The sequence below is a fragment of the Cryobacterium sp. Hb1 genome, from assembly GCF_004403585.1.
GTDB classification, from domain to species: domain Bacteria; phylum Actinomycetota; class Actinomycetes; order Actinomycetales; family Microbacteriaceae; genus Cryobacterium; species Cryobacterium lyxosi.
This window is the reverse complement of sequence record NZ_SOHI01000014.1, coordinates 1-102,840: the sequence shown is the minus strand read 5'-3', so window position 1 is coordinate 102,840 and position 102,840 is coordinate 1. Positions and strand designations below refer to the sequence as shown.

The 102,840-nt window shown below is 62.4% G+C and carries 93 protein-coding genes, 1 tRNA gene and 1 pseudogene; 53 read left to right on the top strand and 42 right to left on the bottom strand.

Going from position 1 to position 102,840, the window contains the following annotated elements; all coding sequences use genetic code 11:
- Positions 1-900 precede the first annotated feature (900 nt).
- Positions 901-1,644 (top strand): hypothetical protein, encoded by a 744-nt coding sequence (locus E3T38_RS05585; RefSeq protein WP_134546926.1) that lies wholly within the window; start codon positions 901-903, stop codon positions 1,642-1,644.
- 868 nt (positions 1,645-2,512) lie between these two features.
- On the opposite strand, the gene E3T38_RS05570 is transcribed toward E3T38_RS05585, so the two are convergent.
- Entirely contained in the window at positions 2,513-3,484 is a 972-nt protein-coding gene (locus E3T38_RS05570) for a DUF2188 domain-containing protein (protein ID WP_166805439.1), read from the bottom strand.
- Positions 3,485-3,638: 154 nt separating this feature from the next.
- On the opposite strand from E3T38_RS05570, the gene E3T38_RS05565 reads away from it, so the two are divergent.
- Entirely contained in the window at positions 3,639-4,553 is a 915-nt protein-coding gene (locus E3T38_RS05565) for a hypothetical protein (protein WP_134546920.1), read from the top strand.
- Between the two features lie 573 nt (positions 4,554-5,126).
- On the opposite strand, the gene E3T38_RS16645 is transcribed toward E3T38_RS05565, so the two are convergent.
- Entirely contained in the window at positions 5,127-5,690 is a 564-nt protein-coding gene (locus tag E3T38_RS16645; RefSeq protein WP_166805438.1) for a hypothetical protein, read from the bottom strand.
- Positions 5,691-6,116: 426 nt separating this feature from the next.
- Here E3T38_RS16645 and E3T38_RS05555 point away from each other — a divergent pair, with 426 nt between their 5' ends.
- Complete coding sequence (locus E3T38_RS05555) at positions 6,117-6,488, top strand: hypothetical protein (RefSeq protein WP_134546918.1); 372 nt, start codon at positions 6,117-6,119, stop codon at positions 6,486-6,488.
- Between the two features lie 504 nt (positions 6,489-6,992).
- Here E3T38_RS05555 and E3T38_RS05550 read toward each other — a convergent pair.
- The 5 genes from E3T38_RS05550 to E3T38_RS05530 all read right to left on the bottom strand — a co-directional run bounded on the left by E3T38_RS05550 (position 6,993) and on the right by E3T38_RS05530 (position 17,206).
- On the bottom strand, positions 6,993-7,295 hold the full coding sequence (locus tag E3T38_RS05550; RefSeq protein ID WP_134546916.1) for an XRE family transcriptional regulator: 303 nt from the start codon (positions 7,293-7,295) through the stop codon (positions 6,993-6,995).
- A 93-nt stretch (positions 7,296-7,388) separates the two neighbouring features.
- The gene (locus tag E3T38_RS05545) at positions 7,389-7,742 is read right to left on the bottom strand and encodes a type II toxin-antitoxin system RelE/ParE family toxin (RefSeq protein WP_134546914.1); all 354 of its coding nucleotides are present in this window, start codon (positions 7,740-7,742) and stop codon (positions 7,389-7,391) included.
- A gap of 139 nt (positions 7,743-7,881) precedes the next feature.
- The gene (locus tag E3T38_RS05540; RefSeq protein WP_134546913.1) at positions 7,882-14,010 is read right to left on the bottom strand and encodes an ATP-binding protein; all 6,129 of its coding nucleotides are present in this window, start codon (positions 14,008-14,010) and stop codon (positions 7,882-7,884) included.
- A 920-nt stretch (positions 14,011-14,930) separates the two neighbouring features.
- The gene (locus tag E3T38_RS05535) at positions 14,931-16,187 is read right to left on the bottom strand and encodes an amidohydrolase (RefSeq protein WP_134546911.1); all 1,257 of its coding nucleotides are present in this window, start codon (positions 16,185-16,187) and stop codon (positions 14,931-14,933) included.
- A complete protein-coding gene (locus E3T38_RS05530; protein WP_198417310.1) occupies positions 16,184-17,206 on the bottom strand; it encodes a LacI family DNA-binding transcriptional regulator in 1,023 nt (340 codons plus the stop codon). The genes E3T38_RS05535 and E3T38_RS05530 overlap by 4 nt, the downstream gene beginning before the upstream one ends.
- A gap of 245 nt (positions 17,207-17,451) precedes the next feature.
- On the opposite strand from E3T38_RS05530, the gene E3T38_RS05525 reads away from it, so the two are divergent.
- From E3T38_RS05525 to E3T38_RS05490, 8 genes are read left to right on the top strand one after another with little or no spacing between them, the layout of a single operon-like run.
- A complete protein-coding gene (locus tag E3T38_RS05525; RefSeq protein WP_134546907.1) occupies positions 17,452-18,462 on the top strand; it encodes a substrate-binding domain-containing protein in 1,011 nt (336 codons plus the stop codon).
- Positions 18,463-18,464: 2 nt separating this feature from the next.
- Positions 18,465-19,268 (top strand): ATP-binding cassette domain-containing protein, encoded by an 804-nt coding sequence (locus tag E3T38_RS05520; protein ID WP_134546905.1) that lies wholly within the window; start codon positions 18,465-18,467, stop codon positions 19,266-19,268.
- Entirely contained in the window at positions 19,265-20,287 is a 1,023-nt protein-coding gene (locus E3T38_RS05515) for an ABC transporter permease (RefSeq protein ID WP_134546903.1), read from the top strand. Before E3T38_RS05520 ends, E3T38_RS05515 begins: the two co-directional genes overlap by 4 nt.
- Complete coding sequence (locus E3T38_RS05510; protein WP_198417309.1) at positions 20,260-21,363, top strand: phosphotriesterase; 1,104 nt, start codon at positions 20,260-20,262, stop codon at positions 21,361-21,363. The genes E3T38_RS05515 and E3T38_RS05510 overlap by 28 nt, the downstream gene beginning before the upstream one ends.
- Positions 21,360-22,112 (top strand): glutamine amidotransferase, encoded by a 753-nt coding sequence (locus E3T38_RS05505; protein WP_134546901.1) that lies wholly within the window; start codon positions 21,360-21,362, stop codon positions 22,110-22,112. The genes E3T38_RS05510 and E3T38_RS05505 overlap by 4 nt, the downstream gene beginning before the upstream one ends.
- Before the next feature lie 5 nt (positions 22,113-22,117).
- Complete coding sequence (locus E3T38_RS05500; protein WP_166805437.1) at positions 22,118-22,780, top strand: TenA family protein; 663 nt, start codon at positions 22,118-22,120, stop codon at positions 22,778-22,780.
- A gap of 1 nt (position 22,781) precedes the next feature.
- The gene (locus E3T38_RS05495; RefSeq protein ID WP_134546898.1) at positions 22,782-23,876 is read left to right on the top strand and encodes a DUF6786 family protein; all 1,095 of its coding nucleotides are present in this window, start codon (positions 22,782-22,784) and stop codon (positions 23,874-23,876) included.
- Positions 23,873-25,069, top strand: a complete 1,197-nt coding sequence (locus E3T38_RS05490; protein WP_134546896.1) for a M28 family metallopeptidase — start codon at positions 23,873-23,875, stop codon at positions 25,067-25,069. The genes E3T38_RS05495 and E3T38_RS05490 overlap by 4 nt, the downstream gene beginning before the upstream one ends.
- A 1,007-nt stretch (positions 25,070-26,076) precedes the next feature.
- Here the strand turns inward: E3T38_RS05490 and E3T38_RS05485 are convergent.
- Positions 26,077-27,144, bottom strand: coding sequence for an ABC transporter ATP-binding protein (locus E3T38_RS05485; RefSeq protein WP_134546894.1), 1,068 nt, complete (start codon positions 27,142-27,144; stop codon positions 26,077-26,079).
- The gene (locus E3T38_RS05480; RefSeq protein ID WP_241984315.1) at positions 27,128-28,138 is read right to left on the bottom strand and encodes an ABC transporter ATP-binding protein; all 1,011 of its coding nucleotides are present in this window, start codon (positions 28,136-28,138) and stop codon (positions 27,128-27,130) included. The genes E3T38_RS05485 and E3T38_RS05480 overlap by 17 nt, the downstream gene beginning before the upstream one ends.
- A 180-nt stretch (positions 28,139-28,318) precedes the next feature.
- On the opposite strand from E3T38_RS05480, the gene E3T38_RS05475 reads away from it, so the two are divergent.
- From E3T38_RS05475 to E3T38_RS05445, 7 genes are all read left to right on the top strand, one after another.
- Positions 28,319-29,530, top strand: coding sequence for a dipeptidase (locus tag E3T38_RS05475; protein ID WP_134546892.1), 1,212 nt, complete (start codon positions 28,319-28,321; stop codon positions 29,528-29,530).
- Positions 29,527-31,140 (top strand): ABC transporter substrate-binding protein, encoded by a 1,614-nt coding sequence (locus tag E3T38_RS05470; protein WP_134546890.1) that lies wholly within the window; start codon positions 29,527-29,529, stop codon positions 31,138-31,140. The genes E3T38_RS05475 and E3T38_RS05470 overlap by 4 nt, the downstream gene beginning before the upstream one ends.
- A 17-nt stretch (positions 31,141-31,157) precedes the next feature.
- The gene (locus E3T38_RS05465; protein ID WP_134546888.1) at positions 31,158-32,120 is read left to right on the top strand and encodes an ABC transporter permease; all 963 of its coding nucleotides are present in this window, start codon (positions 31,158-31,160) and stop codon (positions 32,118-32,120) included.
- Positions 32,117-33,013, top strand: a complete 897-nt coding sequence (locus tag E3T38_RS05460) for an ABC transporter permease (protein ID WP_134546886.1) — start codon at positions 32,117-32,119, stop codon at positions 33,011-33,013. The genes E3T38_RS05465 and E3T38_RS05460 overlap by 4 nt, the downstream gene beginning before the upstream one ends.
- Before the next feature lie 8 nt (positions 33,014-33,021).
- A complete protein-coding gene (locus tag E3T38_RS05455) occupies positions 33,022-34,224 on the top strand; it encodes a Xaa-Pro peptidase family protein (protein WP_134546884.1) in 1,203 nt (400 codons plus the stop codon).
- A 71-nt stretch (positions 34,225-34,295) separates the two neighbouring features.
- Positions 34,296-35,210, top strand: a complete 915-nt coding sequence (locus tag E3T38_RS05450; RefSeq protein ID WP_134546882.1) for an alpha/beta fold hydrolase — start codon at positions 34,296-34,298, stop codon at positions 35,208-35,210.
- Positions 35,207-36,235: an Lrp/AsnC family transcriptional regulator gene (locus E3T38_RS05445; protein ID WP_198417311.1), complete on the top strand. Its 1,029-nt coding sequence runs from the start codon at positions 35,207-35,209 to the stop codon at positions 36,233-36,235. The genes E3T38_RS05450 and E3T38_RS05445 overlap by 4 nt, the downstream gene beginning before the upstream one ends.
- A gap of 176 nt (positions 36,236-36,411) precedes the next feature.
- Here the strand turns inward: E3T38_RS05445 and E3T38_RS05440 are convergent, their stop codons facing one another.
- Positions 36,412-37,092: a hypothetical protein gene (locus E3T38_RS05440; RefSeq protein WP_241984314.1), complete on the bottom strand. Its 681-nt coding sequence runs from the start codon at positions 37,090-37,092 to the stop codon at positions 36,412-36,414.
- 8 nt (positions 37,093-37,100) lie between these two features.
- A complete protein-coding gene (locus tag E3T38_RS05435; protein ID WP_241984313.1) occupies positions 37,101-37,499 on the bottom strand; it encodes a single-stranded DNA-binding protein in 399 nt (132 codons plus the stop codon).
- 542 nt (positions 37,500-38,041) lie between these two features.
- Here E3T38_RS05435 and E3T38_RS05430 point away from each other — a divergent pair.
- A complete protein-coding gene (locus E3T38_RS05430; RefSeq protein WP_134546880.1) occupies positions 38,042-38,392 on the top strand; it encodes a CrcB family protein in 351 nt (116 codons plus the stop codon).
- Positions 38,389-38,541, top strand: coding sequence for a hypothetical protein (locus tag E3T38_RS16640; protein WP_166805436.1), 153 nt, complete (start codon positions 38,389-38,391; stop codon positions 38,539-38,541). Before E3T38_RS05430 ends, E3T38_RS16640 begins: the two co-directional genes overlap by 4 nt.
- Before the next feature lie 27 nt (positions 38,542-38,568).
- On the opposite strand, the gene E3T38_RS05425 is transcribed toward E3T38_RS16640, so the two are convergent.
- The 3 genes from E3T38_RS05425 to E3T38_RS05415 all read right to left on the bottom strand — a co-directional run bounded on the left by E3T38_RS05425 (position 38,569) and on the right by E3T38_RS05415 (position 42,067).
- Complete coding sequence (locus E3T38_RS05425) at positions 38,569-39,351, bottom strand: alpha/beta fold hydrolase (RefSeq protein WP_134546878.1); 783 nt, start codon at positions 39,349-39,351, stop codon at positions 38,569-38,571.
- Between the two features lie 49 nt (positions 39,352-39,400).
- Positions 39,401-40,633 (bottom strand): dipeptidase, encoded by a 1,233-nt coding sequence (locus E3T38_RS05420; RefSeq protein ID WP_134546876.1) that lies wholly within the window; start codon positions 40,631-40,633, stop codon positions 39,401-39,403.
- 216 nt (positions 40,634-40,849) lie between these two features.
- Entirely contained in the window at positions 40,850-42,067 is a 1,218-nt protein-coding gene (locus E3T38_RS05415; protein ID WP_134546874.1) for a M20 family metallopeptidase, read from the bottom strand.
- 103 nt (positions 42,068-42,170) lie between these two features.
- On the opposite strand from E3T38_RS05415, the gene E3T38_RS05410 reads away from it, so the two are divergent.
- From E3T38_RS05410 to E3T38_RS05375, 8 genes and pseudogenes are all read left to right on the top strand, one after another.
- Positions 42,171-43,214 carry an Lrp/AsnC family transcriptional regulator gene (locus E3T38_RS05410; RefSeq protein WP_134546872.1) on the top strand — a complete coding sequence of 348 codons (1,044 nt, stop codon included), beginning with the start codon at positions 42,171-42,173 and terminating at the stop codon, positions 43,212-43,214.
- A gap of 303 nt (positions 43,215-43,517) precedes the next feature.
- Positions 43,518-45,014: an ABC transporter substrate-binding protein gene (locus E3T38_RS05405; RefSeq protein ID WP_166805435.1), complete on the top strand. Its 1,497-nt coding sequence runs from the start codon at positions 43,518-43,520 to the stop codon at positions 45,012-45,014.
- 51 nt (positions 45,015-45,065) lie between these two features.
- A complete protein-coding gene (locus E3T38_RS05400; RefSeq protein WP_134546868.1) occupies positions 45,066-46,010 on the top strand; it encodes an ABC transporter permease in 945 nt (314 codons plus the stop codon).
- Complete coding sequence (locus tag E3T38_RS05395) at positions 46,007-46,900, top strand: ABC transporter permease (RefSeq protein WP_134546866.1); 894 nt, start codon at positions 46,007-46,009, stop codon at positions 46,898-46,900. Before E3T38_RS05400 ends, E3T38_RS05395 begins: the two co-directional genes overlap by 4 nt.
- On the top strand, positions 46,897-47,754 hold the full coding sequence (locus E3T38_RS05390; protein WP_134546864.1) for an ABC transporter ATP-binding protein: 858 nt from the start codon (positions 46,897-46,899) through the stop codon (positions 47,752-47,754). The genes E3T38_RS05395 and E3T38_RS05390 overlap by 4 nt, the downstream gene beginning before the upstream one ends.
- On the top strand, positions 47,747-48,592 hold the full coding sequence (locus E3T38_RS05385) for an ATP-binding cassette domain-containing protein (RefSeq protein WP_166805434.1): 846 nt from the start codon (positions 47,747-47,749) through the stop codon (positions 48,590-48,592). Before E3T38_RS05390 ends, E3T38_RS05385 begins: the two co-directional genes overlap by 8 nt.
- 172 nt (positions 48,593-48,764) lie before the next feature.
- Positions 48,765-48,929, top strand: a complete 165-nt coding sequence (locus E3T38_RS16635) for a hypothetical protein (RefSeq protein WP_166805432.1) — start codon at positions 48,765-48,767, stop codon at positions 48,927-48,929.
- A gap of 313 nt (positions 48,930-49,242) precedes the next feature.
- Positions 49,243-50,528: pseudogene (locus E3T38_RS05375) on the top strand (IS256 family transposase).
- On the opposite strand, the gene E3T38_RS05370 reads toward E3T38_RS05375, so the two are convergent.
- Together E3T38_RS05370 and E3T38_RS05365 are read right to left on the bottom strand one after the other, a co-directional pair.
- Positions 50,488-50,694, bottom strand: coding sequence for a helix-turn-helix domain-containing protein (locus E3T38_RS05370; RefSeq protein ID WP_134546940.1), 207 nt, complete (start codon positions 50,692-50,694; stop codon positions 50,488-50,490). The pseudogene E3T38_RS05375 and the gene E3T38_RS05370 sit on opposite strands and share 41 nt — an antisense overlap.
- Positions 50,695-50,922: 228 nt before the next feature.
- Positions 50,923-50,999, bottom strand: a tRNA-Pro gene (locus E3T38_RS05365).
- A gap of 121 nt (positions 51,000-51,120) precedes the next feature.
- Here E3T38_RS05365 and E3T38_RS17045 point away from each other — a divergent pair.
- Positions 51,121-51,579, top strand: coding sequence for a DUF6328 family protein (locus E3T38_RS17045; RefSeq protein ID WP_370448991.1), 459 nt, complete (start codon positions 51,121-51,123; stop codon positions 51,577-51,579).
- Here the strand turns inward: E3T38_RS17045 and E3T38_RS17040 are convergent.
- The gene (locus tag E3T38_RS17040; RefSeq protein ID WP_255452726.1) at positions 51,476-52,090 is read right to left on the bottom strand and encodes a class F sortase; all 615 of its coding nucleotides are present in this window, start codon (positions 52,088-52,090) and stop codon (positions 51,476-51,478) included. The genes E3T38_RS17045 and E3T38_RS17040 overlap by 104 nt on opposite strands.
- A gap of 61 nt (positions 52,091-52,151) precedes the next feature.
- Positions 52,152-53,072 carry a hypothetical protein gene (locus tag E3T38_RS05355; protein ID WP_134546858.1) on the bottom strand — a complete coding sequence of 307 codons (921 nt, stop codon included), beginning with the start codon at positions 53,070-53,072 and terminating at the stop codon, positions 52,152-52,154.
- A gap of 381 nt (positions 53,073-53,453) precedes the next feature.
- Here E3T38_RS05355 and E3T38_RS05350 point away from each other — a divergent pair, with 381 nt between their 5' ends.
- Positions 53,454-54,194 carry a hypothetical protein gene (locus E3T38_RS05350; protein WP_134546857.1) on the top strand — a complete coding sequence of 247 codons (741 nt, stop codon included), beginning with the start codon at positions 53,454-53,456 and terminating at the stop codon, positions 54,192-54,194.
- On the opposite strand, the gene E3T38_RS05345 is transcribed toward E3T38_RS05350, so the two are convergent.
- Positions 54,191-55,198, bottom strand: a complete 1,008-nt coding sequence (locus tag E3T38_RS05345) for an NYN domain-containing protein (RefSeq protein WP_134546855.1) — start codon at positions 55,196-55,198, stop codon at positions 54,191-54,193. The two genes, E3T38_RS05350 and E3T38_RS05345, sit on opposite strands and share 4 nt — an antisense overlap.
- 198 nt (positions 55,199-55,396) lie before the next feature.
- On the opposite strand from E3T38_RS05345, the gene E3T38_RS05340 reads away from it, so the two are divergent.
- Together E3T38_RS05340 and E3T38_RS05335 are read left to right on the top strand one after the other, a co-directional pair.
- Entirely contained in the window at positions 55,397-56,095 is a 699-nt protein-coding gene (locus E3T38_RS05340) for a bifunctional 2-polyprenyl-6-hydroxyphenol methylase/3-demethylubiquinol 3-O-methyltransferase UbiG (protein ID WP_134546853.1), read from the top strand.
- Positions 56,096-56,245: 150 nt separating this feature from the next.
- The gene (locus tag E3T38_RS05335; protein ID WP_134546852.1) at positions 56,246-57,007 is read left to right on the top strand and encodes an MOSC domain-containing protein; all 762 of its coding nucleotides are present in this window, start codon (positions 56,246-56,248) and stop codon (positions 57,005-57,007) included.
- Between the two features lie 68 nt (positions 57,008-57,075).
- Here E3T38_RS05335 and E3T38_RS05330 read toward each other — a convergent pair whose 3' ends face one another.
- Positions 57,076-57,801 (bottom strand): SDR family oxidoreductase, encoded by a 726-nt coding sequence (locus E3T38_RS05330; RefSeq protein ID WP_198417308.1) that lies wholly within the window; start codon positions 57,799-57,801, stop codon positions 57,076-57,078.
- A gap of 274 nt (positions 57,802-58,075) precedes the next feature.
- On the opposite strand from E3T38_RS05330, the gene E3T38_RS05325 reads away from it, so the two are divergent.
- The gene (locus E3T38_RS05325) at positions 58,076-58,954 is read left to right on the top strand and encodes a helix-turn-helix transcriptional regulator (protein WP_134546850.1); all 879 of its coding nucleotides are present in this window, start codon (positions 58,076-58,078) and stop codon (positions 58,952-58,954) included.
- Between the two features lie 4 nt (positions 58,955-58,958).
- Here E3T38_RS05325 and E3T38_RS05320 read toward each other — a convergent pair whose 3' ends face one another.
- Together E3T38_RS05320 and E3T38_RS05315 are read right to left on the bottom strand one after the other, a co-directional pair.
- Positions 58,959-59,936, bottom strand: a complete 978-nt coding sequence (locus E3T38_RS05320) for an aldo/keto reductase (protein WP_134546848.1) — start codon at positions 59,934-59,936, stop codon at positions 58,959-58,961.
- A gap of 112 nt (positions 59,937-60,048) precedes the next feature.
- Entirely contained in the window at positions 60,049-61,116 is a 1,068-nt protein-coding gene (locus E3T38_RS05315) for an NAD(P)-dependent alcohol dehydrogenase (protein WP_104128564.1), read from the bottom strand.
- 281 nt (positions 61,117-61,397) lie between these two features.
- Between E3T38_RS05315 and E3T38_RS05310 the strand changes: the two genes are divergently transcribed.
- The 6 genes from E3T38_RS05310 to arfB all read left to right on the top strand — a co-directional run bounded on the left by E3T38_RS05310 (position 61,398) and on the right by arfB (position 66,952).
- Positions 61,398-63,086 carry a long-chain-fatty-acid--CoA ligase gene (locus E3T38_RS05310; RefSeq protein WP_134546846.1) on the top strand — a complete coding sequence of 563 codons (1,689 nt, stop codon included), beginning with the start codon at positions 61,398-61,400 and terminating at the stop codon, positions 63,084-63,086.
- Between the two features lie 69 nt (positions 63,087-63,155).
- Positions 63,156-63,821: an SDR family NAD(P)-dependent oxidoreductase gene (locus tag E3T38_RS05305; RefSeq protein WP_134546844.1), complete on the top strand. Its 666-nt coding sequence runs from the start codon at positions 63,156-63,158 to the stop codon at positions 63,819-63,821.
- 321 nt (positions 63,822-64,142) lie between these two features.
- Positions 64,143-64,970, top strand: a complete 828-nt coding sequence (locus E3T38_RS05300) for a pseudouridine synthase (RefSeq protein ID WP_241984310.1) — start codon at positions 64,143-64,145, stop codon at positions 64,968-64,970.
- 133 nt (positions 64,971-65,103) lie between these two features.
- Positions 65,104-65,643: a DUF3090 domain-containing protein gene (locus tag E3T38_RS05295; RefSeq protein WP_134546840.1), complete on the top strand. Its 540-nt coding sequence runs from the start codon at positions 65,104-65,106 to the stop codon at positions 65,641-65,643.
- Positions 65,643-66,410, top strand: a complete 768-nt coding sequence (locus E3T38_RS05290) for an SCO1664 family protein (protein ID WP_104195648.1) — start codon at positions 65,643-65,645, stop codon at positions 66,408-66,410. Before E3T38_RS05295 ends, E3T38_RS05290 begins: the two co-directional genes overlap by 1 nt.
- A 119-nt stretch (positions 66,411-66,529) precedes the next feature.
- On the top strand, positions 66,530-66,952 hold the full coding sequence (gene arfB / locus E3T38_RS05285; RefSeq protein WP_134546838.1) for an alternative ribosome rescue aminoacyl-tRNA hydrolase ArfB: 423 nt from the start codon (positions 66,530-66,532) through the stop codon (positions 66,950-66,952).
- A gap of 33 nt (positions 66,953-66,985) precedes the next feature.
- On the opposite strand, the gene E3T38_RS05280 is transcribed toward arfB, so the two are convergent.
- Positions 66,986-68,857, bottom strand: coding sequence for an FAD-binding monooxygenase (locus E3T38_RS05280; RefSeq protein ID WP_134546836.1), 1,872 nt, complete (start codon positions 68,855-68,857; stop codon positions 66,986-66,988).
- A 279-nt stretch (positions 68,858-69,136) separates the two neighbouring features.
- Positions 69,137-70,024: a 1,4-dihydroxy-2-naphthoyl-CoA synthase gene (locus E3T38_RS05275; RefSeq protein WP_134546835.1), complete on the bottom strand. Its 888-nt coding sequence runs from the start codon at positions 70,022-70,024 to the stop codon at positions 69,137-69,139.
- 15 nt (positions 70,025-70,039) lie between these two features.
- Between E3T38_RS05275 and E3T38_RS05270 the strand changes: the two genes are divergently transcribed.
- Complete coding sequence (locus tag E3T38_RS05270) at positions 70,040-71,098, top strand: NAD(P)-dependent alcohol dehydrogenase (protein WP_198417307.1); 1,059 nt, start codon at positions 70,040-70,042, stop codon at positions 71,096-71,098.
- Here E3T38_RS05270 and E3T38_RS05265 read toward each other — a convergent pair.
- A complete protein-coding gene (locus tag E3T38_RS05265; RefSeq protein ID WP_134546936.1) occupies positions 71,064-71,609 on the bottom strand; it encodes a CGNR zinc finger domain-containing protein in 546 nt (181 codons plus the stop codon). The two genes, E3T38_RS05270 and E3T38_RS05265, sit on opposite strands and share 35 nt — an antisense overlap.
- A 123-nt stretch (positions 71,610-71,732) precedes the next feature.
- Between E3T38_RS05265 and E3T38_RS05260 the strand changes: the two genes are divergently transcribed.
- On the top strand, positions 71,733-72,917 hold the full coding sequence (locus E3T38_RS05260; protein ID WP_134546833.1) for a DMT family transporter: 1,185 nt from the start codon (positions 71,733-71,735) through the stop codon (positions 72,915-72,917).
- Here E3T38_RS05260 and E3T38_RS05255 read toward each other — a convergent pair.
- Positions 72,821-73,255: a hypothetical protein gene (locus tag E3T38_RS05255; RefSeq protein ID WP_134546831.1), complete on the bottom strand. Its 435-nt coding sequence runs from the start codon at positions 73,253-73,255 to the stop codon at positions 72,821-72,823. The two genes, E3T38_RS05260 and E3T38_RS05255, sit on opposite strands and share 97 nt — an antisense overlap.
- Between E3T38_RS05255 and E3T38_RS05250 the strand changes: the two genes are divergently transcribed.
- The 3 genes from E3T38_RS05250 to E3T38_RS05240 all read left to right on the top strand — a co-directional run bounded on the left by E3T38_RS05250 (position 73,254) and on the right by E3T38_RS05240 (position 75,294).
- Positions 73,254-73,883 (top strand): DUF1992 domain-containing protein, encoded by a 630-nt coding sequence (locus E3T38_RS05250; RefSeq protein WP_134546829.1) that lies wholly within the window; start codon positions 73,254-73,256, stop codon positions 73,881-73,883. The genes E3T38_RS05255 and E3T38_RS05250 overlap by 2 nt on opposite strands.
- Before the next feature lie 149 nt (positions 73,884-74,032).
- Positions 74,033-74,266, top strand: a complete 234-nt coding sequence (locus E3T38_RS05245; protein WP_134546827.1) for a hypothetical protein — start codon at positions 74,033-74,035, stop codon at positions 74,264-74,266.
- Positions 74,263-75,294 carry an NADPH:quinone reductase gene (locus tag E3T38_RS05240; protein ID WP_134546825.1) on the top strand — a complete coding sequence of 344 codons (1,032 nt, stop codon included), beginning with the start codon at positions 74,263-74,265 and terminating at the stop codon, positions 75,292-75,294. Before E3T38_RS05245 ends, E3T38_RS05240 begins: the two co-directional genes overlap by 4 nt.
- Before the next feature lie 482 nt (positions 75,295-75,776).
- Here E3T38_RS05240 and E3T38_RS05235 read toward each other — a convergent pair whose 3' ends face one another.
- Both E3T38_RS05235 and E3T38_RS05230 read right to left on the bottom strand, forming a co-directional pair.
- Positions 75,777-77,651 (bottom strand): DEAD/DEAH box helicase, encoded by a 1,875-nt coding sequence (locus E3T38_RS05235; protein WP_134546823.1) that lies wholly within the window; start codon positions 77,649-77,651, stop codon positions 75,777-75,779.
- Between the two features lie 203 nt (positions 77,652-77,854).
- Complete coding sequence (locus tag E3T38_RS05230) at positions 77,855-78,631, bottom strand: alpha/beta fold hydrolase (protein WP_134546821.1); 777 nt, start codon at positions 78,629-78,631, stop codon at positions 77,855-77,857.
- A 380-nt stretch (positions 78,632-79,011) separates the two neighbouring features.
- Between E3T38_RS05230 and E3T38_RS17035 the strand changes: the two genes are divergently transcribed.
- Positions 79,012-79,866 carry a hypothetical protein gene (locus E3T38_RS17035; protein ID WP_174775210.1) on the top strand — a complete coding sequence of 285 codons (855 nt, stop codon included), beginning with the start codon at positions 79,012-79,014 and terminating at the stop codon, positions 79,864-79,866.
- A gap of 215 nt (positions 79,867-80,081) precedes the next feature.
- Positions 80,082-80,495, top strand: coding sequence for an ankyrin repeat domain-containing protein (locus E3T38_RS05215; protein ID WP_198417306.1), 414 nt, complete (start codon positions 80,082-80,084; stop codon positions 80,493-80,495).
- 55 nt (positions 80,496-80,550) lie between these two features.
- Here E3T38_RS05215 and E3T38_RS05210 read toward each other — a convergent pair whose 3' ends face one another.
- The 3 genes from E3T38_RS05210 to E3T38_RS05200 form a co-directional block, all read right to left on the bottom strand.
- Positions 80,551-81,108, bottom strand: coding sequence for a hypothetical protein (locus E3T38_RS05210; RefSeq protein WP_166805433.1), 558 nt, complete (start codon positions 81,106-81,108; stop codon positions 80,551-80,553).
- 244 nt (positions 81,109-81,352) lie between these two features.
- Positions 81,353-82,213 carry a 3-methyladenine DNA glycosylase gene (locus E3T38_RS05205; protein WP_370448990.1) on the bottom strand — a complete coding sequence of 287 codons (861 nt, stop codon included), beginning with the start codon at positions 82,211-82,213 and terminating at the stop codon, positions 81,353-81,355.
- A 123-nt stretch (positions 82,214-82,336) separates the two neighbouring features.
- Complete coding sequence (locus E3T38_RS05200) at positions 82,337-82,531, bottom strand: hypothetical protein (RefSeq protein ID WP_134546815.1); 195 nt, start codon at positions 82,529-82,531, stop codon at positions 82,337-82,339.
- A gap of 301 nt (positions 82,532-82,832) precedes the next feature.
- On the opposite strand from E3T38_RS05200, the gene E3T38_RS05195 reads away from it, so the two are divergent.
- Complete coding sequence (locus E3T38_RS05195) at positions 82,833-83,831, top strand: LLM class flavin-dependent oxidoreductase (protein ID WP_134546813.1); 999 nt, start codon at positions 82,833-82,835, stop codon at positions 83,829-83,831.
- A gap of 22 nt (positions 83,832-83,853) precedes the next feature.
- Positions 83,854-84,204, top strand: coding sequence for an MmcQ/YjbR family DNA-binding protein (locus E3T38_RS05190; protein WP_134546811.1), 351 nt, complete (start codon positions 83,854-83,856; stop codon positions 84,202-84,204).
- Between the two features lie 53 nt (positions 84,205-84,257).
- Here E3T38_RS05190 and E3T38_RS05185 read toward each other — a convergent pair whose 3' ends face one another.
- Together E3T38_RS05185 and E3T38_RS05180 are read right to left on the bottom strand one after the other, a co-directional pair.
- Positions 84,258-84,920, bottom strand: coding sequence for a histidine phosphatase family protein (locus E3T38_RS05185; protein WP_134546809.1), 663 nt, complete (start codon positions 84,918-84,920; stop codon positions 84,258-84,260).
- Between the two features lie 96 nt (positions 84,921-85,016).
- Positions 85,017-85,310 carry a putative quinol monooxygenase gene (locus E3T38_RS05180; protein ID WP_134546808.1) on the bottom strand — a complete coding sequence of 98 codons (294 nt, stop codon included), beginning with the start codon at positions 85,308-85,310 and terminating at the stop codon, positions 85,017-85,019.
- 253 nt (positions 85,311-85,563) lie between these two features.
- On the opposite strand from E3T38_RS05180, the gene E3T38_RS05175 reads away from it, so the two are divergent.
- Positions 85,564-85,890, top strand: a complete 327-nt coding sequence (locus E3T38_RS05175; RefSeq protein WP_134546806.1) for an antibiotic biosynthesis monooxygenase — start codon at positions 85,564-85,566, stop codon at positions 85,888-85,890.
- Positions 85,891-86,110: 220 nt separating this feature from the next.
- Here the strand turns inward: E3T38_RS05175 and E3T38_RS05170 are convergent, their stop codons facing one another.
- The 4 genes from E3T38_RS05170 to E3T38_RS05155 all read right to left on the bottom strand — a co-directional run bounded on the left by E3T38_RS05170 (position 86,111) and on the right by E3T38_RS05155 (position 88,578).
- Positions 86,111-86,353, bottom strand: coding sequence for a hypothetical protein (locus E3T38_RS05170; protein ID WP_134546804.1), 243 nt, complete (start codon positions 86,351-86,353; stop codon positions 86,111-86,113).
- A gap of 224 nt (positions 86,354-86,577) precedes the next feature.
- The gene (locus tag E3T38_RS05165; protein WP_241984309.1) at positions 86,578-87,072 is read right to left on the bottom strand and encodes a hypothetical protein; all 495 of its coding nucleotides are present in this window, start codon (positions 87,070-87,072) and stop codon (positions 86,578-86,580) included.
- Complete coding sequence (locus tag E3T38_RS05160) at positions 87,065-88,084, bottom strand: DUF6545 domain-containing protein (RefSeq protein ID WP_134546802.1); 1,020 nt, start codon at positions 88,082-88,084, stop codon at positions 87,065-87,067. The genes E3T38_RS05165 and E3T38_RS05160 overlap by 8 nt, the downstream gene beginning before the upstream one ends.
- Positions 88,084-88,578, bottom strand: a complete 495-nt coding sequence (locus tag E3T38_RS05155) for a hypothetical protein (protein ID WP_134546800.1) — start codon at positions 88,576-88,578, stop codon at positions 88,084-88,086. Before E3T38_RS05155 ends, E3T38_RS05160 begins: the two co-directional genes overlap by 1 nt.
- A gap of 316 nt (positions 88,579-88,894) precedes the next feature.
- Here E3T38_RS05155 and E3T38_RS05150 point away from each other — a divergent pair, with 316 nt between their 5' ends.
- The 3 genes from E3T38_RS05150 (at position 88,895) to E3T38_RS05140 (ending at position 93,870) form a co-directional block, all read left to right on the top strand.
- On the top strand, positions 88,895-89,344 hold the full coding sequence (locus tag E3T38_RS05150; protein WP_134546798.1) for a hypothetical protein: 450 nt from the start codon (positions 88,895-88,897) through the stop codon (positions 89,342-89,344).
- A 90-nt stretch (positions 89,345-89,434) separates the two neighbouring features.
- Positions 89,435-93,070, top strand: a complete 3,636-nt coding sequence (gene metH, locus E3T38_RS05145) for a methionine synthase (protein ID WP_241984308.1) — start codon at positions 89,435-89,437, stop codon at positions 93,068-93,070.
- Between the two features lie 149 nt (positions 93,071-93,219).
- Positions 93,220-93,870: a M23 family metallopeptidase gene (locus E3T38_RS05140; protein ID WP_134546796.1), complete on the top strand. Its 651-nt coding sequence runs from the start codon at positions 93,220-93,222 to the stop codon at positions 93,868-93,870.
- 84 nt (positions 93,871-93,954) lie between these two features.
- Here the strand turns inward: E3T38_RS05140 and E3T38_RS05135 are convergent, their stop codons facing one another.
- From E3T38_RS05135 to E3T38_RS05115, 5 genes are read right to left on the bottom strand one after another with little or no spacing between them, the layout of a single operon-like run.
- Positions 93,955-94,857 carry an ECF transporter S component gene (locus E3T38_RS05135; protein WP_134546794.1) on the bottom strand — a complete coding sequence of 301 codons (903 nt, stop codon included), beginning with the start codon at positions 94,855-94,857 and terminating at the stop codon, positions 93,955-93,957.
- On the bottom strand, positions 94,854-96,941 hold the full coding sequence (locus E3T38_RS05130; RefSeq protein ID WP_134546792.1) for an ATP-binding cassette domain-containing protein: 2,088 nt from the start codon (positions 96,939-96,941) through the stop codon (positions 94,854-94,856). The genes E3T38_RS05135 and E3T38_RS05130 overlap by 4 nt, the downstream gene beginning before the upstream one ends.
- The gene (locus E3T38_RS05125) at positions 96,941-97,531 is read right to left on the bottom strand and encodes a hypothetical protein (protein ID WP_134546790.1); all 591 of its coding nucleotides are present in this window, start codon (positions 97,529-97,531) and stop codon (positions 96,941-96,943) included. The genes E3T38_RS05130 and E3T38_RS05125 overlap by 1 nt, the downstream gene beginning before the upstream one ends.
- A 20-nt stretch (positions 97,532-97,551) precedes the next feature.
- Positions 97,552-98,916: an O-acetylhomoserine aminocarboxypropyltransferase/cysteine synthase family protein gene (locus E3T38_RS05120; RefSeq protein WP_134546788.1), complete on the bottom strand. Its 1,365-nt coding sequence runs from the start codon at positions 98,914-98,916 to the stop codon at positions 97,552-97,554.
- A gap of 50 nt (positions 98,917-98,966) precedes the next feature.
- A complete protein-coding gene (locus tag E3T38_RS05115) occupies positions 98,967-100,163 on the bottom strand; it encodes a MalY/PatB family protein (RefSeq protein WP_134546786.1) in 1,197 nt (398 codons plus the stop codon).
- 188 nt (positions 100,164-100,351) lie between these two features.
- Here E3T38_RS05115 and E3T38_RS05110 point away from each other — a divergent pair, with 188 nt between their 5' ends.
- Entirely contained in the window at positions 100,352-102,577 is a 2,226-nt protein-coding gene (locus E3T38_RS05110; RefSeq protein WP_174775209.1) for a UvrD-helicase domain-containing protein, read from the top strand.
- Positions 102,578-102,840 lie beyond the last annotated feature (263 nt).

The window sequence follows — 102,840 nt, the reverse complement described above, 5'->3', positions numbered from 1 at the left end:
TATCTTCGCCCAATCATCCATATTGATCACCCTCCATAGTGGCTGGTGGCCCTGTTTTCAGTCGGCGATACTGGCCCTATATTCGGTCGGCGTTAACAAGCTCAGCTATGAGTTGTTGAATCACGTTGTCTCGACGAGTTACGTTCACCCCGTCGCACGTCGGAGTCGTCGCTGTCAGCCGCCATCACCCCCGCAAAAGAACTTCTTTAGGGTCCAGGGTTGCTCCTTGGACCGCCAACTCGCGTTAGATCAGTTCTTGATACAGAGTTTCGGTCGCGACCCGGATGCGGTCGGTGACATCGGTGAGTTTGAGTTCTCCCAGCAGGTTGAGCAGGGCAGATTCGTCTCGAGCCACCGTGTGGTGTCTTTCGTGAGTTGCTTTGGTCGGTACTCACTGACCCATCCCACGATGGCTCCTTGCGTCGGTAAAGCAACGCTCAAAGCGGGGAAACCACACCACTCAATGGGACGTGACCAATATGCGGGTCGGGACGGGCCGTATCCGCTGTCGAAGTTTTACCTTAAATCTGTCGTCGGCATGGTTGATTTCGCAGCAAGCATAGGGTGCAAAACCTCGCTGTCACTGACGAAAAAGTCAATCTGGCGGAACAGAGAATTGAAGCACGAGTGGCATGCTAACGGTCGCGAAAGCGAGTACTCGAAGACCGACGACTGGGATCTCCCTGATCTGGACGAGATCCTCGAAACCGGGACAGACCGCTCCTGAAACTGTTGTGGGACCTGTCGTCGGCACTTTCGGCATCGCATGCGGACGCCGTTTTCCAGCTGAATGCCAGCGCAGGCCCCCACACCGTCCGCTCCCAGCTCTTTCAGCGGCTGGACGGCACAGCCTGGATTCGCGACCGTAGGGGGCGGCTCAAGAGTCCGCAGGCTATGACTTTGGACACTCTGTCGAACGACTGGGTGCATCCCAAAGAGGGCAGTCTCGTGAACCGACTTGGCTTCGGCCAAGATGCCAGCGTTCGCGATGCCGTCGAAAATGAGCTGCGGATCAGCGCCATGGCACTCGGATTGCCCGAAGAAATGTTTGACGAGTTCATGAAACTCTCGGTAGAGGATCGTGCAGAATTTTTCGCGGACGGCGTGCGCAAGTTCCGCCAGCGAGCCAGCTTTCCCAGCTCGGGATCGGAGAATCCGGAACGGCGGGCCAGTCTCGTCAGTCTTGATGCGGAATCCGCGCCAGAGTTTGCTAGCGAGATACGGCAGCGCCGAGTCGTGACCGGCGGCGTGGAGACGAGAGAACGCGCCCGTGAGTATCTGTCGGGACAATACACAAGTGCAGATGGATTGATGCACCGCCAGGCTTGCCAGCTCGAGTTGCCGTTCCAAGTGAAGAGCCGATGGTACTTCGAGGCCGTGCGGTTCCTCCCGGAGCGGGCTCGGGCCCATCACCAGAACGTGCTCGCCCTATGCCCGCTGTGCGCCGCCAAGTACAACTACGTACGCGACACTCCTGACGATGCCTTCCTGGCCGGACTGCTGGAATTGGAGATCGCGGCCGGAGATGGCCAATCATCAATTCCAATCTCGCTCAATTCGCAACGTGTTGTGTTGATGTTTACGGCCAAACATGCGATCGACCTGAAGGCTGTCATGTCCAGTGCTGGCGAAGGCCACGGTTAGCATAAGCCTCGATCCAACGATCGGTGGGGGCGTTCATCGCCTTTGATCTTGAGGGCTGTGTCTTGCGGTGGCGTGGTTGAATGCCGCAAGATGCCAGCTCAGCGAGGATCGACGCGTAGGTACCAAGTAGCTGGCCGACGGTCCAGGTTGCTCCCTCGAACGCTGGTCCGGGCTCTGGCGTTGACGCTGTAACCTCCCCCGTCTCCCCGAAGTGCCGGCGAACGTGATCAGCCTGCGCCGGACTCAAACTCCAGCGTTGCCAGCGCTCGACCTCCGACCGGATGCCGTTTGCGCGAAGCCATCCTAGGACCCGCCACGGCTCCGTGCTGAGCTCGCAAGCGAGAGCTGTCGGCGTCGTGGTGTCATCACGATTGGCATGATCCGAGCCTAGTGATGGAGTCTTCATCCGACTACTTGCCGGCGGCCCCGAACAGAACCGCTGGGGTCAACCAACGGTGGTGCGACTCGTTATCGTGACGACTCCGTCGCGATTCAGCAGATTGCCGACGTGTGCGACTACAGCGCCCGCGGCCTGGATCCACGAATACAATCACCACAGGCCCCACACCGCCATCGGAAACTACCCGCCCATAGTCCGCCAAACTAATCTCCCTGGGCAGTACGCCGCAAAAGCGCGGGGCGACCTAAGTCTCGAGCAACGATCGGGTATCAAGCTCTACGTGGGCAAGTCAGAATCCGGCCTGGGAGCTGAGACAGGGCTTGGAGATCGACCCAGCTGTGCAGCCACCGGAGTGGCACATGCTGATGTCATCAGGGAGTCGATGGGTACTCGAACTCGAACCGAAGAGCGTGCCGACAATACCGCCGAAATTATGTTCTAGCGGTTCGTTCACAGAAGCGACTCCTACTAGGTCGACACAGTATCAGGTGGTTGCTGTGCTTGCCTCAACAGGGCCGTTTGGACACGGTGAGCGGCCTGCCACCCAATTGCTACACCGACCACTGCGCCGAGAATCAGTCCCAGCGGCCCATAGGTGGCCAGGCCTGCAAGCGCCACGAGCCAGATGACGAACAGGAGCATCATGAACAGGAGTGCAAGCCCTCCCTGCTTGTTCTTCGGGGTCACTACCAAGAGGCGATGAAGTTCTGGCAAAGCCAAGGTCGCTGGCGACGCTATCGTCGAACCGCCGATAATACCGGCGACACCGCTGGACACCGCGAAGCCTCCAAGGATAGTTCCCAGATAGTGCCCCGCACCCCATCCCTGCGGGCTAAGAAATCCGACGAAGGAAGCGACCGAGATTCCTCCTGACCAAGCTATCGTTGCGAGGTAAACGGTCCAGTAGGTCGTGCCGAGTACTTCCGTTCCCTGAATCGATACGCCAACGAATGCGGCGAGACCCGGCAGCAGGAGGATCAGCAAGAGATTGATGCCCCGACCCGTTCCTTTGAAAAAGAGGTTTGCGGGACTCCCATCGTTCGTATCGAGGAGACTTGTCAGTGCGACTTCGCCGTCGTCACGACCGTCCTCGTTGGCGTCGTGCGTCCCTCCGTTGGCATGCGCCCACACCGAAGAGGCGATATCGGCTCCGGCGACGAGCGGCGAGAGGGGGGCGGCCGACGACTTGCTCACCGCGCTGTTTGGCGAAGGCCGCGTACCCAATGATTCTCGCTCCGGTACGCGAATATTGCGGCGTATTTGCCCGTCCAGACCGTAGACCACGATCATACCGCCCGCTGGCATGAGACTCGTCCGTCCTGCAGCAATCGCATCTCTTTGCGTGGCGTGCGTAGATATCGTCGCGTCGGCGCCGAACGAGCTTCGAAGTTCCCACGCAACCTCTTGCGCACCAAATATGACGACTCGGATGCTGCCCATCAATCACCTCCAGCATGTGATTGATGGCAGTATGCACCGAAAGGGGCGCGTGCGCTAGAGGCTTGGTCTCTCGTCGACCCTGACTCGGAGGAGTGTCAATGGCCAGCTCCGTGTCCTCGCTGGCAGTCAGCAACTCATGCTCTACCTTGAGTGAATGAGAACCGAGCGAGTAGCGATTAGCCCTGAGATCATGCAGGATTGGGCGGCACTTGCCGTCCGAATCCGTACGGCGGGCAACGCCATCGCCGCTGTGACGATACCGCTCCCAGGCAGCTCATTTGAGCTCGTGGATGGCCAGTACCTGTCTGAGGCGGGCAGCCAGTGGTGCCGAGAAGGGCTGAGGTCAGCAGTCGAGCATCTAAATGCCTGGGCTGACTATGCCGTGCCCTTGCAACACCTTGACGTCCGGGTGGTAAACCACGAAGGATTCAGATGGACATTCACGCTGGTTCGAGCGGCTCTTGAGGGCGCTGCGCAGTCACTCTGGCTGAGCGGTGCTCGAGACGTAGACCAGTGCGTTGGCCGCTTAATCCGAATGGTGCGCCATGACCTCACGGAGCAAAAGCACGCGTGGGCTCTCCTAGGCCGTGACACCACCTCCACGATGGAACGGGTCAATCGCCATGCCGCGGCTGCCGCCGACTACGCCGTCCACGAGAAGCCGGTTGACAAGCTGCCTGCCATGGTGGATATGGTCCGGCTCGCCGCCGTCAACGTTCGCTTGGGCGCCGACCAACTCGCCGCTGATTGGCGTGTGTGCAGTGCTGCAGCTCACGGCAAAGAGTGGGCTGTCCGCGAGCTGCAGGTATTCAGCGGCTCAACGGAATGGCGCCCCGGGCAATTCCATCTCTCCGGCCACATGGACCCGCATAGATTCACGCAGATTATGGAAGACTCTGTCGCTCTGCTGGATGCCGGCGTCATCCGATACCTGGAGCGCTCCGGCGCTGACGTAGTGAAGGTCCGGGTCCAGGGTCTGATAGACGCCGCCGCAGCAACACCGCAGCGGGATGACGGGGTGCTCCGCGCTAGGACGACGGAGCGGCTGAAGAGCGAGCTGTCTCTATAGGCGCGTGCAAAGAACCAACGACCTTGGCTCGCAAGCGTGTCACGCATGTCGACTACCGGCGTACTTGTAGCTCGACGCCACGAGTCCGCACGCAGAGACGGCTCACGCCTATGCCGCGGCGGCGCAGCACGCCGATAACACCTCATATGACAACAGTGCCAACGAGCGCGGTGGTCCTGGGCGGGGGAGTTGTCAACGAGGGCAGAGCGGCTGGACCGATCGCATCGGTCAAGCCCGGGACTTTTCGATCGGTTGCGTTTCGTGTCCTGCGGAAGTGGCCGCTGAACGTGGCTGTAGAGAGCTGACGTTCTGGACTCCTCAATTAGAGTTGCGAGCATGGTTGCGCTGCCGGTGATCGACACTGCTTTTGACGTCCGCTCAGATGCCGGGGGACGAGACCCCGACAAACACAGTCCGACATTGCGGCGCTATCACCAGTTCCTCTGGAGCAAACCGCTGCCCAGCGGCGCACTACTTTCCTTGGACGCGTCCAGACCGGGGGCGTACCTACATCATCGCTCCGGTCTCGGCGAGTTCTTCCTGGCAAGCGACACGATCATCCACACCTTCGCGTCATGGATTCGGATGGTGGACATCATCGCTCAGGTGGACGTCGAGGACCGAGCGGCGTTCCATCGCATCGGTCGCACGATCGGCGGGGCGATTCTCTTCCCGGGCAATCGGATCGATGGGAAGCCGACGATCAATGGTGCGCGCGGCATGCATCAGCAGATTCGCGATCGATTCGACTTGATACTTGAATGCATCCGTCGGCACGACGAAGGCGCACCGAGCCCGCTTTAGGAAACGCTCCTCCGGTATGCGGGCTTCTTTCGCCTGTTCGAGGACTTTCAGGGCTACGTTGACCTCTTTTTCCTGCAAGACCTGGTCAGCCATGACTATGCGATTGCCGAGTTCTTCACCCCGTTCGACAACTTCACCACACCGGCGATGCCAGGAAATCTCTCTGCTTACGAGCACTACCGGGCGCAGACCGTCGGGTTCGTCCAGGCGAGAAACGGCCAGATCGCGGACAGCCTCAATTAGGTGATCGATCCTAGGGTCGAGCGTGCCACGGTCGCGACAGTCGGCCGAACCGGCCCCGCCATGGAAGTCGCACGAACCAACAGCTGACAAGTCAGACCTCCCTGCTGAATGCGCAGCGAAGAGATCTCAGCCAACAAGTGTGGTCATAACAGCACGTCTGAAAGTCGCTCAGCGCTCGCATGTGGGCGAAGCTGCTCCGCGCCAGTGAGCAGCTTCGCCGATTGCACTTCATCCGTCCGTGTGTTCGGAATTCACCGGTCGACTGCCCGAACGGGGGGCGTCGGCTCTTAACTCCCCGCGCGATAGGATCCTCCATATGCCGAGTTACACCATGAGCGACTGCCCCTTCTGCGATGCAGCAGGCCCTCACCACGCCGAGGGCGGTCAGTTCGGCTGCGCCATTTGTTCGAATTGGTTCGGGAGCGCCGCCCCCTCCGCACCCCGGACACCCGACCGGTACTCCACTGTCACCGATGCCGCCAGCAGGAAGCCCGCTGGGGTGGAGGATCTCTCTGGTTGGTTACCGAGCACGCCCCGCCGATAGTCGTACCTCTGCGCGCGCGCATCGCTATTCTTAGCGTTGTGAACGTCGGGCATATCGAATCCGCCAGCCGCCGCCGCGTCCGCGGCTTCGGCGCCGCCCAAATCATCGTCACCATGCTGCTCGCCAACTTTAACCTGCGCAAGATCGCCGCGTTCGTTAGCGACAAGATCAAAGACGACGCTAAGAAACAGGTCAACGGCGAACCTCAAGTCTCACCCGTCCGGCGTCGCGACCGAGAATTCCACAACCCCTACACGGACACCTACCCGCACGATGTAAAGCGACCCACCAAACCCAAACGATCAGACGGCGACGAAACCGGCGGACCACCGCGAAGAACCTAAACGGCCACATACGCCGCCGCTACCGCCCGAGAGGGCACGCCTCCCGCATTCCGTACAATCCGACGCGCCCCAAAACACAAAAAACCACCGGCGACACGGTCTCGGTCGACGAATCGCCAACACAACTCCACGAATACCCCGCTTAAACCAGAAATCGCCCCTGAGAATCCTCAGGAGCGATTTCTTTTTGTTCCAACCGGGCCGTTTCGTGAACAGTTTCGCGAACGGCCCTTTGGTCGGGCTGACAGGATTCGAACCTGCGACCCCTTGCAGAATTAAGGCAATTCTGGATGTGACCGGATGTCTCGGGAACTCGAGGATTCCCTTGATTTTGCAGGGAACCGGGCGATTCACTGCTTCCGAGTGTACGCGTCAACGTGCGGTCGCTCACGGTTGATTCAGGTGGGTAAATGATGGACATCGGACTGGATGCAAAGTCGAAACGTGACGAGGGGAACCGTGGTCCGAGCTGTCGCGGCGACCCCGTCATGTCGGATACCTGTGTCAGGCGATCTGGTAGGTGTCTTCGCCGATCTCAACTTCGACTTTGAGCCGTCCACCGACCGCTTCAACGTACTTGCGAAGCGTGTCGACTTGGGTTCGTTCGATGTCGCCATGCTCGATGCGTGAGATCCGGTTTTGAGTGACGTGCAGCAGCGTGGCTAGTTCGACTTGAGTGAGGTCGTTCGCTTCGCGGAGCTCACGGAGCCGATAGGCGCGGACCTCGTCGAGCATGCGCTTCTTGTGTGAGTCGACATTGGGCCGATTCACCGGGCGCCGGGCGAGTATGTCGTTAAGGCTGGTCATGGTCTCAATCCCTTCCTGGTTCGTTTCTGGTTGTTGCCGTACGTGCATTGTGTGCCGATTTTCCGTTCGATGTGCGGGTCTGGAGCGTGCGGTTCAACTGTCATTCCGCAAATTCTTGAGGTGTTGGTCAAATAAGTTATCTGCGATCGAAATGTTCGTTTTGTACCAGCGCTTCCAGTTTCCGGCCTTGTCACCAGCTACGAGAAAGATCGCTTTCCGGCGCTGGTCGAAGGCGAACAGAGCGCGCAACTCGGATCTCCCCGCTGAGCCTGGCCGGAGCTCCTTCATATTCTTGTGTCGAGAAGCAGTCACCGTGTCAACGATCGGTCGACCAAGCTGCGGGCCCCGTTCGGCCAGCAGCTCGATCGCGGCGATCACTTGCTCATAGGAGTCATCGTCGAGGTCGCCAAGCCAATCCTCGATCAAAGTCAGGTCAACGGTCCACATCTCGTAACCACTCTATTACTCTCAGGGTGTATTACCTATAAGGTTTCTGGATGATGATCTGAGTAACAGCTCGCCGCCATTGTCGACTACTCCACCCCGCTCCCTCGGCGAGAGGTCAATCCATCTTGTATTCTGTTGGTCACAGCTTGACCCGGCGGCTGACCGTTCTCTCTGGAACGCTACGCTTTTGATCGCTGCGCGAGAGGGTGAAAACTAGATCGAGAGGCCCGATGGCATTCTGAACTGTGTTCAACGCCTCGACTGAAAGGATCACAGCGAATCCTTCTGAGACAGAATCGTCAAACATCGGACCCGATCGACCCCAAGTTCCGTTGGTCCAGCATTTTGTTGCCGCTGCAGGTTGATCGGCCGCAGTGCGCCAACCCCCGATGAAGTCCCGGTCGGGTTTCCATTGCAGGAGACGGGCTAGCACAGGGTTTACGGCCAGCCAGTCTGCCCGCCTCTCCATGAATGCGAAGTTGTTGTTCTCTACCAACAGGTTCTCGAGGCCGACATCATCGGGCACGCTGCCAACATTCCAGAGGTCAGACATCCATGCGCTCACAACACTGGAGGGTTTCAAAAAACTGGCGGATCGTTTCACGAGTGTGCACGAGAATCGTTCCTCGAGATGAGACCAGTTCAGGACGGTCAGAATGCTGCGAGCTCCAATGAGTTGCATGCCGTCAGATCGAATTGCCGCGATGTATTCATCGAGTCTGGTCTCGATCTCTGCGAGCCAGGTTGTTGGGGTTTGGTCGTGCCCTGCGGCAGGGAGAGATGGAAGCACTTCCGGCACGCGGTCTGGGTTGCGACCGATTAGGCCGACGTCCCCCGATCTGAGCAGCCGCTCAGAATGCGCGGACAGAGAGACGATTTTGCCGGCATCGACGAGGTCCCCGAGCACTCGCCCATATGCGCTTCTGGAGGACAGAATATCGGAGCTGGGGTAAATGAGCGTCATTTTTGCGCCGGTGAGGGAGGCTTTCACGTTCTCCGCGCTGGGGAGTCCACTTAACGCGGTGCTCGCATAGCGGCTTGCAACCGCAAGGATGGCGTCAATGTCAATGCCTGTCAGCTCCGACAGTAATTCATACTGTTCGTCGAACGGCGCGAGAAAGGGATCGCCATCACCGAACAGCGCGCCCGATTGCGACGACTCTTGTGCAGGCAGAGCGAGATAATAGCTTCCCGACAATTCGCGCGGGATTCGAAGCTCGTGAACTCTAGAATCTGGTGCCGACAGCCTCCGGATGAGGATGTTCTTGTGGGTCGCGATTAACCGGCGAATGGGTGCCAGGTCTGTGTAATTGCTGTTGCCAATGGCAGCCAGACACGCAGCGACTGACTCTAGTACATCATCCGCTGCGTCAGTCTCGACCAATCGCGCTATCGCGTGTGCTACCTCTGGTGATCCTCGTTTCAATGCCGAGACAACAACTCGTGCAGTTCCCTCGCGCACTGCCCATACAGGATGGGTCAAATGCATCACAAGCAACTCAGCGACCGCGCCATCGACGTCAATCGGTGACGACATACGCCGCGCTGGAAGTTGGGTGGAGAGCCACCATTTCACACCTGGGGCTTCTGACGGTGGAGCGGGCAGGCTCAAGTTCTCGGCAAGACCTCCAAGGAATTCGCGGATGATGTCCCAATATTCAGATGAGGACGTGTCAACACCTAACGCCTCAAAGATGCCATCTAGATCGGTATTCAGCCAATAGCTGTACCAGCTCTCTTCAGAGATAAAGCGCACGAAGTCTTCGGCCGCGTTCTGGGGCGTCATGGCCCCCGTGGTAACCAAGATGTGAATCGCTCTGCGCCGTAGCGCGTCGCGGTTGCTAACCCAAGTATCTAGGGGTGCGAGTGCGAGCGCGGCTGCAGCGAACTCCTGCGACTTTGATATGTTGCTGTTCGAAAGTGCGCGTTCGGCGGCCCATACGAGGACCTTCGCCTCGTGGGGTGTTCCTACGAACACTCCCACAAGTTCTGGGACTACATGACCGGGAAAGTTGGCGTCGAGTACTTCAATCCACTTAAAGCGCGAGGACGGCTTCTCTTGTCTTAGGAGCGTTCCGAGCGAGGCGAGATCGACGGCAATGTTGGTGACCTCCAAGCGCGACAGGCGCCTCTCGTCTATCATCTCCAAGTCGTTGTAATGATCGTCGGCTTCCGTGCGGTCGAATGCGAGTTCTGGGGCTTTCGATAGCGCTTGATACCACGTCACTCGGGTGGTAGGTAGCGCGACGTTCCCGATCTCGGCTCTAAGTCGTGTGATAGCGCTTGGATCGCCCTGACGTGCAAGGGATTCAGCCAATTCTGGATGAGCGCGATTAGACGCAGCCGCGATTAGAGCTCCAGTCATATCAGCAGCGAGTCGCACAGTTTCACTCGACGGTCTATTCACATTGAGAAGGCCTGTCAGCAGGTTGGCCATTGCGTCTGTGTGAGAGACGGTGCCGTGTGAGACGAGATACTCAAAGGTGTCGAGAGCGGTTCGTGGAGAAGCCTTCGCTAGTACCGCTGGCAGCCGCTCTGCTCCAATCGGCTGATCTGTGAGCGGTTCGGCGGCGACGAGGACTTGCGCAAGCCACATTGCCTCCGCCTCGAGATCGTCTATGTGAGGAGAGGCCCGGCCTAGCCATTCAACCCAACTCTGAAGTTGAGCGTCATTTCGCGATCCCATGCCGAGCGTTGTCTTCCACAAACGCATGCAGACCCGCGCCGCCTCGTCCTGCGCGCCAAGTTCCGTGTAGGCGTCTGCAAGCGTGAGTAGATCGAGTAGCGCGCCGTTTACTCCCTGATCGATCACTTGATTTTCGAATAGACCGAGTCCATCCGCGAGCCATGTGGACGACATTCCAAGGCCCTCGAGCTCGATGCCGAGAGCGACACGGATCGAAGCCGGCCACTCGGATGCCTCAGCTTCAATACGTCTGGCAACAGCGCGCTCGTACCTGATGAGTAGGCTGGAATTGACATCACGAAATGCCCGAATGCAGAGCTGGTGAAGCTCTACTCGCTTGGCTCTCAGCCCGCGTACGGAATCGTCTGACCGGTTCTGTTTTACCGGGGGAAACAAGTGAATCACAACACTCAATGCTTCCCAGATCTCTTCCTCGCTTACATCGGCTCCGACGGCGACAAGTGCCTGTGCCAGTGCGACCTCGCGCAGGTAGAGGTCCATTCGCTGCACGAGACGAATCCCCTTCGAATCGCGATGAATGGGAGCAGAGGGCGAAATATCGTCGCCCGCCGGAGTCTTCGAGGAGGGGCTCAGGGATGGTAGGGGGCCGTCGCTGAAAGTTGGCGGACGGAACCCTAAACCGATCTCCAATTCGTGGCGAAGCCTCCAGTATTTGTAATGGTTCGCGATCGCATCAGGGTCGCTGCTGGTGCCGAGTTCGGAGAGCGTCATTGCTTGGTCATAGTTCGTCCGCCGTAGCGTCCGCAGTGCGCGGTCCAAAGATCCATACTCGGCCTCGAGAGTCGCGAACTCGATCAGGGTTGACGAGTACATCGGTTGGCCATCGAGTATATTTCTCAGTTGTGCGAAAAGCGACACACGCTCGTCGAACCCGTCGGTGCTCCTCAAGTCAGCCACGTGCGCCCGGAATCGCAGGTCAGTTAGCAGCGCCGTGAGGCGTGCTGTCTTTTTGTTCGCCAATCCCTTGGTCTTGAGCCTTCCGAGTTCATCAAGGATCGCAGAATCGATCGGTAGGAGGTCCACCTTCGACGCGAGGCTTAGTTCGCTAATGAACGCGCCGAGCAACTGCGCAAACACGCTGTAGCCACGATCGAAATCCCACTCTCTTTCGCCGATTTCTGTGGGGACCACGCCTTGGATCCGACGAAGAAAAATCTCGATTGGTAGGAAGTGCGCAGCGCACCTGGCCCAACCCTCAGCTACATCGGCGTCTGTATTACTCCTTCTCGAGTTGCCTGGCTGCTCAAGCCCGAAGTGTTGGACCATCTGAAAAACACGTTCGCCGGCGGCGTTGTTTTCCAAGGCCAAGTCCGCTGCCAAATTGTACGCGTGTGCTAAAGGCACTCGCAGATGCTGTTCGTCACCGACATAGTCGATCGCCAATTCCACGAGCCCCGAGCGAAGCAGTACCTTGCAGGCATCGATATCTTCGATCTCCGACGCTTTGTCGCCTACCTCCGACAGCATGAGCAGCCCGCGCAGCAGGGCTGGAAAGTTTGCGGTCCGTGCGGCGGCCGACATCAGAAGTCTGACATCGTCAGCAATCTCCGAGGCCGCACGTAGCTCCAGAAATTGAGTTCGAAATCGATTCTGGGTACCTAAAGTAACGACAGTTTCCAGTTCGCTCGCTTGGTAGCGGTGAAAGAGAGCTTGAGCCTTCATCGTCAGGTTGTGGCTGGATTCGCAGATAGCCGCTACTTCAGCGTGCGCCTGTCGATCTATTTCTGGATCCGGAGCCCGGTCGTTACCGATTGATGTTCGCTCTCGCGCGAACTGGCGGAACGAATCGTGGAAGAACCTCCACCGCTTTCCCTCCACCCGGAAGAGGTATCGCAGCTGGGTTCGGAAGAGACGTGCTGTGGAATCAGACGTCCAAGTTCGCACCCAATCTAGGTCGAACCCGATTCGGAGCCGGCTGCATATACGCAGCACTCGTTCTACTTCCCCGCTTGCTCCTAGCGCATCCCACGCAGCGCGATACTGCATCGCAATGTCGCCGTTGTATTGAGGGACTGATCGAACGAAGGCCTCCGGATCGTCTCCGGCATAGTCGTCCATTCTTGCCAGCAGGTAGACAAGGGAAAGAGGGTGGCCAGCGCTCCGATCGGCGACTATGCCGTGCACCTTAGGAGCCAAGTGCCGTGTCGCTTCGATGCGGCGACAGACCTCGATCACGGCGACTTTTGGGAGCCTCTGATTTTCCAGATTTACCTCAGTTCGCCCGTCTTCAATGAACTGTCGGGCTTCGCTTCCCAATGGGCTGAGGTCCCGACTACCAACGAGGACGATCACACCGGGCGGGAGGTCGGTCGGTTTGGGCAGTTCTGCGGTAAGGGCGTCGTTGCCCGAGTAGTCGCGCTGTACATGATCGAGGCCGTCCACAACAATTATCGTTCGTCTACCAGTTTCGGCAAACTCTGTCGACGCGGCATCCAATTGTTCGAGAATCGACTGTCGGAGGGCTTGGACATTGAGGGCAGTCAGTTGCTTCTGGCGGGCGTGCAGTCCGGCATCGCGGAGCATCGTGCTGAGGTCATGCAGTAACCACTCAGCAGAGAGACGATTTCTGGCATTCCCCCCATGACCCGGGACAAAGGCGTAGTACCGGACAACTCGATCATTGACGCTCGAAAATGCATGCGAAAGCAAAGTTGACTTACCGGCCCCTGGGGCGCCCGTAACCGCGATGTACCCGGATCCCATATCGTGGAGCTTCTGATGGAGCAGGTTGACGGCGCCGACGAGCGGCGAGTAAGCCGCGCGGTTGACAGGGAATTCATGAACGCTTCGAAAGGACTTCCTGTGTTTCCAATTCGCGAGGCTTAGAACCTGGTCGCGGCCGAGCTCAACCGAGCCACTTGCTTTGCTGACCTCCCGCCACAGAGAGGTCGACAGATGCAGAAGGTCCGCATTCCTCGTGCCGTCGCTGTCGTCCAAGGCCTCGTTCAGCCCGAGATCCAAACGGACCGACCCAAGAAACTTGATGAAGTCGTGATCGGCGAGTTGTGATTCCTCCTGGAGCCTGCCGAGCGGCACGCTCCACTCAGGGAGATCATTGATCTCCTTACTGCCTGAGCTCAGCGGTTCCAATGCTCGCGCCAGGAAGGCTCGGAAATGGTCCGGGGAGTGGCGGTTAGGTCCCGCGTCGGTTACGTGGTCGCTGGTAGACGCGGCCGCCGCCATGGCGAGATGCACGGTGAGCGGGCGGTCGTCGTCAGCCTCGAGTCCTTGCCAGGCGCGGGCGAGCGCTCTCCACAATGAGTCAGTAGGTTTTCCTGTGGTCGTCTTGCCGGATTTGACGAGCTCATTGAAAGTGATCGTGGCCTTGCTAACCCCAGCCTTGTACTGGAGTGCGATGCGTCGGCCATTCAAATAAAGGAGAAGGTCATCCACCTGACCCGCAGCTGTGGAAGCGAGTACCAGCTTGTCCAAGTCAGAATCGACGATCGCGTCATAGACCAGTTTCGAAATATGGTCGTACTGCCAGCGGAATCCGCGAAGGGCGCTTTGCTCGCCTGGAAGTGGAAGCTGGGTCATGAACTGTTTTCTCCCCCGTACCATCGCCGCAACCCGCTCGTCTATGATTTCAAGTCTAGAACGCGCAGAGAAGGTATCGAACCGCTCCTGATCCCTTCGCGGTTCTTGTTCTGATGAGGGGATCGGATCGGGGCAGGCGACAAGCAGTATCGGTTGGGAATCGAACGACTGGAACCAGGGGCCGCCGATAGCACCTCCTGCGCCATCTTGCGTCCCGCAACCTGCCGGGCCGAACTGGAGATGCTTGGGCGTCGGAGCCGGCCGGTCAGGGCGACTGCGGAATCACCATGCGGCGGACGCATTCCACCGTGCCTCCGTGTGCCATCGGTGCGGGCAGGCAAGCAGAAAAGCAGACCGCGCTCCAAGCCCTTCCGGCGTCCCCACGAGGCGTCGCGACCTGGCCGTCACGGGTGACTCCACCAAACGTCGGCTCGCCCCTGCGCCCAGAATCGTGCCTGAGACGCGAATTGTGACATGGAGGCATCAACACGAGGGAAGGTCATCGGGTGATTTGATTTCCCTCACATACCAATGGCATTCCAAGCCGATCGAAAAACATCTGAACCAAAGTGGTCGAACCGCATGGCGTGGCCGAAATCGCGTCAAAACGATGGCCAATTAGGTAGCCAATCAAATGGAACCGAAAAAGTCCCGGCAAATCTTGCGATCTACCGGGACTTTTGGTCGGGCTGACAGGATTCGAACCTGCGACCCCTTGCAGAATCAAGATGCTTCTGGACGTGACCGAATGTCTCGGGAACTCGCGGATTCCCTTGATTTCGCAGGGAACCGGGTGGTTCACTGCTTCCGAGTGTACGCGTCTATGTTCGGTCGGTCACGGTTGATTCAGGTGGGTTAATGATGGGCATCAGCACCATTAAAACCTCGCCTTTGCACTCGATCTATCGGTGGTGTGCAGGCGCCAATCCTATTCATACCTACTCCTACGATGTCTTCGCCGCCGGGCCGGACCACGCACTGAATGCCAGAAGCAGAGCATCGATGCCTGTCGTGATCGTGCGCCGAGGGATCGGTGCGAACCCAGCGGAGTGGTTCGCCGGGATCGACCGGTCAACCGCATCATCGGCGAACGCCGCTGCGAAGCGCCTGGGCTCTACTGAACCGATAAACCAGGAGAATGAGGGAACGCTGGCTGTCGTGCCGAAGATTCCGAAGTCTTCGCTGATCATGATCGCAGGCATCTCGGTGACGCTTGTGTCTCCTAGTCCCGCGCGCAGCGCGGCGACCGTGCGCTTCGTGCTAACTATGTCGTTGACAAGGCATGGGAATTCTCCGATGCTTTCGATCACGGGCGCAGTGTCGGTCCCGGCCGCGGAGCATTCTGCCACCACGATGCGTTTAACGGCGGCCAGTAGTCGCCGGCGCACAGCGGGGTTGAGGGATCGAAGGTTGATTTTGATCTCCGCGGTCGAGGGAATGATGTTTTCCTTCGAACCCGAGTGAAACGATCCGACGGTGACAACTGCCGCATCGGCGGGTGATATTTCCCGCGCCACGATGCTCTGGAGCTTCGTGACGATGGACGAGGCGATCAGAATGGGATCGATGGATGCTTCAGGTCGGGATCCGTGAGCGCCTCGCCCATTAATCGTCACGCGAAGGCTGTCTGCAGCGGCCATCGCCGGGCCCGCCGTGTTAGACACAGTTCTGGCCGGCCGGTTGCCGACGTGTTGCCCCAGTATGACGTTGGGTGTGGGAACGAGATCGAAGAGGCCGTCCTCGATCATCGCTCGGGCCCCGGCGCCGATCTCCTCGGCAGGCTGGAACACGACGACGAGATTGCCTGTCCAGTCCGGCCGGTTGGTGGAAAGAACCTCGACAGCTCCCAGCATGGCGACCATATGTACGTCGTGCCCGCAGGCGTGCATGATTCCTGTCCCGCCGGGTGTTGTTCTCGCGCTGGCGTAGGCGAGTCCGGTGTCTTCCTGAATTGGCAGTGCGTCCATGTCCGCGCGGAGTACTACGGTGGGGCCGCCGCCGTTGGCGAGGAGTGCGACTATCCCGGTGCCGCCGACTCCGGTCCGGACGGTGAGGCCGAGGCCCGTTAGGCGCTCGGAAAGCGTCTTGGCTGTCTCGAATTCTTGAAAGGCGAGCTCAGGGTTCTGGTGGAGATGTTCATAGAGACCTAAAAGGTTTACGACTCTCTCCTCAGGCAGGGACGTGACGCGAAGTGTGTTCATGAGGTGAATTCCTGAGTTCGGGTTGCGTCCCCTCCTGCGGGGCGAGTGGTGCTCTCGCGAATGATCAGTTGCGGAGCGAAGGCGACTTTTGCGTGCGCTTTCACGCCTTCGGTCGGGGGCTGGGACATGAGGCGGACCGCTTCGGCGGCGAGGAGGCGGGTTGGCTGCCGAACGGTGGTGAGGGACGGTGTGATGATGGACGCGAAGGCGACGTCGTCGAATCCGGTCAGCATGACGCGGCCGGGGATTGAGACTTCGGCCGCGGTGAAGGCGCGGATAATACCGAATGCGATGATGTCGGCGCCGCACACGATGACGTCCGGCATCTTAGGATGCGCGAGGAGCCGTGCGCCGACCTTTTCGCCCCATTCGACGGAAAACCGGCCCAGCATGATGTCGTCCGGTTCGACGCTGATTCCGTGGGTTTCGGAGTGCTTGAGGAAACCGGCCAGACGTGCTTGGGTGGACGAGTTTGTCGAGGCGGAACTGACGAAGACTGCGCTCGTGGCACCTTGCTGGGCTGCGTGGCTGAGGACGAGTTCCATGGCTTTCTCGTCGTCGATGCCGACCCAGTCCGTTGCGGTGCCGACCACGAATTGGTCGAGCTGGACGACCGGAATCGACTTGGGAATGTTGTTGAGGGCTGTGACGCTCTCGATGCCATGGCATGGGCTGATCAGGATGCCGTCGACGTGGCTTTCCTGCAGCGATCGCAGGCGGCGCGCCTCCAAGGCCACGTCGCCCTGCGAGTCGCAGAGGAAGAGCGTCTTGCCGACGAGCTGAAGTTCGTGTTCGACGCTTTCCACCAGTGCGGTAAAGAACGGGTTAGAGATGCTCGGAACGATCATGCCTACGATTCCGGAGTGTTTGCTGCGCAGCGCCCGCGCGATCGAATTTCCCATGTAACCCAGTTCTGACGCGACTTTCAAGACTTTTCGACGCGTCTTCTCACTTACCCGTCCGGTGCCCGAAAGTGCCCGGGAGACGGTGGCGGTAGAGACGTTAGCGGCGTGTGCCACATCTGTAATTGTTGACTGATGCAATCGTTTACATCCTCAATCCAGTGTTTCAATTGCGTTAATTGATGCGCTACTACCGAAGTTTACCTTGTGGCACACGTAGGTTGCCTCTATGTTGAGGATACAAAATGTAATCGATTACGCACATTCATGATGCCGCTACTTTCTCTCCGGTTCCATCGGCTGGCGTGAGATGTGGCACTTCCGTAAATCTGTACCGAGACTCGTTCTAGAAGGAGATCACTATGAGACTCAAATCGATCCCAGCCATTGGCCTCGTTGCGCTGGCCGCACTCAGTCTGACCGCGTGTGATGCCGCAGCCAGCCGAGATAGCGCACCGACGGCCACAATCGCTGCGGTCAGTTCGATCCCGGTGCCCGCCAATATCGCCACGGCCTGCCGCACTGACCTGAAAGTCGGGCTTGTGACCATCAATTTGCAGGCACTGTTCTTCAACCAGATCAATACGGGCGCGCAGACGATCGCGGACGCGGCAGGGGTCGACCTCCAGCTCGTCAGCGCGAACGACGACCCCCTGGCCCAGGTCACGGCCGTAGAACAGTTCATCACGCAGGAGATGGATGCGATCATCATCCTGCCCATCGACACGGAGGGCATCAAGCCGGCCATTGACGCGGCTGCTGAGGCGAATATTCCTGTTGTTGTCGTCGACGGGATCGTCGATTCGTCAGCCATTGCCAGCGCGGTCGGCACGGCCAATGCCGAGAGCAGTCAGCAGCTCGCCGAGTACCTCGCGACGAGCACGAAGACGCGCGGTGAGATCGGAATCGTCGGCGCTCTAAATAGCACGATTCAGCTTGCACGTCAGAAGGGCTTCATCGATCAGGCCATCAGCGATGGCTTTGCTGAGGGCACCATCGTCGATGGCAAGAACGTGCAGGAGACTGCGCAGTCCGCAGCCGAGAATCTCCTCACAGCCAATCCCACGATGGGGTTCGCCTTCGCAACCGGTGAGCCCGCCTTGATCGGGCTGGCGGCAGCCGTTGAAACGCAAAATGCTGGCGACCGGGTCAGCGTCGTCGGATGGGATCTCTCGCAGGCCGCGGTGGCCGGTCTGGAAGAGGGATGGTTGAAAGCCATCGTGCAGCAGAACACCTACGAATTTGGGTACGAGGGCATGAACGCCGCAATCAATGCCGCTTGTGGTGAGCCGACAGACGCTTTCGTCCCCATCGCGACGCAGATCGTCACTCCCGAGAACTACTCCGACTTCCTCTACTACCTGGAGCGCTAATCATGACCGGTGTCCCTCTCGTCGAACTCCGAAACATCACCAAGTCCTATGGCGCGGTCACCTCGCTTCGCGGCGTGAACCTCACCCTGAAACGCGGCGAAGTCCTCGGTCTCGTCGGCGATAACGGTGCCGGGAAATCCACAGTAATGAAGGTTCTCGCCGGAGCCGAACAGCCGGACTCCGGCGAGATCCTGGTGGGTGGCGAAACCGTCACCTTCGCCAGTCCCAAAGACGCCCGAAACCAACGCATCGGCATGGTCTACCAGGACCTGGCCCTTTGCGGGACTCTCGACGTCGCCAGCAATTTCTTCCTGGGCCGCGAACCGCACAAAGGCCCGCTCCTGGACCGCGCGCGGATGCACGATGAGACTGCGCAGCAGCTCGCCCTGTTAGGAGTGAAAGTTAAGAGCACCTACCAGGACGTCTCTCGCCTGTCCGGAGGCCAACGTCAGTCCGTCGCGATAGCCCGAGCCGTCTCCTTGAACCCGGACATCCTTATTCTCGACGAACCCACCGCGGCACTCGCCGTCGCTGAAGTCGAGCAGGTTCTGAACCTCATTCAAACCGTCTCAGCCCGCGGCGTCGGCGTCATCCTGATCACCCACCGTCTGCAAGACCTCTTCCGCGTATGCGACCGAATCGCCGTGATGTACGAAGGGCAGAGCTTGGAAAGCGTGCCCATCGACGACCTCACCATCGAAAGCCTCGTCGGATTGATCACTAGATCGACAACACCGCTCGGAGCGCGCGGCAGTTCCCCGGCGTCCGAAAAGTCCTCCACCAGCCCCGAGAGGAGCCACTCATGACCGCAGTAGCGGAACGACCCGCCCAGACCGCCGTGTCGGCCACCCGACCGTCCGCATGGGAGCGAGCACACAAGCCCACGGTCGTCATGTTCGGAGTTATGGCAGTTCTTTTCGTCGTGTTTGCCGGAACTGCTCCCGGGTTCATATCCTTTGGCAACATCAGCAATCTAGCCACACAGATCGCACCCGTCGTGGTCGTCGGCGTGGCGATGACCTTCGTCATCACGACCGGCCAGATAGACCTCTCGGTCGGGGCAACGATCGCGTTCGTCGCCGCGATCAGCGCCGAACTGCTGCAGTCCGGGCTGCAATCCTGGGTCGTGATCGTCATCGGAATTCTCGCCGGCTGCGCCTGGGGCCTAGTCAACGGTTGGTTTGCCGCTTTCCAAGGCATCCCGTCGTTCATCGTCACCCTCGCCACCATGTCGGTCATTCGTGGAGTGGCCCAGCTTCGTACCGAAGGGTTTTCCATCCCCATCGAACGAGAAACGATCCTGGGACAGTTCGGCCGCAGCACCCTACTCGGCTTCACCTACCAAGCGTGGGTTGCCCTCGCCGTCGTCCTCATCGGTATCGTGCTCCTGCACCACACCAAATTCGGGAACTATGTCAATGGCATCGGCGCGCAGGAAGAATCCGTGCGGCGAGCCGGAATCAACACGAAGTACATCAAAGCCGCCGTCCTCGGCATGACCGGCATAGCTGCGGGCATAGCCGGCATCATGATCGCGGCACGCCTCGGGTCCGGCTCGTCCAACTCAGGCGTCGGCTTTGAACTGACCGTCATTGCCGCCGTCGTCCTCGGGGGCACCGACCTATTCGGCGGTCGAGGTACGGTCATCGGCACGGTGATCGGCGCCGTGATTATCGGCATGATCGCCAACGGGCTCACCCTTCTAGGCATCAGCGCATTCCTCACCCCCATCCTTACCGGCTGCGTCATCATCCTCGCTATCTGGCTGAACCTGCGGAGCAGCGACATATTCGAGGCGTGGCGGAAGCGATTCCGGCGCCCATGACCGGTGCGCAGAACATGAATGTCGACCGGCTCAGCACCCAGGTCACCGTAACGACCGTCACCGGCCCGATGCTCGCTTCTGAGCTCGGACGAACGCTGACGCACGAACACCTCCTCAACGACGTGCGCGCAGCAGTCCTCCCCGGAAGCCGTCCAGGAACGGCGGACCTACTGACCGCACCGGTCGACCCGCTGAATCGTGAGCGTCTCCTGCTCGAGCCCTACAGCAGCTACGACAACTGCACCTTGGACAGTTCCTCGGACGCCCTTCACGAACTGCGAGCATTCGCTAATCTCGGCGGCTCCACCGTCGTCGACGTGACCCCTCCCGGGTTGGGACGCGCTCCACGAGCGCTGCGAGCACTCTCGGAAGACAGCGGAGTCAACGTGATCATGGGGTCCGGCTGGTACCTCGAACGCTTCGAAGACACACTGGGAAGCATCGACGAACTCGCCAACGCCCTCGCGGAAGAATTCACAGCAGGCGTCTCCGACAGCATCCGCCCCGGCGTCATCGGCGAGATCGGAATCTCGGCCGACTTCACCGATGGTGAAGAACGCGCACTGCGGGCAGCCTGTCGTGTGCAGGTGGACGTCGGCGTTCCCCTATTTATACATCTCCCCGGCTGGGAGCGCCTCGGACGCCAAGTGCTACGCGTCGTTCTCGACGAGATGCTCGTGGACCCATCGGCTGTCGTTCTTTGCCACATGGACCCCTCGGGCGCCGACTCGGTCTACCAACAAAAGATCGCAGAGCGGGGGGTCTGGGTCGAGTTCGACATGATTGGTATGCCGTTCACCTATCCGGGTGAAGGGCGCTCGCCCCTCGTCGACGAGACCGAAGCGGCCATCATCCGTCTGGCCGGCCAGGGCCACGAAAACCGGCTGTTACTCAGCCACGACCTCTTTCTGAAAGCCATGCTCAGCCGCCACGGAGGCCACGGCCTCGGCTTCGTATCCGGTCCCTTCCGGGAACGATTAAACGCCGCGGGCGTCGACGCGGACAGCATTCTCGACAGCAACCCCTCCCAACTCTTCCTGCACGCCGCACAAACGACGAAAGCGAACAAAAAATGAGCAGAGTACTGATCGCCGGCGAGTCCTGGATCACCCAGTCCACGCACATCAAGGGTGTCGACTCCTTCACCATGAACAGCTATGTCGAGGGAGTTGGGCCACTCCGTGACGCGCTGGAAGGTGTCGGCCATACCGTGACCTACCTGCCGGGTCATCTGGTGCCCACCATGTTTCCAGGCACCGCCGACGAGCTCGCCGCGTACGACGTTGTCGTGCTGTCGGACATTGGCGCCAACAGTATCCAGCTCGCCCCCAGCGTGTTCGACAAGTTTCAACGTGGTAGCGACCGCCTCGGCGTACTCGCCGGATGGGTCGCCAACGGCGGGGGACTGCTGATGGTCGGCGGTTACCTCTCTTTCACCGGCTTCGAGGGCAAAGCCGCCTTCCGGCAGACCATCATGGCCGAGATCCTGCCCGTGGAAATGCTCGCCGACGACGACCGGATGGAACGCCCTGCTGGAGTTGTGGCGACAATCAACAATCCCGAGCACGCTATTGTCGCCAGCATCGCCGGTGAGTGGCCGCATCTGCTCGGCTACAACAAGACCGTCCTGAAACCCGGTTCAGAGCTGGTCGCGTCCGTCGATAACGACCCGCTCATCGCGGTCCACAACTACGGGGCTGGCCGTTCTGCAGTCTTCACGTCGGACTGCTCGCCCCACTGGGCCCCGCCGGAATTCTGTGAGCAGTGGGACGATTACCCGGCGCTCTTCAACAACCTGATCACCTGGTTGAACCCCGGAAAGTGACGTCCGTGAAACCCCGATCGCATGAGCTCGTCGCGCGCAACCGCGACATCCTCGAACGCAGCCTCAACGGACGATTCATCACGGAGGCCACGGACTCCTCGCTGGCCCCCCAGCACTTTGCCCGCTACCTGGCAATCGAGGAACAATTCGTCAAGGCGGCCGTGCGCGTGAGGGCGTTCACACTCTTCGCAGAGCCGAACTGGGACTCCGTCGCACACCACGCGGCCAGCATCGAAGACCTATTGGGTGAGCAGCTCACTTACTTTCACGACGTCCGTGCACGACACAACGCGGCGCCCGCCGACATCGGTCGGGCCATCGAACTCTCGAGCGGGCTCTCGACCTATGTCCTCGGTAGTGTCTCCTCTGCTGGGTATGCCGGGGCGATCGTCAACATGTTCGCGGCCGAGACCCTGTATCTCGAGTGGTGTTCGAGGGCAGCGGCATCCCGGGAGCTGAACCCTGTTCTTGACTTAGATGCCTGGATCGCCCTGCATGTGTCGCCTTCGTTTCGGAAACAGGTTGGAATCCTCGGCGCTTTTGTCGAGGCCTTGCCTGAGACGACGGCCGAGGGCGGCGGAAGCGACGAGCATCTCGACGCTTGGTTCACGGCCATGCTCGGGGCCGAGGACAACTTTCACGACGCCATCTACTTCGACGGAGCGTGACATGAACATTACCCGCAGTCAACTTGAACAGGCGCTCACCGCCGTCGGAATCGCGTGGCACAAAGTCGCACTCCGAGGTGAAGCCTCCGTCATCGTCTCGTCTTACGGTGGGCGCATTTACGGCCCCTTCGACCATGCGGAGGCCCGGTCGACGAACTGGGTTCCGGACGCTTTCGGTGAGGCGAAACGCCTTCAGGAGCTGATCGCCTCTGGGTTCTGGAACGTCGGCGGCGAACGAAATTGGGTGGGCCCCGAGATCCGGTACATGATTCCCGACCGCAAGGACTACTGGGGCAGCTACGACCTGCCGCCCCAACTCGACCCCGGAACGCACACCCTGGAGCCGACGGGCACCGGTGTCACGCTCGTGAGTCGGTTCGAGCTCGAGTCCTACTTGGCACCCACCGGTCCAGTAACGTTTGCGACGACTTTGCATGTGACCCAGTCAGCCAACCCGCTCCGCCAACTCACCGACTTTGACGACCGCTTCGCAGCCGTACCATTCGCCGGATACACCAGCACCGTCGTCCTAACCCAATCCAGCGACGAAGCAATCTTAAGCGAATCCTGGAATCTGAATCAGGTCTTTCCAGGCGGCATTGCTCTCATTCCCACAGCACCGATGCCCACTGTCACGGACTACTACGAGGAGGTAGGTAGAAACCTCACCTTCGTCTCGAACGGAATCGCTGTGGGGTTGTCCGGGAATCAACGCTTCAAGATCGGCGTGAAGGCTGCCCAGAACTTCGGCCGGCTCGGCTATGTACGCTGTGACGACGAGGGGGGCCTGGTGCTGATTATCCGATCCTTTCCCAATGACCCGTCTGCCGAGTACACGGAAGAGCCAGATTTTGCTCCGGGCATAAACGGCGACTCGATTCATCTCTACAACGACGACGGCGACCTCGGTGGATTTGCTGAGCTTGAATCCCGCGGTCGAACGCTCGGTCTCATGGCTGGAGAGACGACCACCAGTGACCGGTTCAGCACCTGGTGTTTCCGGGGGAGTCTGACTGAGCTCAGCGATGTCGCCAACCAACTGCTCGGTATGGAGATTCCCGTTTCTCTGCTCGACGAATCTGGAGAATACATATGACGTCATCCGACGACTCCATCGCCCGTGATCAAGCCTTCGGTGACCTCGTCGCGCTGACCGAGCGAGGCATCCGTTTCCACGGCACAGAAGGCCTCCATAACTCGGCGGCCTGGCTCGAAGAGCAACTTGCGGTTGCAGGCCTAGCCGTCGAACGTCAGCCCGTGGTGGTGCCCGGTTGGGCACCGGGGGAGACCTGCAGACTTACCATAGCGGAACCATTTGCCCGCGAGATTCGTGTCTGGCCTTTGCTTTGGAGTGGCCCTTCCAACGGCGTGCAATCCGGTCGCCTGGTCGCGCAGGGTAGGGAAGGCCTCTGGGGCGACTCGATAGTTTGGCGCCGATTCCTCGTTCTGGATGTGAACGATGAGGTTATTGCCTACGTGCTGGGCCGGGAAACCGGCCCAGCAGCGCCCCAGCCGTTACCGTCTGGCTCCGACTACGCCGCACCGCATTTCGCAGTGAGTCGCAACGACAGTGATCAGCTAAGCGAATGGATCACTGACGGCAGACGAGTCCTGGTCGAGTTCGAACTCGACAGCGCCCACGATGGTCAAGCCGCCGGCGACAACCTCATAGTTGATCTCCCCGGAACGATCGGTTCCGAAGAAGAACCCACGCTTTTGATTTGCGCGCACTACGACACCTTCTGGAACACCCCAGGGGCCTACGACAACGGCAGCGGCACGATCGCCCTCCTGCACCTCGCCAAACAATGGGCGATTAATCCGCCTCAGAACCCGACCCGCCTCGTCTTCTTCACCGGGGAAGAATGGCACCTCAGCGGCTCACGAGCCTATGTCGCCCAGGCGCACCAGACAGCGCTCGACGATGTTGGCTATGTCATCAACATTGATGGGCTCGGCCGAGGGAAGTTCCTCGAGTCGTTCGGAGCGCCGGAGCGGTTCGAAGTTGCCTTCAGCGGCACCATCCGACGGTACATCGAATCCACACGAGGCGGACTCGACGTCATCTCCCGCTTCCCCCCACCAATGGGAACGGACGACGCTGCCTTCTACGCCGTAGGCGTGCCCTCAGGATTTATGACCTTCAACGACTTCAACCGGCTCCATCAACCAGAAGACGTTCCCAATCATGAGATCGCTGCAAACATTGTATGGACAGTGGGACTCGTCGATCACCTTGTTCGCAATCTCGAGATTCCCCAACGAGCTGTAGCTCCCGGGATTCTATAGGCCAACATGTGGTTCTCGAGCCGACCCAGCGCGACGCACCCAGGAGTACATTCCCATGGGCCAATAAGAGGAACGCAGTTAAACAGGACTCACGCCTTCGGGAGAGGATGTGGGTGATGCCTCCTTTTGGGATGATGTTATTTTCTGGAACGCGCCTACGCAGGACCGATCAGAATGCTAGCCACCCATCCAGGTGCGTGACATTGCGGAGGAGTCACATGACCGGACGCCAAGGGATAAGCCACAATTCGCCTTCACGTTTGGTCAGGCATTCCGGTGATCATTGACATTTCCCGTAGGTATTGAACGCAGGCCCGGCATCCCGCCTCCGCCTCACCTCATCGAGCACGAAGTCCTCGTCGCGGTCGCTGACGATGTCGTCGTCGACTACCTCCTCAGGCGGCTCGGCCGGCCAAGCGGACTGGCGCGTCCGCCGATTACGTTCCAGTCGAGTCCCCGATGTCGCCACCCAGTCGCGGAGGCGCTGGCGGGCGTCGGCGAAGTTGTCAGCTATGGCATCCGAACGGGGCCGCGCGCCGTTTAGCGTTCGTGATGCTGGCTCGCTACTTGAGCGGTGTAACGAGCCGTCTGGGCGGCCGTCGGGATTCGGATACGAGGGTTCGTCATCCGCAGACGCGCGTTTGGAGAGCGCTGACACTTCTGACCGTTACCGATATGCGCATGTCCGGAGCTTGGTCTCTCGCATCGAATTCCAAGGCTAACGATTACTGTACCTGCCAACTGAAAATAGGGCCAGAACCGCGGCGGTTTCTGGGGGTCGTTGCAACGCCGGGTGGTCTATTCAGTGATCAGTAGCTTAGCGAAGCGTTCGGCGGGGGTGTCCCAGTCGCGGGTGTTCCGGGGGTGTCCCAGTCGCGGGTGTTCCGGGGGCGTTCGTTGAGCTGGTGTGCTGCCGTGCGTAGGTTGTTGCCCGCGAGACGTGCAACAAGTGTCAGCGACTGCGGACCAATGCCTTCTCGACTCGGCGTGCGCGAAGGATCCGTCGCTCAGATCGATTCGCGCCCGACCCCTTGGGTGAGCGCTTCCTCGGCGTGGTGGCAGGACACCAGGCGGCTACCGGCTGGTCCCACGGCAAGTGGAAGTTCCCGCAGCGGCGGAACGACAGTGCTGCACTCGTCCGTCGCCATCCAGCAGCGCGGATTGAACCGGCATCCATTGGGCGGGTTGACCGGTGACGGCGGTTCGCCGCCGAGGATCCGTCGTCGCGCCAGGCGTCCGCGATCGGCCGTGGTATGGGCCGGAGTCGCCGAGAGCAGGGCCTGGGTGTACGGATGCGACGGAGAGTTGTAAATAGTGTCTGTGTCGCCGATCTCGGCGATCCGGCCCAGGTACATGACTGCTACGCGGTCGGCGATATGGTGCACCACGGAGAGATCGTGGGCGATGAACAAGATGGCGACGCCGAGTCGTTTCTGGAGGTCGCCGAGCAGGTTCACCACTTGTGCCTGAACCGACACGTCGAGGGCGGACACCGCCTCGTCGCATACGAGAACCTCGGGGTCGAGGGCGAGCGCGCGCGCGATCCCGATCCGCTGACGCTGGCCGCCGGAGAACTGGTGCGGATATCGGGTCATCATATCGGGCGCGAGACCGACGAGCCCGAGTAGTTCGGCGACGCGCTCCCGCTGGCTTGCGGAATTTCCGGTGCGGGTGGCGGCCAGGGGCTCGGCGATGATGTCCCCGACGCTCATGCGCGGATCGAGCGAGGTGTATGGGTCCTGGAAGATCATCTGCACGCCGCGGCGCAGTTGCCGGCGGTCGCGATGCCGCCCGCGAGTGACGTCGACGCCGTGGTAGCTGAGGCTCCCGCCATCCGGTCGCTCAAGCCCCACTAGCATCCGAGCCAGCGTCGACTTGCCACAGCCCGACTCTCCCACGACGCCCAAGGTTTCACCCGCATGCAATCCGAGGCTCACGCCGTCGACCGCCGAAACGTGTACCGGGCGCAGCCGAGACCCGCTCGTGAAGGTGCGGCGTAGGTCGGTGGCCTCGAGTACGAGGCGGCGATCCGCGACTGGTATGTCGTCGACAACGATGTCAGGCCGCGGATTCACTCAGTAGCTCCTCTGATCGGTGGCAGGCGGCGGCGCGGTCTAGGGTGACTTCGACCAGTGGTGGGCGCTCGCTGCGGCACAGGTCGATGGCCAGGCGGCAGCGCGGGTTGAAGGAGCAGCCAGGCGGCGTCTGGGCTGGGCTGGGCGGCGATCCGGGGATCGTCAGAAGGCGTTCGCCCCGGTCGGCAGCCTGGGGAACCGATCGCAACAGCGCCTCGGTGTACGGGTGCGCGGGCCGGTTCAGCACTGTGTCGGTGTCGCCGCGCTCCACTATGCGGCCCGCGTACATGACGGCGAGCCGGTCGGCCACCTCCATGACAACGCCGAGGTCGTGGGTGATCAGCAAGATACCCATCCCAAGCTGGTCCCGCAGGGTGCCGAGGAGGTCAAGGATCTGGGCCTGCACCGTGACATCGAGCGCCGTCGTCGGCTCGTCCGCGATGAGCATATCCGGCTCGAGGGCGATCGCCATGGCGATGAGGATCCGCTGGCGCATGCCACCGGAGAACTGGTGCGGGTAGTCATCCACCCGCGATGAGGGGGAGGGGATGCCGACCAACGCGAGCAGTTCGATCGCGCTGGCCCTGGCCTGCTTGGCGGTGGCTCCGCGATGCACGCGAAAGAGCTCACCGATCTGCTTGCCGATGGTCATCACTGGGTTGAGGGCCGAGAGGGCGTCCTGGAGCACGAGGCTCATCCGGTCGCCGCGCAGCAGCCGGCGGGCCTCGTCGTCGAGGCCCTTGAGGTCGACACCGGCGACGACGAGCTCGCCCACCTCGACCTTGGTCTGCTCGTCGACCAGGCCCATGATGGCCCTGGCCGTGACCGACTTGCCTGACCCTGACTCTCCGAGCAAGGCGACGAATTCACCCCGGGCGACGTCGAGGTCGACGTTCCGCACCGCCCGCACCTCGCGCCCCCCACCGGTGAAGGTGACGTTCAGGTCGCGAACGCGGAGGGCACTCGTGCCCGAAATCGTGAGGTTTACGTGCACGGTCCCATCCTCGCATCACTAAATCACCGATATGTTTCAATCCAATTATTTTCTTGCCGAATTTCTTCACTTATATTGACATATCTGCCGGATATATACCAGATTATCTTCTGAGGTGCCGGGGTTCATAGGAGAATGGCCGACACGCAAGAGCATGCATGACGACAATGGAGGCAACACGTGCTGGAACCCGCAGAACGCTACACCGGATACACCGCATACGAGTATCTGGAAGCTGGCAAGGACTACAAGGAGTTCACTTACGCCAAGCAGGTAGGACGTGTGCCCGCCTATGCCGGACTTGACCTGAGCGCCGACGAAGAGGCGCGCACCACCAAGCTCCTTACGGAGGAGACCGTCATCTCGCTGCACGAGCACGTGCAGGTCTTCCCGGAAGACATGACGCAGCTGCGCGACCACATCCGCCAGGGCCGCGAACCAACAGCCTATGAGGGCCTGGCCGGTTCCGGCCTCACCGCGGTCTTTGATAACGGCATGGACGGCACCTGCTGCATCTCCAGCGACGCCGGCTGGAAGTACCAAGACGTACTGTTCGACCTCGGCGTGCGCATGGCCGACCTTGCGCACCAGGACTTCGTGATGAAGGCCGAGTCGATCGCCGACATCAACCGCGCCAAGGAGACAGGCCGCATCGCCCACATCTTCGCGCTTGAGGCATCGACCATGATCGAGAACGAAGTCGACCGGCTCGACGTGCTCTACGGCTTCGGCGTTCGACAGATGGGCATTGCATACTCGGAGGCAAACACCCTCGGCAGCGGGCTCAAGGAACGCGGCGACGGCGGCCTGACCTACTTCGGCGAGCGTGCCGTCGCCCGCATGAACAAACTCGGCATTGCGATCGACATCTCCCACAGCGGAGACCAGACCTGCCTCGACGTGATTGAAGCATCCACGAAGCCCGTGTTCATCACCCACGCCGGTGCACGCGGACTCTGGCCCACCAACCGCATGAAGACGGATGAGACGATCATCGAGTGTGCCAGGCGCGGCGGTGTGATCGGCATCGAAGCGGCCCCACACACCACTCTCTCGCCGCAGCACCCGCGGCACTCGCTGGAATCGTTCATGGACCACTTCCAGTACTGCGTCGACCTAGTAGGGCTCGAGCACGTGAGCTTCGGCCCGGACACCCTCTTCGGCGACCACGTCGGCCTGCACGACGCCTTCTCGTCGAACCTGTCCCTCGGCCAGGCGCACGGCCAGGTCGAGTTTGAAAAGGTGCCATACGTCGACGGCGTCGAAAACCCCGGCGAGGCGTTCTACAACATCATCGGCTGGCTGGTCAAGCACAATTACTCCGACGACGACATCCGCGCCGTCGTCGGTGGGAACACCCTGCGCGTCCTTGAAGAGGTTTGGGTTTCATGAGAAAACACAGTCTGATCATTGCAGCAGGCGCGCTGTCCGCCGCACTCGCACTGAGCGCGTGCGCGCCGTCGGCGCCCGAGAAGTCGGCTGCGTCGGCCGGCGCAGGCAACGACACGCTCACCATCGCCACCACGACCGACGTCGTGAACTACAACCCGCTGATCGGCAATAGCCGAAGCGACTATTGGATTACCAACCTGATGTACCCGCACCTGATGAGCATCGCCGACGACGGCAAGAAGACCGCCGCACTTGCGACGAAGTGGGGCTACGTCGACGAAATGACAGGTTTCTACGAGATCCGCACCGACTTCACCTGGAGCGACGGCCAGCCGCTTACCAGCAGCGATGTCGCGTGGACGATGAACGCCGTCAAGAACGACAAGCCATCTGGCACCTTCTACGGTCAGATGGCGCACTTCGCCTCCGCTGAAGCGGTGTCGGACACCCGCATCGAGGTAAAGCTGACCGAACCCGACTCCTCAATCATCGAAGAACTCGGTTTCTGGGGCAATGTCGTGCCGCAACACGTGTTCGAAAAGGCGGATTCGGTAGCCACATTCCCTAATGACGGCACCGACGGCGGATGGGTCGGCGCTGGACCGTACACGCTCACCAGTGTGCAGGTCGGCCAGAGCTACACGATGGATCGCGTGGACAGCTACCCGCTCGTCGACGGCGGCAAGCCGCTGGCGGCCAAGGTCGTCTACCGGGTTTTCCCCGACGTGAACACCGAGATCCTGGCGTTGCAGAGCGGTGAGGTCGACGTGATCGCGAACGCTCTTCCGCCGGCGCAGGTTTCGCAGCTGGAGAACACCGACGGGATCACTGTCAAGAAGGTCGTCGGCCTGGGCTACGCACACATGACGTACAACATGGAAAAGCCCGACCTGGCCAAGGTCGAGGTGCGCAAGGCGCTCGCCCACGCAGTGGACTACGAGACGATCCGCACGGTCGTGCTCCAGGGCCAGGCGGACTCGACGGGCTCCAGCGCGCTGATGCCGGTGCTCTCCGACTACTACGATAATTCGCTCAAGGAATACACCTTCGACCCTGATATGTCCCGCGACCTGATGAAAAAAGCAGGCTACGTTGAGGATGCCGATGGCAACTTCAACGTCTCCTTCCGTCTCATCTACTCGCTGCAGGACAGCGTCACGAGCCAGTGGGCACAGCTGGTGAAAGACAGCTCGGCTAAAGCGGGTATCACAATCGAGCTGCAAGGAACTGAGCGGAACACCTACTTGGCAATGACAAACGCGGGTGACTACGACATCTATGCCGGTAACTTCGCCATTATGGACGATCCGGTCACCAGCTTCGTGTTGTCCTACCTGCCCGGCGGTGCAATCAACTACACCCACGTCAACGATGCGAAGCTAAACGACTTGATCGCCAAAGGATCGGTCACCTCTGACACCAAAGCAAAGATCTCGATCATGCGCGAGGCGGCGAGGATCGTCCACGACGAGGTGTACGACAACATTATGTACACCCAGAACCTCAACTTCGCGCACAGCGCGAACTGGGACGGGTTCGTGACCAAGCCGAGTGAGCTGCTGTCGATCATCTCGCCGGTGTCGATCGCAAACGCCCACAAGGTTAAGTAGAGGGAAGGGCTGCCCGCGTGTCTCGTCTGTCATTCGTACTCCGCCGCATCGGCATGGGCCTGTTCACGATCTTTTTCGCCGTGACGGTGACCTTCCTCTTGCTCCGACTGCTGCCCGGAGACCCGGCACTGGCAATTGCCAGCCCGAATATGACCGAAGAGACCCGGGTAGCCCTGCTTCAGCAGTACGGGCTCGACAAGCCCTTGTTCGTGCAATACGTGATCTATCTCGGCCAGCTCCTGCAAGGCAACTTCGGAACTTCGTTCACCCAGTCGATCCCGGTAATGAACGTGCTCCTGCAGCGCCTGCCCTGGACCCTGCTGCTCACCTTCACCGCCCTCACTATCACGGTGCTGATCGGTGTACCACTGGGTGTGCTCGCGGCTTCCCGCCGGGGGAAACTCGCCGACAAGGTGGTGCAGGTGATCGGCGTCACCGGGCAATCGCTGTTCGTGCCGAGTATCGGTGTACTTTTGCTGTTCGTGTTCGGGCTGATGCTCGGATGGCTTCCTATCGGCGGCGCCTACTCGTCGGACAGCTACGGTATGGACTGGTATGGAAGCGTAGCGGCCCATCTCATCCTTCCTGCGGTTTCACTCATGCTCATCCAGCTCGGCTCCTACGTACTGACGATGAGGTCGACGCTGATCGACGCGCTTCAGGAGGACTACGTCACTCTCGCGAAGGCGAACGGATTGCCCTACCGCCGGATCCTCTGGCGGCACGCCCTGCGCAACGCCCTGCTTCCCACGACGACGCTGATCGGGCTCCAACTCGGCTTCCTCGTCGGCGGCGCAGTTCTCACCGAGACCGTGTTCGCCTACCCAGGCATCGGCCGTGGGATCTACGAAGCCGTCACGCAGCTTGATTTCCCGGTGCTCCAGGGGGCCTTCCTGCTGTTGGCCGTCACCGTCGTAGTCGCGAACATGGTGACCGACATCATTTACGGATTCCTCGACCCGAGGGTGAGGACATCATGAGTTTGATCGGAATCGAACCCAACGCTGTGCTGGCTGAACCCGTCGCCTCAGAGAGTGAGCGGTCCGGGGCAGCGACCTGGCGGGTATTCCGCAAGGAACCGCTCGGCGTCATCTCGGCTGGCATCCTTCTTCTGCTGGTCGTCGTCGCCCTGGCGGCGCCGCTGCTGGCGCCCTATCCGGCCAGTTACGGAATCGATGTCCTCGTGCCGCCGGGGGGCGCTTACGTGTTCGGCACCGATTCCCTCGGGCGAGACCTGCTCGGCGAAGTCATCTGGGGAACGCAACAGAGTCTGCTTGTCGCTGTGGCGGCATCTGCCATCGCCATCGCCATCGGCACGCTGATCGCGGTCATTGGCGCGTACTTCCGCCGGATCGACCCGTTCGTCAGCGTGCTGGTCGACCTCACCCTGTCGCTGCCGGTGTTGCCGCTGATGATCCTTGTGGCTGCTCTGGTGGGGCCAAGCACCACGACGATCATCGCGGTCGTTGCCGCGTTCTCCTGGCCGGAGGTGACCCGACTGGTGCGTTCCCAGGCGCTGACGGTCGTGAACCTGCCCTACGTTGATGCGGCACGACTGATGACCACCTCGTCGGTCTGGATCATCGCTAGGCATGTCATCCCCGCCGTCACCCCGGTGATCGTTGTGTCGGTCGTCGTAACCGCCTCGCGCGCGGTGCTCTCCGCTGCTGGTCTGGCGTTCCTGGGCCTCGGTGACCCGACGACCTGGTCGTGGGGTCGTATCCTGTACGAGGCCCAGCAGTCCGGTGCTATGTCGAGCGCCTGGTGGCTCACCCTCTTCCCCTCGCTCGCGATCCTGTTACTCGTGCTTTCGGCAACACTGTTGTCGATCGCGTACAACGATGCGCGCAACCCGCGCAACCGGTCCCGTTAGGAGTCCCGATGACAACTGCCACGCGTTTCACCCAGGCCCTCGCGCCTGAGTTCTTCGACCGGGTGCAGGAGCGCGTTCGAAGCCGCCTTGTCGAGGAGAATCTCGATGCCATTCTCACCGACGACCCCGAGGACGTCGCGTACCTCACTGGGTTCTTTCATCATCCCTGCGAGCGGCCCGTTGCGGTGTGGCTGGCCGCCGACGGGCCGACGGTGTTGTTGACGCCGCGGCTCGAGCGGGAGAATGCCGAACGGCAGCAGGCGCGCGCTCGAATCGTGTCGTATGTTGAATTCCCGGGCATAGAGGCGCCGTTCGCCACCCTCGCCACCGAGGTTGACCGCGTCGGCGCCGGGGGTGGTCTGCGCGTAGGTTTCACGACGCACATGACGCACGAGCGGCTTGCTGCCGTACGCCGAGAACTCCCGTCGGCCGTCTATCAGCCGACAACGGTCGTGACCCGCGCCAGGTACGTCAAGTTCGATGAGGAGATCGCGCTGCACCGTGAAGCTGCCCGCATTACCGACCTGATGCTCGACGCGGGGGTCGCCCTGGTCAGGGAAGCTGTGGCTGCTGGTGGTCGGCTTCCGAGCGAGGCGGAACTTGCCTCCCGGGTGACCGGCACCGGTGTATCGACGATGTACGCCGAGCACGATAACGTCGTTGTGGTCGCCCCGCTCGCTGGCGGACTGGTGTACGCCGGCCCGAATTCGGCGTTTCCGCACGGGCTTCCCTCCGGCTACCAGTTGTCACCGGGTGACACCTTCATGCTCTCCCTCGGCTGCGCCGTCGGCGGCCGTTTCGTTGAAGGCGAGCGCACGTTCGTTCTGGGCACGCCAACATCCGACCAGATTCGCTTCCACGACACGATCCATCGAGCCCAGAGCATCGGCGGGCAGGCGATCCGACCGGGAACCGAGTGTCGTGAGGCGAACGCGGCATGCCTGGCCGTGATCGAAGAGGCGGGCCTCGGCGAGTACATCCGTCACCGGCAGGGCCACGGCATCGGTCTCGGCATGCACGAGCCGCCATGGTTGGAGGCGGGGGATGAGACGCTGCTGCAGCCCGGCATGATCGTGTCGAACGAACCTGGAATCTACGTTCCCGGCCACGCGGGCTACCGTATCAGCGACAGTATGTTGGTCACCGAGTCGGGTTCGGTGCCGTTGACCGCGTTCCCGCGCGGGCTGGTCGACTGCACGATCCAGCTCTAACACCCCTGCCGCGGCGGCCGATGCGCCCCGGCCTGCAGTGCCTAGAAAAAACAGGTCGACGAAGGAGCATCATGACCCAGGAATCAGTCTCGCCGGAGTTCGCGACAGCGACATCGATGGCGCAACGCGTAATAATCAACGGCAACGAGTTGGCGGTTGAGGTGCTTGGCCCCAAGGGCGCGCCCGTCATCATTGCCCACCATGGAGCGCCCGGGCTGGGCTCACGAGCGGAGCCCCGTGCGAGTTTTGGCAGACTCGCGGATGAATACCGAGTTATCGTCTTCGACGCCAGGGGCTCCGGACAGAGCGCGGGCAGCGGCACTTTCAGCCACGAGCAATGGGCGTCGGACATCGATGGGCTGCGCGAGTGGATCGGAGCGGAGCAGATCGTCATCGCTGGCGGATCCTACGGCGGATTTATGGCGATGGAGTACGCCATCCGTTACCCGCACCGAGTCAGTGCACTTGTGCTGCGGGACACGTCGGCAGATCACGGGAACGCCCACCTGGCCAGAGAAAACGCGCTCGCCTCAGACCGCGTGACCATCGACATGGAGAAGTTCGACCGCATCGACATTGGCCAGGTAATCGACAACGACGATCTGCGGGACTGTTGGCGAGAAATCCTTCCTCTCTACGACTTTAACTACGATCCGCTATCGGTCGAGAAAAAGGTCGAGGCCACCCCGTACCGCTACGAGGCGCATAACTATGCATTTTCGCGGAATTTGCCGCAATACGACCTCAAGCCAAAACTCCCGTCGGTGTCGGTCCCGACGCTAATCACGGTTGGTCGAACCGACTGGATCACTCCAGTTTCATGCAGTCAGATTATCGCCGACCTGATTCCCGATTCCGAACTGGTCATTTTCGAGAGGTCCGGGCATTCACCTCAGATCGAAGAGGCCGAGCTCTGGACGGCGACAGTGCGCGATTTTCTTCGCCGTGCGGCGATCTGTACCCCAGTCACGTCAGCCAAAGAGTGAACGGCTCACCCTTCGATGGGCTCGACGACCTAGACAGGCGCATCATCGTCGCTCTTCAGCACGATGGTCGGGCGAGCTGGCGTGCGATCGCCCAAATGGTCAACTCCTCAACCGCCACAGTGGCGCGCCGCGGGCAACATCTCCTTGCCTCAGGGGTAACCAAGGTTGCTGTGGTGCCGGCGCTCGGAAACAAGGGGCAGGTCAGCTCCTTCCTCATCCGCATCAATTGCCAACCCGGTACCCAACTGCAGGTTGCCACAGAGCTAGTCGCCCAGGAAAGCATGCGGTTCGTCACCGTCGTCACCGGCCGCTACGACATCATCGCTGAGCTTGTCGTGCACGGCGGCGCAACGCACTACCCGCAATTTATCGAAGAGTTGCAGTCGATCGCCGGCATCGAACGCTGGCGTAGCGACCTGATCATGCATGTCTACAAGGTGACGTACGACTGGGGGCGCCAGCTCTTCTTGGAAAGCACAGACCTACAGGTGGCCCTCGGTGACAACCCGCCGGGCGGCGAACCGGCGTTATGTCGGCCGGAACATCTTGACAGCGCGGACTGGAAAATCGTAGAGGCGCTCCGCGAGGATGGGCGGGCGGCCTTCCAGGCGATTGCCGATAGCCTCGGCATGAACGAGTCGAGCGTCCGACGCCGGTTCGAGCGCCTGCTTAACTCCCACTGCGTCGACATCCTGACCGTCATGCCAGCTGGCGCACTCGGCATGGGCGCGGAAACGCTACTCACAGTGCAGGTGGTGCCATCAAGGGTTGATACCGTCGCTCGCGAGCTGGCGCAGCATTCCGCGGTCAGGTACCTCGCAGCCACTCTCGACGAGAACTCCCTTTTCTGTGAAGTCATCTTTCCCTCGACGACCGACCTGTACGACTTCATCACGTCGACGCTCTCCCTGCTCGATGGCGTGACAGGATGGTCGGCGTCGATGGAACTGCTCGTCCTCAAACGCGGATTCGTTGAAACCCCTTGGTGGCGTTCGCAGGTGTCCGTCCTGGCTGCCAAGCCCTAAGTCCGGCACGATCGCTGTCAGCGCTCTTTGAAAAGTAGGCCAGTTTCGCTGACAGTTTCAAGCGGTCGATGCAAGTGTTGCGGCGTTGTAGACCTCGTGAGGAGTCTGCTACTTTAAAGCTCTACGGGGGCGATAGCTGAGTTTGGTCACGATCTCCTCGAGTCGCGTGGTGTCGGTCAGGTCGAGATCGGAGCTTTTGGGTAGGTACTGACGAAGAAGTCCGTTGGTATTTTCGTTGGTGCCGCGTTCACGCGCTGGTCTGAGCCGCATGCCGACGCGTAGGGTCGGACGGGGTCGACGCGTGCATCAAACGCCGCCTCCGCCTCGCGCCGCCGGGTGACATCGTCGACGACGAACTGCACAAAATCCTCGTCGCGATCGCTGATGACGTTGTCTTCGACGGCGCTGGCGGGCGGTTCGCCCGGCCAGGCGGTCTGGCGAGTCGGCCGGTCGCGCTCCAGCCGCGTCCCCGATACTGCCACCCAGTCGCGGAGCCGCTGGCCGGCATCCGCGAAGTCGCGATGCCATCCGAACGGCGGCGAACCGTGCTTTTCGGGGTCGTAGGCGCCGAGCCAGTGCAGGTGCAGTGCAGAGATTTCCCAGACGAGTTCGGGGTGCCGATGCCAGAAAGGCGGCACAACGGAAGCCGGCAGCCCGTAGGTGCGCCGCAGCCAGTTCACCCAGCGGTTGAGTTCGATCCATTCGGCTTCGGCCTCGGCGTCGTCCGCGCTGAGGAGGTTCCAGTTAATCGGATGCGGTGGCTCGGCCGTGAGCGGCCACTCGAGGTCGTCCAAGGAACTCTGTCCGAACGCGTCATCGTGGTCGCCGGACGCCCACTCGACCAGAGAATCTGCCATCGTCTGACTCACATCCCGAGAACGGACGAACCGGCACGAGCCGCTTCCGCCTCGTGCACAATTGCATTCTGAGTTGCCGCTGCATCCCGCTCGGTGCCCGAAGCCGAGCGATGGGCTCGGTCGACCTGATAGTTCGTGCGCGCGAGGTCGTGGCCGATCTTCTTTGCGATGAAATCTTCGCGTTGGATGTCTTCGCCGTCGCCTTCGACTTGTAAGGTGCGTACGTAGCCTTCGGCGACGAAGCTGTCGCCTTTGGCGAATCGGGTGAGCGCTCGATCGGCTGTGGCACGATAAGCGACGAGATCGTGGAAAGTTGGCTCGAGCGTGGTGAAGTTGCCGTTATCTTCTCGAACGAAATGCGGCTGGCCGACACGCACGTAAAAGCGGGTGTCACCGTTCTCAGTCACCGATTACTGGGGATCCGAGGCGATGAAGCCTGAGCGTGATTGCTGGGTGTGAAATGTCATGGGACTGTGCCTCCTGTAATTGGGCGGACTATCGTGATCCGCGCTCACCAGGAGGTGCACCGGGCGCTCCTTGGCAGACGTGCTTCCGTGAATTTGCGACAGAGTTCTCCTCGTCAACGGGGCAGCGGCCCAGCACTCCGTGCTTTGAATCAGCCGGCACCATTACCGAGCCGGGCGGAATCGTCGAACCCCTCGCGATGCCGGCGGGTCCGGTTGGCTGAACCTGCTCGTGATCTTATGTCTCTGGAATACCCTCAAGTTTCTTTCGATCGGTCCTCTCAGCTTGCTGAAGTTGATCGTGGGGCGCGTTCGCGAGGCTGTGGCCCGCCGACGCATGAGCAGGGCGCTACTCGCTGTCGGCGTGGAGCGTTTCGAAATACTGGTGTTCGTCTCCAGTAGCGGCGGACGGCAAGTCTGGGCTGGCCTACCTCTTGGTAGCGGAATGATTGGCTCGCGGACGATCGATCACAGGAGGCCTCACTATGACGATCCCGCAGGAGCAGTTCGACGACCTGCTCAGCCGCACGGCGTTTGCCCTGCTGCTCGGGGTGCTCCTCGAGGCCCTCGCGCGTCGCGGAACCAACGCTGGCCGCCGCCGCACCGCGCGCCTGCTGCTCGGCACCGGACTCCTCGGCGGATTCACGACCTACAGCGCCCTCGCAACCGACAGCGTTCTTTTGCTGCAGGATGGTGCGACCGGAGTGGCCATTGCCTATGGTCTTGGTTCGGTTCTGTTCGGTGGCGTCGCCACCTGGCTAGGTATCCTGATCGGTGCGGCGCTCTTCCGGCGCACGCAGGACGGCCCCGCCAGCGCTGAAGGGGAGACCGCATGACCTCTCTCCTGTTTCTGGCAATCGCCTCGGCCAGCGGCGCTGGCGCGGCCGCCCGGCTCGCTTTCGACGGCCTCGTGCGATCCCGGCTGGGTGATGCGTTCCCGTTCGGAACGATAATCATCAACGTGCGCGGCTCGGCAGGAAATTAGAGACGGGTTAGGCTGCTGGTCATGCCATCACGTGTGTGCGGCGATGGCATCCTTGATGTGTGCAGCGCTTCCCGCGGGGTTCTCGAGTAGCAGGTAGTGGCTCACTCCTGGGAACTTTACGAAAGTCATCCGATCCGAGTATCGATCGATAGCCTCGTCGGAGACGAGGTCGTCGGACACGATCGACACGACCGGGGCCTCGACGTTCGCAAGAACCGCGTCGAGGTCCCATCGCAGCAGGTCGACGAGTTCGGTAAGTCCGAGCGGCATAGTGACAGAGAGCGTTGATTGCCGCACATGTTCCTTGATGTCGTCGGGTGTGCTCGCGATGCTGCTCATTGCCACTAGTGCGTCCACGCTCGTAGCGAAATTAAGGCCGAAGCTTCCGGCGAAAGTCTCGACACCGGTTTCGTCCTGCTTCGGATAGAGCTGAAGATAGTGCCAAGTGTCGGCGCCGATCACGAGTGAGGCCCGCGTCGGGTACCGTGCTGCGAACTCGACGGCGATCGCGCCACCCATGGAGTGGCCGACCATCACCGCCTGCTCGATGCCAGCGTCGTCCATAGCTGCGGCGACGTCGTCAGCCATTTGACCGATGCTGACGATGTCCGCGGATGAGCTGGATTCACCGTGACCCGGTAAGTCGAGGGTGAGAGTCGTGTATTGGTCGCCCAGCGCAGTGATGACCCCGTTCCAATCGCTGCTGCTGCATCCCCATCCGTGAATCAGCACAACGGCCGTGTTGTTTGGGTTGTGCACCGAGTAGGCGATGCTGTCGGGTCCTGAGGTGATTGTCTTCGTGAGAGTCATGAAAGGTCTGTTCCTGTGCGAATGCGGGAAGCCGCCGCGGTGGGCGCGCTCACCAGACCTGATTCAGCACGCGCATGATGTTCCCGCCGGCTACCTTGACGATGTCCTCGTCGCTGAAACCGTGCTTCACGAGCCACCCTACGATGTTGTAGAAGTTCTCGGTCGGGTTTTCGAGCCCGGCTACATATTCGACGCGTGGGAACGAGGGGCCCGAGGTTGCCTGGGCGAGACCGAGGTGTCGCGAGAACTCAGTATGCAGGCCTACGTGGTCGCCATAGAGAGTGTCTGGGCCGAAAGCCACGTGATCGATTCCCATGAGCTCGACGCAATACACGAAGTGGTCCATGACCGACTCGATTGAGTGCTCGGGGTGATCGTGTGACAGAGAAGTATGGGGAGCCGCCTCGAGCCCAATCACACCGCCGGTCTCTGCGCACCCCTTCAGCACGGAGTCGGGCTTCATTCGGGCGGTCTCCCAAACGGATCGAGCGCCCGCATGAGTGATAAATACTGGCTTGCTCGAGTGCTCGAAGGTGTCGAGGCATGTCTGGTCGCCCGAGTGTGACACGTCTATGGCGATGCCAAGGGCGTTCATGCGCTCGACGGCGCGGCGCCCGAAGACGGTGAGGCCGCCGTCGCGTGCCTCCTTCAAACCGGAGCCCAGGGTGTTCGACTCGGAGTAGGCGATGCCTATTTGACGAACACCGAGGCCGTAGAGGATGTCGAGGCGGTCGACCTCGTTCTCGATCGGTGTGGCCGCCTCAAGCGAGAGCACGATGGCGATCTGGCTGTTCTCCTTCGCCTCGATGATGTCGTCGACGTTATAGGCGATCCGCGCGTACTTCTGGTGCGCGGCGTCAGAGAGGCGCATGCCGAGGTCGTAGACGATGTCGTCCCACTTCCACCCGAACTTGCTGGTGACGCATGCGGTGCCGTCCATCATGTTGTCGAACACTGCGGTCATGCCAGAACGAGAGAGTCCCTCGTAGCTGGTGTGTTCGCGGCCCGTTCGGATGTAGTCGTGCACCTGAGACATGTCGGCGGGGAATACGTTGGGGTGGTCATGCAGGCTGATGATGATGTTGTCATCGATGAGTCGGCGGGTGCGAATGTCTTGCTCTTCGTCGAGGCCCATATCGTAAAGGGGTACTCGACCAAATTCCTTGGCGAACTCGAATACCTCGTAGTCGTGGCCCGGCTTGAGGTATTCGAAGGATCGATACCCGTCGTATGCGGTCTCGCGGAACGGTACTGCGAACTCCTGCGCGGATTCTTCACTCATGGGGCCATGCCTTCCTGGCGGTTCGGTCCTCACCGGCACTGAGCGGCTGGGTCAGCGTGGCGGTGGGTGACAGTCGAGTGTCACACGACGACTAGTATGCATGAACCATGCAGAAAATACGACTAAATCTTCTGTTTTTGTCGAATTTATTATGAGAAACATTGGAATCCTGCATTACCCCCTCGGGCGGGCGCGACGGGCGTTGTCGCGTCGACGTTACCGTCGGTCGGAGGCGGCCAGGGATGCGAGGCGATCATCTGCCAAACGCGCAAGCAATGCGGCGCCAGAGGGGAGCACGGCTTCGTCGTAGATAGCGAGCGGAGAGTGATTGAAGGCAGCCGTCGAGGGGTCCGCATCCTCGGCGGTTGCGCCGAGGAATGCTAGGGCTCCCGGTACCTCCTGCAGAACCCGCGAAAAGTCCTCGGCGCCGGCCATTGGCGTCTGCATCGTCGTCACCTTGGTGGCTCCAAAAAGCGCGCTAGCCGTCGCGCGGACAAAATCTACCTCGTCTGAATCGTTAATGGTGATGGGGTAAAGCGTCTCCCATGTCACCTCAGCAGTAAGGCCATATGCACTCGCGATGCCGTGGCACAGCTGCGCGGTGCGCGCGGCTATCTCTTTCTGGGCTTTGGGGGAGAAGATTCGCACAGCCGCGTGGAACTCTGCCGTGTCAGGGATGATGTTGTTGAGGGTGCCTCCCTGGATATACCCGACGGTGAGGACAACGGGATCGAACGCGTCGAATCTCCTCGTAATCATGGTCTGTAGTGACGTGACCATCTCCGCTGCCACTGTGATGGGATCCAGCGCGTGATGTGGGGCCGATGAGTGACCGCCGGCGCCGCGTACGACGACCTTGAGGACATCCGCCGCGGCCATCAGGGGCCCCGGGCGCGTGGCGACAACGCCCGAACCAAAGCGTGCGGACGTCACGTGCAGTGCGTACGCGGCCGAGGCGCGCACACCGCTCGCATCGAGCGCGCCGGCCGAAATCATCCGTCTTGCGCCGTCGTAACCCTCTTCGCCCGGTTGGAACATCAGGACGACGTCGCCAGTCAAGTCTGTGCGTCGCGCGCTGAGCAGCCTGGCGGCGCCGACGAGCATTACAGTGTGCAGATCGTGCCCGCATGCATGCATGGCGTCGCCAGCAAAGGCGAACGGGATGCCCGTCGTTTCGCGTACCGGGAGGGCGTCCATATCGGCACGCAGTAGCACCGAGCGTTGGGCGGAAACGCCCTCGCGGCTCCGGAGCACTGCGACGATCGAGCTGTCGTCGTCGCGAATCGTTACCTCCAGTGGAAGTCCGTCTAGCGCCGCGAGGACGCGGGAACGGGTTTGGGGCAGGTCGAGGCCGACTTCAGGGTGGCTGTGCAAATCTCGCCGCAGAGCGACGAGATCAGCTTCGATTGCATGGGCGTCATTGAGGTAGTTCATTTGGTTCGCTCCAATGGTGATTCATGTGTTCTGAAAACAAAAGCTTGCAGGACTCGCACTCCACGGTTGCGCATTTCGCAGGAATCATGCAACCATTCCAATTATGAAGGCCGTTTCCGCGAAACCAGTGCTCGACGATCTCGATCGTCTAATAGTGGCTGCTGTGCAGTTGGACCCTAGAGCGTCGTGGTCGCAGATCGGGAAGCTCGTTGGAACGTCCGAGACGACCGCAATGCGACGCGTTCAGCGGCTGCGGGATAGTAACGCGCTCATTATCACTGCCTCGCCTGACGCCCAGCTTTGTGGGTTCGGCCAGCCCGTGCTGCTGTACTTCCGCACCAGCCCGGGCATGACTTCAGGGCTGGCCGAGTTGCTGGCTAAGCGTTCCGACGTGCGGTACGTTGCGCAGATCACCGGTCGAAGTGACGTGATGTGCGAGTTGATTGCTCCGGATCGCGAGTATCTCGCCGACGTCATCATGCGCCAGCTTCCCCGGACCGGTCACTTCTCGAGCAGCCGTACCGATGTGGTTCTAAAGCGGTTCAAGACACGCGACCAGTGGAGCAGGCAACTGCTCAATGACGAGTCGCTGACGGAGAAGGTTCTTGCGCTTCACGGTGACACCGAGACTTCGGATGGCACGCCGCAGAAGCTCGATACCACCGACCTGCGAATCCTTAGGGGCCTCGGATCCGACGGGCGACGCAGCTACGCCGATCTGGCTACGGAGTTGGATGTCAGTGAAACCGTCGTCGGACGACGTATCCAGGCCCTTACCGCCTCGAAACAGCTCACCTTCGTTGCGATGGTTGATCCAGCCATTCTGGGCTTCACGATGGAGGCGATACTGCGGGTAAAAGTGGACCTCAGCGTTGTTGACGCAACGGCACACGCTGTCGCCGCCTTCCCTGAGGCTCGCTATGTTGCTGCGACAAGCGGTGACAGCGAGCTCGTGATTGACGCAGTTTTTCGCGATACCGAAGCGTCGTATGAGTTTGTGACCAACAAGCTTGGTTTAATATCTGGAATCCGAGACGTGGAGATTGACATAGTCCTCGAGTCGATCAAACGGGATTACCATTACCCCCTTTTCTCTCGGATCGGATCCGCCAGAGGACATATTGACCATGTTGTCGCGACGACGTAGGAGTGGCGAGGGCCAAAAACGGCCTCAGCTCGTGCGTGACCACCGCGTCACGGGCTCTTCGGGACACCATGCCCTACCTGTTAGTGCGCTTTTTTCCATGAATGCTCGATCCGTTTCGCCTCAGCACAGCCACGCCCAGTAGTTGAAGCACACGAACCCAATCAGCACCACAGAACATCCATCCCCACCAAGACGACAGGTACCGTAAAGGCATCTGCTTCCTCATAGGAGTCCCTAATGCCGAACCAGCTTCCACGACGCAGGCCTGTCAATGCCCTTGCATTTGCCTGTACCGCACTAGTCATGGCAATCCTTGCGGGCTGCGCCCCGGCCTCCACCACGAATAGCGCCGCACCCGCGGAGCTGGGCGACCCCGTTCAGGGCGGGTCGGCAACGCTCGCGACACAAGGCGCACCCGTCAACATGGATCCCGCTGAGGCTCAGCTATATGCGTCCATACAGGTCTATCAGAACATCTTCAGCACCCTCATCAATGTTGACGAGAACTTCGAGTTCGTTTCCAATCTCGCCGAAAGCTGGCAGCAGGACGACGACCTGACCTGGTCGTTCACGCTTGTGGAGGGGGTAAAGTTTCATAACGGTGAGACCCTTACCGCCGGTGACGTCGCGTTTTCCATCGAGCGCATGAGGACCGCCGCCCAAGGTGTGTTCGTCTCAGTGTTTGAGTCGGTCGAGGTGATCGACGACCTCAATTTCAAGATACACCTCTCCGCGCCCTACGGACCGATGGAAGCGACCCTCGCGAGCGTCGTCGGAATCGTCAACCAGAAGGCCGTCGAGAGCTCCGACCCCAAAGAGAAACCGGTTGGAACCGGACCCTACAAACTCACCAAATGGGTCAAGGGCAGCACAGTCACATTGACAAGGTTCGACGACTACTTCAAGTCTGAGAAGCCTTACCTCGACGAGGTCGTGTTCGAGGCCGTCCCCGACGACAGTGTGCGGCTCGCGGGACTCCAGACCGGTCAGTTTGACTGGATCCAAACGGTGCCCGCTCAACAGATCCCCGAACTGGTCAAGTCAAGCAAGTTTGGTCACACGGACGCCGGCGCATATCTCCCATATCTGTTGATTCTCAACACCACCAGTGGACCCTTCACCTCCCTTGAGGCCCGTCAGGGCCTCAACTGGCTGATCGACCGCGAACAGATTGTTGACCTCGCTTTCTCGGGAGCGGCGGTCGAGGCCAGCGAGGCCGTCTCTAATGACCACCCCTTCTACTCTGGAGTGGACATCTACGAAGGCGCGCCCGACATCGACAAGGGACAGGCACTCTTCGATGAAGCCGGTGTCGTCGGCGAGCCCATTGTGATCCTTGTCGATCAGGCCGATTCGGCCTATGCCTTGATCGCGCAGGTCATCCAGTCTGAGCTCGCCGAAGTGGGCATGACAGCCACCATCGAGACGGTCGCATCTTCTGAATACTTCGGCCGAATGGTCTCCAAAGATTTCGACATCGCGATGACCTACTTCACTGCGTCCCTCGACCCCGCTCTGACCTACAACCTTCTTGGACAATCCGAGTCTGGGTTCAACTTCACCGGATACCAGAGCTCGGAACTTGACGCCGCTCTGGAAGAGTTCACAACCTCGACTGATCAGGACGCGCGCAAGGCGTTCTACCCCGACTTGGTTGAAGCGTTCCAGGAAGAGTCACCGTTCATCTTCGTTGCCAATCGCGAGACCCAATACTTCACGAGCTCAACTCTCGGGGGAGCCTCCAGCGTGCCCACTCTCGAGGTCCGTGCGGAAGACCTCTGGCAGGCCGCCGCCGAATAGCTGACCGGGGGTCCTCAACGAAATGATGACGACGACAGCAAAGGAGATCGGATGATACTGCGACGACTTGCTCTTACGGTTCCGATCCTTCTGGGCACCTCGACCATCGTCTTCCTGATCCTGCGACTCGTTCCAGGTGACCCTGCTGCTTCGATCCTTGGGTCAAATGCGACGGAGGAAGCGATCATTAGAGTGCGGGCAGAGCTGGGCCTCGACCAGCCCCTGTGGCAGCAGTTTGTATCCTGGCTCGGCGGGGTCCTCCGCGGAGACTTCGGTCGCGACTACATCACCAATCAAGCGATCACCGAGGAGCTGGCGGCACGTCTACCCATTACTATCGAGCTCGCAGGCATTGCCTTCCTTCTCGCACTCGCCACGGCAATCCCTTTGGGGGTCGTCGGGGCGGTACGGAACGGAGGGTGGGCCGATCGGGTGGTGCGAGCGGTGGCAGTTCTGTCTATCGCGGTGCCAGACTTCGTGTTCGGCATACTAGGCATCCTGTCGTTCGCGCTGGCCCTCTCGCTAGTTCCGTCATCCGGGTACACGCCAATCGAGGACGGTCTACTGGAGAACCTCAGATCTCTTGCGATACCCGCCATTGCGCTCTCTCTCGGGCTCGGTGGGGTGCTCGCTCGAGTGACTCGCTCGGCGATGCTCGACGTGCTCGGCTCCGACTACGTGCGCTTTGCTAAGGCGAGTGGATTCGGTACCGGCGCGATCGTCTTCCGCTACGCGTTGCGCAATGCCTCCATCCCAATTGTCACGGTAATCGGGTTGCAAGTGGGATACATCTTGGGAGGTACGGTCGTAGTCGAACAGCTCTTCAGCCTCCCCGGTCTGGGCCAGCTCATCGTTGAGGCAATGCTCGCCCGCAACTATCCGGTGCTGCAGGCGTGCATTCTCGTTTTCGTCGTGGCGTTCATCTTCGCAAATCTGATCACAGACCTGCTCTACGCGGTCCTCAACCCCCGGCTGCGGAAGGTAGGTGCTGCGTGACGCTCGAAGTGGATACTTCACAGGTTAAGGTGGCGGCGGTCGAACGATCGCGGGTAAGCCTTCGATCCACCCTGGCTAGCCGTGTTGAAGTGATCGTCGGCGGCGTGCTTGTGCTCGTCGCAGTCCTCATCGCAATCATCATTCCAATGATCGATCCAGCCGCTTCGACGGCCGTGGGCGCCGCGCCCTCGCTCGTTCCACCCGGGCTCCTCAATTTGCTGGGGACAGATCAGCTCGGTCGTGACCAGCTCGCCCGCGTGGCGGTGGGCTACGGCATATCGCTCACTATCGCGGTAGGCGCCGTGCTCCTGTCCGTGGTGGTCGGCGGACTACTCGGTCTGCTCGCCGCCACCGCAACATCAGCCATCGACGGCCTGATCATGCGCATCCTTGATGTGGTCATGGCCTTCCCAGCACTGTTGCTGGCCATCGTGGTGGTTGCACTCTTCGGTGCCGGCACTGAGGTGCTCATGCTCGCAATCGGTATTACCTTTGTGCCGATTGTCGCGAGAGTCACCCGAGCCGCAGCGCTTGAGACGACCCGGCAGCCATATATAGAGGCCGCGATGGCCCGCGGTGCACGGCGGGGCCGAGTGATCTTCCGCCACATTGCACCGAACAGCCTCGGACCGGTCGTGGTGCAGGCGTCAATCCTCATTGCCATCGCGATCATGCTCGAGGCTTCGCTGAGCTTTGTTGGGCTGGGTGTGCAGCCGCCTACTCCGTCCCTCGGTCTCATGCTCTCAACAGGCCGCGATTTCATGGTTTCGGACCCGTGGATAGTGGCCGTTCCGGCTATCGCTATCCTCGAAATCGTGCTCGGGTTCACTTTGATTGGAGATGGTCTGCAAACCTGGCTAGATCCCAAGAAGAGGGCAATAGCCCGATGACCGATCTACTCAAAGTCCAGGCACTTAGTGTGCGCTATGCCGGGGCTCTCCGCCCGTCAATCGCAGATGTCTCGTTCAGCCTCGCGGCTGGTGAGGTCGTGGGGGTGGTCGGGGAGTCCGGCTCAGGCAAGACCACCCTGGGCCTCGCGCTACTCGGACTACTTCCTCAGGGTACCAAGGTCCACGGGAGTGCACTTTTCGAGCGCGCTGAGATACTCGGCGTCTCCGAGCGCGAACTGCGGCCGCTCCGGGGCACCCTACTTTCGACGATCGTGCAGAACCCAGCGACCGCATTGAATCCGAGCTTTTCGGTTGGGAGTCAAATAGTTGCGCTGCTGCGACGCCACCGAACGTTGTCGAAATCAGGGGCACGGTCGCTGGCAATCGAGTGGCTCGATCGAGTCGGCATCAGTGAGCCGGAAAAGCGCATGGGTTCTTACTCGCACCAGTTGAGCGGGGGAATGAACCAGCGTGTTGTGATCGCCATGGCACTCGCGCTGTCGCCGCGTCTCGTGATTGCCGACGAACCGACTTCGGCGCTCGACGTGACGGTGCAGGCCGCGATCCTTCGTCTGATCACAGAGCTCATCGATGACAGCGGCAGCTCAATGGTTCTTATCACCCATGACCTCGGCGTCGTCGCGCAAATGTGCTCCCGCGTCATCGTGATGAAAGACGGGGCAGTCGTAGAGGCTGGTGAGGTCGACCAAATCTTTCACGCCCCCCGAAGCGACTATACGCAGCACCTTCTCGCGTCTCAGCCGTCGCACTCCGCTCCGGCCAAGCCGATGCCGACAGTAAGCGCTAGCGAGGCCGCTGTCGCGAAGTCCACCGAGGAGCATGGTCATGGGTGAGGAGCGCGAGCTACTGCTGCGCGTGGACATGGCTCGAAAAGAGTACGACCGACCCGGGCCGGCCGGCAGATTACGCCGAGGGAAAAAGGAGCGCTTTGTTGCGGTCGACGACGTATCGATCTCCCTCGCGCGCGCCGAGACGTTGTCGGTGGTCGGCGAGTCGGGTTCGGGAAAGAGCACGCTTGGCCGGATGATCCTCGGTCTCACCGATCTCACGAGCGGCACCATCGAGTTCGACGGCGTCGACATCACTCATCGCACACCACGCCGCCGCCGCGAGTTGACCCGCGAAATACAGGTGGTGTTCCAAGATCCTTACGCGTCGATCGATCCGCGCCAACGTATCGAGGACGTCATCCGCGAGCCGCTCGACATTCACCGCATCGGTACTCCGACACAGCGGCGAGAGCGAGTGCTTGAGGTAATGCACCAGGTAGCGTTACCTGAGCGAACGGCCCGCTTCTTCCCGCATCAGTTGAGCGGCGGACTACGTCAACGAGTGAGTATTGCAACGGCTCTCGTCGTGCGGCCCAAGTTGATCGTCGCTGACGAACCTGTCTCGGCTCTCGATGTTTCAGTGCAGGCCCAAATCCTCGAGCTATTTGCGGAGGTGCGCCACACCACATCGGTGTCGGTGCTCTTCATCTCCCACGATCTCGGGGTGGTGCGCGAAGTCAGCGACCGCGTTGCCGTCATGCGTCACGGACGCATTGTCGAGACGGGACCCATCGATCAGGTATTCGACCACCCCACCCACGGCTACACCGCGGCGCTGCTTTCCGCGATCCCACCAGCCGATCCGCGGCTGCCATTCCACCCAATCAGCTACACCGACTGATAGGTCATTGAATACGAGGAGCGTGGGTCAGTAGCAGTTATCCGCGTTGGTTTGGCGTTTGACCATTACTTTTAGTGTTGGAGGTGGGATCCCTCGGGTAGGGGTCTTGCTCCTGAGGCGGCGATATCCGAAGGGGTGGAATCTCTGGCTCAAGACCGATCCGGCGTGGGCGATGTGCGGCATCCCCGACATCCAGCTCGTCGACCACGGGTCCGACTTCACCAACCACCACCTCGAACGCACCGCCATTCTGCGATCCGCAGACGTTCCTCTTGGCCCCAGTCGCGCCCCGAAGACGCAACCGCCGGAACAGGTATTCGTCCGCCAGCGGCTGTGATCCACCGATATCCCTGTCTGCGATTCACTCCCAAAGATTCGCACGCGGCTGCCGCCGACATCCCCTCACGGACCCGATCCCAGAACAAGTTCTCGCGATCTTTGAACACCACTTTCGACGCCATCAACAACACCTCACTCATACGGTGTTGCTACGACCCCTTGAATCTGCCTAGGTTGAGAGACTCCATGATGACGTGCTCGACCTCGTGCGTATGACGCCCCGTCATCGGCCTTAATGTCAGGCGGGGACTGTCTCTTAAACGGTGTTTCCGGCCTGACGCGCTGGACTTAGGTCTGGCGGGAAAGGTGCCGTGATGACGACACTTGATGCTGTGACGAAGAAGACGAAATCTGAACCCACCCGTGAGGCGGTGGCGGCGAAGGAATGGGTGCGCCTGGCCAAGGAACAGGGCCTGGCTCTGCACGGTCCTGACGGTTTGCTGGGCCAGTTCACGAAAACGTTTCTTGAGGCTGCGCTGAACGAGGAAATGACCGATCACCTCGGTCATGAAAAAAACCGTGCGCCGGACGAGCGCGACGACTCGAACGTGCGCAACGGGACCCGGCCCAAAACGGTGATCAGTCCCACGACAGGGCCGGTGACGATCCAGGTGCCCCGTGACCGAGACGGCACGTTCACTCCGGTGATCGTGCCGAAACGACATCGCCGCCTGACCGGGGTCGATGAAATCGTGCTGTCCTTGTATGCCCGCGGCCTCACGACCGGGGAGATCAGCGCGCACTTCAACCAGATCTATGGTGCTCAGGTATCGAAAGAGACCATCCCCCGCATCACCGACAAGGTGATCGAGGAGATGCAAACCTGGCAGTCACGCCCGTTGGACGCCGTTTACGCGGCGATCTTCATCGATGTGATCGTGGTGAAGATCCGTGACGGGCAGGTCGCCAACCGGCCCATCTATGCCGCGATCGGCGTGACACTCGACGGTGATAAGGACATTCTCGGGCTGTGGGCCGGCACTGGCGGTGAGGGCGCCAAGTTCTGGATGTCTGTCCTGACGGACATCAAAAACCGAGGCGTCACCGACACGTTCTTTCTGGTCTGTGACGGTTTGAAAGGACTGCCCGACGTCGTCGGCAACGTGTGGCCGTTGACACGGTGCAGACGTGCATCATTCACCTGATCCGGAATACGTTCAAGCTCGCCTCAAAGAAGGATTGGGATGCGATGAAACGAGCGGTGAAACCGATCTACGCCGCTCCGACCGTCGACGCGGCACGGGCAGCGCTGGATGATCTGACCGAGGTCTGGGGTAAGAAATACGGTGCGATCATCCGGTTGTGGGAATCGGCGTGGGAAGAGTTCACTCCGTTCTTGTCCTACGATCCCGAGATCCGACAGGTGATCTGCTCCACTAATGCGATCGAGTCGCTCAACGCACGGTATCGGCGGGCGGTGCGCGCTCGAGGACATTTCCCCACCGAGCAAGCAGCTCTGAAATGCTTGTATCTGGTCACGCGGAGTCTCGACCCCACCGGAGTGGGCCGAGCTCGTTGGACGATGCGTTGGAAGCCAGCTCTCAACGCGTTCGCCATCACCTTCCGTGACCGCTGGCCGAACGCAGAATCCTACTAATGAAGAACGCCGGAAACACCGTTACTGAGACACTCCCCACGTCGGAGATGGCGAACTTGAGGTGTTTGCCGAACCGGTAGGCCGTGGGGCCTTTGCCGTGCACCCGCCAGTCGTAGACGGTGGAGATAGGGATGCCGAGGTAGTTCGCCAGTTCGGCGACATCCATCAGGGGCTCCAACGCCACGGGTGAGACAGAGACTGCTTCGTTTGTGTTCATATTCCGTAGGTGCGACCGGCGCACCTAGGTAATCAAAGACGACTAATACTGACCTGCGCACCTCGTACGGCAAGGCCGGTAAAAGGCGTCCAGAGAGGGGTAAAACGTAGGTTTTCGGTAGTGTGATCAAATCTTTAACCTAAAAAGTCCCGGAAACTCGTGAGTTTCCGGGACTTTTGGTCGGGCTGACAGGATTCGAACCTGCGACCCCTTGACCCCCAGTCAAGTGCGCTACCAAGCTGCGCCACAGCCCGCCGCTTCCGCAAAGCGATTTCAACATTCAAAACCTGCGGAAGACAACTGTAAGAGCTTACCGCCTTATGTGAGGCTCCATGAACACATCGTCGGAACCGATTCGCCCACCAGCACTGGCATGTGCTCACAGCTGAGACAGCGGGTGTGGATCCCAGGATCGGTCGAGACGAATCGACTGTTGAGCGCCTAGACCGTAATCAAGGCGACACCCTTCAAGAGCTCCGAGTTACGCAGACTTGTACCCAAATAATCACTGGCTTTTTCCTGCTGCTGACTTTCCAGACCAGATTCACCGACCCTTATCACGATCTAATCATCATCTATCTCAACTTCTACCTCGGGCTCGGGCTCTCGGTCGCCGGCGTCGTGCAGCGGCTAGCTTTATCGCGGGCGGCGCAACACGCCTTGCCATCCTCTCGTTCTGGGTCATTCTCCCGAGAGCCGACGACCCGACCGGTAATCGAGTCGACAGTAGTTAGCAGCCGGATGTGGTTTGTGCCTGATCCAATTGCATCACAACGACGATGTTCTGCACGGTGGCCGCGTCCGGGTTGTAGTCGGAAGGGCGATAGCAACTGACGAGCACCAGGCGGTTGGGGATGGCGTCGGTGAGTTCGTCGTTGTACTTGTACTCCGCCTTGTTCAGTTGAAGCGCTTTTTGCTCGACGTAACACAGCCGGCCATTCGCCGTGTCAACGCTCGCCACGGCCCCGGATGGCACATCTTTGAGGCTGTTGAATACTGCTGATTCGACTGCGGAGTGGCCATACAGGTACACCGTGTTGGTCGAGTCCGTGCCTGCCGTTCCGCCGGAAATAGTTGTGTCCCAGGAAATCGTGGTGAGTTCAGACGGGTCAAATCCACCCCGTTCTTCGATCATGGCCTGGGTATATTCGGATACGGCTCCGTCGAGCCCGATGGAGGGTACCCGGAGACGCAGCGGCGCTGAAGCTGCAATCGTTACTTCTTGGGACGACGCGGCCGTGGGTGGAGCCGGCGTCGCCGGAACCGCCCGGTGAATTTTTGGTGACTCCGTGGCCGTGGCCGTTGGCGTTGGCGTTGGCGTTGGCGCAGAGTCGGTCGGTGGCATAAGAAACCATCCGACCGACATCACACAGAGGAGGGCGGATGCGCCGATGAGCGCTGCCCGTTTAGTGCCGAGCACTGATTCGGCGCGCGCCAATTGCGGCAGCGACTAGCGCGGCCAGAAGCAGTGCGCCAATTCCGAGAAACAGGGGAGCGCCCGCGTCATCGCTAGGGGCGGGATTGAAACCGTCGGTCTTGGAATCGTGCAGAGTGTTTTTCGCGATCGGCGTCGGAGTCGGCGTCGCCGTTGGTGCCGGCGCGGCGGCGAGGGTGATATTGGTCAACGAGGCGGCGCAGGTGACAACGGATCCGCCACCGTTGGCCGTGCCGTTGCACTGGTTGATCGACACCGGGAGCAGCGCGCTGGTCGTTGACGGGGTCACGGTGCAGTTGACTCGGTCGGAAGCGCCGCCGCCGTTGACTGATCCATTGCACTGCGTGATCGTTGCGCTAGTGGTGCTGGCGGGGAACGGGTCGCAGTTCAAGGTCGGCTCGGGGCCTTCCGCACCAGTTCCGTTGCACTGGTTGACCGTTGCAGACGTGACATCAGTGGATGCCGCCCCGGTCACATTGTTGGTGACGGTCACGTTGCAGATCACGCTGGACCCTCCGCCATTGGCGGCATCGTTGCATTGGTTCACCGATGTGGTGAGCGCGTCATACGACGTTGTCGCGGTTGTGCAGGTGGGAGCAGTGTTTGCAGCCGCGCGACATTCCTTGACGGTCACCGTTGAACTGGCCACTCCGGTGCTGGCGTCGAGATTATTAACAACGGTGACATCACAGTTCAGACCCAAACCGCCAGTGTTCGCAACATTGTTGCACTGGGCGATCGTTTGCGCGGCTGATGCGGACGAACCGGAGGGAGCGAACGTCAAGCCAAAAACGGCAAGGAGTACCACCGCCGCGAGCACGAAAACTCTGGTGAACGACTTACCGGGACGGGTTGCGTTGGCGAGACCGGGAATAAAAATAGCTGTGTGCACAGCGCTCCTCACGTAGGCTCAGACAATAACACGCCATGTGATGGAGTGAAAGTAATTATGGGCGCAGCGCTCATTGCGTTCGGTTATCCGGAAGCGACCGCCAGGAGATTTCGGCGGGACCCACACTTCAGCTGCCGAAAAACTCATGGTGCGCCGGAAATCTATATCATCTATTGACTCCTCGGCGGATGCGGGAGCAGTCGCAGATCAGCTGAGCTCGTACACAGCCACGCGCTTCGCCAAGCTGACGTCAATCATGCGAATTCGAGATATCAGGTGGTTGACGGGCCCGGCTGGCTTGCGAATCCGAGGTGACGGTCGATGCCCGCCGCTTGCGCGCAAATTGCCCGCCAACTTTCACCATGTTGCTACTCTGGGCGCATGGCAGCCATCGCCCACACCAATAACCACATGCAGACACATCGTGCCCGTCGTGTTTCGGCCCAATGGTCGCTCGTTGCAGCGGGGCTGTTTCTCGCAGCGGCCGCGCTGCAGCTTGTCGCCTCACTGGAACGGTGGGTCGTGCTCAGCGCCTCCCGGACGCGCACCGACATCTCGATTGAAGACCACCGTTTCGACTACTCCTACCCCGCGGACCCGTGGCAAAACCTCGGCACGACCGCGCAATTCTTCGGCGTGGGTCTTCTGCTGCTGGCGCTGGGCATCATGGCCGTGGCGCGATCAGTCGCGCATCGCGACGGCGGCCTTGAGCGGATGCTCACCGTCGCGACCGCGGTATCCTTCGGCATCACCGGTGTGCACGCCCTCGTTTCGGTCCTGATCGGCTTTCCGTCTCCGCTGCAATTTCTGCCGGTGCAGGTGCTGCTGAGCTTGGTCGGGTTCGCCGGTTTGATCGCCTTGAGTGTGTGCTGGCTGCGCGTGTCGTGGGCGTCATCCGTCGCGTGCCTGTTGCTGCTCGCCGTCACCTTGCCCGGCACTACTCTCGTCGCCTTTCAGATCGCGCCGGCCATCGTGGGCTATCAGTCGCACGACACGACCCCCTTCACCGAGACGATCGTCGCCGTGTCGACGGCCGCAGCGGGCGTGGCGATGCTCGTGGCGGCAGGGGTGGCAGCGCTCTCTCGTCGCCGATCCGCTGCGCAGGGACAATTGACTCTTTAGCGTCTGCTTTCTGCCTCGGGGCGCAGCCGGATGAGCCGCTGCGGGCCATCCTCTTTCAGTTCGGCCAACTCGCTGCGCGAGGAAAGAAAGTCGGTGAAGGATCGAAAGCCGAGCGGCTTCTCGTTGAAAGACGGGTCCATGCGCCGCATTTGGTTCTTGATCGTGCCCGTGTTGAGCCACTCGTCGGCGTCACCCTTGGCGTGACCGATCTGCAGCGCACGCACCAGGAGCTCGGTGGCGAGCGTCTGTGGGTCAATGTCGTCGCCGACCTCAGGCTCGTCGAACTGCGCGTCCTCGATGTGCGAGAACATGGGAATCGTGGTGAATATACGGGTCTGGATAGGCGCCGGTTCGGGTACAGTCTCGGCAGTTTCTGGAGCCTTCCTGCTGGCCTTGGGCCTTTCCGTGCTGGTCGTAGCGGTGCCCTTGCCAATTCCGGGCAGCGAGTCGTAGTCCTCGAACTCATCGCACGCGGCCGCAAGTGATGTACTCGTCGAGCCCGCAACGCCGATGCCCACCACAAACCGACCCAGCCGCTTCGACTTCTGGGCGAGGGCGATGTAGTCGGAGTCGCCGGCGATGATGATCACGTGGGTCAGGTCGGGCAGTCGAAAGAGGTCTTCGACCACGTCGACGGCCAAACGGATGTCGGCACCGTTCTTGGTTCCGCGGGTGGTCGTAGTGAACAGCTGGGTCAGGTCCACCGCTCGAGACATGAGCTGGCGCTGGTAACTCGCATTGACCGGCACCGACCAGTCGGCGTAGGCACGATTGACGACCAGGGTGCCAAAAGATGCGGCAAAGTCGATGATGGCGTTGAAGTCCACCGTGGCGGAGGCGAGCCGCGCGGCGACCTCGGGGTCGGCATCCGCACTCGACTTATTGAAATCGCGGATGCCGTCGCGCTGGAAAGCGTTGCGCCCGTGCAGCTGCTGGTAACGCGAGATGACGATGTTGTCAAAGTCGATGTAGAGGCCGACGCGCGCATCGTTCGGTTCAGTCATAGTGAGCTCCTTAGCCACAGGCGGAAGACTCAGTTGCGATCCGGTGCCTCCAGTCTGCGCCGAGCGGCGGGGGCAGGGCAACTCGGCTGGCCACTTGCACCAGCAATCGACTGCAACGGGCGTCATCTGTATCTGGTCATGACCGCTCCGGGGGCATTAGAATTTGCCGCATTCCCGTGAAAGTCGGATGCTTGAACCATGGAGCACACGAACGAGACTTCACGCGACCACGCTGAGACCGACCACGACAACGCGGAGGCAGCAAGTGCTGTTCACGCCCCTCGCGATCCCGGCGCGGTCGAGGAATTCTGGGACGCGCGCTACGCCGACATGGCACAGCTGTGGAGTGGGCATCCGAACGGGACACTCCTGACCGAGATGCAGGATCTACCGGCCGGACGTGCTCTGGACGTCGGCTGTGGCGAGGGAGCGGATGCCCTCTATCTGGCGGAACACGGGTGGCGCGTCACCGCGCTGGACGTGTCGCGGGTGGCGCTCGACCGGGCAGTCGACCAGGCCGGCGTTCGCAAAGTGACGGTGAAATGGCTACACGCCGGCCTGGTCGACGCGGCGCTGCCGCGGGCGTCCTTTGACCTCGTCTCTGCGCAGTACCCTGCGCTGCTGCGCACCGACGAGAACGTCGCCGAGCACGCGCTGCTCGCAGCGGTCGCTCCCAATGGTGTGCTGCTCTTTGTGCATCACCCCGCGCCGACAAAGGAGGAAGCCGCGGCCCACGGTTTTCATGTCGACGACTATGTAGGCCCCGCAGAGGTCGCTGCACTGTTGGACGACAGCTGGCAGGTGGAGGTCGACGAGACCCGGCCGCGCCATGTCGCAACCGGCGCCGGGTCACATCACACCCACGACGTTGTCCTACGGGCTCGACGACTGCGCTGATCGGCTGCAGTTAGATTGTGGCCGGCGCTCCGCGGCCGCCACGCGGGCGTTTGCGTCTGGGGCACGTTTGGAAGTGCCCCTAGGCAGCACCCGCGGTATGCCCCTGCTGACGCGGCCCGGGAGCAGCTTGCCGTTAGGGTGATCACTATTATGCAGATTCGCGACATTAGCCTGTCGGCCCTCAAGGGTGGCCGACACACGACGCGCGAAAACGTGCTGCTCGAAGGGCACGGTCCGGTGGGGGACCGAATCTTCGCGGTCGTTGACCTTGCGAACGGTCGGGTGTTGAAGACCGTCGAGCATCCGTTATTGCCCACCTGCCAAGCCCGGTGGGACGACGGGGTACTGTCGGTCGACATCGGCGGGCAGCTGGTTGCCGCGAAGCCCGAGTCGAACGGTCAAACTGTCACCCTCGACTATTGGGGTCGCGCCGTTGGTATGCACGTGGTTGACGGGCCGTGGGCCCGGGTATTCTCTCGTTTGCTCGGCAAGGATGTTGCCGTGGCACAGGTCAACGGCCCGGGCGGCGTGGTCTACGGCGACTCCGTCACCATCGTGACGACGAGTTCGCTGCGCCGCCTCGCCGATGAGGCGGCCACGACCGTTGACGCTCGCCGGTTTCGGGCGACGTTCACAATTGACACGGGCGACACGGCTGCACACGTGGAAGATTCCTGGGCTGGTCGTGAAATCGAGCTGGGGAGCGCACGCCTGCGCGTGGGCGCCGGCATCCCGCGCTGCGCGGTCATCGACCTGGAGCCCGACACCGGCGCTTCCGGCACGAACCTGCTGAAGAGCCTCGCCCGCTACCGACTGAACGGGAGCGACATTCCATTCGGCGTCTACGCGCAGGTCATTCGCCCGGGACGCGTCGACCGCGGGGACCCGGTGCGATTACTTCCCGTTAGCTGATGAGAGGCCGGGCCGATATCGACTCTGACCGCGGTTGATACGGTGCCGACCGCCAAGCGGCAGCAGGTTCAGGGAGCGATCTGCTTGACCGGGCGCATGAGAATCTCCTGGATGAGCACATTAGCCGGCTGCGCAAAAGCGAAGACGAGGGCCTGGGCTACGTCTTCGGACTGCATCGCTTCCAGCTGGGTGCGGCGGGTCAGGAGCGCATCGCTGACGTTCTCGCCGAACTCGGTCCACACGGCGCCCGGTTCTAGGACCGACACCCGAATTCCCTCCTCGCCCAGTTCCTTGCGCAGGGCATCGTGAAAACCGACGACGGCATACTTCGTTGCGCTGTAGACCGACCAGGTGGCTGCGCCGTAGCGGCCACCGACGCTCGAAACGGAGCAGATCATGGCGCCGGCCCGACCGCGCATGAGGGGAATGGCCGCCTGGGTGCAGTTCAGCACGCCATACAGGTTTACATCGATCATTGACTTCCAGTCATCCGGGTCGCTGCTCTCAAACGGTGAATTGATGCCCAGGCCGGCGTTGTTGAAGAGCAGATCCACCCCACCAAAACGGCTCTTGATGGTGGCGAACATCGATGTGACGGCGGCGGCATCCGCGACATCGACCTGCATGACCGTCGCGGAGTCTCCGAGTTCGGCGGCGAGCTCCTGCAACCGTTCCACACGCCGGGCGACGAGGATGACGTGGGCACCCTCCTCGACGAGAAGGCGCGCTGCTGCTGCTCCAATTCCGCTCGAGGCTCCCGTGATAACAGCGATTTTTGCGGTCAGATCCTGCATTTTCATGTGTGTGGCTCACTTGCTCGGGAGGAGGCAAGAAAGGCGACCCGGCGCTGATCCATCAGGTGGTGGAAACAGAAGAGACGGTGCAGCTTTACACCCGACAGACGCTGGAGAACCCAGACTTGCACGAATATCTAATCGTACAGTTGATGACACCAGCGAACAGCTGTGCAATCGCGAGAGTGCATGTGCGTTGAGGTCCTGGTCGACAACGAGCGGGCCGGGCCGCCCCTTCCCACTTCGACGTGCGTTGGTTTGAGATACTGGAGGGATGGACGACAAAGATACCCTCGCTGATTTTCTGCGCTCGGCCCGGGCCCGACTCACCCCAGCCGACGTCGGCGTCTTGGTCAACCCCCATGCACCCGCCCGGCGAGTACCCGGACTGCGCCGTGACGAAGTAGCAGGGCTGGCCGGTGTGAGCGTTGACTACTACGCGCGCATGGAACAGGGCCGGGTGACGCAGGCATCCGATGCCGTTGTCAACGCGCTCGCCGGGGTGCTGCACCTGAATGAGGCGGAGCGCAGCTACCTGTTCTCGCTGTTATCCGCCTCGACCGGCGGCCGCATCCAGCAGCGGCGGCGCACCCACGCAGTGCGAACGTCGGTGCGCACCATCATGGATTCCTTCACCACGCAGCCGGCATTCGTGCTCGGCGTTGGCATGGACGTGCTGGCCATGAACGACCTCGCCAAGCTGCTGCTCAAGGACTTCACGAAGGCCTCGGGGCTCGGGCGCAGTATGGCCCGATGGACATTTCTCGACCCGTCGGCGCGCACGCTGTACCTGGACTGGGACATTGTGGCGTGCGATGTGGCGGCTATGCTCCGTCACGACGCGCGGTCTCACCCCAACGACCGGGCTCTCAACGAGTTGATCGGTGAGTTGACCGTCAAGAGCGACGAATTTCGCGCGTGGTGGAGCCAACACCGGGTGTGGGAGTGCACGTTCGGCGTGAAGCGCTTCGAGCACCCGATCGTGGGCCGGGTGGATGTGGACTACGAGACCTTTCCGGTTCCAGGCGAACCAGACCAGCAACTCTTCGTCTACAGCACCCAGCCGGCGTCTGCCTCAAGCGACGCGCTGCACATCCTGGCCTCCTGGCGCATAGATCAGACGGATGCCCCCGCGCTCGAGTCCAGTCGCTGACGCTTTAGAACCCTTCGGGGAGACGCGGAACGTACGATGCTTCAAGGCGCGCGCGCTCGTCGGCGTTGAGTTCGAGCTCGAGCGAGGCGATGGCATCGTCGAGGTGCTGCGGCTTCGTGGCGCCAACGATCGGCGCCGTCACAGCAGGGTTACCCGACACCCAGGCCAGGGCTACCTGGGCCCGCGGCACTCCGCGTTCAGCAGCAATGTCAGCGACGACGGAAGCAACGGCGCGATCGCCGACCTCTGCCTGTGCATACAAGGCCTGGCTGATCAGGTCCGTTTCGGTGCGGGCGGTCGTCTGGTCCCAGTCCCGGGTCAGCTTTCCACGCGCGAGCGGGCTCCACGGGGTAAGACCGATACCAGCGTCGGCGGCGAGGGGGAACATTTCGCGCTCCTCTTCCCGGCTGATCAGGTTGTACTGGCTCTGCATTGACACGAACGGCGTCCAGCCGTTCACGTGCTGCAGGCGCAGGGCTTTCGCAAACTGCCAGGCAAACATCGAGGAGGCGCCGAGGTAGCGCGCTTTACCCGAGCGCACCACGTCGTGCAGGGCTTCAAGCGTCTCCTCGAGAGGAGTGAAGGGGTCGAAGCGGTGCACGATATAGAGGTCCACGTAGTCGAGGTTGAGGCGACGCAGGCTGTTGTCGATCTCCTGCAGTACCGCCTTGCGTGACAGGCCGCGCTGGTTGGGACCTTCACCGACCGGCGAATAGACCTTGGTAGCCACGACGATCTCGTCGCGGCTGGCATACTCCGCGAGGGCGCGCCCGAGGATTTCCTCGCTCGACCCGGCCGAGTAAGCATTTGCGGTGTCGAAGAAGTTGATGCCGGCCTCAACGGCTTGCCGAATGAAGGGCCGACTGGTCGCCTCGGTCAGCGTCCAAGCGTGATTTCCGCGCTCCGGCTCGCCATAGCTCATGCAGCCGAGGGCGAGCGCTGAGACATCCAAACCGGTGGTTCCGAGCTTCACATACTTCATGGGACTCCTTAAATGACGGATGCCCCGGGCCGCGTTGTATCTGCGGCCCGGGGCAGTTCGTGCCTGGGTTTTTTATCGACCGGTGTGGCTTATGCCGCGCCGGTCAGGGCGCCTACGCGTCGACGCGGGTCTCGTTCGCAAACGTGGCCACGTCGATAACGAAACGGTAGCGCACGTCGCTGCGGATAACACGCTCGTAGGCTTCGTTCACCTGATCGACCGAGATGATCTCAATGTCGGCGCCGATTCCGTGGGCGGCGCAGAAGTCGAGCATTTCCTGGGTCTGGCGGATGCCACCGATCTTGGAGGCGGCGATGGAGCGACGCTGGGCGGCGAGCCACACCATCTTCACGCTGTCAGGCTCGGTGGGGATTCCAACGTGCACGAGCGTGCCGTTGAGGGCGAGCAGCTTGAGGTAGCCCTCCAGTTCGAGGTTCGCGGCCACGGTGTTCACGATGAGGTCGAAGTGGTTCTCGAGCTCGGTGAAGGTGGTCGGGTCGCTGGTGGCGTAGTAGTGGTCTGCACCGAAACGCAGGCCGTCTTCTTTCTTGCTGAGGGTCTGGCTGAGAACGGTGACCTCGGCGCCGAGCGCGTGGGCGATCTTCACACCCATGTGTCCGAGGCCGCCCATGCCGAGGATGGCAACCTTCTTGCCGGGGCTGGCTTCCCAGTTCACGAGAGGGGAGTAGAGCGTGATTCCGGCGCAGAGCAGGGGAGCGGCCTCGGAGAGCTCGATGCCATCGGGGATGCCGAGCACGTAGTTCTCGTCGACGACGATCGCGGTGCTGTAGCCGCCGTTGGTGGGGGAGCCGTCGTGGTTACGGTCGTTGTAGGTGCCGACCTCGCCCTTCAGGCAGTACTGCTCTTCGCCGGCGAGGCAGTTGACGCACTCGCGGCAGGAGTCCACGAAGCAGCCGACGCCGACGCGGTCGCCCACCTGGTAGCGGGTGACGTCGCTGCCGACGGCGGAGACGATGCCGGCAATCTCGTGGCCGGGAACCATCGGGAACAGTCCAACGCCCCACTCGTCGCGAGCCTGGTGAATGTCGGAGTGGCAGATTCCGGCGAACTTGATGTCGATCGCCACGTCGTGGGCGCCGGGGGTGCGCAACTCGATCGTGGTGCGAACGAGGGGCTGGTTGGCCGCGGGGGCGGCGAGTGCAGGAACAGTGGTCGTCATAAAAAAAGTCTTTCAGTGCCGATGATGAGATGCGAGGAAATCCCGTGCCGTGGCACGTGTCGACGGTGACATCCGCTCGCTCAACGTTACGTGATTCCACCGACCCGATCGATACTGGAACGTGGCACTGTCTGACCCACCCAGGGAATGTCAGTCCGTCAACCAACGGGGGCGTGCAGGTGAGGGCGCAGGCAGCGGATGCCCGAGTCGTTGCGCTCGCGGTGTCACGGCATCCGCTCGTCATCTGCAGGGTTCAGCTTTAAATCGGGGAGGATGGTGTCATGGCAAACACTGAGCACGAGCCGTGGGTCAAGAACTATCAACCGGGCGTTCCCGCCGAGATCGAACTTCCCACGGAGTCCCTCGTGGCCATGCTCGAGCGTGCAGTGGCCGAAGCCGGCACCCACCCCGCGCTGGAGTTTTTCGGGCGTCGAACGACCTACACCGAACTCGGCGATCAGATCGACCGGGCCGCGGAGGGATTGCGTCGCCTCGGGGTGATAGCTGGCGATCGAGTGGCCCTGATCTTGCCGAACTGCCCCCAGCACGTCGTCGCTTTCTACGCGGTGCTGCGCCTCGGCGCGGTGGTGGTGGAGCACAATCCGCTCTACACGTCCCGGGAATTGCGCCACCAGTTCGAAGATCATCAGGCCCGCATTGTTATCGCCTGGGACAAGGCGACGGCCGCCGTGCGTGAGTTCCCGGCCGACATCGAGATCGACCACGTTGTCTCGGTCAATCTCCTCACGGCGTTTCCCACCCTGAAGCGCCTCGCCCTGCACCTGCCGGTGAAGGGGCTGCGCGAATCACGCGCGGCGCTGACGGGTCCGGCACCGGGCACGATGGCCTGGAAGGACCTGCTCGCTTTCGGCGTGATCGATTTTGAGCATCCGCGCCCCTCGGTCGATGACCTGGCCGCCATCCAGTACACCTCGGGCACCACGGGAACCCCCAAGGGCGCCATGCTCACCCACTTCAACCTGTATTCCAATGCCCTGCAGGGTGAGGCATGGATGCACGGAGCGCAGTACCGCAAAGAAATCTTCTATGCGATCCTGCCGATGTTCCACGCGTTCGGGATGACCCTCTACCTGACCTACGGCATCCGCAAGCAGGGCCTGCTCGTGCTGTTCCCCAAGTTTGAGCCCGGGCTGATTCTCGACGCCATGAAAAAGTCGCCCGCCACGGTCTACTGCGCGGTGCCGCCGATCTACGAGCGCACGGCGGTCGCCGCGCAGGAAAAAGGAATCTCGCTGCGCTCGTGCAAATACTGCATTTCGGGCGCCATGAATCTGCCCGATCATGTCGTGGAACTCTGGGAATCGGTATCGGGCGGACTTCTCGTTGAGGGCTACGGCATGACCGAGTCATCTCCGGTCGCCCTGGGTAATCCGTTTCATGCCAGCCGACGCACGGGCACGATCGGTGTGCCGTTCCCATCGACCCTGATGAAAGTGGTCGATCTGGATGATCCGAACGTTGAGGTGCCGTTGGGGCAGCCGGGTGAATTGTTGCTGAAGGGCCCGCAGGTTTTTCAGGGGTATTGGAACAACCCGGAGGAGACCGCGAAGGCGCTCTTACCCAACGGCTGGCTGCGCACCGGCGATATCGTGACCGTGGATGAGGATGGCTTCACGACGATCGTAGACCGCGCCAAGGAGCTGATCATCACTGGTGGTTTCAACGTGTCGCCCTCTGAGGTCGAGGCCGTCTTGCGGCTGCACCCGAGCGTCAGTGACGCCGCAGTGATCGGTCGACCGCTCGAACGCGGCGGGGAGATGGTTGTCGCCGCGATCGAACTCAAGGCCGGTGCCACCCTCGATGAAGATGCATTGCGGGCGCACTGCCGGGAACACCTCGCGGCCTACAAGATTCCGCGGCGGATCGTGCACATCGAGAACACACCGCGCTCGATGCTCGGCAAGGTGTTGCGCAAGCAGGTTCGTGAGCAGGTTTTACCGCTGCTCTGATACCGGGCCCACGGTGGTGCTGGGTTGATCATGGGGAATATTTCCCCAGAGCGGGGTCTTGCAACCGATATGACTACTATCGCAATTATCGGTGCAGGCAAGGGACTCGGCGCAGCAGTAGCGCGTCGTTTCGGAGCAGAAGGATTTTCCGTTGCGCTGATTTCGCGCAACCAGGGCCGAGTGGATGCGCTGGCCGAGGAACTGGGCACAGAGGGAATCACGGCGAAGGGTTTCGTCGCCGATGTGCGAAACCCGGCGTCGATTAGCCGGGTGCTCGAGCAGGTCACGGAGACCCTCGGCGCGATCGAGGTGTTGCAGTACAGCCCCCTGCCGCAGAAGGACTTCATGCGTCCCGTGCTGGAAACCACGCCCGCTGATCTGGTTGGGCCGATCGAATTCTCCGTCTACGGCCCCGTCGCGGCCGTGCACCAGGTCGTTCCCGGCATGCGTTTTCTGGGAAAGAACCGAGGCACCATCCTCTTCGTCAACGGCGGCACGGCCGTGACTCCGGTACGGAGCCTGGCGGGCACATCCATTGCCTTTGCCGGACAGGCCGCCTACGCGCAGCTACTCAATGAGGTCCTTGGCGAAGAGGGGATCCAGGTCTCCCAGCTCATCATCGGCGGTCGAATCATCGCGGGTCACCCCGAAAAGGACCCGGCAAAGCTGGCCGAGCACCTCTGGAACCTTCACACCCAGCGTGACCGGTTCCGCCTGCAGATCAGCGCCGACTGACCTTCGTCACGTGCGCGTGCACGTGAGCGACCGCGAACACCGCGCGGCACGCGTATAAACAGCCCGCCCGTGTTCGAACATGGGCGGGCTTTTTAGATAACTGGCGCAACGAGGTCAGGTGGCAGCAGCTGTCGGTGCTGTGAACGAAGAATCACGCAGGCATATCTGCCCAATTTCGATCGGCGCCCGTACACCCGCAGTGAAGGCTGAGGCACGTACGATCAGTGGATGCCCCCGCGTTCTCCGCTCCCGCAACGGCACGGGCTCGATGCCGCGTGGGTGTGCACGCCGGAACGGTCGCAGCATCCGCTCTGGGAAACCATGGGGGCCTGGCTCGACGAGCGGTTGTCAAAGTTCGTGGACGTGGCGGGATTTCTGGCCCAGGGACGTTTTGTCTATGGCACCGGCGCCGCAGTCGGCGGCCGCGACCCCTACCAGCCGTACACCTTTGTGTGGTTCCACCGCGATCTGGCCGAGGAATCCGTAGTTCCGGGTCTCATTCATATGATCTATCGCGACGATCGGATCGTGGTGATCGACAAGCCCGCTTTTCTCTCGTCCATTCCGCGCGGGCGCCATGTCGTGCAGAGCGTGGTGGTGCGCCTGCGCGCCCAACTGCAGCTTCCGGAGCTTTCCCCGCTGCATCGGCTCGACCGGGTGACGTCGGGGCTGCTCATTCTGGCGACCGAGCGACGATGGCGCGGGGCGTATCAGTCGATGTTCCAGCGCCGCGAGGTCGCCAAGACCTACCGCGCGCTGGCTCCGCTGCAAACGGGCCTCGAACTGCCCGTGACGGTGCGCAATCACCTCACGACGCGTCCTGGTCGCTGGCAAGCCGAGGTGCTGCCGGGCGCGCCGGTCAACGCTGAATCGTTGATTGAAATCGAATCGGTGGTCGATGGCCTGGGCAGCTACCGGCTGACGCCCCGCACCGGTCGCACGCACCAATTGCGCCTGCACATGCTGGGCTTGGGAATTCCGATCAGTGACGACCCGCTCTATCCCGTTGTGCAGGATGTCGCGCTTGACGATTTCACCCGCCCCCTGCAGTTGCTGGCGAACGAGGTGCGCTTCACTGACCCCATCGACGGGGGAGCGCGGCAATTCGTCAGCGTGCGCACGCTCCCCTTGCGCAGCGAAGTCGACTGAGCGGCGTCACTGATGCCTGCGCCGGTTATTACCAGCGATTTGATAGCCGCAATGCATCCTTTCGGCTGACGTTCTCATCGGTGGGCGGGCCGAGCCGCAGACGTCACGCAGCTCTCGCGTCTAAAATGTTCACATGCCCCAAATCGTTCATGAGTTCGTCTGGCCTGACCGGGTCGTCATCGGCACCGTCGGCTTGCCCGGGGAGCGCACGTTCTATCTGCAGGTGCGCAGCGGCGCGCGAATCATCAGCATCGCGCTGGAGAAACAGCAGTCGGCGCTGCTCGCCGAGAAGATCGACGAGATTCTCGACCAGCTGATCACCTTCGAGGGCAACCCGTTCAGTATCCCAGCCACGACCCCCATCGAGCTCGTCGATAACGACCCGCTCGAGCAACCGGTCGCTGAGGAATTTCGCACCGGCTCGATGAGCCTGGGCTGGGATCCATCAACGGTTCAAGTGGTGATCGAGGCCTACCCGCTTGTCGACGAAGACGAGGAATTGCTCGAACCGGTCGAAGCGGCCAATGCGTTGCTCGTGCGCATACCCGTTGGTACCGCTCGCGCGTTCGCGAAGCGCACTCGTGAGATCGTGGGCGCCGGGCGGCCGATGTGCTCCCTCTGCGGTTACCCCATCGACGCCGACGGCCACACCTGCACCGTTCCCGGGGACTGATGCCGACTCCTGACCTGGTCGACGGCGAGTTGACACTCACCGGCCGAATCACGACGGCCTCGAATGCAACCTTCCTGGGCAGCATCGATGGCGCGATGGTCGTCTACAAACCGGTGGCGGGGGAGCATCCGCTCTGGGATTTTCCCGACGGAAACCTTGCCAATCGTGAAGTGGCGGCCTATCTGGTCTCGCAAGCCTTCGGCTGGAATGTCGTACCGCGCACCTGGCTGCGCGAGGGTCCGATGGGCGAAGGCATGGTGCAGCTCTGGCAGGAGAGTGACCCCGCCCAGAGCCCCGTCGACCTGGTGGCAGCGGACGCCGTTCCGGAAACCGGGTGGCGACACGTTCTCGACGGGCGAGACGAGCACGAACGGATGGTCACCCTCATTCACGAAGACAGCGCCCCGCTTCGGCGGATGGCCGTGTTCGACGTGGTCGTGAACAACGCCGATCGCAAGGGCGACCACATTCTCGCGATGACCGATGGGCATCGACACGGAGTCGATCACGGGCTCACCTTTCACGTTGAACACAAGCTGCGCACCGTACTGTGGGGCTGGTTGGGCGACGCTCTCACCACCGACGAGCTCGACGGCATCGACCGGGTCACAGCCGGCCTGTCCGGCGAGCTCGGCAACACCCTCGCTGGCCTGGTCAGCGCCGAAGAACTCACGGCGTTTGCCGCGCGCTGCGACCAATTGCGCTCGGACGCACGATTCCCAGCCCCGAGCGGCGACATGCCCGCCGTGCCCTGGCCGCTGTTCTGAGCTCGCCACTGTTCTGAGCTCGCCGCAGTTCTGAGCTCACTACTACTTTGAGGCCGGTTGCGCAGGGTTTGTGATACTTGTCCTGCGCGGGGGATCCTGGGGTGTGCAACGCTAGGGGCATGGATCTTGAGGTGTCGGCGGCGCTGACCATTCCCGAGCGTGAACTCGGCTGGCGGTTCTCGCGGTCGTCCGGTCCCGGCGGCCAGCACGTGAACACCTCCGACAGTCGCGTCGAGCTGTCCTGGAACGTCGCTGAGTCCACGGTGCTGTCCGACGACGAGCGGATGCTGCTGCTCACCCGCCTGAATCACCGTCTCGTTTCCGGGGTGGTCACCATCGCCGCCAGCGAGCAGCGCTCCCAGCTGCGCAATCGCGAGATTGCCCTGCGAAAGCTCGCCGACCTGGTGACTGCTGGTTTGGCCGCGGAACCGGCAGCGCGGCGCGCGACCAAGCCCACCCGCGGTTCCGCCCGGCGGCACCTCGCGGTCAAACAGCAGCGCTCGGCCACGAAGCAAAACCGGCAACGTCCTGCAGCCGAGTAGGTGGGCGACCCACCGGCATTCGCTCGCTGAGCCCTACCGAACAAGCAACATCTGCCGAAAGTAGGCTGCCAGCTCAGCAGTAGCGGTCAGAGGAAGCACGTGGGCGACATACTGATCGGGGCGCGCGATCACCACGACGCCGTTGCGATCGAGACCGCGCTGCTCGAAGATGTCGTGATCCGGGTCGGCGGCGTACACCTTCTCGTAGTCGATCAGCCCGAACGGGCCGGTTTTGGGCAAAAACGCCACGTCAACCTGGCCCAGGTCAACCTCGGTGTGTGCCTGCTGGTACACCACCTTCAGGTCGAAGACGCTGTCGATGTCGCTGTCGGCCGGGGTGTGCGCGAGCAGCGGCGAATCGGGGGCGGTCCGCATCCACTCAGCCCAGGGGGCCAGTATTTCAGCGGATGCGTCAGCGAACGCGTACACGCGCCAGCGGCCGTCGGCGCGGTGGTGGTGGCCTAGCTGCACCGGGTTGGCGTCGCCCACGCGCACGACCGGGGCGGATTTGAAGCGCTTGCCGATGGGAAATCCGGTGGCGAGCGCCTGGTGGGTCGCTTCGCCGATGAGCATCGACGGCGGGTATTGGGTCATGAAGCCCGATGGAAACTCCCATGTCTGGGTGTAGAAATCCTCGAGCGGAACTGTGAGGTCTTCGGGCTTCGCCGCCATCAGGCTCGACCACTCCTTGTCGAAATCGATCAGGTTCTTCGCAATGACCTGGCGCTCGGCGGAATAGGTATTGAGCAGGCTGTCGGGGCTACGGCCGTCGAGCACGTAGGCGAGCTTCCAGCCGAGGTTGAAGCCGTCCTGCATTGAGACGTTCATGCCCTGGCCGGCCTTGGCGCTGTGGGTGTGACAGGCGTCGCCGGTGATGAAGACCCGCGGGGAGCGGATGCCGATCTCCTCGGGCAGCAGGTCGTCGAACCGGTCGGTGAGGCGGTGGGCGACCTCGTAGACGCTGTGCCAGGCCACGTTTTTCACGTCGAGGGTGTAGGGGTGCAGAATCTCGTTGGCCTTCACGATGATCTGATCGATCGTCGTCGTGCGCACGGCGCCATTGTCGTCGGCGGCCACTTCGCCGAGGTCGACGTACATGCGAAACAGGTAGCCGCCCTCGCGTGGAATGTGCAGGATGCTTCCGCCGGATCCGGACTGGATTGCGCACTTGGTGCGAATGTCGGGAAAGTCGGTGACGGCCAGCACGTCCATGACGCCCCAGGCGTGGAAGGCCGCGTCACCGGCGAGTGTGCAGCCGATGGAATCGCGCACGGCGCTGTGGGCGCCATCAGCGCCGACCACATACTGGGCGTGCACTTTGCGCTCCTGGCCGGTCAGCTCTCCGCTGGTGTGCCGGAGCGTCACGGTGACGGGGTAGTCGCCCTCGTTGGTGTTGGTCAGGCTGAGCATTTCATAGCCGAAATCCGGTGTCAGGCGGCTGGGCGAATTGGCCATCACCTCGGCGAAGTAGTCCAATACGCGTGCCTGGTTGACGATGAGGTGCGGAAACTCGCTGATGCCGGTGGGGTCGTCTATGGCGCGAGCGGTGCGGATGATGTTGGCCGGGCTGGCGGGGTCGGGCTTCCAGAACGCCATCTCCGTGATGCGGTAGGCCTCGGCGATGATGCGCTCGGCGAACCCGAAGGCCTGGAAGGTCTCGACACTGCGGGCCTGGATTCCGTCGGCCTGCCCGATCGCGAGGCGTTCGCCGCGGCGCTCGACGATGCGCGTGGTGATACCGGGAAACTGGGAGAGCTGGGCGGCGGTGATCATGCCGGCCGGGCCCGTTCCCACGATCAGAACGTCGACGTTGTCGGGGAGTTCGACGGGGCGATCGATGCCCACTCCGGCCGCATCCTGCCTGCGGGGATCAGTGGACACGTATCCGTGGTGGTGAAATTGCACGGTTTCCTCACTTCTGTGTGTGGACTCTCGGTGTGGTCTTTCGGTGTGGTCTCTCGGTGTGGTCTCTCGGTACGGCGATTTGAACGCCAGCATCGTCTGTGTTCGATAATAGAATGTGGCGTTCTATTATCGTTTTTTGAATCATATATGACCGGGTGAGTTGCGCAACCCGCGCACGGATGGCATCCGCTCGGCAACGGGTTCGGCGCCCTCTGGATGGATGCGGTGGCCGCCGAAAAAGGTGTGCGGGTCGGTGGTGGTGAGAGTTCGTGCTGCCCGCTAGAACTGCCAGGGGAAGGGCGACCAGTCGGGTTCGCGGTGTTCCAGGAACGCGTCCTTGCCCTCGACGGCCTCGTCGGTGCCGTAGGCCAGGCGGGTGGCTTCACCGGCAAAGATCTGCTGGCCGACCATTCCGTCGTCGACGGCGTTGAACGAGAACTTCAGCATGCGGATCGCGGTCGGAGATTTTGTCAGGATGGTGTTTGCCCAGTCCAGTGCGGTCGTCTCCAACTCTGCATGGGGCACCACGGCATTCACGGCGCCCATCTCGTAGGCGCGCTGGGCGTCGTAGGGGCGCGCGAGAAAGAAGACCTCCCGGGCAAATTTCTGCCCCACGTGCTGGGCGAAATAGGCGCTGCCGTAGCCGCCGTCGAACGAGCCGACGTCGGCATCGGTTTGCTTGAACATGCCGTGTTCCTTGCTGGCGATCGAGAGGTCGCAGACAACGTGCAGAGAGTGACCGCCGCCGGCCGCCCAGCCGGGAATGACGGCAATGACGACTTTCGGCATGAACCGGATGAGTCGCTGCACCTCGAGAATGTGCAGCCGCCCCGTGCTTGCGACCCCGTCACGGTACTGGTAGCCGTCGCGCCCGCGGATGCGCTGGTCACCACCGGAGCAGAATGCCCAGCCCCCGTCCTTGGGGCTCGGCCCGTTACCCGTGAGGAGCACCACGCCAATTCGCGTGTTCTGCCTGGCGTCGTCAAGTACCCGGTACAGCTCATCGACAGACTGCGGGCGGAACGCATTGCGCACCTCCGGGCGGTTGAAGGCCACGCGGGCGACCCGCCCGGCGTTGTCGTGGTGGTAGGTGATGTCTTGCAGCGCGGTGAAGCCATCGACGGGCTTCCATAGTGAAGGGTCAAAAATTTCGGAAACCTGAGTCATGGTTTCAGCTTAGGTGTGCTGACAATACTGGCCATCGCCGAGCTCCCGAGCCCACCCGGTCGCGACGGGGTGTTCGAGGGTACGCTGAGCCGCATGAAAGCTGCCGTGTACCGTCACTACGGACCACCAAGCTTCGTGCACGTCGAGACTGCGCCGCAGCCGATACCCCAGCGCGACGAACTGCTCGTGCGGGTCTTCGCCAGCACGGTCAACCGCACCGACTGCGGCTTTCTCAGCGGCAAGCCACTCGTGGTGCGGCTATTCAGCGGACTGCGGGCGCCTCGGGCGGCGATTCTTGGCTGCGAGTTCGCCGGCGCGGTCGCCGGTGTCGGCGCCGACGTCAGTGCGTTTGCGGTCGGTCAGCGGGTGTTCGGCTACAGCGGTGTGAAATTTGGTGGTCACGCTGGCTATCTGACCGTTGCCGCGACAGGAATGGTCGCCGAGATACCGGCAGACGTTTCCTACGTTGAGGCATCACCGATTCTGGAGGGCGCCCACTACGCGCTCAACATGCTGCGCGCGGCACGGGTCACCGCCGGACAGAATGTATTGGTCAACGGCGGTACGGGAGGGATCGGATCAGCTGCGGTGCAATTGCTCGTGAATCTCGGCGCTCGCGTCACAGCGGTCTGCGCCACCCCGCACCTATCCATGATGGAATCACTCGGGGCTGAACGGGTGGTGGACTACACGCTCGAGGACTTCACCGCGCTCGAAGATGAGTTTGATGTGGTGCTCGACACGGTCGGGAAGAGTTCTTTCGGACGCTGCCGCCGGGTGCTCGCTCCCGACGGAATCTACATCTCGTCCGAACTTGGTACGCTGTGGCAAAATCCGATCCTGGCGCTGACCACGCCGGTACTGAGGAGTAGGCGCGTATTGTTTCCGATTCCCAAGGACACCCGCGACGATGCGATGTTCCTGCAGGGCCTGGTCGAATCGGGCGAGTTCCGGCCGATAATTGACCGAACCTACCCGCTCGACGAGATTTGCGCTGCCTACGAATATGTCGCGACGGGGCAGAAGATCGGCAACGTCGTTATCCGTGTGCGCGACGAGGCGGCGACGGAGTAGAACCGATGGGCTGGCGCTCGCGGAACGCGATCATGTTCATGCGGTTGCCGCAGCGCACGCTGCAGAAACGCTTGGACCCGTTACGGGAGAGGTCGAGAACCAGCCCGGTGCAGGCATCCGCTTCGCAGATGCGCAGGCGACCCATTTCGTCGCTGCGAATCACGTCCATCAACGCCAGGGCTGCCTCGACCCGCATGCGTTCCCCGAGTGGAGCCTCGGGCACGGTCGCATGCAGGTGCCAGTCCGAGACATCATGGCGGGCAAGCTGGGGGAGCGCTTTAGCCTCGCGCAGCATGCGGTTGATCTCCGTGACGGCGTCGTCGCGGCCAAGGGTCCAGACCCGGCGCAGCAGGGCACGGGTCTGTTGCACGTCGCGCAGTTCGGCGTCATCTCCGTCGATGCGACCGGTGAACAAAATGGGGGCGAGCAGGGCAGCGAGGTCGGCGAGCGTTTCGAGTTCGTCGCGGCCGCTTCGGGAGGCCCCGGGGTCAGTGGCGCCGAGCAGCACCATGAATTCGAGTGCTTCCTCGGTGTCAGGGGCAAAATGCAAGTTGACTCCTTGGCAACAGGGTTCTACTGTCAGTGGTGAAAATAGTTTAGACCATGACAGGCCCACGTCGCGTGAAGGAGGCGCATGAAGATCTCATCCCTGCCGGGAGGCGTGATCGTTGCCGCCATTGCTGCCATTTCGTTTGGAACCTCCGGCGCGCTGGTCAAGCCGATGCTCGAGGCTGGCTGGTCACCGACGGCCGCCGTGACCGCCCGCGCGTGGACCGCCGGGCTCGTATTGCTGCCATTCGCGCTGTATTCGTTGCGCGGGCGTTGGGCGGCCCTGTGGCGGGGCCGCTGGCGGGTGCTCGGAATGGGCATCGTCGGTGTCGCGGGTACGCAGCTGGCCTATTTTGCCGCGCTGCAGACTATTCCAGTCTCGACTGCGCTGCTGATCGAATTTCTCGCTCCGCTGATTCTGGTCGGGTTCGTTTGGGTGACGACACAACGGATGCCCCGCCGCACAGTGTTGCTCGGATCGGCTCTCGCCGTTGGCGGGCTGCTGCTCGTGATCGGGCCCGGTGCCATTCGGGCCGTGGACCCGATGGGGGTGCTGTTCGCCTTCGGCGCGGCCATCTCCTGCGCGGTGTTCTTCGTGGTGGCCGCGCGCCCGGCCGAAGGCTTGCCCCCGATCGCACTGGCGGCCTTCGGATTGCTGGTCGGGGGGACAGCCCTCGGCCTACTCGGCCTGACCGGTCTGCTCCCCTTCACCGCATCGTTTCTTGACCTGTCCCTGCTCGGCACGGTTGTGCCCTGGTGGGCACCGCTGCTCGCGCTCGCCATTATCAGCACCGCGCTCGCGTATGTGGCGGGCATTACGGCGGCGGGAATTCTCGGGTCGAGGCTCGCCTCGTTCGTCGGCCTGCTCGAGGTCATCTTCGCGTCGCTGTTCGCCTGGCTGCTGCTGGGCGAAGTGCTGACGCCGCTGCAGCTGCTGGGCGGGCTTTTGATCCTGGGCGGCATCGCCGCTGTGGGGGAAGAACGCGTCGAGCTGGCCGCCGAGGCACTGCCGCCGGACGAGCCGGAACTGCCGCACGCACACGGCGACGCTCATGGCGACGCGCACGGCGACGCGCACGGCGACGCGCATGGCGGCGCGCACGGCGCGCACGGCGAGCACGGCGAGGACGGCGAGGCCGCCCGCGCCGATGAGGCGACGGCCGGCGCATCCGCTCAGGAGATCAGAACCGGCGCGGGATCGTCGATGGTCGGCGGGTTCAGCACGACCTCGAGAACGTCAGAACGGCCGAGCGAACCGGGAAAGTTGTAGCGGGCAAAGCGCTCGCCGGGGTCATTGGGCGTCGAAGGCACGACGATCGACGAACGGCGAATGATCTCGGCCACGACGTCGGTCACCGCGGCGCGGAGTGTCTGTCCGGTGCGACCGCGCAGACGAACGGATGCCCGCGGCCCGCCCTCTGCGCCGAACCGCAGCGTGAGCATGCGCGTGTGGGCGCGCTGACGGTCGAACATGTCGAGGCGAGCCCAAATGATCTCAGCCAGAGGCACGACCCGCCGCCCGGCCCGCAGTTCGTCCGTGTCGAAGTGCCCTCCCGAGCAGCGTTCCAAGTCGACTCGGCCACCACGTCGATCTAGGCTGGCAGCCATGACCGGCAATAAGGACCGTAGCGATGCGCAACCCAGCGACGCCCGACTCAACGTGGCTCGCTACCAACTCAAGCGCATGGTGCCGCCCGATCAGGAAGACTCCGCTGCGCCAGAAGTAAACGATCCCGAGCAAAACACGGCCGGGCAATCCATGATGGAAGCTCGAGCCCAGTATGTGGAAATGGCTATTCAGCAAGCCATTCGTCGTGGCGAGTTCGACAACCTGCCCGGCGCCGGCAAGCCGCTGGCGAACCTCGAGCGGGGGTATGACCCGGACTGGTGGATTCGCCAGAAGATCGAAAGCGAGAAGATCACCGGGCTCGGTCCGCCGGCCCTCACCCTGCGCACCGAGAACGCCGCGCTCGATGCCCGGCTGGACAGCGTGCAGTCTGAGGCTGCGGTGACCGAGATCCTCAGAGATTTCAATAGCCGAGTGGTCGCGGCACGCCGGCAGTTGCAGGGCGGGCCGCCCGTGGTCACCCCTACCCGGGATGTGGCCAAACAGCTCGCTCTCTGGCGGGAACGCCGCGCCGTGCGCAGCGAAGCCGCCAGGCAGCAGCGTGAGAGTGAGGCTGCGGCGCTCGCGGCCATGACCTGGCGGGAACGCCGCCGCGCTCGCTCCCGTTGACCGACGCCCTGCACCGCGATGTAGTGAATGCCGTTCGTTCTGCTTGAGCGGCAGATGGGTGGCGGGCGATGTGACCAACACGCCGATGGAGGTGACGAAGACCACGCCAGAACTCTGTGAAAAGAACAGAGTTTGACTATTTTTGCCCCGTGCAGCGAGCCCAGGGAACCTGGCCGATCGAGGGAGACGCGACCGCCGAGCTTCAGCCCAAACCGGCTGAATCGCTCTGCTGGACCTTCGTGCTCGCGAACAAATTCGAGATCGACATCGACTTGGCGCTCACCGAGACCAGGAGCACCATTCAGATCAATCTGCACGCCACGATCGAAGGTACGGCGCCGCCGGGAAACATTCCGACGTCTTTGGCGTTAGCTCTTATATGAAGACCATTGTGTATAGCGAAACCGGTAACCCGTCCGTGCTTCACCTCGTTGATCGGCCAGTGACAGAGCCGCGTGCCGGCGATGTTCGCGTGCGCATCGTGGTGGGCGGGGTGAACCCGACCGACTGGAAGTCGCGCCAAGGCACCAGCCCGGGGGAGGCTCTCGCATTCGCCGACGTCGTGCCGAACCAGGACGGCGCTGGCGTCGTCGATGCTGTCGGCCCCGGTGTGTCGAACGTAGCGGTCGGCGATCGCGTCTGGCTCGCCCTCGCCGCCTACCAGCGTGCGGACAGCGGAACTGCCCAGGAATACGCGGTGCTTCCGGCCGAACGCGTCTTTCTGCTGCCCTCCGCGGCCACTTTCGATCAGGGAGCCAGCCTTGGCGTGCCGGCCATCACCGCCTACCGGGCCCTCACCGTGGCCGAAGATGGGCCTACCCGCCTGCATCCCGGGGCGCTTGACGGCAAGATCGTGCTCGTCGCAGGAGGCGCCGGCGCCGTCGGCCACGCCGCCATCCAGCTCGCCCGCTGGGCCGGTGCGACCGTGATCACGACCGTGAGTGGGCCAGCCAAGGCGGCCCTCGCAACAGCTGCCGGGGCACACCACGTGCTCACCTACACTGACTCCGACGTCGCCACCGAAATTCGAAGCATTGCGCCCGATGGCGTCGACCTCATCGTCGAGGTGGCTCCCGCCCAGAACTCCGAACTCGACCTTGCGGTCATTCGCAATCGTGGATCCATCGCGGTCTACGCCAATAATGGGGGCGATCAGATGACCCTCGATGTGCGCAAACACTTCAGCCTGAACGTGCGGTACCAGTTCCTGTTGTTGTACACCGTCGGCATCGAGGTCGTGCAGCAGGCGGCTGCTGCCATCAACGAGGCGCTCCGTGACGGAGCATTGCCCGTCGGCGCGGATGCAGGCCTGCCGCTGCACCGCTTCGACCTGGCCCACACGGCAGATGCACACGCCCTCGTTGAAAGCGGAGTCACCGGCAAGGTGCTCGTCGACGTCTCCGTGGCCTGACCCGCGTCCTGACCCGCGTCCTGACCCGTGGCCTGGCTCGTGGCCTGACCCGCGGTGGCTAAATCAGGACATCCAGCCGTTGTGGGCCGCGGCCTGCCCGGGACTGGGCGGTACGGGCCGGATCGGCGGCCGATTCTCCTGAATTGGCCACCGATCGTCGGCTTTCGCAGCTGGCCCGGCGCATAACTCCTGCAATTTGTGGGGCGTAAACGGAACCCCCGTGTGTTTCCGCGGATGTTGCGGGGGCCCGGTACGAATTGCAGGAGTTATGCGCGCCGCGAGGCCCCGATCGGTGGTCGGACGAGAGTCTTGCTCGGTGGCTAGTGCAGAAAACCCCGCGGGGTAGCTGATGAGTTCTGCGCGGTCACGGTCGTCGAGGGTAAAGCAGCGTGCTTTTTTGAATTGGCCCCGGCAACGATCTGCGCTTAATGCAGTCAAGCCCCCTCGTCACAAACGACGAGGGGGCTTGACTGCATCTGGCTTTAGTACTCGCGGCGCGGAGCGCGCGGCGGGCGATCGCCCTGCTCGGCGGAACGCGAGGCGCCGCCCTTGTCGGCGCGCAACTCAATGAGCTTGCCGCTGATACGGGTGTTCTCCAGCTTGGAGAACACCTCGTTCGACAGGTCAGCGGGCAGCTCGACCAGCGAGAACTCCGGCAGGATCTTGATGTGCCCGAAGTCGTCGCGGCTGAGCCCACCCTCGTTGGCGAGGGCGCCGACGATCTGACGCGGCTCTACCTTGTGACGCTTGCCGACCTCGATGCGAAACTGGGCCATCGGCTTACCGCTCGAACGTACCGGGCGTTCGCTGCGCACCGGTCGGTCGTCGCGGGCGCCGTAGCTGCCGCGGTCGTCGCGGCTGCCACGGTCATCCCGGCTGCCGCGGTCATCCCGATTAAAGCGGTCCGAACGACCGCCGCGCTCGGGGCGGTCGCCGCGCTGCTCGGAGCGTTCGACCCGCTCGTCGCGCTCGAGACGCTGCTGCGCGCGAACATCCTCGGCCGAAAGCAGCAGCGGAGTTTCGCCCTGCCCGACCACGGCAAGAGCCGCGGCCACATCAACCTCGGGCACATCGTGGTGGGACACGTAATGCGCGATGATGTCGCGGAACTTGCTGATGCGGTCGGTCTCGTCGAGTGCCGCCGTGATGGCGTCGTCGAAGCGAGTGAGGCGCGTCACATTGACGTCCTCAACGCTCGGTAACTGCATCTGGGTGAGCGGCTGGCGGGTCGCCTTTTCGATGGCGGAGAGCAAACGACGTTCGCGCGGCGTGACGAAGCTGATAGCTGCGCCCGAGCGACCGGCGCGGCCGGTGCGCCCGATGCGGTGCACATACGACTCCGTGTCGATCGGAATGTCGTAGTTGACGACGTGGCTGATGCGCTCCACGTCGAGGCCGCGAGCGGCGACATCCGTTGCGACGAGAATGTCGAGCTTGCCGCTCTTGAGCTGATTGATCGTGCGTTCGCGCTGCACCTGCTGCACGTCGCCGTTGATCGCCATGGCCGAATAACCGCGCGCACGCAGCTTTTCGGCGAGCAGTTCGGTCTCGTTCTTGGTGCGGGCGAAAATGATCATGCCCTCGAAGTTCTCGACCTCGAGAATGCGGGTGAGCGCGTCGAGCTTCTGCGGGTACGACACCATCAGGTAGCGCTGGGTCGTGTTCACGCTGGTCGTGGTCTTGCTCTTGACCGTGATCTCTTCCGGGTCGTGCAGGTACTTCTTGGAGATACGGCGAATCTGCGCCGGCATGGTGGCTGAGAACAGAGCCACCTGCTTGTCATCGGGGGTGTCGGCGAGAATGGTCTCGATGTCCTCAACGAAGCCCATGTTCAGCATCTCATCGGCCTCATCGAGCACCAGGAACTTCAGCTCCGAGAGGTCGAGGGTGCCCTTCGCGAGGTGGTCCATGATTCGACCGGGAGTACCCACGACGATGTGCACTCCGCGACGCAGGGCCGACAGCTGCTGGCCGTAGCCCTGTCCGCCGTATACGGGCAGCACGTGCACGCCGCGCATGTGGGCGGCGTACTTCTCGAACGCCTCGCACACCTGCAGCGCGAGCTCGCGGGTGGGCGCGAGCACGAGCGCCTGCGGGTTCTTCTGCGACAGGTCGAGTCGGTTCAGAATAGGCAGCGCGAACGCAGCCGTCTTGCCGGTACCGGTCTGGGCGAGTCCGACAACGTCGCGACCCTCCAACAGCGGGGGGATAGTGGCGGCCTGAATGGCCGAGGGGGTCTCGTAGCCGACAACTTTGAGCGCCTTGAGCATGGCGTCATTGAGTCCAAGATCGGCAAATGTCTTCGTTACGGAGGCAGAATCTGCCTCGTTCTGCGTTGTAGTGTCTGGGGCGGTCATAGTACAACGGTAGTCGAAGAGTTCGCCCCCGGCGTTAAGGCTCGTCTGGCAACTTGCAAAGCGGATGCCCGCGGCCGCGGCATCCGCTTTTCGGCGTGCGTAGCGCCGGGTGCGCGAGCGGCGTTTCCCCGCTTCTCAAACGGGTGAATCCAGTGCCGGTGCCTTCGGCGGTATCTTTCACGGGCACGTCGCGTGGCTGAGGCCTAGGCCTTCAAGAACTCAATGGCCGCCTCGCGGAATGCGCGCGATGTGGGCGCATTGAAGTGGTTGCGCCCGGGAATCTCGAAAAAGGTACCGTTTGGCGTGGCGCCGGCCAACACCCGGGAGTCGTCGAGAATGCTGTCCTCACTGCCGGTGGCAAACAGCACCGGCTGAGTGGGCGCGTTTGCGGCGCCGGGCTGCGGGCCGCCGCGCATGCCTTCGACCAGGGCGACGAGCGCGGCGAGGTCATTGCCGGGCAGCGTCTTCGCCATGGCGAGATAGACACCGGTGAGGCGGTCGCTGACCTCGCGGCCGTGTTCGAGGTGGGCGCGGGCATCCGCTACTTGAAAACTTTTGAGCGGATCACCGTCGGGAATCCCGCCGAGCACCGCCCGGGTGATGCGGCCGCCGAGGTTGCGGGCAGCCTGCCACCCCACCCGGGCACCGAGCGAGTAGCCCACGTAGCAAACCTCGGTGAGCACGTAGGCGTCGAGCACCGCCTCAATGTCGGCGACGAGCAATTCCATCGTGTATGCGTCGGGCGAGTGTGGTTTGTCGCTGGCGCCGTGGCCGCGCTGGTCGATGCCGATGACGTGAAAACCGGCCCGCGTCAGATCCCGGGTCCAGCCGGTGGCGTGCCAGTTGGCGATGACGCTCGAAGCGAAGCCGTGCACCACGATCACGGTCGGGTGCTCCGGGTCGCCGAGCTCATAGGTGGCCAACTGCACACCGTCGTGGGACGGAACAAAACTGTGCGCGGGGGTGTTTCGGTGCAACATTCCCCTATTCCACCACGGCTGCCGCGGCGCAGGTTTGCTTGGCTCGCCACGGTTGCCCTCGTCGCCTCCGATGGGCTGAGCTGACCGGGTTACGGATACTTTCCCAGTTGATACGGGGGATCAGGACGATGACGGCTGTGCCGGCGACGAACGCAGTGAAAGTGAGGAAGTGTTCAGGAAAGCCGTGCAGACTGGATGTTTCGCCCGCGGACGCCGCGTGTGGAGTGTCGAACCAGAACCGCCCGCGCGACAGCCAGCGATTCGTTTTTCTGAAAGCTAGGCCTATCTCTTCTCCAACCACGCCCACCACACCTGTTGAGACTGACGCGAGCCGCATTCAGACTGTGCGTCGTCGCCGGAGCCGGAAGCGGACCCGCTTCTTGGCAGCCGGCGCCATCTTTGCTATCGCCGCAGTTGTCGGCACCGGCTTCGCGGTGCAATCCAGCGTCGCAGACGAAAACGCGCGCACAGCCGTCATGACAGCGCTTGCCTCCAGCGGCGCTGGACACGACGAGCAATTGGAACTCAATGCGGGGCGCTTGCGAGCGCGTGCCGAACAGGCCTCTGAAAGTGCCGTGTCTGGTGCCAGCGTCGTCATCGCTGCAGCGCACGGTAAGACGGATGCCACGGACCTGTCGGAGTCCGTTGCCTTGCTCTCCCACGTCACCCTGCTTGCTCCGGAGCGCATTTTCGAGCTCGTCGACGTAACGACAACCGAAACCGCGAGTGNAACCGCGAGTGTGCACGCCTCCACGACCGAGGTCGATCGCCTTGCCGCCGAGCAGGCAGCGGTTGCCCAAGCTAGTGCTGCTGCTGCTGCTGCTGCTGCTGCTGCTGCTGCTGAGGCTGCATCTGCTGAGGCTGCTGCTGAGGCCGAAGCTGCCGATGCCGTCCCGGCGGCACCGGCCCGCCCGTCCGCTCCAGCAGACCCCAACGCTGCACAGCAAATCGCGCGTCAGCTCATGGCGAACCAGTACGGCTGGGGTGACGATCAGTTTGGTTGCCTGGTGAGCCTGTGGGACAAAGAATCAGGCTGGAACGTGAACGCCTACAACGCCTCCAGCGGTGCCACCGGCATCCCGCAGGCATTGCCCGGCAACAAGATGGCCTCGGCCGGAGCCGACTGGCAGACCAACCCTGCGACCCAGATCTCGTGGGGCCTGGGTTATATCGCGAGTCGGTACAGCACACCCTGTGATGCCTGGGACAAGTCGGAAGCATCGGGCTGGTACTAGCGCACGGTAGCGGTACGTCGTAGCCGGGCGGTTCCCAATGCGTCACGTTCTCGTAAGGGAGGAACTAGGCGATCCACGTCGGCGCGCTCCGAGTGCGGCATCCCATCTATCGCGCCGCCAGTTCCAGCCACTCAGGAACCCAAACTGTGACATGCACCTCGCGCGACGGGCCGATACGGATACGCTGGGTACACGATTGTCGAGCGGGAGTATCAGTGAACGAGAACACGCAAGTACCCGGTGGAGCTATCAGCTCGCAGGTCATCGAGGGCGTTTTCGACCTCGCCCGCGACGGCTTGGCCGGTCCGTTGGGCGAGATGATCGACGCCGGAGTGCCCCTCAACGTGGTCAACCCGCGTGGAGACACGCTGCTGATCGTCGCGGCGTACCAGCAGCATCCCGATACCGTCGCTGAGTTGCTGCGGCGCGGGGCAGACGCATCCGTTATCAATGGCATGGGCCAGACCGCCATCTCGTGTGCGGTTTTTCGCGACAATGAGCCGATTCTGCGATTGCTCCTCGAAGCGGATGCCGACCCTGACCTCGGCACGCACAGTGGCGTGGCCATCGCCGACCAGTTCGGCCTGCCGCGCATGCGCGAGATCATCGAGTCGTACCCGCGCGGCTGAAACAAGAAAAGGGCGCCCCCCGAGTGGGAGACGCCCTCACTTCTAGTCGAGCGCGTTAGCGTCCGAGTCCGAGGTCGCCGAGAACATCGTTGACGATCGAGTCGACCGAGCCGTCGATGTTTTCAACGTCGACGCCATCGACGTCGGTGCCAACGTCGGTGCCGTTACCGGCGTCAACCGGGGCGGTGACGGGAGCTTCGATCGGTGCGACAACGTCGTTGCCGTTGCCGCTGCCGACGGACGCGTCGTTGCCGACCTCGTTGCCCGACGCGACATCACCGATGTCGTTGTTGAGCGAGTCATCGACCAGCGGACCGTTGACGACGCCGCCGTTCAGGATTCCGCCGTTGCCGACGCCCCCGACGGAGGTGTCGTTGCCGAGCACGCCGTTGCCGGTCGAGTCGTTGCCAGAGAGGTTGAACAGGTCGCCGATAACGTCAAGGCGGTTCTGCTCGGACGAGCTGTCGGTGCTCGTCGTCGTGCTGGTGCTGTCGCCGTCGAACGCCTGGGCGGGGGCGACAAAGCCTCCAATGATGAGAGCGGATGCTGCCGCGCCGGTGATTCCCAGCGCGGTGATCTTGCGAATGTTCGTATGCTTCGTGATCATATTCATGAGAGCTCCTATTCGTTTTTCTGTTCCAGCCCGAAGTTCACTCGGGCCGCACAGATGGTCCGGAGCCCTGCTCCATCCGGTTTGGTCGAGGCACCCCAAATGGGTGTCATGCATTGTTTTTGGTGGGGATAATGCTCGCCGTGACGTGGGTCGATCGCCGCCACGAGGGGCGTCCGCGGGTGGCGATGGCAGAGCCTGAGAAGAGTCTGGCAACCCCTTCCCGATGGCAAGCGGGGGAGTTTCTCTAAGCGAGCAGGCCCACGACGCGGTCACGCAAGATGTTGCTGCGCTCGGTGAAACCGCGCTGGCGGCGCACATACTCCGCCTTACCGGCGGCAGTCTCAACAGCGACCGGCGCGTAGCCCCAATCGGCGAGGTCGTAGGGCGAGGCCTCCATGTCGAGCTGGCGAATGTCGCGCGCGAGTTCGAAGGAGTCGAGCAAAACCTCGCCGGGAACCAGCGGGCCAAGCTTGATCACCCACTTGTAGATGTCCATTCCGGCGTGCAGGCACCCCGGCTGTTCCAGAACCGGTTGGTTCTCCCTCGTCGGTCGCAGTTGGTTCAGACCGGTAGCGGCGGGCGTGAAGAATCGAAACGCGTCGAAATGGCTGCAGCCGATGCGATTTATATCGACGACGGCATCGGTGACAGCCTGGCCGAGCCGAAGCGGCGCCATATGGCGATGCTCACCCTGCCGGTAGACCATCGCCCATTCGTGCAGACCGAAACAGCCGAAGTGTGCTGGCCTCTGCCGGGTCGCCGTGAGCAGTGATTTGATGAAGTGGATAACGCGCTCGTTCTTCTCGCAGAAGGCCACGGCATCCACTCGACTATCGTCGGCCTCGGTGCGGTACCACTTCCAGCCAGCTCGCGGAAAATCGGCCGCGCCCTGCAGCAGAACCCCGGCTCCGGGATGCCAACGGCGCAAAAGGCCCGGGCGGAACGGGTAGTAGGTGAACAGAAAATCATCGACCGGATGCTTCTGGCCGGTTGCGGCGCGCTCGCGGCGCTCTCGGGTGAGCGCGTCTGCGCGAGCCTCGTGGGCCTGCTCGAGGTCACGCCATGCCGTTGACTCAACTACCAGGGTCTGCTCAGTCAATTGCACGCATCGACCCTACGCCGTCAAGCTTGGAGCGGAGGCCGACGACGGGCAGAACGACCCTGTCGATGGGCTGGATGGAGAAGTCCCCGTTAGGGAAAAGCCCGTCGAGCAGGCCGTACGGTGCGTTTACGCGGCGAGGGGAGTGACGCCGGCCGTCCAACGAATGGCACGCACCCCGGCCCGGGTGCCGTGCATGTCGTCGTCGTGGCCGCGCGGGCGGCGGCACTCAACGAGGTCCTCGGCCGGCGTGATGTGCGGGTCGCGGCAGGAGCTGTTGTAATTGGTGTAGTCGATCTCAAGGAGAAGTTCGTCGTCGGTCATGGTTGTAGTTCCTCTTCAGTCGGGCACCTCAAGGCGAGTTGTCCCGGCGAACGGGAGTGCCGGATCAGGCGCTTCGCCTCGATTGATCGTGCGCGAATTGTTGGCGCTCGATCCGATTTGAAGCCCGATGTCACTCTCCGGCGGCGGCGGCGGAGCTGGTCTATCCGTTCGAGGGTAGATCGCCGAGGTACAAATTGTCTGCAAGAAGACGAAAATATATCATTTTTCTACCTGCCGGAGATGCGCCTTGCCCATTTCGGGCAGCGGGTAACGATTTCCGCGCGAAAGTGTTGCTCCCAGTATGACTATTGCGCTGTCCATCCTTGACCTTGCTCCGATCACCCCCGGCCAGACCGTTCGGGAGAGCTTCGCGGCGAGTGTTGCGCTTGCCCAGACGGCCGAAAAACACGGGTATGAGCGGGTCTGGTATGCCGAGCACCACAACATGCCGACCATCGGATCATCGGCAACGAGCATTCTGATCGGGCACGTGGCTGGGCAAACCACCACGATTCGGCTCGGATCCGGCGGCGTCATGCTGCCCAATCACTCCCCGCTCGTGATTGCCGAACAGTACGGAACCCTCGCCGAGCTCTATCCTGACCGCATCGACCTGGGTCTGGGTCGCGCGCCCGGCAGCGACCAGAACACCGCTCGGGCGATGCGCCGCGACCCGCGCGCTTCTGACCAGTTTCCGCAGGACGTCATAGAGCTGCAGGCCTACCTGCGCGGCCAGTCGATCGTGCCCGGCGTGCAGGCCGTGCCGGGGGCCGGTACCAATGTGCCGCTGTACATTCTCGGATCGTCGCTGTTCGGTGCCGGGCTCGCCGCAGCGCTCGGCCTGCCCTACGCTTTTGCCTCGCATTTCGCGCCCGACGCGCTGCACGAAGCGATCGCGCTCTACCGCCGTGATTTCACGCCGTCAGAGCAGCTTGCAGCGCCGCACCTCATCATTGCGGCCAACGTGATCGCCGCCGACGACACAGCGGATGCAGTGGCACAGTTTGAGTCGACCCGCCGCACCCGGGTGCGCGGCATGCTCTCTCGCGGGCCGGCAACCCCCGAATACGATGACGACCAGATCGACATGTTTCTGACCACGCCGGAGGGCCGCAATATCGCCGACATGATGCGCTATTCGGCGGTTGGTACCGCCGATGAGGTGCGCGCCTACCTTGAGGAGTTCGCCGAGGGAACCGGGGCCGATGAGCTCATTCTCGCTCACCAGTCTCCATTGATCGAGGACCGCCTGCGCTCGGTCGAGCTCACGGCCGATGCGATGAACCTCGTCACTGTCTAGCTCACGGGGCTAGGTTGGCAGAGTGAACCCGGACGCGCTCGTCGACCTCTGTCTGGGCCTGCCCCAGGCGATAGAAACATTTCCATTCGGCAACGAGACGAGCGTTTTCAAAACCAGTGGCAACGGTAAAATCTTTGCCCTCGCAGCCCTGGCGGGCGTGCCGTTCACCGTGTCGCTTAAATGTGATCCGGAAGAGGGCCGTGCCCTGCGGGAAGAATTTTCGCTGTGGATCACGCCGGGCTACCACCTGAACAAGAAGCACTGGATCACGATCGTGCTCGATGGCCATGTGCCTGTCGAGCTGGTCGAACAGCTGCTGCGCGATAGCCACGCTCTGGTGCGGCCCCGCGTTCCCCGCGCCCGGCCGAAATAGCGGGGCTGGTGTGTCAGGCCGGAGAACGGATACCCCGACTCACGCCCCCCGACTCACACCCCGGAGAGTGGGTCGCCCAGGGGGTCGGCAGCACCCAGATCGGCAAGGGCCATCCCGCCCACCGGCAGGCCGGCCCAGGACAGCAGGGTCCAGCCCTCGTCGGGTGAGCCAATGAATTCCACAACACCGGTGTTGTCGAGCTCGTGCTCTCCCGCAAAGCTCGCCGGAACGTTCTGCGCGCGGGCCGCGGTCCAGACACGAATAGCTGCGCCGTGGCTGAAGACCGCGGCGACCTCAGAGTCCGCGGCTGCAAGCGCGATGGCGGCGTCGAAGCGCCGGAAGAAGCCGTGGCCATCGTCGGCTCCCGGCATCCTCTTATCCAGGTTGCCGGTGCCCCACGCCATCACGGTCTCCAGATACGTACGAACGGAGGCCCGATCGCGTAGCCCCTCAATCGAGCCGGCTTCGATCTCGTGTAACCCGGTCGCGACCCGTAACTCAAGGCCGCGATCGGCGGCGAGCGGCTGCGCGGTCAGGTGGGTGCGTAGCAGCGTCGACACGAAGATGGCATCAATTGGCTCGGAGCGCAACGCATCGGGGATCGCCGCTGCCTGGCGCAGACCGAGATCGGTCAGGCCAGGCCCCGGATGCGCGGTGTCAAGCCGTCCGAGAACGTTGCCGGGAGTCTGGCCATGGCGGATCAGGAGAAGTCGCATATACCCCTCAGCATAGGCAACGTGACCGAGCAAGAGAAGTCGGTGCGTCAACGGCCGCAGCGTTGAGGGTTTCGAGCGGCACCTGCGGCGGTTTCGTCAGATGTCCGTGGCAATCTCGAACTTGGTGAGCACGGGCGTGCCGGACAAGATCGGTCCCAAAGAAGATTTACCCGGTCCAGCACGATACGTGCGATAGGCGGCATCGTGCTCCAGCGAGACCCACTGTTCTACGAGGACAAAGTGCGTGGGGTCCTCGGTATCGACGAGCACATCGACACCGAGGCATCCATCAAAGGCGCGGGTGGTCAGCAGAGTGTCGTGTAACACCTCGGGAGCCTCGCTGAGGAACTCGGCCTTGACATGGATATCGAGAAAAGCGGTGATCGGCATAGTTGCTCCAAACAGGGTTGAGATTACGGGAAAAATTCGGTTACACGTGGTCTATCACGTTGCAGTCCGGCACGCCCGGACCGATCAGGAGACAGGTCGCATAGTTCGAGCATAGGCAACACGGTGTGCCAAGGGATTCAGATGGGCCGATCGCACGGCTGTGGCTGCTCGCAGTAGCGCCGGCGCGGTCTGGCAGCCGAGAGTGGCAGCATGGAGAAAATACACTTCGCGCGTTCGAACAGAAAGCAGTTTCATGACGATTATCAAAATTAACGCCATCACCGTGCCGAGCGATGGCGGCGACGAGCTTGCCCGCCGATTTGCTGCCCGTGCTGGCGCCGTCGATGACCGGCCCGGCTTCGAGGGCTTCGAGCTGTTGAAGCCGACCGATGACCGCCTCACCTGGCTTGTCCTGACTCGCTGGGCCGACGAAGAATCGTTCCAGGCCTGGTTGAGCTCTCCGTCGTTCGCCCACGGACACCGCAGCGAGACGCCGAAAGAGGGCGAACCGGCCGCGCGCCCGGTCGGTGTCAGTAGCGAGCTGTGGTCGTACGCCATCGTTGGCGGTACCGGGCACTGACCCTGGGCGACGGACGTTTCGATGTACTACCGGCGCGACTCAGGCGGGCCGATTTCGGAAAGCCTATAACCGGTCGGGTAGATCGTCGTCGCCGCGCCAGAAGCAAAGACTGGCAGTTCTGAAGGTGCCGAGTGTGCGGTCCGCAGGTTCCGCACCTTCAGAAGTGCACGCACTCCGGCGGTCAAACCGCGGCCCGGCGATGGTAGGCCGAGGGGCGCGCTCACCCGCACGTCGCCAATGACCGCACCCAGGATTCCTCGGTCCCAACGGCGCACCAGGTGGGGAAGCTTGTTGGCTCCACGGCTCGCCATCCGTGGCTATCAAGCCACCGTAGCGGCGCGATAAGCAGGCTGATCAGGACGTAGAGAAAATCATCATCGGTACCGGGAACGCCCGCATGCACGCGGCGCAGCAGGCTCACCATGGTGCGCCCCGCTGTCAAAACCGTGCGTAATGATTTCATACACAACAATTCCGGTATCTGTCGACCGTTTGCCCGGTCTTTGCGTGATTTCGCCGGACGCGAGAAGTCCCTCCGATATTTGCGGAACGGCGAAGCTCCTAAAGTACGCCAGGACGAAACCAACGTTGACGTCGTTACCGAAGTCATACAGTGCCATTTGACGGAAGCTAGCCTCCCAATCATCGGCAGCCACATGACGGGCGGCGTTCGCTTGAGCTTGTTGTTTAGACCTCATGACGACGCCGGGTCTCCGACCCTGGAGCATCGAGGTCAGGCGGCTCTGCTTCGAGGAGCTCTGTTATGGAACGCAAGGTCTCGGGAGACACATCCCCGAGCATTCGCGCTGCGAAACTGACGACCCTCCGCACGCGGAGGGTTTTCACAAACGTGAGTTGGGCGTCTACGCGGTCGGGCAGTTCGCCATCGGAGTGGAGCAGATATTCCGGAGGGATGCGGAAGAATTCACCGATTCCGGTGAGGAGAGCGGCGTCAGTGACGAGCGGGCCCTCGCCCGTGATCATGTAGGCCCAGCGTGCCCGGGACAAGGCGACACCCTTGTTCTTGAGCCCGTGCTCGATCTGCTTGTAGGTATATGGGGTGTTGCCTTCGGCCACAACCACATCAAGTAGCAGATTGAGCTTTCGGGCCAGCTCCACCTGGGGGCTGACGGTCGGACGGGGGTTTGGCGTGGGGGACTCGTGGTCCGGCAGATTAGACAACAGTATTGATCCCATCGTGTCGGATCGGTCCGGGCGGCACCTGGGTTTGCCGTTCGACCCGATCGATGATCGATTGTTCGGCCGACGACACGGCCTGCGTCGGGTCAAGAAGCAGGGTGTCGCGAATTTCAACGTACCGACGGTATAAGTGCAGACCAGGTTGCCGAACGACGAGCAGGCCAGGACGAGTCAGCTTTCGGTCAATGCTGAGGTCCGGCGCAGTCAAGAGCAAGCGGTGCCACATTGGTGTGATGCGCCACAACAACACCCGATCGTGATAGGTCTTTCGGCTCGAAATGAGCCCGTCGACGGTTGCGGTAAGTCCGAGACCGACTGCCAGGCTTAGAGGCGCGATGAGGAGCGCAAGAACGTACGCCACACGCGGCCACCCTTGGAAGATAAAACCCGGAGTCAAGTTGGATTGCACGGAACTGATCAGGCTGATGAGTGCATAAATCAGAACGCTCAGGCAGCCAAGAATCATAAATCCCAAGGACAACCTGATGACCATTCTGGGCTGCTTACGAATGTCCGACAAACATGCATAGGCCACGGAGATGGCAAAAATTGCCATGGCGAGCCACGTTGTCGAGGCATATGCGGTGTAATCCCACCGGGCAACGAAAGACTGGGAAATATCGTCCGAAATACGCCAGTCGCTGGAGAAGAACAGAATTGCCTGCGCTGCGATGATCAGGCTGGCGACGAGAGCCGTCACCCGTCGACGCCTCCGCGTGATTCCACCGACGGACACCGCTTCTTGAACGAGGACGTCCAGTAGGCCGACAGCTATGATCGTCAGGGCATGGAAGAGAAAATACGTGGCATTGATTCCGCCCAGAAACGGATCAACAAATCGATAAACCGGTTGTGCCTGCAAGCTCATGCTCATCGCGAGCATGATCAGGAACCAGAGAAGCGGGCGGCGTGTTCCCCGAATGGCCGAGGGTGCGCATAAGAGTACGGCGATCCAGAGGACGACGGGCACGAAGGTCAGCACGGTGGTCTGCATTACAACACCTGACCAAAACCGGTCCGGAGACCCAGCGCAATTTTGGGCCCATCGCTCAACATGATCAAGGCCAGCTGGTCGCCGATGGCCTCTGCCAATGCTTCCTGTTCGTCGGTGAACCGGCTTCGGGCCAGTGCATGGACGATAGCGTCGAGAGGAATGAGTGGTGCGAGCAGTGCGATACGTTCCGCCGACAGCAGTTCTTTCTCCTGGTTGAGGATCATGTGGCCGTATTCATGATTGATGAACTGCTGGCGGTGCACCCTGGACGTAGTCGGTGCATGGTAGATCCGTTCAAAATCTTCGCCGGCCACGGCGATCCAGAGACCGCAGAGCCCGGCCTCAAGCATGCGCGGAGTCGCACTGTGAATCACGATCTTCTTGCCCCGCACCGTTTCCATGTGTCGGTGCAAAAGTTCGGCCGTGAGCGGCCGGGGCAGACCGAGTTCGGTCACAATCGTGTGCGCCCGTTTCTGGCGTAACTCGTAGCTCAATCCCCTACCCCCGTGTTGATACGCCGAGTCTACCCCTTGCCGAGACCGGTCACCGAAAGTGTCGGCATACGGCCCGGGGAAGCCCTACGATAGACATGTCCAACGTTGGCCTAGGGGAGGAACAGCTATGGCTCGGCTCGTAACTGGCGGTAATGCGGGGGCTCTGATGCCGGTGTCTGACACTGGCTATGGCCGTCCAGCACGCGGGCACAGGCTGCGCTTTACGTGGAATTTGCGTGCTTGGTGCCTCCGAGTCGGGGGCTCCAAGCGACAGAACGGTCGATCGATCTTTCGTGGCGCGATCGACGGCGCCACGATGCCTCATGATGCGGCATCTCAGAGTGGTACGAGCGTTGACGTCCTCGCGCTGAGGTGGTTGCGGGGGCTCGTACCCGCCGAAATCGATCAGCGCGTCACCCTGAGCTTTGATAGCTGGTGCAACGCTCAAACGAAGACGGAGGTCGTCACCGGCGTGGACGGTGCCACGACGGCGTCGAATCTGCTGGCCGTTCGTGCAGCCTGGCGCATCGCACAGTCCGGTCACAGTGTCGTGGTTCAGGTCTGGTCTATGCCAAAACGTCCAAGTGCATCCGGCGGCACAATCAGGGTGTGGGTGTGCAATGGAGACAGCGCCCGTGCGATTGAGGCCAAGATTTTGGAGGACAATCTGCAGCGCGATGGGGGCGAGTCGGCGCAGACTACGAAGAATCGCTTTGCGACCGGCTGGATTGTGACCGGGGAACCGGGTGGCGCTCGCCACTCGTAGTGACGCTTGCCGCGCCGCTCATAATCCCGAACGCTAAGAAACGTTACTTCGGGGCCGCAATCAATTCGGACCCGCCGTTAAGCTGTGCCAATGAGCACTATGCAAAATCCTGAGGCCAAGACACCGGTCGATGCGGCGCGTCCGGCCCGATCCCAGGCACTGCTGGATGCTGTCACCAACTCTGTCGTCATCGCCGACGGCGCTATGGGCACCATGCTGCAGGAACACAACCCCACCCTCGACGACTACCAGCAGCTCGAGGGCTGCAACGAGATTCTCAACGTGAGCCGCCCCGACATCATCGCGGCCATTCACGACGTCTACCTTGAAACTGGCATCGACGCCATCGAGACCAACACCTTCGGGGCGAACTGGTCGAACCTCTCGGACTACGGGATCGAAGATCGCATCGAGGAGCTCGCTCGACTCGGCGCCGAGATCGCACGCGCCAGCGCAGAAAAATTCGAAGTCCGCGACGGCCGGGTGCGCTGGGTGCTCGGCTCGATGGGCCCCGGCACCAAGCTGCCGAGCCTCGGCCACACCACTTACGCCAACCTCAAGACCACGTTCGCCGAGCAGGCGCTCGGGTTGATCCGTGGTGGCGCTGACGCCTTCCTCATCGAGACCTCGCAGGACCTGCTGCAGACCAAGAGCGCGGTAAACGGATGCAAGCAGGCCATTAGCGAGACCGGCATCCGCCTACCCATTTTCGTCGAGGTGACGGTGGAGACCACCGGAACCATGCTGATGGGCAGCGAGATCGGCGCCGCGCTGACCGCGCTCGAGCCACTCGGCATCGACGCTATCGGCTTGAACTGTGCGACCGGACCGACCGAGATGAGCGAGCACCTGCGTCACCTGTCGAAGTTCTCCCGGGTGCCCGTCATCTGTATGCCCAACGCCGGCCTGCCGCAGTTGACCAAGACTGGCGCGAGCTATCCGCTCACCCCCGAGCAGCTGGCCACGGCCCACGAACAGTTCGTAAAGGAATTCGGGCTGGGGCTCGTGGGCGGATGCTGTGGCACGACTCCCGCACACATGACAGCCGTGGTCGAACGGTTGCGTGGTGTGACCGCGAAACCGCGCACCCTCGAAGCGGACGCTGGCGTCGCGAGTCTGTACCAGCACGTCAGTTTCGACCAGGACAGCGCATTTCTAGCCATCGGGGAGCGCACCAACGCCAACGGCTCGCGCGCTTTTCGCGATGCCATGCTCGCTGAAAACTGGGACGACTGCGTCGACATCGCCCGCAGCCAGGTGCGTGACGGCGCCCACCTGCTCGACGTCTGCATCGACTACGTCGGTCGCGATGGCGTCGCCGACATGAAGCAGGTCGTCTCCCGACTGGCCAGCGCCTCGACCCTGCCGCTCGTCGTCGACTCCACCGAGCCGGCCGTCCTGCAGGCCGGCATGGAACTCATCGGTGGTCGTCCGGTTGTGAACTCGGTCAACTTCGAAGACGGCGAGGGGCCCACGTCGAGGTTCGGCCGCATCATGCCGCTCGTCAAGGAGCACGGCGCCGCTGTGATCGCCCTGACGATCGACGAGGAGGGCCAGGCCCGCACCGCCGAGCACAAGGTGCGCATCGCCACCCGTCTGGTGGACACCCTCGTGAACACGTGGGGAATGCGGGTCGAGGACATCATCGTCGACGCGTTGACCTTTCCCATCGCGACCGGCCAGGAAGAAACCCGCCGGGACGGCATCGAGACCATCGAGGCGATTCGCCAGATCAAGGCGAAGTACCCCGGCATCCACACGACCCTCGGGGTCTCGAACGTGTCGTTCGGGCTCAACCCCGCTGCGCGCTCGGTGCTCAACTCGGTCTTTCTGCACGAGGCCACGGAGGCCGGCCTCGACTCGGCCATCGTGAATTCGGCCAAGATCGTGCCGCTCGCCTCGGTGCCCGACGACCGCCGCAAGGTGGCGCTCGACCTGGTCTGGGACCGCCGAGAATACGACGCCGAAGGCACACTCACCTACGACCCGCTGGTGGCCCTACTCGACCTGTTCGCCGGCGTCGACTCCGCCGCTCTGAAAGACGAGCGCGCCGCCGAACTCGCCGCCCTGCCAGTGGGCGAACGCCTCGAACGCCGCATCATCGACGGCGAGGCCAAGGGCCTCGAAGCTGACCTCGACCTTGCCCGAGCCGGGGGGTTGAGCGCGCTCGATATCGTCAACGTGCACCTGCTCGTCGGCATGCAGGTCGTCGGCGCCCGCTTCGGCAGCGGCGAGATGCAGTTGCCCTTCGTGTTGCAATCAGCCGAGGTGATGAAAGCCGCCGTGGCCCTGCTCGAGCCGCACATGGAAAAATCCGAAGCGGCCGGCAAGGGCACGATCGTGCTCGGCACCGTGCGCGGTGACGTGCACGACATCGGCAAGAACCTCGTCGACATCATCCTCACCAACAACGGCTACGACGTGATCAACATCGGCATCAAACAATCGATAGCGGAGTTCATCCGGGTCGCCGAGGAGAACAACGCCGACGTCATCGGCATGAGCGGGCTGCTCGTGAAATCCACCGTGGTGATGAAGGAGAACCTGCTCGAGCTTCAGTCGCGCGGCTTCGCCGACAAATGGCCGATTCTGCTCGGCGGCGCGGCCCTCACCCGTTCCTACGTCGAGGACGACCTCGACAGCGTCTTCGCCGGGCAGGTGCGCTACGCCCGCGATGCCTTCGAGGGCCTCGCCCTGATGGAGCCGCTCGTGGCCATCGCCCGCGGCGCCGACCCAGCCTCGGTGGGACTGCCGCCGCTGAAGAAACGTATTCACAAGAAGAGCCTGCTCACCTTGACCGAACCCGAAGAGATGCCCGGGCGTTCCGAGGTCGCGAGCGACAACTCGATTCCGGTACCGCCGTTCTGGGGCACCCGCATCGTCAAGGGTGTTGCCCTCGCCGATTTCTCGGCCTTTCTCGACGAACGCGCCACCTTCATGGGGCAGTGGGGGCTCAAGCCCAGCCGGGCCGAAGACGGCGCGAGCTACCAGGAACTGGTCGATACTGTTGGTCGGCCGCGCCTGCGCTACTGGCTTGACCGCATCCTGGGCGAAGGCATGCTTGACGCCTCCGTCGCCTACGGCTACTTTCCCGTCGTCGCCGACGGCGACGACATGGTCGTGCTGCACCACGGCGATGACCCCACCGGGCACCTCGGCCAGGCCGGACTGCTCGCGCCCGACGGCGGCTCCGGCGGCGAGCTCGGCACCGATCGACTGCGGTTCAACTTTCCCCGGCAGCGCCGTGACAAACACCTGTGCCTGGCCGACTTCGTGCGCGGGCGCGACACCGGTTCGTCTGGAGAACGCGGGCAAACGGATGTCGTCGCCCTCCAGCTGGTCACCGCTGGCGCCCACGTCGACGAGGTCACGGCCAAAATGTTCGCCGCGAACCAGTACCGCGACTACATGGAACTCAACGGGCTCACCATGCAGCTCACTGAGGCCCTTGCCGAGTATTGGCACTCGCGTATCCGCTCGGAATTCGGTGTCGGCGACGAGGACCCGAGTGACGTGGCCGGTATGTTCAAACTGGAGTATCGCGGAGCCCGGTTCTCCCTGGGCTACCCGGCCTGCCCCGAGATGGAGGACCGTCGCAAGGTGGTCGAGCTGCTCAAGCCTGAGCGGATGGGCGTGGTCTTGTCAGAGGAGCTGCAGCTGCACCCCGAGCAGTCGACCGACGCGTTCGTGTTCCACCACCCGGAGGCAAAGTACTTCTCGGTATAGGTGAACGGCGCGAACCGATCCGCACGGTGTCAATGTCGTTGCGCCCGTGGTGGCGGATGGTGGGGCTGGGGTGAATTGTGCTTCTCGGTACACTGACCGTGTGGCTCGCCTGGACGATACAATTTTGCGCGGCCAGCGGAGGTGCTGGGATGTTGGAAACTGTTCCAGTTGTGCTCCGGTTACCGTTCCGGGGCCGGTGGATCACGGAGAACAGCCCCGCGAACCGTGTTCCTAGCCACGGCACTCACCTTTTCGGCACCACATTCGCAATCGACTTCGTCGCCGTCAACGAACGCGGTCATTCGGGAAAACGCGGCTGGCGCTCGGTGCTGGCAACAGAGTCCCCTGAGGTCTTCGTCGGATTCGGCGCACCAATCCTCGCGCCGGCATCGGGCACGGTGGTTGCCGCGATCGCTGGTGAGCTTGATCATGAGGCCCGCCGCTCACAATTGGCGCTCATTCCTTATGCTCTCTCGCAAGCCCGCCGCATTCGGGAGGGCGTCCGCGCGATCGCAGGGAATCACGTGGTTATCGCGATGGGTTCGTCTGGGCCCTTCGTGCTCATCGCGCATCTGCGGCGTGGAACGGTGAACGTCACAGTGGGATCAGTAGTCGAGGTGGGCGAGACCATTGGTTCATGCGGGAATTCGGGTAACAGCACGCAACCGCACGTGCACGTGCAAGTCACGGACTCAACTGACTGGCAGACGGCGCGCGGACGTCCGATCATCTTTAAGCGCCCTCACGTCAGCGGCGACAATTGGCTGCCAAGAAACGGTGAGACGTTCAACGCCTCATGAAATGCGCGGGAATCCCTGAGTGATTCGACTCCGAGACGCGGATTGCGGAGCAGATGTTCCCGCAGAGACAATCCGCCAGACCGGTCACCGGCGGGGGCTCAGGCGGGCTCGGCGCAGGGCCGCGAGCACGGCCGGGCCGACCAGCGCAATACCGACCACGGTCGTGATGGCGCGTACGGTATCCCAGGTGAGGGTCGACGTGACGAGTGAGTAGAGCGCGAACGAGGCAAGGTTCTGGCCGGGGTCGGCTCCCGCCGTGTAAGAGATATCGGTGCCGCTGCCCACCGCAAACGGCCAAAACCAGAGGTTCATCATGAGCCCGAACAGGTACGACGCGACTACCCCATAGGCAGCCAGCAGAAAGATTTCGCGGGTGGCGCGCATGCGCTGGCCGGAAGAATTCCGCCGCGTGGCGTTCTGCCAGCGCGGCAGCAGACCGGCACCGGCGCCGACCCAGCCGCAGGCGAACATCTGGAACGGGGTCCACGGGCCAAAGCCGCCCCAGAGCATCGAGGACACCGCGATGGTGAGCAGACCGAGCAGAAAACCAAACCGGGCCCCATAGACCCGCCCGGCCAGGATAAGCAGCACGAACACCGCCTCGACTCCGCCGACGCCGGCGCCGGCGATGCGCACCGCGGCACCGACGGCCGAGAGCACGCCGAGCAATGCCACGGTCTTCGCCGTATACATTTCACGGTCGAGGGTGAGCGCCAAGGCCACAATGAGCGCGGGGATGAGCGCGAACGCCACGATCGGAACCGCGACCTGCGCGTTCGCCGGCACGGCTCCGACGAAGAACGGCCAGGCGAACGCGGCCGCGGCGAGCAGGCTGCCGCCACCGAGAATCCCCTCCGTCCAGCGGATGCTGCGGCGCGGCCGCGCCTGACCCGCGCGCTCGCGGGGGCGGTCGCTGAGGGCGATCTTGGCGGTGGCTGCGTTCTCGCGGGCTGTGTTCTCCCGAGCGGTGGTCGATTCGCCGGTCATGAAAGCACCTCGATCGGCGCGGCGAGCCGCCCGGCCTGCATATGCACGGTGCGCGTGGCCAGGTCCTGCGCGAAGTCGTCGTCGTGGGTGGCGAAGATGACCGCTGAGGCCGTACCGGCGGCCATGAGCAACGCCGCACTCACGAGCGCACGCGCCGTCTGGTCGAGGCCGCGCGTAGGTTCGTCGACGAGGAGCAGGGCAGGCCGGGCGGCGAGTTGAATGGCCATGACGAGGCAGAGGCGTTCGCCGGCCGAGAGGTCGCGCGGGTGGCGCTGCAACAGGGGCGCGGCATCCGTTGGGGCAGGGAAGCCGAGTAGATGGGCAAAAAGGGCTGCTGTGCTGCGTTCGGTGTGAGGGACGGCGCGAAGGCCGCGTCTAAAATTCGGTTCGCGCAGCGTTCGATCAGCGCGGCGACATTCCTCGGCCACGGTGATCGCAAACAGCAGGTCGTCGAAATTCTCGGGTACGAGCGCCACGGACTGCCGGCGCGTTCGCCGCTTGCGGGAATGAACATCGTGCCCGGCGACGATGACGGTGTCGGCAGCGGTCGGCAGCGCGATCGCCCGCAGCAGGCTGGTCTTGCCGGCGCCGTTACTACCGCGCAGGGCTACGAGTTCGCCCGCCTGCACGTCGAAGGACACGTCGTTGACGACCAGGTCGGTTTTGTGCCGAACACTCAGTCGACGGATGCTCGCGAGCGGCATCAAAGGCACAGAGCCGAAATCCAGCGTCGCGCTCTGCGTCGCCGCTGAGATACCCGCACCGTTTTCGCATGATGGCAGTGCGGTATCCCACGAAACGGCGGGCGAATCGGCGGGGCGTCGGCCATTCGAGTCTGCGTCACGGCCCGGTGTCATCGTCGCGCCGATTTCGGGGGAGAGGTGGTGCACTCGGCTGCCTCGAATCTGGAGCCAGCCATCCGCTGTCGATGCGAACTCGCTCGTGTTGTGTTCGGCGATGACGACGCAGACCCCGGCCTCGTGGGCGAGCTGGCCGAGCACAGTGCAGACCCGGTCGCGGGCGGCTGTATCGAGGTCGGCGAGCGGTTCATCGACCAGCAACAGGATGGGGTTATTCACGAGCGCCGCCGCGATCGCGACGAGGCTGGCTTCACCGGCGGAGAGCTGCTCGATGGGCCGGTCGACCAAGTGTTCGATTTTGAGCCGGGCGGCCACCTCGAGAACGCGGGCATGCACGATGGATGCGGCGACATCCCGCACGGCCAAGGCGAAGCCGATCTCGTCGTGGACCGTTTCGGCGGCGAACCCCAGCCGCACATTTTGCGCGACGAGCCCGACGAAACCGGCGGTGTCGCGTGGGGGAGTCGAGGCCCGGTCGGCGCCGGCAATGTCGATATGACCGTGCTGGGTACCGTCGTAGAAATGCTGGAACAGGCCGCTCATGCTGTGCAGCAGACTGGTTTTGCCCGATCCGGTCGCGCCGACGATGACCGTCAGCGTGCCGGGCCGCAGCGTGACGTTGAGCTCGTCGAGGTGCCAGTCTGCGCCGAAATCTAAACCGGCATCCGTCAGCACCACGGGTGCCTCGCAGACGCCCGGGACGACGCGGGTCGCTGCAAATCCGCGGGTCTCCATCGATGCGGCGAGCGCGAGAGCGCGCTCGATCGTCTGCTCGAAGATGGGCACGAGCAGCGATGCGATCGACCGTTCTCCGCGGAGGGCGCGGGCGACCCGCACGCGGCGCACGGATTCCAGCAGCGCCGGAAATGTGGCCCAGGCGATCACGAGCGAACGGGAGATTGCCCGCAGCGGTCCGCGGCCAGCGCCGCGGGCAAATAACGCCTGCACATTGACGACGGCGTTGAGCAGGCCGAAGAACACGATGACGGCGGCGACCGGGAGTGCGCTGAGCGCGGCGTTGCCGAGCCCGACCAGGGTGATCGGGCCGAGCAGCGTGATGTGGCTGAACGGTCCGTCGAGCCGCAGCAGGGGAAGATCCAGCAGCAGCGAGCCCGCGCCCGCGCCTGCGCCGCCGAAGACCACCCGGTAGACGACCCGCAGCAGCACGAAGCCGACCGCGAGTACGACTGCCGCGCGTAGCGGGGCCAGGCGCAGGCGAAGCACTAGCTGCCGGGCGTCGGCGTTTCGGTACCCGTGGTGTAGACGAGCCCGACGGACTGGCCGGGTTCGACCTGGAGCGTGCCGAGGCCCTCCTGGGCGTAGGCCCAGTCGGCGTCGGGGGTGGCCTTCACCCAGAGCGCCCAGTACGCGTACGCGGGCGGCATCGAGGCGCAGCTCTCGGTGAACGATTCCTGGCCCTCGACCACGACGGTCTCGTCGGCGGACGGACGGTCGTTGACGCGGCAGACGATCTGGTCGCCGTATTCCACGCTGCCTGCGGTCGTGACGCCGGTTGTGGCCAGGGCCTCACTCGCGGCCGTCGCCGCTGTCGCGTCGACGCATCCGCTGACCGAGTCGGCGTCGAGGGTGCCGAAGTCGACGATCACATTGACGCCGGCGCAGTCGACGGCCGCAGCACCCGCTTCAGCGGTGGCGGTGGCGGCAGCGGGTGCCGGCGAGCCAGCGCCGGAATCAGCGGTGGCGCATCCACTCAGTGCAGCGAGCAGAACGAGCGCGCCCAGTGCAGCTGTGGTGCGCGCACCCGTGCTGCGGAAGAAAGTGGGCGCAGAGGAAAATGGCGCGGTGAAGGTCATGAACTCAGAATACCTAGCGTTTAGAGGATGCCGGCGACTCGGTCGAGCCCCCCGCGGAGGTCAAGCAGAAGGTCGTCAAGCGATTCGATGCCCACCGACAGGCGCAGCATGCCGGCCGTTATGCCGAGGCGTGCGTTCAGATCGGGGGCAAAGGACGCGTGGGTGGTGGTGAGTGGATGCAGCACCATCGAGCGGGTGTCGCCGATACCGGTCATGCGGCTGAACACCCGCAGACCGTTCGTGAACGCTCGGGCACCCTCGGTCCCGCCCTTGACGGTGACGGCGAACACCGAGCCGGTACGGCCGTTGTAGTACTGTTGCGCGATCTTGTGCAGCGGGCTGCTCGGCAGGCCGGCGTAGTCGACGACTTCGACCTCGGGCTGTTCTTCGAGCCAGTGCGCGATCGCAATGGAGTTGTCGACGTGACGTTCCATGCGCAGCGACAGGGTTTCGATGCCCTGATGCAGCAGAAAACCGTTGAACGGCGACAGCGATGGACCAACATCGTTCACGACGGCCTCGCGCACGTACTGGGCGTAGGCGGCCGGGCCGAACCGGTCGAGCAGCGATGGCAGGCCGGGGCGCAACGAGTCGGTCAGCAGTGGGTAGCGGCGGGAGCTCGCCGCCCAGTCGAAGGTGCCGCCGTCGACGATGGCGCCCGACACCCCGGCGCCGTGGCCGCTGAGAAACTTGGTGGTCGAGTGCACGACGATGTCGGCGCCGTGCTCGAACGGGCGAATGAGGTACGGCGTGGCGACGGTGTTGTCGACGACGAGCGGAATGCCATGGCGGCGGGCGACGGCGGCGATGCGGGCGATGTCGACGACGTCGTTGCGCGGGTTCGGAATGGTTTCAGTGAAGATCGCTTTGGTCTCCGGCCGAATCACCGCGTCCCAGGCGGCATCGGAGTCGGTGTCCCAGACGTAGTCCACCTCGATGCCCATGCGTCGAAAGCTCCGGCCGAGCAGAATGCGGGTGCCGCCGTAGATGCTCGCGGTCGAAACGATGTGCTCACCCGATTCGGCCAGGGCGAACAGTGCGGCGCTGATCGCGGCCTGTCCACTCGACACGGCAACGCAGGCCGTGCCGCCCTCCAGTGAGGCGAGCCGCTGTTCGGCGACCGCGTTGGTGGGGTTGCCCTGCCGGGAGTAGATGGGTTCGCGGGAACCGCCGTTGAACCGGGCGGCCCCGTCGTCGAAGGAATCGAAGACATACCCGGCGCTCAGGGTGAGCGGCGGAATGCGCGCGCCGCGGTTCTCGTCGGCGTACTCGCCCACGTGCACCTGGCGGGTGTCGAAACTGAAGGCGTCCCAATCGGTGATCGGCGCGACCACTTCGGTGGCATCAGAATTGCGTGAAGTTGCTGTTGGTGCTGGCGTGGCCATGAAACTTCCTGTTGCGTCGGTGTCGGGCTGAAGCGGGGCATCCGTGGTCGTCATGAGACGGCTACCGGCGTCGTCAAAGCAGCAGACGCGGCATGAACTCGTGCCACGAGCGCCGCGATACGGGCGACGGCTTCGCGCAGGGTGTCGGGTGAGCAGGCCAGGTTGAGCCGGGCGAAGCCCTGGCCGCCGAGGCCGAAGCACTCTCCGTTGTTGAGGGCGACGCGGGCGTCGTCGAGAATGCGCTGGTACGGGCTCTCGCCGAGGCCGAGGTGGCGCAGGTCGAGCCAGGCGAGGTAGCTGGCGCGCGGCCGGTGGTAGATCACAGTGGGCAGATGTTCGCGAAGCAGGGAATCCAGCAAGGAATCGTTGTCGACAATTTGATCGATGGCATTGTCGAGCCAGTCGGTACAGGAGAAGGCGGTGATGTTGGCGTGCAGGCCGAGGATGCTGGTGCGACAGGCCACCTCTTCGGGTAGCCGGTTCAGCAGGTCATTGGTGGCGTCATCGGCGGCGATGACGACCGCGCACTTGAGCCCGGCCACATTCCAGCCTTTACTCGCCGAGGTCACGGTGACCGCGCGGGCCCCGGCGGCCAGGGCCAGCGGGGCGAACGGCGTGAAGGTGACGCCCGGGTAGGTGAGCGGTGCGTGGATCTCATCGGAGATGACGAACACGTCGTACTGCGCGGCCAGTCGGGCCAGCGTTTCGAGCGTCTCTCGCTGCCACACAATGCCGTGCGGGTTGTGCGGGTTGCAGAGCAGAAAAGCGTCGATGCCGCCGGCGAAGCTGGTTTCGAGTGCCGTGAGGTCGAGCGCCCAACTGTCGCCCTGCTCGAGCAGGGGCGTTTCGATAACGGATGCCGCGGCCTCTTCGACGAGTTCGTAGAACGGCGGGTAGACCGGCGGGGTGATCGCAACTCGGCCGCCGGCAGGCACGGCCAGGCGGAGGGCCTCGACGATGCCGACGCTCACGTCGGTTGCCAGGTGCACGTGGCCAGGGTCAACGGTCCAGCCCCAACGGTTCAGAGCAAATGCGGCGAAGGCCGGAGCGAGCGGGCCGGGGCCGTCGAGGTAACCGGTGTCGGAAGCCTGAACCCGCTCCACGAGGGTGGCGACAATGGCCGGGGCGAGGGGGTAGTCCATCTCGGCAACGAACAAGGGAAGTACGTCGGCGGGAAACCGAGTCCACTTGATGCTGCTGCGCTCGCGCCGGATATGCTCCAGCGGTGCGACCTTGATGACTGACATGACCACAGCTTGTTCCAGCCGTCGAGAATAAGCGAACAGGCACGTAAACATTCGACACATGAGCGGATGCCGACGCCGCGCTGGCGAGCCGGGTAACCGTTCGCGGGCAGCTCAATCTGACGCGCAGACGTGCAGCGTGGCCCACGCTGACCGCGACTAAACTAGGGGCTTGGGTTTAAGGGGTGTTCGTGATTGACCAGGAGCTTGTTCGAGAGCAGGACTATGTTCGGGCGCTGTATGAGCGGCTCGATGCGCTGCAGGAAGAGGCTGAAGGCCAGCTCAAAGCGGTGCGCCGCCAAGACGTAGGCGGTAACCACCAATCCCGCAGCGAACGCGACACCTTCGCTCGCCTCTACGAGGACCGCATCGTGCAACTGCGCGAGGTCGACGACCGACTGGCCTTTGGCCGGCTCGAAACCATGCCAGACGACTCCGGCGACTCGGTCTACCGCTATATCGGCCGGGTGGGCCTGCGTGATGAAGATCACAAGCCGCTGCTGCTCGACTGGCGTGTGCCGCAGGCAAGCGCTTTCTACCAGGCCACAGCCGCCACGCCGCTCGGCGCCAGAGCCCGCCGCCACCTGCTCTCCAAGGGGCGCACCATCATCCGCATCGAAGACGAAATTCTCGATGCCGCCCTGCTCGCCGACCCCGATGCCAGCACACATCAGGGCGAGGGCGCCCTGCTCGCGGCGCTCACCGCACAGCGCACCGGTCACATGTCCGACATCGTCTCGACCATTCAGGCGGAGCAGGACCGCATCATCCGCTCGGAACTGGCCGGTGTTCTGGTCGTGCAGGGTGGCCCCGGCACCGGTAAGACCGCCGTGGCGCTGCACCGTGCCGCCTACCTGCTGTACACGCACCGGGATCGCCTGCGCGACAGCGGCGTGCTCATCATCGGTCCGTCGCGTTCATTTCTCCAGTACATCGAGGCCGTGCTGCCCTCTCTCGGTGAAACGGGTGTCGTGCTGGCTTCGGTCGGGCAACTCTTTCCCGGCGTCGAAGCGATCCACGAGGATGCCCCCGCCGTCGCGGCGCTGAAAGGCCAGGCGTTCATGGCCGACCTCATTGCGCGAGCCGTGTATTCCCGGCAGCGCACCCCGTCTGCCCCGCAGCAGCTCGTCGTGAACGGCGACCGTATCGTGCTGCAGCCCGAGCTCGTCGCCAATGCGATCGCGCGCGCTCGTGGCACCGGTAAAACCCACAACGAGGCACGAGTGACCTTTGTGAAGACCGCTATCAACGCCCTTTCCCGGGTCTGGCTTGAGCAACTGCAGCAGCAGGGCCGTTCGATGGACGACACCGATCTGCCCATGCTGCGCGAAGACCTACGCCTGGCCGACGATGTGCGGATCGCGCTCAATACCGCCTGGCTGCCGCTCACGCCGCAAAAACTGGTGCAAGATCTGTATGCGCGGCCGCAGTGGCTGGAGGAGCTCACTCCGCGCTGGCGATTCGCCCAGCGCAAGCTGCTGGCGCGCCCGCGCACGGCTGAGTTCACGATCGCCGACATTCCGCTGCTCGATGAGGCTGCGGAGCTGCTCGGTGAATACAACGCGGTCGACCAGGCGAAGAAGCGTGCGCTCAAGGAACAGCGTAAGCGCGACGTTGAGAATGCCGAAACGGCTATTGAAAACATGCAGGTGAAGGGCCTCGTCAACGCGAAGGACCTCGCCGCCAGTTTCGCCGAACTCGATGAACGCGCAACGACCAGCGAGCGTGCCGCCCGGGATCGCAGTTGGACCTACGGCCACGTTGTCATTGACGAGGCCCAGGAACTTTCCCCGATGCAGTGGCGGCTGGTGTTGCGGCGTGGTCCGCGCCGGTCGTTCACGATCGTCGGTGACATCGCGCAGGCAGCCAGTTCTGCGGCATCCGCCAGCTGGAAAGAGGCGTTGCAGCCGGTTCTCGACGGCTCGCCCGAAGCGGACCGCTGGCGGCTCGAAGAACTGACCGTGAATTATCGCACGCCGAGCCAGATAGCTACGGCGGCCGAGACGGTCGCGATGTCACATCGGTTGCCCATCACGCGCTCCCGCACGGTGCGGTCGAGCGAGTGGCCGGTCGAAACGGTAGCGGATGCCGCGGTCGCGGTACGCCGCGACCTGGCGCTTGGAACCGGCGGCACCCTCGCCGTGATCGTCGTCGATGCTGCTCTCGACGGCCTTGAATTTAGCCTGCGCGCTGAATTCGGCGATCTGCTCGGCGTTGGTGCGCTTGGCCTCAGCTGCGAGATCGCGCTGCTCACACCGCAGGATGCCAAGGGGCTGGAATTCGACGCGGTCATCGTCGTCGACCCGGCTGCCATTCTCGCCGCCTCTGAGCGTGGCGCCGGCGCGCTCTATGTAGCGATGACCCGGGCCACACAGCGGCTCTACCTGGTCGGGGACGCGCCGCTCGGTCGTGCATAATTCTGGCGTCGCTGACCTGAATACACGGTCAGGGAAGCGACATCGAAGACGAAGCCGAGCACCGAATCTTCGAGTCGTCGTACCGGGCAGCCCTCGGTAATCGGCATAGTATTTAACTTGCAAAAAACCCTCGCTATTTACTGAGATTTCCTCGTTTACAGGAGCGATTCGGGTTATAATTGTGGGTGAAGGAGGCACTGACGCCATGACCCTCACCGCCCCGCCCGCTGCAACCGGCTCCGTGCCGGAACCTGAGGGTTCTC

Excerpts from the sequence above, each read along its gene's own strand:
- E3T38_RS05570 (WP_166805439.1), bottom strand. The coding sequence starts at position 3,484 with ATGGGCAGCATCCGAGTCGTCATATTTGGTGCGCAAGAGGTTGCGTGG.
- E3T38_RS05565 (WP_134546920.1), top strand. The coding sequence starts at position 3,639 with ATGAGAACCGAGCGAGTAGCGATTAGCCCTGAGATCATGCAGGATTGG.
- E3T38_RS05550 (WP_134546916.1), bottom strand. The coding sequence starts at position 7,295 with ATGACCAGCCTTAACGACATACTCGCCCGGCGCCCGGTGAATCGGCCC.
- E3T38_RS05545 (WP_134546914.1), bottom strand. The coding sequence starts at position 7,742 with ATGTGGACCGTTGACCTGACTTTGATCGAGGATTGGCTTGGCGACCTC.
- E3T38_RS05540 (WP_134546913.1), bottom strand. The coding sequence starts at position 14,010 with ATGGTACGGGGGAGAAAACAGTTCATGACCCAGCTTCCACTTCCAGGC.
- E3T38_RS05535 (WP_134546911.1), bottom strand. The coding sequence starts at position 16,187 with ATGAACACACTTCGCGTCACGTCCCTGCCTGAGGAGAGAGTCGTAAAC.
- E3T38_RS05525 (WP_134546907.1), top strand. The coding sequence starts at position 17,452 with ATGAGACTCAAATCGATCCCAGCCATTGGCCTCGTTGCGCTGGCCGCA.
- E3T38_RS05520 (WP_134546905.1), top strand. The coding sequence starts at position 18,465 with ATGACCGGTGTCCCTCTCGTCGAACTCCGAAACATCACCAAGTCCTAT.
- E3T38_RS05515 (WP_134546903.1), top strand. The coding sequence starts at position 19,265 with ATGACCGCAGTAGCGGAACGACCCGCCCAGACCGCCGTGTCGGCCACC.
- E3T38_RS05505 (WP_134546901.1), top strand. The coding sequence starts at position 21,360 with ATGAGCAGAGTACTGATCGCCGGCGAGTCCTGGATCACCCAGTCCACG.
- E3T38_RS05495 (WP_134546898.1), top strand. The coding sequence starts at position 22,782 with ATGAACATTACCCGCAGTCAACTTGAACAGGCGCTCACCGCCGTCGGA.
- E3T38_RS05490 (WP_134546896.1), top strand. The coding sequence starts at position 23,873 with ATGACGTCATCCGACGACTCCATCGCCCGTGATCAAGCCTTCGGTGAC.
- E3T38_RS05470 (WP_134546890.1), top strand. The coding sequence starts at position 29,527 with ATGAGAAAACACAGTCTGATCATTGCAGCAGGCGCGCTGTCCGCCGCA.
- E3T38_RS05460 (WP_134546886.1), top strand. The coding sequence starts at position 32,117 with ATGAGTTTGATCGGAATCGAACCCAACGCTGTGCTGGCTGAACCCGTC.
- E3T38_RS05455 (WP_134546884.1), top strand. The coding sequence starts at position 33,022 with ATGACAACTGCCACGCGTTTCACCCAGGCCCTCGCGCCTGAGTTCTTC.
- E3T38_RS05450 (WP_134546882.1), top strand. The coding sequence starts at position 34,296 with ATGACCCAGGAATCAGTCTCGCCGGAGTTCGCGACAGCGACATCGATG.
- E3T38_RS05440 (WP_241984314.1), bottom strand. The coding sequence starts at position 37,092 with ATGGCAGATTCTCTGGTCGAGTGGGCGTCCGGCGACCACGATGACGCG.
- E3T38_RS05430 (WP_134546880.1), top strand. The coding sequence starts at position 38,042 with ATGACGATCCCGCAGGAGCAGTTCGACGACCTGCTCAGCCGCACGGCG.
- E3T38_RS16640 (WP_166805436.1), top strand. The coding sequence starts at position 38,389 with ATGACCTCTCTCCTGTTTCTGGCAATCGCCTCGGCCAGCGGCGCTGGC.
- E3T38_RS05425 (WP_134546878.1), bottom strand. The coding sequence starts at position 39,351 with ATGACTCTCACGAAGACAATCACCTCAGGACCCGACAGCATCGCCTAC.
- E3T38_RS05420 (WP_134546876.1), bottom strand. The coding sequence starts at position 40,633 with ATGAGTGAAGAATCCGCGCAGGAGTTCGCAGTACCGTTCCGCGAGACC.
- E3T38_RS05415 (WP_134546874.1), bottom strand. The coding sequence starts at position 42,067 with ATGAACTACCTCAATGACGCCCATGCAATCGAAGCTGATCTCGTCGCT.
- E3T38_RS05410 (WP_134546872.1), top strand. The coding sequence starts at position 42,171 with ATGAAGGCCGTTTCCGCGAAACCAGTGCTCGACGATCTCGATCGTCTA.
- E3T38_RS05405 (WP_166805435.1), top strand. The coding sequence starts at position 43,518 with ATGGCAATCCTTGCGGGCTGCGCCCCGGCCTCCACCACGAATAGCGCC.
- E3T38_RS05400 (WP_134546868.1), top strand. The coding sequence starts at position 45,066 with ATGATACTGCGACGACTTGCTCTTACGGTTCCGATCCTTCTGGGCACC.
- E3T38_RS05390 (WP_134546864.1), top strand. The coding sequence starts at position 46,897 with ATGACCGATCTACTCAAAGTCCAGGCACTTAGTGTGCGCTATGCCGGG.
- E3T38_RS05385 (WP_166805434.1), top strand. The coding sequence starts at position 47,747 with ATGGGTGAGGAGCGCGAGCTACTGCTGCGCGTGGACATGGCTCGAAAA.
- E3T38_RS16635 (WP_166805432.1), top strand. The coding sequence starts at position 48,765 with ATGTGCGGCATCCCCGACATCCAGCTCGTCGACCACGGGTCCGACTTC.
- E3T38_RS05370 (WP_134546940.1), bottom strand. The coding sequence starts at position 50,694 with ATGGATGTCGCCGAACTGGCGAACTACCTCGGCATCCCTATCTCCACC.
- E3T38_RS17040 (WP_255452726.1), bottom strand. The coding sequence starts at position 52,090 with ATGCCACCGACCGACTCTGCGCCAACGCCAACGCCAACGCCAACGGCC.
- E3T38_RS05350 (WP_134546857.1), top strand. The coding sequence starts at position 53,454 with ATGGCAGCCATCGCCCACACCAATAACCACATGCAGACACATCGTGCC.
- E3T38_RS05345 (WP_134546855.1), bottom strand. The coding sequence starts at position 55,198 with ATGACTGAACCGAACGATGCGCGCGTCGGCCTCTACATCGACTTTGAC.
- E3T38_RS05340 (WP_134546853.1), top strand. The coding sequence starts at position 55,397 with ATGGAGCACACGAACGAGACTTCACGCGACCACGCTGAGACCGACCAC.
- E3T38_RS05335 (WP_134546852.1), top strand. The coding sequence starts at position 56,246 with ATGCAGATTCGCGACATTAGCCTGTCGGCCCTCAAGGGTGGCCGACAC.
- E3T38_RS05330 (WP_198417308.1), bottom strand. The coding sequence starts at position 57,801 with ATGCAGGATCTGACCGCAAAAATCGCTGTTATCACGGGAGCCTCGAGC.
- E3T38_RS05325 (WP_134546850.1), top strand. The coding sequence starts at position 58,076 with ATGGACGACAAAGATACCCTCGCTGATTTTCTGCGCTCGGCCCGGGCC.
- E3T38_RS05320 (WP_134546848.1), bottom strand. The coding sequence starts at position 59,936 with ATGAAGTATGTGAAGCTCGGAACCACCGGTTTGGATGTCTCAGCGCTC.
- E3T38_RS05315 (WP_104128564.1), bottom strand. The coding sequence starts at position 61,116 with ATGACGACCACTGTTCCTGCACTCGCCGCCCCCGCGGCCAACCAGCCC.
- E3T38_RS05310 (WP_134546846.1), top strand. The coding sequence starts at position 61,398 with ATGGCAAACACTGAGCACGAGCCGTGGGTCAAGAACTATCAACCGGGC.
- E3T38_RS05305 (WP_134546844.1), top strand. The coding sequence starts at position 63,156 with ATGACTACTATCGCAATTATCGGTGCAGGCAAGGGACTCGGCGCAGCA.
- E3T38_RS05300 (WP_241984310.1), top strand. The coding sequence starts at position 64,143 with ATGGGGGCCTGGCTCGACGAGCGGTTGTCAAAGTTCGTGGACGTGGCG.
- E3T38_RS05295 (WP_134546840.1), top strand. The coding sequence starts at position 65,104 with ATGCCCCAAATCGTTCATGAGTTCGTCTGGCCTGACCGGGTCGTCATC.
- E3T38_RS05290 (WP_104195648.1), top strand. The coding sequence starts at position 65,643 with ATGCCGACTCCTGACCTGGTCGACGGCGAGTTGACACTCACCGGCCGA.
- arfB (WP_134546838.1), top strand. The coding sequence starts at position 66,530 with ATGGATCTTGAGGTGTCGGCGGCGCTGACCATTCCCGAGCGTGAACTC.
- E3T38_RS05275 (WP_134546835.1), bottom strand. The coding sequence starts at position 70,024 with ATGACTCAGGTTTCCGAAATTTTTGACCCTTCACTATGGAAGCCCGTC.
- E3T38_RS05265 (WP_134546936.1), bottom strand. The coding sequence starts at position 71,609 with ATGGTGCTGCTCGGCGCCACTGACCCCGGGGCCTCCCGAAGCGGCCGC.
- E3T38_RS05260 (WP_134546833.1), top strand. The coding sequence starts at position 71,733 with ATGAAGATCTCATCCCTGCCGGGAGGCGTGATCGTTGCCGCCATTGCT.
- E3T38_RS05250 (WP_134546829.1), top strand. The coding sequence starts at position 73,254 with ATGACCGGCAATAAGGACCGTAGCGATGCGCAACCCAGCGACGCCCGA.
- E3T38_RS05255 (WP_134546831.1), bottom strand. The coding sequence starts at position 73,255 with ATGGCTGCCAGCCTAGATCGACGTGGTGGCCGAGTCGACTTGGAACGC.
- E3T38_RS05240 (WP_134546825.1), top strand. The coding sequence starts at position 74,263 with ATGAAGACCATTGTGTATAGCGAAACCGGTAACCCGTCCGTGCTTCAC.
- E3T38_RS05235 (WP_134546823.1), bottom strand. The coding sequence starts at position 77,651 with ATGACCGCCCCAGACACTACAACGCAGAACGAGGCAGATTCTGCCTCC.
- E3T38_RS05230 (WP_134546821.1), bottom strand. The coding sequence starts at position 78,631 with ATGTTGCACCGAAACACCCCCGCGCACAGTTTTGTTCCGTCCCACGAC.
- E3T38_RS05210 (WP_166805433.1), bottom strand. The coding sequence starts at position 81,108 with ATGAATATGATCACGAAGCATACGAACATTCGCAAGATCACCGCGCTG.
- E3T38_RS05200 (WP_134546815.1), bottom strand. The coding sequence starts at position 82,531 with ATGACCGACGACGAACTTCTCCTTGAGATCGACTACACCAATTACAAC.
- E3T38_RS05195 (WP_134546813.1), top strand. The coding sequence starts at position 82,833 with ATGACTATTGCGCTGTCCATCCTTGACCTTGCTCCGATCACCCCCGGC.
- E3T38_RS05185 (WP_134546809.1), bottom strand. The coding sequence starts at position 84,920 with ATGCGACTTCTCCTGATCCGCCATGGCCAGACTCCCGGCAACGTTCTC.
- E3T38_RS05180 (WP_134546808.1), bottom strand. The coding sequence starts at position 85,310 with ATGCCGATCACCGCTTTTCTCGATATCCATGTCAAGGCCGAGTTCCTC.
- E3T38_RS05175 (WP_134546806.1), top strand. The coding sequence starts at position 85,564 with ATGACGATTATCAAAATTAACGCCATCACCGTGCCGAGCGATGGCGGC.
- E3T38_RS05170 (WP_134546804.1), bottom strand. The coding sequence starts at position 86,353 with ATGAAATCATTACGCACGGTTTTGACAGCGGGGCGCACCATGGTGAGC.
- E3T38_RS05160 (WP_134546802.1), bottom strand. The coding sequence starts at position 88,084 with ATGCAGACCACCGTGCTGACCTTCGTGCCCGTCGTCCTCTGGATCGCC.
- E3T38_RS05150 (WP_134546798.1), top strand. The coding sequence starts at position 88,895 with ATGCCTCATGATGCGGCATCTCAGAGTGGTACGAGCGTTGACGTCCTC.
- metH (WP_241984308.1), top strand. The coding sequence starts at position 89,435 with ATGAGCACTATGCAAAATCCTGAGGCCAAGACACCGGTCGATGCGGCG.
- E3T38_RS05140 (WP_134546796.1), top strand. The coding sequence starts at position 93,220 with ATGTTGGAAACTGTTCCAGTTGTGCTCCGGTTACCGTTCCGGGGCCGG.
- E3T38_RS05135 (WP_134546794.1), bottom strand. The coding sequence starts at position 94,857 with ATGACCGGCGAATCGACCACCGCTCGGGAGAACACAGCCCGCGAGAAC.
- E3T38_RS05125 (WP_134546790.1), bottom strand. The coding sequence starts at position 97,531 with ATGACCTTCACCGCGCCATTTTCCTCTGCGCCCACTTTCTTCCGCAGC.
- E3T38_RS05120 (WP_134546788.1), bottom strand. The coding sequence starts at position 98,916 with ATGGCCACGCCAGCACCAACAGCAACTTCACGCAATTCTGATGCCACC.
- E3T38_RS05115 (WP_134546786.1), bottom strand. The coding sequence starts at position 100,163 with ATGTCAGTCATCAAGGTCGCACCGCTGGAGCATATCCGGCGCGAGCGC.